The sequence below is a fragment of the Pseudomonas sp. nanlin1 genome (assembly GCF_045571515.1).
Taxonomy (GTDB): Bacteria; Pseudomonadota; Gammaproteobacteria; order Pseudomonadales; family Pseudomonadaceae; genus Aquipseudomonas.
Window position 1 is genome coordinate 5,096,960 of sequence record NZ_CP124218.1, and the last position, 115,343, is coordinate 5,212,302.

Below are 115,343 nucleotides of genomic sequence, written 5' to 3' on the forward strand. Positions count from 1 at the left end.
TATCTGCACGACAGGGATGCCTTCAATGCGCTGCTACCGGAGCTGGCGGCTTATATTTTCAGCCTGCACCAGCGCGGTATTTACTTCCGCTCACTGCACCTGGGTAATATTTTGCGCACCCCTGAGCAGCAGTTCGGGCTCATTGATTTTCTGGACACGCGTTTTAAATCCAAAGCGCTGAATGGGTCGATGGTCCGCCGCAACTTCCAACATTTGCGCAATTATCTGAAACGCTCCGACATCAACGACTTCCCGTGGGACGCACTGATGGGCGCCTACGATAAAGTGGCCGATCGGCAAAAGGCAGCGAGCTGAGAGCTCGCCAGGAAGCTGTTAACCGCGCCACCAGCGCGCGAAGAACCCGCGGGGGGCTGGAGGCGGCAACGCAGGGGAAAGAAGGTCAAACACGGCTTTTGACTGTTCGAAGTAGTTCAGGTGCTGTTCGGCGAAGAGCCGGCCCTGCTGCGCGATACGCTCGGCCAGTGGCGGGTCCGCCCTTAGCTGGGCTAGCTTGGCATCGAACTCTTGCTCGCAGCCGTACAGCATGACGTTACCCCCATCGACAAGGCCAATGGCTTGCACCTCAGCTTCGCTCTGACGGTAAGCCAATAGCGCACACCCGCACGCCATGGCCTCGAAGTTCTTTGCCATGTATTCGCCCATATCGATATCAGCACTGACGAAAACTTTGATTCGATTAAGCGCCTCGCGATAAGCATCGCCTGGCTCCGTGCGCATGATCGCCAGACCGAATCGATCGGCCGCCCGCTGCAAAAAGGCGCGACGCTCGCGATAGGCATTGCTACCTAATCGGCCGATGAATCCCAACTCGATGTCCCGCGGCTGGCACGCATCGTACAGCTTATCGCTGTCATACCCCTTGACCAGGAAGTGCGCGTCCACCCCCAGGGATTTGAAGCGCTGGGCCACATGAAAACCTGTCATGACCACCCGCGCATGGGGGACCTGCCGGTAGAACGCAGAGAACTTACCGCGCCAGCGGGAGTTGGGCGTGAACTCCAGCCAGGCGTCTTCTTCATAAAACATCAAGCCCGGCATACGCCGGAGAATACGCACCTGTTTGTGCACGTAGCGAAAGAGTAAATCGACGACGACCCGATCGAATGCCGTGGCGTCAATAGCGCGCAATAGAGAGCCGAGCCGCTTCTGCTGCGCCCGGTCGATGTAACGGACTTCAACCTCGGCAAAGCGTGCCAGGCCTTTCCAAAGAAGGTGATTGTCAGGTTCGCGTGGCGTGCTCGTCAGAACCAGGACGCGCATCATAGCGTGCCTAGTTTCAACGCTTTGCGTAGGTAGCTCCAGCGCAGTGCCTGGATAGGGCTCAGGCGCAGCGAGCGCAGGTAGTAGTGCCGCGCCGCCGGGTAATCTTTGGCCAACAGGGCAGCCCTGAACACAGAGAGATAACACTGAGCAGAGTAGCGGCTGCGCAGGTGCTGGCAGGCGCTGGGCAGGTGCGAAAAAACCTCTTCGATGCCCTCTTCCACACCTTCTTCATCAACGCGGCTGTGGCGCAGACTGTCGGGGTGCTTGTGGATTCGCGCCAGAGGGGCTGACACCAGGGCTACGCTGGCATTGACCAGCAGATAGGCGAACACCGGGATGTCCTCGGCCGACCGTAGGCTCTCCGGGTAGGGGCGCGCCAGCAGCAGATCGCGGCGAAACAAGGTGCAGCAGTGGGATATGGAAATCTTCTTTTGGAGAAGATACCGGCGGATCAACTGCTCGGGCGTTCCGACCGCCGGAGTCGGTGTGCGAACACGTTCGCGCCCGTCGGGGTATACCGATATCTGGCCGCCCAACACCAGCCCGGCCTCGGGGTGGGCGCGCACGGCCTCACGTAGGTGGTCCAGCGCGTCCGCCAGCAACTCGTCGTCGGCGTCGAGCATCAGGGCATATTCGCCCCGGGCAAGGCGGATACCGTGATTACGTGCGCTGCCAGCACCGGCATTGGCCTGGTGCACAACCGTAATATTGCCTTCGCGCCCCGCCAGGTAAGTGTCCAACACCTCGCGAGTGTCATCGGTGGAACCGTCATTGACGATGATCAGTTCGATATCATCGGCCATCTGACACAGCACTGAATCCAACGCCCTAGGCAACAATGAGGCGTAGTTGTAAGCCGGGATTACAATGCTGATCAACGGTTCAGGCACTTTCCTGATCCTCCACACCCTGCTTGAGCACCAGAATGTCTTCCATGATCAGGTACTCCAGATCGGAGCCGAAGAACATGTTCAAGGCGTCGGTCGGTGAGCAAATCATGGGCTCGCCACGGCGGTTCAACGAGGTGTTGAGCGACACACCGTTTCCGGTGAGGTCTTCGAGGGCTTTCATCATGTCGTAGTAGCGCGGGTTGTACTCGCGTTTGAGCACCTGAGCCCGGGAGGTGCCGTCTTCGTGGACCACTTCAGGCACACGGGTTTTCCATTCTTCGGCCACTTCGAAGGTGAACGTCATGAAGGGTGCCGGGTGGTCGACCTTGATCATCTGCGGGCCGACGGTGTCCAGCATCGACGGGCAGAAGGGTCTCCAGCGCTCGCGGAACTTGATCTGTTCGTTGATGCGGTTAGCCACGCCCGGCACGCTTGGGCAGCCGATGATCGACCGACCGCCCAGGGCCCGTGGGCCAAATTCCATGCGCCCCTGGAACCAGGCCACCGGGTTGCCAGCCACCATGATCTCGGCGATGCGCTGGGGCATGTTGTCGATTTTCTGCCACTTAGGCGCGCTCGGGTGCCGCGCGCAGGCCGCAATGACGTCCTCGTTGGAGTAAGACGGGCCGAGGTACACGTGCTCCATTTTCTCCACCGGCACCCCACGGGCGTGGGACACGTAAGCTGCGGCGCCTACGGCGGTGCCCGCATCACCCGACGCCGGCTGCACGAACAGCTCTTTGACGTCAGGGCGGGCGATGATTTTCTGGTTGAGCTTGACGTTCAGCGCACAGCCACCGGCGAAGGCCAGCTTGCCGGTCTCTTTCAGAACATCACCCAGGTAATAGTCGATCATCTGCAGCGCCAGCTTCTCGAACAGCGCTTGCATGCTGGCAGCGTAGTGAATATAGGGCTCGTCGGCGATATCGCCTTCACGCTTGGGCCCCAACCACTCGATCAGCTTGGGCGAAAAATAGAAACCCTTGCCCTTTTCTTTATAGCGGCGTAGCCCGATGACGTTAGCGTAATCGGTGTTGATCACCAGCTCGCCTTTTTCAAAGCTGGCCAAGCGCGAAAAGTCGTATTTGCTGGCGTCACCATACGGCGCCATGCCCATGACCTTGAACTCACCATCGAGCATTTCGAAACCGAGAAATTCGGTGATCGCCCCGTAGAGCCCGCCCAGGGAGTCGGGGTCGAAGAATTCTTTGATCTTATGGATCTGGCCGTGCTCGCCATAGCCGAAAAAGGTGGTGGCGTATTCACCCTTGCCGTCGATGCCCAGAATCGCGGTTTTTTCCTGGAAGCCCGAGCAGTGGTAGGCACTGGAGGCGTGGGCCAGGTGGTGCTCGACCGGCTCGATCTTGATTTTTTTCGGGTCGAAGCCCAGCTGCTCGAGGCAGAACACAATTTTGTTGCGGTAACGCTTATACCGCCGGTTACCCATCAACAACGCATCGAGGGCGCGGTCTGGCGCATACCAATAGCGCTTGGCGTAATGCCAACGGGCTTTGCCGAACAGGCTGATGGGCGCGAATGGGATGGCGACGACGTCGACATCCGCTGGCTTGATGTCCGCTTGTTCCAGGCAGAACTTAGCCGACTCGTAAGGCATGCGGTTCTTTGCGTGTTTGTCGCGCACGAAGCGCTCTTCCTCGGCAGCGGCGATCAGCTTGCCATCGATATAGAGGGCCGCGGAGGGATCATGGCTAAGGGCGCCGGACAGGCCAAGGATCGTCAATGCCAAAGGTCTAGCCTCTTTAATCGGGGTATTGGTGCATGCGGCAAGGCGGCAGGCAGCTAAAGGGGCGCGATTATAACGCAAAAGCCGGCGACTGTAGCGGGGGCACTGCGGCCCGATCTTCGCTCCAGCCTGGCCTCGCGCGTAACTATGCACCGCCGAAGGCCGGCAGCGTGGCTTTAACCTGGCCGACCGTCCACGCGCCAAGGAAACATCATGAATGAATTGGACCCCATCGAGCAGCTCGAAGCCCTGGAGCAGCGTATTGAGCAGACATTCGATGCCGCACCTTCACTGCTGGAAATACTGCACATCCGCCTGCACGACGGCTTCCCGCGACTACCTGAGGCCGTGCGTGCCCAGCAGTTGCTTGTCGACGGGCAACCCCTGACCTTCTGGGTGCAACAGCGCCTGGCCACGGGCCGCCCGCTCAGCCTGGCCCGGCCATGCACGGTCAGTTATCCCACCGAACGCCAACAGCCCCCCCAGAGCCTTCGTCCCGAGCCACTGGAACGTTTGATCGAGCTGGTTGGCGGTAGCCCCCGGGCGCTATTCAAGGACTATCTCAAACGCCACTGGCTCATCCACCGCTGGCAAGGCCAGAACCTTACGGCGAGGTGGCGCGCGGCATTGGTCGAGCAGTTGCAAGCGCAATTACGGCTGCGCGAGCAGGACGCCACCCTGCCACCCGCGACGGCGACCATGCTCAATCAACTCATTACCTACCCGGACGCGGCGGCTCGCCAAGCGCTGCCCGCCAATAATCGGCCTGGGGTGTACCGGATCAGGCTCACCAGCCCCGCCAATGGCTGGGAGGTCAGCTTGCCGGGCGCCTACGTCGTGACCCAACGCGACGCAATGGGTTTTACCGATCGGTTTGGCGCGTTCAGTGTACCCAGCAAAGGCGCTCCCGCGATCATTTCGCCGCGCACAGACTGTGGTGCGGCCACCTTGCATACTTTGGCTTGCGGGCTCGAACCCTTCGACTCGCTGAGCGACCTGTATGACGAATTGGCCGAACGCTTCGACGACGAGCGGCAAACCCAGCAACTCCTGGCCCCCCTGGGCCGCGCGGATCGAATTCAAGCCTTGCGCGCGCAGGCCCTGGAACTGCAAGAGCTGCACCGCGACGTGTTCACGCAGACCATCGCCGACCTCAGGGCCTGGCAGGACCGACAGATCGATGACTGGGCAGGCAACAGTGGCCCGATCAGTTTTGTCGACATGAGCTCGGGGCTGAGCCAGGCCATTGATCCGCTTGGGCTGATTAACAATAAAGCGTTGCTGAGCACGCGCTACACCGCACTCCTTGAGAAAAATCTGCCACCTTGGATGAAGCAGGCTTCTGCCCAGCAAAAAATCGACATTATGCAGGCTCTACAAGCCCTGGCGGCTGCACTGGCGCTCGCCGCCAACCGGGGGGTGCCCAGCCTCAAGCAGTTTGCCGAACCTGGGCAGATGCTCAGCTACGCCAGGGAGCGAATCAAAGAGCGCCTACGCGCCGACCGCGGCGTCGAGGTAGACCCCGACACAATCACCATTAGTGTCACCACTGCCCTACAGACCGGGCCAATCCCGCCGCCCACCAACCCCACCAGCTCAATTGTCGGCAGGGCGCGGCAACAGGCCGGTTACCCGGTCACCCTGACCACTCGGCGCTACAGCCTGACCGAGCTGGCGCTAACCAACGTAGCAGGGTTCGACAGCGACTATGCCCTGACCGCCCGCGTAAGCTGCCCGCCCGGCAGTGACTGCAGCAACCTGTCACCTGGCTACTTGCAAGACCTGGTACGCCACCTCGACATCGGTGATACCTATGCACGGTTCGTCAAAGCTCGTTTACTGCACGGCAAAGACGCACAGTGGCGCCAAGAGCATTACCGCGCGATCACCCTGGCCAGAATGCACGCCGAGGCCATCAAGGCCCGCTATGCCGGGCATCTTCTTGCGGACCGTGATGAACGTGGCTATCAGTGGGCAGCCGCGCTGCTTAAGCAACCCGACAATACCCAGGGGGCAAGAAGTTTTGCCGGGCATCAACTGGACATACATCAGTTATTGATCAGAAATGCCACGGTCAGCGGCGTACTGGTCATCACTTCGGCTGCATCGCGCAGCGTTCCCAACCTAGTGGTGTACACCCCGGATGCGCCTGACCGCCGGGCCTGGCGCGAGTACCGTAACGGGGCGCAGTGGCTGCGCAACTTCAAAGCCAGCCCTAAGCTGTGCGAGTACGTGATCGCGCGCGTCGCCTTAGCCCATCAAGCCGATGTGAGGCAGTGGCTAAGCAGAGGCGGTGCTGGGTCTGAGGTGCAGTTGCGGAAAATATCGGGGGATTTCATCCACCAGCAATACCGTGCCGAGGTTCAGCAAGTGCTGGCCAATATCGATGCACAATCGACTTCTACCTTTGAAATCAACGTCAACCAAGCTTGGCAGTTGAGCCTATTGCTGGTGGAAATCGCCTCGACCGTCCTTCCCGGCAAACTGCTATTGCCGTTGGCTTTGGGCAGAGCTTTTTGGACCCTATGGGAAGGGCTCGACCACGTGGCCCAGAAGCGCAACAGCGAAGCCTTGAATAGCCTGCTAGACAGCCTGGCCCATAGTCTGGACGCCACGTCCATTGCCCTGGGCTCGCCGTTCATGGCGCGTACCCTGCGCAAGATACCGTTGAAAGCACCGCTGCTGGTGAATCCAAGCCTATCGCTGGAGCAGACGCCGCCCAATCTGCGCTTTCGTGTGGACGGGCGTTATCAGGAGGGGGTCTATGAGAAAGTCTCGACTACCGGGGGCCCCTCTGAGTACTTTATGGAAGACCGCGCGGGGCGCACCTATCAAGTGCTGTTCGACGGCGAAGCCTGGCACGTGGTGGATGCACGCAACCCCGACACGCTCTATAAACCCATGGTGCGCCGCACCCCAGGCGGCGACCTGGAAATCATCAGCAGCGTGCAGTGGCACGGCTCTACCCCTGACCTACCCCGCCTACTGGAAGATTACCAGCGAGGCGATATCGCCGCAGTCGAACTGGACACCGACGACCGCGGCCTGGCGACTCACCACGGCGCTCTGTATGTGGTTCTCGGCACCTATGTAGTGGCTGTACGCAAGAGCCTGCGCGAAGACCGCTACCAGGTATTGGCCCCCGCCCCCCAAGAGGGCCAACCGGCAACCATCCTATTGCGCTATGACCACGCCGCGCGCCACTGGGAAATCAAAGTCAAACAGGCGGGCGTGATCAGTGCCTGGCTGCCTGTCCCAGTGGCGGCGTCTGGCCTTACTTAACGCGTGGAAAGCCATGAATGGCAGTTGCCGACCTCCACCTCGACCTTCTTGATAAAAGGAAAGTAGTGATCGATAAGCCCGTTTAAGCGCTGCTCGTAAACCTGGCTAGTAACGCCCCACCCAACACTCAATTCCTGGCGCAGGGCCAGCTCATAGTAATCGGGGCGACAGGCCAGGAGTTGCCGGTTGAGTAGCGTTGGCCCCGTCATTTCAAACATCTTGCGCATGTAGGCCCAAAAAGCGGCCTTTTGTGCAGGTTCCGCCGCCGACGTGAGTACCGGCCTGGCCTGATCATAAAAGGCCCGGTTGGCTTGAAATTGCTCACGCATGGCTTCGGTAATACGGCGCAGTACAGGGTTGTTGGCGTGGCTGCCCAGAATATGGCTGTTGTAACCCTTGAAGTTCAGGGTGTCGAGTTCGACCGCATCATCGAGCAGCACATCATGCACACCCGCAGGCAATTCCACGTTGTCGTAAACCGAGGTAAAGGCGTTGTCCACGTCGGTGTAGATGCCGCCGTAAGCATCGAGCAGTGGGTAGCGCAGCACGTCACTGGCAGCTGACAGGTTGCGTGCAACGCCATGGCGGCAACGCTGGTAAAGGGCACCGCTGTCAGTGAGTTCAAGTTGCTTGAAGAACGGCTCGTTGCGCAATACCAGGGTTGTTCCCGAAAACCCGTGCTCGTAAAGCTTTTCCACCAGTTGCCCCGACAGCTCGGGGGTGCTCATATCGCTGTGCACAATGGACTGGTAGCCTTTCATTTTGGCCGAGTTGTCGACGATATTGCGCAGCAGGTCATCAGAAGGAAGCTCATGCCCCACCCAGATGTAATGCAGTGTTTTGGGAATGGGTCGGGCATTGAGCAGCGGTTTGGGCAACGGCGGCAACAACACCGACTTGAGCCGAACCGGCGCTGGCGCCTGCGCGGCGGCCAGCCGCCACTGCGCCTCATCACCCTGCTGCCAGCGGCCTTCGGGCGTGCGCCAGAGCACGTCCTGCAAGATCCTGTCCCGGGCGCGCCAGGCGCCTAGATCGGCGTCGTACGCCGCCACCACCGGGCCGCGCCGCTGCACCCTGATCATATAGCGATTGAGTATCCGCTCGACGCCATCGAGCGGCAGCTCGACTGTGACGTCAGCCTCCAGTGGCTGAGTGACGATCGCCTCAGTGGGTGCCGACAGCGGTAAAAAAGCGCTGGCCTGCGTTTCACCGCCACCGCCACCGGCCAGGCGCAGGCGTGCGCCAACCTGCCATTGCCCCGACTCGTTTCGGCGGATGGGCACGAAGAATTCAAAGCCATTGGGATTCGCAGGGTCGACCACCCCCCACGATTTGAGCGTGCTCACATACCTCACCCGAAAAGGGCTACCGTCGATCACGGCATAGGTTTCATCACCATTGCACAAATAGATGCCCGCCAATGGCCCAGCCACGCTCATGGGGTCTTCACCCGTGAGCATTACTGCAGGTCGATAAGGCTCCAGCTCGACCATAGCCTGGGGATCATCGGCATTGCGCATGGGCGACAAGCCATGGCTTGTCAGACTATCCCCTTCGATGGCATTGCTTTCAGCGTTGGGCGGCGCGAGTTCGATGGGCGCCTCGCCCATGTCGCCGATCACACTGACTTCGTTCAACAACGGTAAGGTCAACACCACATTGAGCGAACTCAATAAAGCGTCGCGGGCGCCCTCTCGGCGCTCCCGTGCATTGACCCCTTCCACGGCTTTGTCGATGTTCAGACCGACATCCACCAGACCTGCAGCAACGGTCGCCGCCGCGATTGGGGCACTGAGTAGGGAGAACCCGCCGTACAGCCTGGTGAAGGTCGTCAGGTAGTTGATCCACAGCCCTTTGGTGAGTGTGCTGTTGGACACCAACAGGTACTTCAGGTCCTGCTCCATGTTGCGCTGCAGGGTGTCGCACAGGTAAGTGAAGGCGTGGGCATCCACCGTCACGCTAACGTTATTGAAACGCGGGTGGCGGGGGCTCCAAGGCGTTTCGGCAATGGACTGCAGATGCACTTTGAGGTTGTCCCAGCGCTCCTGCTGGTCGTGCTCGCGGCGAACGAACTGTGGCATGAAATCGGCCAGCCCCTGCGGCGTGTTGACCTGTTTCTGTACCCATGCGTACAACTGTTCATCGCTATCGAAGGCGACGAAGGCTGGCCGCTGCAAGGGCCGATAGAGTATCTGTCGCCCCGCCGGGGTGCAGAAACGCAACACGGTGTCACTGGTAAAGCCAGCGATGTCGAACGTTCGCACCACGGTGCTGGAGGTCCCCACCACCGGCCCCTGCAGTTTGAAGGGGCGAAAGGGCGTGCTGGGGTCATTGACCACGGCGTGGTAGACAACGGTGTAGTCTTGCGCACGCATCTTTCCGGCCAGGCACTGATGGGTGGCACAGGCCAGCAGGCTGATTTTTGCCGTCAGGCAGTAAGTCGCGCGTTGGTTGATCCAGAACGCTTTCAAGCGGGTGGAGTAGAGGCCAGCGAAATCCAGGCGCCAGAACTCATCCATGACCTGGCGCGGGTCCAGTCGTACTTCGTTGTGCTCATCGAAGATAGTTGCGTTGGCATCAGCGGTGTAAAAACCGCCCATCTGCATCAGCAGGTCGCTGTCGACCTGCTCTTGCAAATCGAACCGGCGCAGCACCAGTTCCACCAGGGTCAGCGAATGGACGGGCACTCCATAGTGCATCCACCCGGTATAAGTCAGTGGGCTACTCATCGTATGGGAGAAGTGGTGCCAATAGACCCGATGCGGGTCTATCTGCGCGCCGGTCAGGCGCAGCAAAAGATTGGCGGCGGCCTCCTCGGCCAGTCGATTGAGGTCGGGGTACTGCTCGTAGAGTTGCTCGACCTTAGCTTCCCAGTACGCTTGCCTGAGCCTGGAGACTTCGGTTTCGAGGTTGTTGTCGTCTGCTGTTATGGCGCCATCTGTTGTCATGCATAACCCCTCCGTTGGATAGAGGGGTCAGCCTAGCGCGCACTGTTCAGGCAATAAGTTGCATATCTATTCTCGCGTAACTAATCCTCAAGCCCGGGCAGATGAGGCAGGCGCTCGGCCAACAGCGCGCGCAACGCGCTCTCGGGCGGCCAGTTGCGCAGCAAGCGCGCGCGGTCGCGGCCGAAGGCTGCGGCAAAGCCGCTCTGGTTATCGTGCTGGCACATGGCGTCTAGATCGATCAGCGCCCAGCGGCCGTTGTGCCAGAACAGGTTATTGCCTTTGAGGTCGCCGTGGCTGATGCGCTCGCGAATGAGGTCGCCGAACAGTTGCTCCAGGGCCTGGAGCTGCGCAGCAGGAACATCACCGCTGGCCACGTGAGGGGCAAAACAGGTGATCAGGTCGGGCCCAGGCAAATGCTCGGTGACAAGATACGACGTACGTCGCATCCACAAAAAACGCTTTTCCAGCACCGCCAGAGGCGTGGCCGTGGCCATACCCAGAAACAGCAGCCGGTTACCCTCGACCCAAGAGTGCCAGGCACGGCTCGGCCGCCAGAAACGCTTGAAGGCGTGCAGCAGGCTTTTGATGTTGTAGCGCTTGATGAGTAAATCTCGCCCTGCGACCTGCACCACGCCGACCGTCGCCGAGTGCCCATCTTTCAACAATGGCCCGCGGGCTAGCTGGGCATCGGCCATTGCGAAAAGGGCTGGCATTGCCAAGTGTTCTTCACGCCGGCTGGCGCTGAGCCCAAAGGGCCCAGCTTCGACATGAAACAAGGTGCACTCACGGCCAACCTTGGCCATGTAGTCTTTCATCCGCCAGGCCCTGACCTTGTCGATCTGCGTCTGCAAGGCTTCCATGGGCAGGCCGTGCTCGCCGTTGGCCAGCAGGTAATGCACGAGCAGTTCTTCCGTGAAGGGCTCCAAGGCTTTGGGAAGTTGCGCAAACAGCACGCCCAGGTTCTGCAACACCCGGGCGCGGGACAACGGTTGACCCGGTGTTTCAGCGCGGATCCCTGCCCCGTCAATCAAAAACAGTTGGCCCTGATGCCGCAGCAGATTGTCCAAATGCAGGTCGTCCTGCCATAAGCCTTTGCTATGCATGGTGGCCACGGCCGTCAGCGCCTCAGCCAGTACGGCTTGTTGCTCATCTGCCAACACGGGCAGGCCCTGCACTGCCTGCCAGGCCTCGCCCAGGCTCTGCGCACCTTCGAGAAATTCAAACAGCAGCCAGCCGCCCTCGCCGTTCTCTAGACCCTGCGCCAACAACGTGGGGGTCGCCAAGCCCTGAGCGGCCAGCAAGCCCACACCGTCGCGCTCGCGCTGAAAGTGCACCGCCGCCTTAGGCCCCACCAGCAACTTGGCCAATACCGCACGCCCGCGCCAAACCGCCGCGCCCACATAGCGCTGGCCAGGCAGCACCCGCAGCAGGCTGAGCAGTTGCAAATCTGCCGGGCCCGCAGCGTCGCTAAGCGTCACTACCAGCGGCAGGGCCGGCGTTCGCCCGGCGGCCTTGAGTTCCGACAAGCGCATCAGCGCGACTCCTTGTGGGTACGCCGGCGCAACAGGCGGCTCAGCCAACGCTCGACCACCGGGCTTTCCTGCGACTTCTGTAGGTAGGTGGCCAGCATTACCCGCACGTCGGATTCGCTCCAGGCGCCAGCGCGACGCAGCAATGGCTCGAGGTCTTTGATTTTATCGCGCTGACCAAACACAACAGGCCTGGTTTTTTCCAAGTCGATCAATTGCGCTTGCCAAGTATCACTGCGCTCGCGCAAGAAAATATGCTTGGGGTAAAAACAGCCATGTACCTGGCCTGCGCGGTGGAGTGTGCGCGCCAACTGGCCGCAGGCCACCACGATGGCCCAGTGCTGTTTGTCTGAAAGCTTGGGCCACTGCTGCAGCAGTGAGTCCAGGTCCGTCCAGCCGTCCAGCGCTCGGGTCATCAACAGCGCCTGCCATTGCCCAGGAATACGGCGCTGGCCGTAATAAACGGCATCCAACGACGGAATGCCCAGTTCGTGATAACGGCGGATGTTACGGAATTCACGGCCGAAGGTGGGCTCACCGAACGGCCGATGCAAGGTATGGGTCAGGTAGTTGCTTTGGCGTTTCAGGTAAAAGCCTTTGCCTTCCAGTTCCAAGCGAAACACGCTGCTCCAGCCACCGCGCGCTGTGTTCGGCTCATCTACGGCGTCAAGCTGCAGCCCCCACAAGTCCTCGAAGCTACCTAAACCGTGGCGCTCTAACAGGGCTTGGTCATTGCTGGCGATGAAATCGCTCATTCGCGTCCCTCGAAAAACGTGACGATATGACGGACGCGACGCTTGTCGGCCTCGTTGAGCCGCGCGCGCTGGCGGTACTGCAGATAAAAGCGCAAACGCTGGGTGGCCGAGAGGTGATATTTCGCGACTTTGTCCAGGCAAGCGAGGTCTTTGGTGATCCGGTAGCGCAACAGGAAGCCCCACCAAAAAGCCCCGTTTGGACAGTCGATGAAGTACAGCACCCCGGCATCGTCCACTAGCAAATTACGCCATTTAAGGTCGTTATGGGCGAAGTGGTTATCGTGCAGCGCGCGGGTGGACCGTGCCAATTGGCGGCTGATGGAGTCGACCCAGGCGCGATCGGCCAAACGGGGGTCGCCCGCCGCAGCCAAAGCCGCGAGGTCTTCGGTACGAGGCAACTCCCGGGTAATCAACGCACCTCGGTAATAACTGGCGCCGTGGCGCTCCAGGCCCCAACCGACCACCTCTGCCGTGGGAATCCCCCACTTGGCAAAACGCTTGAGGTTTTGCCACTCGGATTTAACCCGCGGCCGCCCCATGTAACGCCGCAGCCCTTTGCCCGCGCCGACGTAACGTTTGACGTAGTAATTCACGCCTTCGCGCTGCACGCGGACCACTTCAGACAGCGGATCCCGGGTCAACGGTTCCCCCTCAAGGGCAAACACAGCCTCAAGGCTGCCAAAGTCCGCAGCCAAATGGGCATAGTCAGCTTCTAGCGTCCAACCCGCCATCAGAGCGCGCCTCCGTAACGAAGTTTACGGTCGTAAAGCTTGTCCGCTTTGCTCTGAAGAAGTGCCAACAGCGCGGCATGTTGGCCGAGCACCTGGCGTAAGGGCAGCTGAAAATAAACGCGCAGAAAACGCAGTTTGTCGCGCGAGGTCAGGCCAATATCGAACGTCGAGAAGTACAACGCCGCCAGGTCCTTGTCACGCCAGCGCCGAGGGATGTGCGTACGGGTTTGCGCGCGATGCAGGTCGATCACCGACAAGCGAAAATGCTCAGGCGTTACCGGCTGGTCGGTGTGCAGGAGGAAATGGCAGATATAACAGTCACGGTGGTTGACCCCCGCACGGTGCATCATCCCGGTCATGCGCGCCACTTCGGCGATCAGCGCATGCTTGAGCCGGGGCGGCGGCGGGCGTTGGCGCCAATCCATGCTGAAGTCTTCCAGGCTGACGGTGGGCGCCAGCTCCTGGGTCACGATGAACGAATGTTGCGCGGCCGGGTTGCTGCCCCGCTCGCCGTAGGCCACCGCCGTCATGGTGGGCACACCGACTTCATGCAAGCGTTGGATCGCCCGCCATTCCTGGCCGGCGCCAAGCACCGGCAACTTGGCCGAAAAGAGGTTCTTGAACACCTCGCCCCAACCAATGCCACGGTGGATTTTGACGAAATAGCCAGCCCCCTCGACCTCGGTGCGCAGGGTACGTCGGCCTTCGAGCTCGCGATAGACCTCGCCTTGCAGGGCCTCGACCGCCTCGAACGGGTCCCGTTGGGCCCAGAGGCGTTTAAAGGGTTCGGCTAGCATCAATTTCATGAGTGCCCCTGGGCCACGATTACATCGGCAGCGTGCTGCGGCATGCTGTAAAGGTCAGCGTTGTCGGCATACGCCAGCGCGTTTTGCGCCCACTGAGCGCGGGCCGAATCGTCTTCGAGCATGCGCTGCAGGTAACGGTTGAGCTGCTCCTGCGCGAAAGGCTCATCCAACACCAGACCTGCCTCGGCGTCGACAATGTAATGGGCGTAACCGCAGACTCCCGAAACCAGCACGGGCAGCCCCGCGACCAAGGCTTCGAGCAACACGGTACCGGTGTTTTCGTTGTAGGCGGGGTGGATCAATATGTCGGCCCCCAGCAGGAAGCGCGGAACGTCACTGCGCCCTTTGAGAAACTGCACGCGATCAGTCAGGCCCAATGTGGCGGCCTGTAACTGGAAGACCTTAGGGTCGTCCTGGCCGATGATCATCATCCTGACCCGCTTACGCAACGGGCCAGGCAGTGCGGCCAGGGCTTTCAAAGAGCGGTCGACGCCTTTGGTCTTGAACCCGGAGCCGATCTGCACCACCAGCAGCTCATTGTCCTCAAGCATGAATTCGCCGCGAAACTGCGCGCGAATTTCCGCCGCGTTGGCCGGCGCCCGGCGGTCTTGGGCGATGCCCGGCGGCAGCAGGTGGAAGCGCTCCAGGGGCGTTGCGTAGTGCTTGATGAACAGTGGCTGCTGCACCTCGGAAATCATCAGGATTTCGGTCTTGGCCTCGGGGGCGAACACCGCGCGCTCGTAATCGGCGAAGTGCTTGTAGCGCCCCCACAGCCGGTACAGCCCGTTGCGCAAGGTTTGCGCTTTGTCCTCGAAACAGCCGTCGGCGGCGTAGTAGACATCCAGCCCCGGCATTTTATTGAAACCGACCACCCGGTCGACCGGGCGCTTGGCCAGGTCGGCCTGCAGCCAGGCCAGCAACTTCTCGTTGCGCCGGTGGTTGAACAGCGCCTTGACAGGGGCGACACACACCTCGAAACCAGGCGGGACATCGCCCTCCCAGATCAAGGTATAGACGCGAATGGTATGCCCACGTTGCTGGCACTCCAGCGCGATGCGCATAAAGTCGCGTTGCAGGCCGCCAAATGGGAAGTATTTGTACAGCACAAATGCCAGTTGCATCAGCGAAGATCCTCGGCCAGTAACATTGCGCTCAGTCGGCTCGCCACACGCTCGGGGTTCAACCGGGTGAAGCACAATGGCCACTCGCGTTTCAGATCGAACCGGGCCTGGTCTTCAGGCGTCGGTTGATAGGTGCATTTTTTTTGCAGGCACGGCGCACACGGGAAGTCGCTGCCCAGGTGTTCCTGGCCTTTGCCGTAGGCCCCGGTAAGGCCTGGGTTGGTGGCCCCGAACAGCGACACGGTAGGTACATCCAGCGCCGCCGCCAGGTGGCCAAGGCCGGTATCGACCGCCACGCAGGCCTTGGCCTCGGCCAGTATCGCCGCGACCCCAGCCAGGTTCAATTTGGGCAGTATGTGGACATTTTTCAAGCCAGTGGCGATGCGTTGCGCGCGGGCCTGCTCGGCCGGGTTGCCCCAGGGCAAGCGCACTTCGATGCGCGCCAAGGCCAGACGCTCGGCCAGCTCGCGCCAATAGTGCTCGGGCCAATGCTTGGTATCCCAGGTGGTGCCGTGCAAGAACACCACGTAGGCCGGCGCCGGGAGCTGCGACGGCCACTGCTCACGGCGCAAACCATAGTCTCCCATGGCATTGGGCAAGTCATAACCCAAGGCCATGGCGAACAGTTGGCGCAGCCGCTCCACTGCATGTTGGCCACGGGCCACTGCCAGGCGCCGGTCGTAAAAACGGCTCGCCAGCGGCTCGCGAACGGAGTCGCGGTCCAGCCCGGCCACCGGCGCTTTCACGTAGCGGGTCAGCCAGGCACTTTTCAACAGGCCCTGGGCATCGATCACCAGGTCGTAACGGGTCTCGCGCAGGCGCTGCTTGAAGCGCCGCCATTCGCCACTTTTGAAGGTCTGCCAGAGGTTCTTGCGCCAGCGCCTGATCGCCACCGGCAGCACTTGATCAACGGCCGGGTGCCAGGTCGGAATTTCCCTAAAGCCTTCTTCCACTACCCAGTCAAAACGAATCCCGGGGATGGCCCGCGCCGCGTCGGTGAGCGCTGGCAGCGTATGGATAACATCGCCCAGGGAAGAGGTCTTGATCACCAGTACGCGCAACTCAGTCGACCCCAATCGGCGTGTCGAGTTGCTGCAACGCATCGAACACGCGTTTAGGCTCCAGCTGACGCAAGCAATTGTAGTGGCCGAAACGGCACGTGCGCTCGAAGCAGGGGCTGCACTCAAGGCCCAGGCGGACCACCTCGACCTGGTCGGCCAAGGGCGGAGTGAACCCCGGCGAAGTCGAGCCATAGACGGCCACCAGAGGCCGATTCAACGCGGCAGCCACGTGCATGAGCCCCGAATCGTTAGACACCACCGCATCGGCGCACGACAGCAAATCGATAGCTTGGGCCAGCGAGGTCTCGCCACACAGGTTGAACGACTCTTCCCGCAACCCAGGGATCAAGCGCCCGCGAATCGCCTCGCCCACCGGGTGGTCTTTTTTCGAGCCGAACAGCCACACTTGCCAGCCTTCGCGAATACGCAGCTCGGCCACCTCGGCATAGTGCTCGGAGGGCCAACGCTTGGACTCGCCGAACTCGGCGCCAGGGCACAACGCCAAGACCGGGCGGTCCAGCGCCAGGCCAAACTGGGCCAAGGCCTGGGCGCGGCTTTGCTCCTCGATACGCAGACGCGGCTGCGGGTAGGGTTGCGGCAACTCAGCACCCGGCGCATAGGCCAGCGCCATGAAGCGCTCGATCATCAGGGGGTAACGTTGCTTGTCGAGCACGCGCACGTCATTAAGCAAGCCGTAACGAAACTCCCCGCGCCAACCCGTGCGTTGCGGCACGTCGGCGAAGAAGGGGACCAGTGCCGATTTCAATGAGTTGGGCAGCAGGATCGCTTGATCGTACTGGCCCTTCAGGCCTTTGCCGATGCGCCGGCGGGTGGCCAGCTCGAAGGCGCCATGGCCCAATGGAAAACTCAGGGCCTGACGCACCTGGGGCATGCGCTCCAGCAGTGGCCGGCTCCACTCGGGCGCCAGCACATCGATGACGCAGCCGGGGTGGCGCTGTTGCAGGCACTCGAAGAGTGTCTGCGCCATTACCATGTCACCGACCCAACTGGGCCCAATGATCAGAATTCTCATAGTCTTCCAGAACAATCCATCGAATACCGCGATGACCCGTCGCAAGGGGCCGATTCAGGGCCGTTAACTCAACCCTAACTGCACCCAGATTCGCCTGACGGCCTGCCGCTCAAGCATGAACTGATCGCCGGCGATCACCCCGGCCTGCTTTTGCAAGGCCTGGCGGTGCGCCGCAGAACGGTAGGCTTTGTAAGCTTCACGCAGCACCCCGGCATCCTCAGCGGACATCAGACCAGCCTGCTCCAGGCCTTCCAGGATGCGGATGTTGTCGGTGTAACGCAGTAAAGCCGGGTACTCCCCGGACCACGCCAGGGCCGCGTATTGCACCATAAATTCAATATCGACGATACCTCCGGCATCCTGCTTGAGGTCAAACGAGGCCTGCGGATCGAACGCATTTGCCGCGGTCCCGGCCGCTGTGGCGCGGGTTCCGAGGTTATCGCGCATCTTGCCGCGCATTTCGCTGACCTCCGCGCGCAGGCGCTGCAGGTCGCGCTCGCGGGACAACACTTGGGCGCGGACCGCCTCGAAACCGGCACTCACCAATGGGCAGCCGACCAACACCCTGGCGCGCACCAGCGCTTGATGCTCCCAGGTCCAGGCTTCGTTTGCCTGGTAGCGGGAAAACGCCGCCAGGGTGCTGACCAGCAGCCCCGACGCGCCGGACGGGCGCAAGCGCATGTCCACTTCGTAGAGTTGCCCCGAGTTGGTCTGGGCGGTCAGCAAGTGAATGATGCGCTGCCCCAGGCGGGTGAAAAACTGCGCGCTGTCGATCGGCTTGGGGCCATCGGTTTCCACGTCGGCGGCGCCGTCATGGATAAACACCAGGTCCAGGTCGGAACCATGGCCCAGCTCGATACCGCCCACCTTGCCATACCCCACAATGATGAACCCGGGGTCACAGCGCTTGCCATTGCTCCCCTCGGGCACCCCATGCCGGGCGACCATCTGGCGCCAGGCGAGCGCCAGTACCTGCTGCAGAATGGCCTCGGCCAGCCAGGTCAGGTAGTCGCTGACTTTCATCAGAGGCAGGCTGCCGTTGATCTCTGAAGCCGCCACCCGCAAGTTGTGCGCCAGCTTGAAATGGCGCAAAGCTTCCATCTGCTGTTCGAGGTCGTCTTCGGGAATACGCAGCAGCCGCTCTTGCAGTTCGGCGGTCAACTCCGGCGCCAGCGGCGGGTTGAACAGCCGCCCTTCGTTGAGCAGTTCATCCAGCAACAGCGGGAAGCGGGTGATTTGCTCGGCAATCCAGGGGCTAGCGGCGCACAAGGTCAACAGGCGGCGCAAGGCGTCGGGGTTTTCCGTGAGCAGTACCAAATACGCCGAGCGCCGGGCCACGGCCTCGACCAACGGCAGCACACGCTCGAGCACCAGGTCCGGGTCGGCGTGCTCCACCGCTTGCGCCAGCAGCCTGGGTATAAAGGCGTCCAGGCGCTCGCGGCCAAGGCGCTGCATGGCGCGCAACGCGGAACTTGCGCGTAAGTCGGCCAACAGCTTGAGGGCCCTGGGCGCATCGGCAAAGCCTGCCTCTTGCAACTGGCGGCAGGCCGCCTCTTCGTTTTGCTCTTCATCACACAGCGGCAACCATTCGCCGCCGACGCACACGGCACTGGCCTCCCCTGACTCGTCGTCAGGGTCGGCGATCACTTGGGCGAAATGCCAGGCAATGCGCTCGCGCCACTGCATAAGCTGCTGGTGGAACGCCACCCAATCGGGAAAACCCAGCATAAAGGCGATGCGTGCCCGGTCCAGCGGGTCGTCGGGGAGCATCTGCGTCTGGCGATCAGCCAACGCCTGGATCGCATGCTCGGTATAGCGCAGGAACGCATAGCCATCGCGTAACTCGCTGACCACCGCGCCGGGCAAGTAGCCCTGCCCCTCCAGGGTGGCGAGCACCGCAAACAGCGACCGCTGTTGCAGGCTCAGGTCGCGCCCGCCATGGATCAGCTGAAATGCCTGAGCAATGAACTCGACCTCACGGATGCCCCCGGAGCCGAGCTTGATGTTCTCGGCCATGCCCTTGCGGCGGACTTCCTGCTGGATCAGCAACTTCATGCTGCGCAGGGCTTCGATGGCGGAAAAGTCCAGGTAGCGCCGGTAGACGAACGGCCTGAGCATGCCCAGCAGCGCATCGCCCGCGCCCTGATCGCCGGCAACCACCCGCGCCTTGATCATGGCATAGCGCTCCCAGTCGCGCCCTTGGTCCTGGTAATACTGTTCCAGCGCATTGAAGCTCAAAACCAACGCCCCCGCTGACCCATAGGGGCGCAGGCGCATGTCGACGCGAAACACAAAACCGTCCACGGTGATCGGGTCCAGCGCCTTGATCAGGCGCTGGCCGAGGCGGATGAAAAACGCCTGGTTATCCAGCGGCCGTTTGACCCCGGTGGTTTCGCCACCCTCGGGGTACGCGAAGATCAGGTCGATGTCCGAAGACAGGTTCAGTTCCATCGCGCCCAGCTTGCCCATGCCTAACACAACCATCTGCTGCGGCTCACCGCTGTGCTGGCCGATGGGCGTACCCAACTGCTGGCAATGCCGGGGGTAAAGCCAACGGTAGGCCTGGTCGATACTGGCGTCGGCCATGTCGGAGAGGTCGCGGCAGGTTTCGATCAAATCGGCCAGGCGCGCCAGGTCACGCCAGATGATGCGCACCTGCTGGCGGGTGCGCTGGCGCCGCAACTGGTGGCCAAGTTCGTCCTCGGTCTGGGCAGCGCCGGCAGCCTGGGCGATTTGCGCACACAGCTCCCCCGCCAGGAAAGGCCGGTCGAGCTCGCCGCTGGCGACCAGGTCGAGCAGCATCGATGGATCCTGCAAACTTTGTTGCAATACGAAATCGCTGGCGGCGCAGACCCGATCGAACTGCCCCCAACGCGGCGCGTCCCAACAGGCTAAGCGCGCCTGCTGCTGCGCCTGGGCCACAGCGTTCTGCCATGAATCCCGATGGCGGGGGACCAACGGTTCGAGCGTCGGGGGTAAATCGACCAGCGCAGGGCGGTTCATGGTCTATCCTTGAGCGGCATACAGGCGGCGGCTGATAGGTACGATGAAAGGCGGCGAGACGGTTGGACTGTCATACAAAAGTTATAAATAGCTAAAAAAATGTAATTATTGGCAGTTATCATCGCGAAAAAGCCTTTCAGTAATGTTTTTCAACCCATGGTACCGATCTATGCCACAAGCCATCGGGGGGTAGCCCCCCCTCAACCCGTCGGTTTACCACCGCGCCCTTTTTGCAAAAACATGAAATGGTCAATGATTTGTAGTAAAACTACACGCCGCCGGTAGATCCCACCGGTAATCCAAGAATTCAATACCGTCTGCCCACAAGGCCAGTCGCAAACTCAGGCTTCGATTCTGGAAGCCTTTCCGCCCTGGAGCAAGCCATGCAAGACCTCGATCCCGTCGAAACCCAGGAATGGCTGGACGCCCTGGAGTCGGTTCTCGACAAAGAAGGCGAAGACCGCGCTCACTACCTGATGACCCGTATGGGCGAACTGGCCACCCGTAGTGGCTCAAAGCTTCCTTACGCCATCAATACGCCGTATCGGAACACCATCCCGGTCGGCCACGAAGCACGCATGCCTGGCGACCTGTTCATGGAACGCCGCATTCGCTCGTTGGTTCGCTGGAACGCACTGGCCATGGTCGTGCGTACCAACCTGAAGGACTCCGACCTGGGCGGCCATATCTCCAGCTTCGCCTCCAGTGCGACCTTGTATGACATCGGCTTCAACTACTTCTTCCAGGCCCCGACTGAAGAGCACGGCGGCGACCTGATCTACTTCCAGGGCCATGCCTCGCCCGGCGTCTACGCCCGCGCCTTCATGGAAGGCCGGATCAGCGAAGAGCAAATGAATAACTTCCGCCAGGAAGTCGATGGCAAAGGCTTGTCGTCGTACCCGCACCCTTGGCTGATGCCTGACTTCTGGCAGTTCCCGACCGTTTCCATGGGTCTGGGCCCGATCCAGGCGATCTACCAGGCGCGCTTCATGAAGTACATGGAGAGCCGCGGTTATATCCCTGCCGGCAAGCAAAAAATCTGGTGTTTCATGGGCGACGGCGAGTGCGACGAGCCGGAATCCCTGGGCGCGATCTCCCTGGCTGGCCGCGAGAAACTGGACAACCTGATCTTCGTCATTAACTGCAACCTGCAGCGCCTCGACGGCCCGGTGCGCGGTAATGCCAAGATCATCCAGGAACTCGAAGGCGTGTTCCGTGGCGGCGGCTGGAACGTCAACAAAGTCGTCTGGGGCCGCTTCTGGGACCCACTGCTGGCCAAAGACGTCGACGGTATCCTGCAACGTCGTATGGACGAAGTCATCGACGGCGAGTACCAGAACTACAAAGCCAAAGACGGCGCTTTCGTACGCGAGCACTTCTTCAACTCGCCAGAACTCAAGGCCATGGTCGCCGACCTGTCCGACGACGAGATCTGGAAGCTCAACCGCGGTGGCCACGACCCATACAAGGTCTATGCGGCCTACCATCAGGCGGTCAACCACAAAGAGCAGCCGACGGTCATCCTGGCCAAGACCATCAAGGGTTACGGCACCGGTGCTGGCGAAGCCAAGAACACCGCGCACAACACCAAGAAGGTCGACGTCGACAGCCTGCGCAAATTCCGCGACCGCTTCGACATCCCGGTCAAAGACCAAGACCTCGAAAGCCTGCCGTTCTTCAAGCCTGAAGAAGGCAGCGCCGAAGCACGCTACCTGAGCGAGCGCCGCGCCGCCCTGGGTGGTTTCGTGCCGCAGCGTCGGGCCAAGAGCTTTAGCATCCCGACCCCGCCACTGGAGACCCTCAAAGCGATCCTCGACGGCTCGGGCGACCGCGAAATCTCCACGACCATGGCGTTCGTGCGGATCCTCTCGCAACTGGTCAAAGACAAAGAAATCGGCCAACGCATCGTCCCGATCATCCCGGACGAAGCGCGTACCTTCGGTATGGAAGGCATGTTCCGCCAACTGGGCATCTACTCGTCGGTCGGCCAGCTCTACGAGCCGGTCGATAAAGACCAAGTGATGTTCTACCGCGAAGACAAAAAGGGCCAGATCCTCGAAGAAGGCATCAACGAAGCTGGCGCCATGTCCTCGTTCATCGCGGCCGGTACCTCGTACAGCAACCACAACCAGCCGATGCTGCCGTTCTACATCTTCTACTCGATGTTCGGCTTCCAGCGTATCGGCGATTTGGCCTGGGCCGCTGGCGACAGCCGCACCCGTGGTTTCCTGATCGGCGGCACCGCCGGGCGTACGACCCTCAACGGCGAAGGTCTGCAGCACGAAGACGGTCACAGCCACCTGCTGGCAGCGACCATCCCGAACTGCCGCACCTATGATCCAACCTACGGCTATGAGCTGGCGGTGATCATCCAGGACGGCATGCGCAAGATGACCGAGCTGCAGGAAGACGTTTTCTACTACATCACCGTGATGAACGAAGCCTACACCCAGCCTGCCCTGCCGGCCGGCGCCGAGGAAGGCATCATCAAGGGCATGTACCTGCTCGAAGAAGACACCAAGGAAGCGTCGCACCACGTCCAGTTGCTCGGCTCCGGTACGATTCTGCGTGAAGTGCGCGAAGCCGCGAAGATCCTGCGCGAGCAGTTCAACATCGGCTCCGACGTATGGAGCGTGACCAGCTTCAACGAACTGCGCCGCGACGGCCTGGCCGTAGAGCGCAGCAACCGTCTGCACCCGGGCCAGAAGCCTGAGCAAAGCTATGTCGAGCAGTGCCTCGCCGGCCGTAAAGGCCCGGTGATCGCGTCTACCGACTACATGAAGCTGTTCGCCGAGCAGATCCGCCAGTGGGTTCCAAGCAAGGAATTCAAAGTCCTGGGCACCGATGGCTTCGGTCGCAGCGACAGCCGCCGCAAGCTGCGTCAATTCTTTGAAGTCGACCGCCACTTCGTGGTCTTGGCTGCCCTGGAAGCGTTGGCCGACCGTGGCGATATCGAACCTAAAGTGGTGGCTGAGGCCATTGCCAAGTTCGGCATCGACCCCGAGAAACGCAACCCACTGGACTGCTGAGGAGAATTTTTGTGAGCGAACTTATTCGCGTACCTGACATCGGCAGCGGTGAAGGGGAAGTCATTGAAGTGCTGGTCAAGGTTGGCGACCGCATCGAGGCTGAACAGAGCCTGGTGACGTTGGAGTCAGACAAAGCCAGCATGGAGATTCCAGCCCCCAAGGCTGGCGTCGTCAAAAGCATCAAGGTCAAGCTGGGCGACCGCCTGAAAGAAGGCGACGACGTGCTGGAACTGGAAGTCGAGGGTGCCGCCGAGGCACCAGCGGCGCCTGCCCCGGCCGCTGAACCCAAGCTGGAAGAGAAAGCCGAGGCCGCGCCCGCCGCAGCCCCGGCTGCAGCTCCTGCTGCGGCAGCGTCGAGCCAGGACATCCATGTGCCGGACATCGGCTCGTCGGGCAAAGCGCAGATCATCGAGATTTCGGTGAAGGTGGGCGACACCGTTGAGGCTGATCAGTCGCTGATCACCCTGGAGTCCGACAAAGCCAGCATGGAGATCCCCTCTCCCGCCGCCGGCGTGGTGGAAAGCATCAGCGTTAGCCTGAACGACGAAGTCGGCACCGGCGATCTGATCCTCAAGCTGACCGTGCAAGGCGCCGCCCCAGCCCAGGCCCCAGCCCAGGCCGCAGCGCCAGCAGCGCCAGCCGCCGCTGAACCTGCCAAAGCCGAAAGCCCAGCCCCAGCGGCTGCACCGGCTGGCGATAGCGTGCAGGACATCCATGTGCCTGATATCGGTTCGGCGGGCAAGGCCAAGATCATCGAAGTGCTGGTCAAGGCGGGCGACAAAGTCACGGCCGATCAGTCGCTGATCACCCTGGAGTCCGACAAAGCCAGTATGGAGATTCCTTCTCCTGCTGAAGGCGTGGTCGAAAGCGTTAGCGTCAAGCTGGACGACGAAGTCGGCACCGGTGACCTGATCCTCAAGCTCAAGGTGGCCGGTGCAGCCCCTGCGCCAGCCCCAGCAGCGGCCTCTACGCCCGCGCCAGCCAAAGCCGAAAGCGCAGCCCCAGCTGCGGCCGCTAAAGCCGAAGCACCAGCGGCCGCTCCTGCCGCCGCATCGGGCGCCAAGGTTCATGCCGGCCCTGCCGTGCGTCAGCTGGCCCGCGAATTCGGCGTCGAGCTGTCGGCTGTGGGCCCGACCGGTCCACACGGGCGCATCCTCAAAGAAGACGTGCAGGTTTACGTCAAGGCTATGATGCAAAAGGCCAAGGCTGCCCCGGCGGCCGCCGCCGGCGCTACGGGTGGGGCTGGCATACCGCCTATCCCGGTGGTCGATTTCAGCCGTTTCGGCGAAATCGAAGAAGTGCCCATGACCCGCTTGATGCAGGCCGGCGCCACCAACCTGCACCGCAGCTGGCTGAACGTGCCCCACGTCACCCAGTTCGACCAGGCCGACATTACCGAGCTAGAAGCCTTCCGCGTTGCGCAGAAAGCCGCTGCCGAGAAAGCCGGGGTCAAACTGACCGTACTGCCGCTGCTGCTCAAGGCCTGTGCGCACCTGCTCAAGGAGCTGCCGGACTTCAACGCGTCTCTGGCGCCGAGCGGTAAGGCGATCATCCGCAAGAAGTACGTCAACGTCGGCTTTGCCGTAGATACCCCTGATGGCCTGCTGGTACCGGTGATCAAGAACGTCGATCAGAAAAGCTTGCTGCAACTGGCTGGCGAGGCGGCGGCCCTGGCTGAAAAAGCCCGGACCAAAAAGCTCTCAGCCGACGATATGCAAGGCGCCTGCTTCACCATTTCCAGCCTGGGTCATATTGGCGGCACCGGCTTCACGCCGATCGTCAACGCGCCGGAAGTGGCGATCCTTGGGGTATCGAAAGCGACCATTCAGCCAGTCTGGGATGGTAAAGCCTTCCAGCCCAAGCTGATGCTGCCGCTGTCGTTGTCCTACGATCACCGGGTGATCAACGGGGCCGCTGCGGCGCGCTTCACCAAGCGCCTGGGCGACCTGCTGACCGATATCCGCACCATGCTGTTGTAACTGGTTTTCGAGCTGCCACGCTCGTACCTCAACCCCGCCATCATGGCGGGGTTTTTTTTGCCTGTGGCGCTGCCCACCTGAAAAACTCGGCTTGCCTACCCCTGCCTGGACCGCTACCGGACCCTGCCAGCCCCTTCGCTTCTGAATAATTCAACGCCGTGCCTTAACGGGCGCGCCCAATGAATTCGAAAGGAATCGAAGATGAAACTGCAGCCTCCAACCGTAGGCCCTATCCTCGGCCATACCACCACACAACAAGCGCGGATCATGCTGCGCGGTAACGACTGTGCGCCTCAGGCCGGCATCGCTGCCGTGCGCTACCGGCGCAAAGACCAAGCCGACTGGTCGCCCGCCCACTGCGTCGCGCTGTCGGTTGAGCACGACTTTACCGCCGTCATAGCGCTCGGCAACCTTCAGGCAGGGGCCGAGTACCAGTACCAGGCCGGCTGGTTCACCCTGGACAGCCCCGCCGCGCTGGCCGAGTTCGACCTGCGGGGTCTCGACTGGTCCGCAGAAACCTTCCGCCTACGCACCCCCAGCGGTAAGCCGGGGGCCAAGCGCAGCTACATCATTGGCTCGTGTCGCTACCTGCCGGTGGTCAAAGGCGTGGCCGTAGAGGCCAAGAAAAGCGACGCTATCTTTAAAGCCATCAACGACCAGCAAGCGCCCATCGACGCCGTGGTCATGGTGGGCGACCAGATCTATGCCGACCAAACCAACGCGGCTCTGCCGGACACTGAGCTGCACCAGTTTCTGACCAAGCATCAATTGGCTTTTGGCCAGCCCTATATCCGCGAATTACTGGCCAATAACCCGAACTATATGATCCTCGATGACCACGAAATCGAGGACAACTGGCCGGCCCGGCGCAGCGAGGCCAAAGCAGCCAAACTGGCCAATGCGTTGAAGGCGTACGAGATCTACCAAGTCAGCCACAGCCCGATCCCCAACGTGAACGGCCAAGAGGTCGAGCGCCAGGTGGATCGCTATTGGTATCAGTTTGCCGACGGTGATGTGGAATGGTTTGTCATCGACGCTCGAACCCAGCGCGACCTGCGCCCGGACAACCGCTTGATGATCGACTCTGCCCAGGAGCAAGCATTGCTGCAGTGGCTTGAAACCAGTAAGGCGCGGGTCAAGTTTGTGGTGACCTCGGTCATGCTCTACCCCGACCTCAAAAATGATCAGGACGATTCCTGGAAAGCGTTTTACGCCCAGCGCAACCGCCTGCTCGAACATATTCGCTGTAACCGCATTCGCAATGTGATTTTCGTGACGGGCGATGTACACGCCTCGATGACCTGCGAACTGCGCCATTCCAGCAGCAAGGATTTCATAGTGCACACTATCGTGTCGTCCCCCTTGCACTGCATCCCGATGCCCCACGCCAAGGAAGATGATTTCATCCTTGACCAGCCACTGACCCGGATCGGCAACGACGAGTACACGCCGAAACTGAGCAGTAGGGTAATCAACAAAGACAACTTCGCCAGGGTGACCATCGAACGCGACAACCTGAGCGTGTGTTTCTACGACCGCGAGGGCACCATTATTCAAGGCACTGACATTCAGCTCGACTGAACGCAAAATGCACGAAACAGCCGCTAGCGCAGCTTTTTCGTGCATTGAACTGAAGAAAATTCCTCTTCGGCCGACAACATACAGGCACGGGGCCACTCTATTGCTTGTCAGCCCGAGCCGCATGATGCAACCTTGCCGCACGCGCCAGTGATCCGGGTGTTTTATCGTGCGCGATCAGCACTCTTTAAGCGAGCTCTCAATGAAAAGCCAGCCCGATGCTGCCAGCCGTATGACGGCCGAGGTAGTTACGCAGTTACCCGTGCCTTCGCGGCTCGGCATGCTGCGTTTCGAGCGGCTGAACGACGCCAGCTGGGCGCTATTGTTCCTCGACCCCGCCTGCGAGCGCCAATTCGGCCTGCCCGCCGGTGAGCTCTGCGCGCTGCTGGGCTCGCCTTACGCAAGCCTGATGGAACCCGAGGCGCGCTACCGGCTGCACGATATTATTCAGGCGCAACTGGCCGAAAAATCCCATTACCGGGTGCGCTACAACGTACATACCGGCGACGGTACCGTCAGTGTAGTAGAAATGGGCGAACCCTATCGCCAGCATCATCGACAATTACTCCGCGGCTACCTGCTGGTCGATGAAGCCCTCGACACTGTCGAGCTATCAGCCGCCGAGCTGGAAGACCGCAACAGCCGCCTACAGATTGCCCTCGAACTCAACCAGAATGCCCAGCAAGAACAATTGCAGCATCTGGACCGTGTCCGCGCTCAACAAAGCCTGATCCTGAACCTGGCGCGCCAGCGCTACAGCACCAGCAACCCGCTGCTGGAGGCTGCCGAGCTGATCACACGCAATGCTTGTGACATTTACGCAATCGATTGCGCGAGCCTGTGGCGGCTTGAAGAACAGCACCTGCAGCCGGTGACCGCGTTCTACGCCGCCAGCCAAGAGCACCGCCTGCCCCAAGCGGTCGATGTCAGCCGTTACCCGGACTACCTGGCCGCCCTGCATAGCAGCCGTGCTATCGATGCCAGCAATGTCAGCGAAGACCCCCGTACCCACGAGCTGGCCGAAGGTTTCCGAGCCCGCGACATTGGCTCGATTCTCGATGCCAGTATTCGCGTTGATGGCCAAGTGGTGGGTGTGCTGTGCCTCGAACAGCACGGCGCCGCCCGCCCCTGGCAGTCCGATGAAGTCGCCTTCGCCGGCGAGCTGGCCGACCAATTCGCTCAAGTGATCAACAACCAGAACCGCCGCGCAGCCACCAGCGCGCTGCACCTGTTCCAGCGCGCCGTAGAGCAAAGCGCCAACGCGTTTTTATTGGTCAACTGCAATGGCGTGGTCGAGTACGTCAACCCCAGCTTTACCGCCATCACTCAGTACAGCACTGAGGAAGTCCACGGGCATTTGCTCGCGGAACTGCCAGCGCTGGAAAACCTCAGCGAAATTCTGTTCGACGCCCCCGGCAGCCTCGCCAACAGCAACAGTTGGCAGGGCGAATTCAAAAGCCGGCGCAAAAACCTCGAGCCCTACTGGGGGCAGTTGTCGATCTCCAAGGTCTATGGCGACAATCGCGAGCTGACCCATTACATCGGTATTTACGAAGACATCACCCAAAGCAAGCTAGCGCAACAACGCATCGAACGGCTGGCCTACACCGATAACCTGACCAGCCTGGGCAATCGCCCCGCGTTCATTCGCAACCTCGATGAAAGCTTTGCCCGCGGCAGCGACAGCCCCATCAGCCTGCTGCTGGTGGACATCGACAACTTCAAGCGCATCAACGACAGCTTGGGCCACCAGACCGGCGACAAACTGCTGGTCAGCCTGGCACGGCGCCTGCGCAACAGCTTGAACCCCAGCGGCAGCCTGGCCCGCTTCGCCAGCAACGAATTCGCCGTGTTGCTCGATGACACCGACTTGGAAGCCGGCCAACGCATCGCCGTGCAAGTGCTCAAGACCCTCGATAAACCGATGTTTGTCGACAATCAGTTGATCAACGTCACCGGCTCGGTCGGCTTGGCCTGCGCGCCACTGCATGGGCGCGATCCGCAAACCCTCATGAAGAACGCCGGCCTGGCCCTGCACAAGGCCAAAGCCAACGGCAAGCATCAGGTTCAGGTGTTTACCGAAGCCCTCAATGCCGAAGCCAGCTACAAGTTGTTCGTGGAGAACAACCTGCGCCGGGCCCTGACCCAGAACGAGTTGGAGGTTTTCTACCAGCCCAAGCTGTGCCTGCGCTCTGGTCGCCTGTTGGGCATGGAAGCGCTGCTGCGCTGGAACCATCCTGAAAGAGGCATGATTCGCCCAGACCAATTCATTAGCGTTGCCGAAGAGACGGGCCTGATCATTCCGATCGGCAAATGGGTGGCTCGCCAGGCCTGCCGGATGAGCAAGCAGCTGACCGCTTCGGGGCTGGGGCCGTTGCAAGTGGCAATCAACCTCTCGCCCAAGCAGTTTTCCGACCCCGACCTGGTATCGTCGATTGCCACCATCCTTAACGAAGAGAAACTCGCGGCACCGCTGTTGGAGCTCGAACTCACCGAAGGCCTGTTGCTGGAAGCCACCGACGACACCCACCAGCAGTTGGAACAGCTCAAAAGCCTTGGCCTGACCCTGGCGATGGATGATTTCGGCACTGGCTATTCTTCACTCAGCTACTTGAAAAAATTCCCCATCGATGTCATCAAAATCGACCGCAGCTTTATCCATGAGATCCCCGATAACCAGGACGACATGGAAATCACCTCGGCGGTGATCGCCATGGCCCACAACCTCAAGCTGGAAGTGGTCGCCGAAGGCATCGAGACGGCCGCCCAGTTGTCGTTCCTACGCCGCCAGCGTTGCGACGTCGGCCAGGGCTACCTGTTCGACCGTCCCATCCCTGGCAACGAGCTAATCGAGCGGCTGCAGCGCTACCCGCGCAGACCAGTGGCCTGACAGCCGCGCAACACTCGGGCACACTATGAGTCTATAGCTACAGGCAACGCTTTATGTTGCGCCTACCTGACGGAGGAATAGGCTGATGGTTCTGCGCTCGGAAATTCTAGTGAACAAAAACGAACTCCCTACCGCCCAGCAAGCACTGCCGGGCCGCGACACCCCTATCTCGGTGCCCAGCGAACATTTTGTCAACGGCAACCCGTTGGTCGGGCCTTTCCCGCAGGGCATGCAAACCGCTATTTTCGGTATGGGCTGCTTCTGGGGGGCGGAACGCCGTCTCTGGCAGCAACCGGGCGTGTGGAGCACGGCCGTCGGCTATGCCGGTGGCAGCACCCCGAACCCGACCTATGAAGAAACCTGCTCGGGCCTGACCGGCCATAGCGAAGTGGTGTTGGTGGTCTTCGACCCCCAGGTAACGTCCTACGAGGCGCTGCTTAAAGTGTTCTGGGAGGCGCACAACCCGACCCAGGGCATGCGCCAGGGTAACGACCGCGGCACGCAATACCGCTCGGCCATCTACTGCACCGATGAGCAGCAGCTGCATGCGGCATTGGCCAGCAAAGAGCTGTTCCAGGCCGAGCTGGACAAAGCCAACCATGGCTCGATCACCACCGAAATCGCCATGGCGCCGACCTTTTACTACGCTGAGGCGTACCACCAGCAGTACCTGGCGAAGAACCCGGAAGGCTACTGCGGCCTAGGCGGAACCGGGGTCTGCTTACCTGCCTGATAGAAGCCAGGGGCCAAGCGGGCAATCCGCCTGGCCTATTCGGCGATCAACCAGTCCAATGTCCAGCCGCCACGGGTCTGGCCCAAGGTCTGCGCCAACCACGGCAGCAGCTCACGCAACTCCTCTTCCAGACCCCACGGCGGGTTGGCGATCGCTAGCCCGGAACCGTTAAGGCTTTGCGGCGTGTCCAGCGGGTGAATCAGCAGCTCGACGCGCAGTAGCTTCGGCGCACCGCTACCGGCCAGATCCTGATAAAAGCGCTTGAGCACCCGGGGGTCTTTAATTGGGTACCAGATGGCGGCGACCGTCTGGCGCATCCGGCCGATGGTTTCTTTCAAGGCCTTGGCACACCGCTGCATCTCATCCAACTGCTCGAAGGGCGGGTCAATAAGCATTACGGCGCGTTTTTCCTGCACCGGCAGAAGCGCCCGCGGGACGAACCAGCCCTCGCCCAAATGCACGGCCACGCGCGGGTCTTTGCCCATATTTTCTTTGAGCAGACGACCGTCTTCTGGGTGCTTCTCATTGAGCAGAACGCGGTCTTGCTGGCGGACTAGGCGGCGCGCCAGTTCCGGCGAGCCAGGGTAATAGCGCAGCTCACCGTCCGGGTTCATCTTGTGCAAAATCCGCAGGTAATCGGCGGTCAGCGGCGGCAGGTCATCACGCCCCCACAGGCGCGCCACGCCCTCAAGCCATTCGCCGGTCCGGCTGGCCTGGTCGCCACGCAAGTCGTAGAGCCCAAGCCCAGCATGGGTATCCAAGTAGGCGAAAGGCTGCTCCTTGCGCGCCATTAGGGCAAGCAAGCGGGTCAGGACGATATGTTTGAACACGTCGGCGTGGTTGCCGGCATGGAAGGCGTGACGATAATTCATGGCAACTCCTGCAAGACCGCGGAGTTTAACCTGAGCAGGCCCGGCCGCCAAAGGCAGCGGGCCTGCCGTCGATCATTTACCGCTATTGAAAGCCTGCTCGGCGGCTTTGAACCGTGCCAGCATGGTCGCCGACGGGCCTTTGCCCAGGCTGCTGAACAGGACGATCGCCAGGCTGGCGAAGATAAAGCCGGGGATGATTTCGTACAATCCAAACAGATTCAGCTGTTTCCAGATCAATACCGTGGCGGCGCCGACCAGGATCCCTGCCAATGCACCGTTGCGGGTCATCCCTTTCCAGAGCACCGAAATCAGCACCACCGGCCCAAAAGCGGCACCAAAGCCTGCCCAGGCATAGCTGACCAGCCCCAGCACACGGTTTTCCGGGTTAGCCGCCAGCCAAATAGCCACCAACGCCACCAGCAACACCATCAGGCGGCCGACCCAGACCAACTCCACCTGAGACGCGCCCTTGCGCAGCACCGCCTTGTAGAAATCTTCGGTCAAGGCGCTGGAGCACACCAGCAGCTGGCAACTGAGGGTACTCATGACGGCCGCCAGAATGGCCGACAACAACACACCTGCCACCCATGGATTGAACAGAATCCGCGCCAGCTCGATAAACACCCGCTCCGGGTTTTCCGTCACTGGCGCCGCCACCTCGGGGTGCGCGGCGAAGTAGGCAATGCCGAAAAAGCCTACAGCCACTGTGCCCGCCAGGCACAGGATCATCCAGGCCATGGAGATGCGCCGGGCCTTGGCAATCGACTTGACCGAATCGGCCGCCATAAAGCGAGCCAGGATATGCGGCTGGCCGAAATAGCCCAGGCCCCAACCCAGCAGCGACACGATGCCGACGAAGGTGGTACCGCGCAGCATGTCGAAGTTGCTGGGGTTCTGCGCCTCGATGGCGAGGAAGGTGGTATCGACGCCACCGGTGGCCAGCATGACCACGATGGGCGTGAGGATCAGCGCGAAGATCATCAGCGAGGCCTGCACGGTATCGGTCCAGCTAACGGCTAGAAAACCGCCGATGCAGGTGTAGGCGATGGTCGCGGCCGCGCCTGCCCACAGCGCCGTTTCGTAGCTCATACCAAAGGTACTCTCGAACAGCCGCGCCCCTGCGACGATCCCCGATGCGCAGTAGATGGTGAAGAACACCAGAATGACCACGGCTGAGATCACCCGCAGCAGCCCGCTGCGGTCTTCGAAACGGTGGGTGAAGTAGTCCGGCAGGGTCAGGGCATCGCCGTTGTGTTCGGTTTGCACACGCAAGCGCCCAGCTACCAGCAGCCAGTTCAGGTAGGCGCCAATGATCAAGCCAATGGCAATCCAGCTTTCCGACAACCCGGAGAGGTAGATCGCGCCCGGCAGGCCCATCAACAGCCAGCCGCTCATGTCGGACGCACCGGCGGACAGCGCGGTGACGACGCTGCCCAGGCCGCGGCCACCCAAGATGTAATCTGAAAGGTTGCGGGTTGATCGGTAGGCAATCAAGCCAATAAGAACCATAACGGCAATGTAGACCACAAAGGTGATCAAGGTAGGGGTACTGACACTCATAACATGTGTCCTGGCAGGTTTTATTATTCAAAGCGGCTGTCCACGAGAGACAACAGCGCGGGCCAATGCAGGGCATTGAGGGCGGGCATGCTATGCGCGAGTTGTAACCGGGCGCAACCAGTTGGCAAGCTAGTTGCACCTTTTGCAACACAATTGGCATTGCCTAGAAAGTGCTTCTTTCGGGAGCATCCCTTGGATTTCCGAGCGCAGCCGCACTATAGATGTGCAGATTCAACCCAGCTTTCAGAGTGTTCCGAGAAGCCAGGAAACTTTTGGAAAATATCAGGTTGCACCTGGTTGCACCTTGAAGTTGACAGGGCTAACCTTGCCGCAGCCTATCGCCACCCCCCGGCGGCCCTGATGAGGACATGACATGGCAACCACTACCCTTGGGGTCAAATTAGACGACCCCACCCGCGACCGACTCAAGGCCGCCGCCCACTCCATCGACCGCACGCCCCACTGGCTGATCAAGCAGGCGATTTTCAATTACCTGGAAAAGCTCGAGGCCGGCGCCACGCTTAGCGAACTCAATGGCCTGCCAGGTAACCCCGCCGACGAAGCCGGTGAGATCACCCCAGACCCTAGCCATCAGTGCTTCCTCGATTTCGCGGAAAGCATCCAGCCGCAGTCGGTCTTGCGCGCGGCCATTACCGGGGCCTACCGGCGCCCCGAACACGAAGTGCTGCCTATGCTGCTAGAGCAGGCGCGCCTGCCCGCCCCCATGGCCAGTGCGGCGAACACCCTGGCGGCGAGCATTGCGGAAAAACTGCGCAACCAAAAAAACGCCAGCGGCCGCGCGGGTATCGTGCAGGGCTTGCTGCAAGAGTTTTCGCTGTCGTCCCATGAGGGCGTCGCGTTGATGTGCCTGGCCGAAGCCCTGTTGCGGATTCCCGACAAAGGCACCCGCGATGCGTTGATCCGCGACAAGATCAGCACCGGCAACTGGCAGCCGCACCTGGGCAATAGCTCATCGCTGTTCGTCAACGCCGCCACTTGGGGGCTGTTATTGACCGGCAAGCTGGTCTCGACCCACAACGAAACCGGCCTTTCCTCCTCCCTGAGCCGCATCATCGGCAAAAGCGGCGAGCCGATGATCCGCAAGGGCGTCGACATGGCCATGCGCTTGATGGGCGAGCAGTTCGTCACCGGCGAAACCATCGCCGAAGCCTTGGCCAACGCCACCCGTTTTGAAGCCAAAGGCTTTCGTTACTCCTATGACATGCTCGGCGAAGCGGCGCTGACCGAACACGACGCGCAAAAATACCTGGCGTCCTACGAGCAGGCGATCCACTCGATCGGCAAAGCCTCCCATGGCCGCGGCATCTATGAAGGCCCGGGCATCTCCATCAAGCTGTCGGCCCTGCACCCGCGCTACAGCCGCGCGCAATACGAACGCGTGATGAGCGAGCTGTACCCGCGCCTGCTGGCACTGACCGTACTGGCGAAAAAATACGACATCGGCTTGAACATCGACGCCGAGGAAGCCGACCGCCTGGAGCTGTCCCTCGACCTGCTCGAGCGCCTGTGCTTCGAGCCACAACTGGCCGGCTGGAACGGGATCGGCTTTGTCATTCAGGCCTACCAGAAGCGCTGCCCCTATGTCATCGACTACGTGGTCGACCTGGCACGCCGCAGCCGTCACCGCTTGATGATTCGCCTGGTCAAGGGCGCCTATTGGGACAGCGAGATCAAGCGCGCCCAGGTCGAAGGCCTGGAAGGCTACCCGGTCTATACGCGCAAGGTGTACACGGACGTCTCCTACATTGCCTGCGCACGCAAGCTGCTCTCGGTGCCGGAAGCGATTTACCCGCAATTCGCCACCCATAACGCCCATACCTTGGCGGCGATCTACCATCTGGCGGGGCAGAACTATTACCCTGGCCAGTACGAGTTTCAGTGCCTGCACGGCATGGGCGAACCGTTGTACGAACAGGTGGTGGGAAAGATCTCCGAGGGCAAGTTGAACCGGCCGTGCCGGGTCTATGCTCCGGTTGGCACCCATGAAACGTTGCTGGCCTATCTGGTCCGCCGGCTCTTGGAAAACGGCGCCAACACCTCGTTTGTCAACCGTATTGCCGACCAAGCCATCTCGATTCAAGAGCTGGTCGCCGACCCGGTGGTGAGCATCGAACGAATGGCAGCCCAGGAAGGCCAATTCGGCCTGCCACACCCGCGCATTCCCCTGCCCCGCGACCTTTACGGCGCCGAGCGCACCAACTCGGCGGGGATCGACCTGGCCAACGAGCACCGCTTGGCCTCACTGTCTTCAGCGCTGCTGGCAACTGCGCATAACGCCTGGGCCGCAGGCCCAATGCTCGGCTGCCAAGCCAGCAGCGGGGAAGCCCGACCGGTACTCAACCCCGCAGACCTGCGCGACGTCGTCGGCCACGTTCAAGAAGCCACGGTCGAGGACGTCGACGGGGCGATTCTTAGCGCCCTTACCGCTGCACCGATCTGGCAGGCCACCCCGCCCGCCGAACGTGCTGCGATTTTGGAACGCGCCGCCGAATTGATGGAAGGCCAGATCCAACCCCTGATGGGCCTGCTGGCCCGCGAAGCCGGCAAGACCTTCGCCAACGCCATCGCCGAAGTTCGCGAGGCCGTGGATTTCCTGCGCTACTACGCGATGCAGGCGCGCAACGATTTCACCAATGACGCCCATCGGCCGTTGGGGCCCGTAGCCTGCATCAGCCCGTGGAACTTCCCCCTGGCGATTTTCACCGGGCAAGTCGCCGCCGCCCTCGCGGCCGGCAACCCGGTACTGGCCAAACCCGCCGAGCAGACCCCACTAATCGCCGCCCAGGCAGTGCGCCTGCTGTTGGAGGCTGGCATCGCCCCCGGTGTGGTGCAGTTGCTGCCAGGGCGTGGCGAAACCGTAGGCGCCCGCCTGGTGGGTGATGAACGCATCAAAGGGGTGATGTTCACCGGCTCCACCGATGTCGCCCGCCTGTTACAACGCAATATCGCCGGGCGCCTGGACGCCCAGGGCCGGCCGATCCCTCTGATCGCCGAGACTGGCGGCCAGAACGCCATGATCGTCGACTCCTCGGCCCTCACCGAGCAAGTGGTCATCGATGTGGTCGCCTCGGCCTTCGACAGCGCCGGCCAACGTTGCTCGGCCCTGCGCGTGCTGTGCGTGCAGGAAGACAGCGCCGAGCGGGTGCTGGAAATGCTCAAAGGCGCCATGGCCGAAGTTCGCCTGGGTAACCCCGAGCGGCTGAGCGTCGACATCGGCCCGGTGATCGACGCCGAGGCCAAAGCCAACATCGAACAGCACATCCAGGCCATGCGCGACAAAGGCCGCACGGTGTATCAGGTCGCTATCGCCGACACCAGCGAATGCCAGCGCGGCACCTACGTGATGCCCACGCTGATCGAGCTGGAGAGCTTCGATGAACTGCAGCGGGAGATTTTCGGCCCGGTACTGCACGTGGTTCGCTACAAGCGCAAACAACTCGATCAGTTGATCGGGCAAATCAATGCCTCAGGCTACGGCCTGACCCTGGGTGTGCACACGCGCATCGACGAGACCATCGCCAAGGTCATCGATAACGCCCATGCCGGCAACGTCTACGTCAACCGCAACATCGTAGGCGCGGTGGTCGGGGTGCAGCCCTTTGGCGGCGAAGGGCTCTCCGGTACCGGGCCTAAAGCAGGCGGCCCGCTTTATCTGTACCGCCTGCTGGCGACCCGGCCGAGCGGCGCCATCGCCGATTCCCTGGCCCGCGGCGACGCCCTGCAGGCGCCGGACACACGCTTGCGCGATGCCATGGGGCAGCCGCTCAAGGCGTTGCAGAGCTGGGCTACCCATGAACAGCCAGCGCTGGCCGAACTCTGCGCGCAGTTCGCCAGCGAGTCCCAGAGCGGCACCAGCCGCGTATTGGCAGGGCCCACCGGAGAGCGCAACAGCTACACCATCCTGCCCCGCGAACACGTGCTGTGCCTGGCCGATGCGGAGCAGGACCTGCTGACCCAATTGGCCGCCGTGCTGGCCGTTGGCAGCCGCGCGGTCTGGCCCGACCACGAGCAGAGCCGGGCGCTGCACGGGCGCTTGCCGAAAGAAGTGCAGGCGCGCATCAAGCTGGTGGGCGACTGGCACAAGGACGAAGTGGCGTTCAATGCGGTACTGCACCACGGCGATTCGGACCAGTTGCGCAGGGTCTGCGAGCAGGTCGCCCAGCGCAGCGGGGCGATCGTCGGCGTACATGGGTTGTCCCAGCAGGAAACCTCGGTGGCCCTGGAACGCCTGGTAATCGAGCGAGCGCTGAGCGTCAACACCGCAGCCGCGGGGGGCAACGCCAGCTTGATGAGCATTGGCTGATCCGGCCACAAGCGCATGACCGATCGGGGCCTCGCTAGGCCCCGATCTTTTTTCGCCAATCCGCTAGACTGCCTGGATTCCCGTCAAGGTAGGTCACCATGTCTGAAACGCTGCTCAGTTCGCGCAACCTGGCTTTCGAGCTGTACGAAGTACTCGACGCGGAGTCTCTGACCGAGCGCTCGCGGTTTGCCGAACACAATCGGGAAACCTTCGACGCGGCCCTCGCCACCGCGCGCCGACTAGCAGACAGCCACTTCGCCCCCCACAACCGCAGCGCCGACGAGCACGAACCGCGCTTCGAAAACGGCGAGGCCTGCCTACACCCCGAGGTCCAACCTGCAGTCGATGCGTTTCTCGGCGCCGGCTTCCTCAATGCCGCACGGGACTACGACGCCGGTGGCATGCAACTGCCCAACCTGCTCGTGCAAGCCTGCTTCGCGCATTTCCAGGCCGCCAATGTGGGCACCAGCGCGTACCCATTACTGACCCTGGGCGCCGCCAATCTGATCGACAGCCTCGGCACCCCTGAGCAAAAACGCTTGTTCCTGGAGCCGATGCTGGCCGGTCGCTTCTTCGGCACCATGGCCCTGACCGAACCCCATGCTGGCTCTTCCCTGGGCGACATTCGCTGCCGGGCGACCCCGCAAGCCGATGGTTCCTACAAAATCAGCGGCAGCAAAATGTTCATTTCCGCAGGCGATCATTCGCTCTCGGAGAACATCGTGCACCTGGTGCTGGCGAAACTGCCGGACGCTCCGCCTGGGGTGAAGGGTATCTCCCTGTTTATCGTGCCCAAATTTCGCGTCAGCGCCGATGGCCGCAGCGGTGAGCGCAACGATGTCACCCTGGCCGGGCTGTTGCACAAGATGGGCTGGCGTGGCACCAGCTCTTGCGCGCTGAACTTCGGCGAACAGGACGCCTGTGTCGGCTACCTGCTGGGCCAGCCCCACGCAGGCCTGGCCGGGATGTTCCAGATGATGAACGAAGCGCGCATCGGCGTGGGTATGGGTGCGGTGATGCTGGGTTACAGCGGCTATCTGTACTCGCTGGACTATGCGCGTCAGCGCCCCCAGGGGCGCAGGCCAGACAACAGAGACCCTGCCAGTGCAGCGCTGCCGATCATCCAGCACGCCGACGTGCGGCGCATGCTGTTGGCGCAGAAGGCTTATGTCGAAGGTGCCTTCGACGTGGCCCTGTATGCCGCACGCTTATTCGACGAAACCCAGACCGGCGAATCGCCCAAAGACCGCGAGCAAGCCCTGTTGCTGCTCGACTTGCTGACTCCGGTGGTGAAGTCCTGGCCAGCCGAGTATTGCCTCAAGGCCAACGAACTGGCGATTCAGGTGTTGGGCGGCCACGGCTATACCCGCGATCATCCAGTGGAGCAGTATTACCGCGACAATCGCCTCAATGCGATCCATGAAGGCACCCACGGTATTCAATCCCTCGACCTGCTGGGGCGCAAACTCAGCCGCGACAGTGGCGTGGGCTTCAAGCTGCTCACACGCCTGATCGGCATGACCTGTGAGGAAACCCGCGCGATTCCTTCCTTGGCTAACTTGCGCGAGCCGCTGGAGAAAGTCCTGGTGCGCTTGCAAAAGCTCAGCCAAAGCCTGCTGGCCGACCTTGGCGAAGGCGAAACCGAACGCACCCTGGCCAATTCGGCCTTGTACCTGAAGGTCTTCGGCCACACAGTGGTCGGCTGGCGCTGGCTGGAGCAGGCCATCTGCGCGCGGCAGGGGCTGGGCTTGCGCAACCCGGCAGATCAAGCTTTTTACGAGGGAAAACTGCAAGCCGCGCGTTACTTTCTGACCTGGGAAGTGCCCACTTGCCATCACGAACTGGCCCTGCTGGAAGCCCGCGACGACACTTGCCTGAGCATGGCCGACGCCGGCTTCTGAGTGTTCTTGGAAGCTTTTTGACAACATCATAATTGGACAGGTTAGAATCCCTTGGCACGCAGCCTGCATGAAGCACGCTGCAACCCACTTCCCAAGGAGTACCGCCTTTGAATGCCACCACCATCAACAGCCTGTTCTTGATTGGCGCGTTGCTGGTGGGAGCGAGCATTTTGGTCAGTTCGCTGTCTTCGCGCCTGGGCATTCCGATCCTGGTGATCATCCTCGCCGTGGGCATGACCGCCGGGGTCGATGGCGGTGGCATCATTTTCGACAACTACCCCACCGCTTATTTGGTTGGCAACCTGGCGCTGGCCGTGATCCTGCTGGACGGTGGCTTACGCACCCGTGTCTCGAGCTTTCGCGTCGCGTTATGGCCGGCGCTGTCGCTGGCTACGGTTGGGGTGCTGATCACCACCGGGCTGACCGGCATGGTCGCCGCATGGTTATTTGACCTGAACCTTATCCAGGGCCTGCTGATCGGTGCCATTGTCGGCTCCACCGACGCCGCCGCGGTGTTTTCGCTGCTGGGCGGCAAAGGCTTGAACGAGCGGGTCACCGCCACGCTGGAAATCGAGTCGGGCAGCAATGACCCGATGGCCGTATTTCTCACCGTCACCTTGATCGATATGCTTGCCAGCGGCCAGACCGGCCTGCACTGGAGCCTGCTCACCCACCTGCTGCGCGAGTTCGGGATCGGCGGCATCATCGGCCTGGGCGGCGGCTGGTTAATGCTGCAATTGGTCAACCGAATCAACCTGGCCACGGGGCTGTACCCCATCCTGGTCATCGCCGGGGGGCTGCTGATCTTCGCCCTCACCAACGCCCTGCACGGTAGTGGCTTTCTGGCGGTTTACCTGTGCGGCCTGGTGATGGGTAACCGGCCTATTCGCAGCCGCCATGGCATTCTGCACATGCTCGACGGCATGGCCTGGTTAGCCCAGATTGGTATGTTCCTGGTACTGGGCTTGCTGGTCACCCCCCACGACCTGCTGCCCATTGCCGTACCTGCGCTGGGCCTGGCGCTGTGGATGATTCTGGTGGCGCGACCGCTCTCGGTGGCCGTGGGCCTGCTGCCGTTCAAAGCGTTCCATTTGCGCGAGAAGACCTTTATCTCGTGGGTGGGCTTACGCGGTGCGGTGCCGATCATTCTCGCCGTGTTCCCCCTGATGGCCGGGCTACCCAACGCTCAGCTGTACTTCAACCTGGCCTTCTTTATTGTGTTGATCTCCTTGGTATTGCAAGGCACCAGCCTGCCGTGGGTGGCCAAGTTGCTGAAGGTCACCGTCCCGCCGGACCCCGCGCCCATTTCCCGTTCGGCCCTGGAAGTGCACGTGACCAGTGAGTGGGAGCTGTTCGTGTATCGCCTAGGCCCCGAGAAATGGTGCATCGGCGCTGCCCTGCGCGAACTGAAAATGCCCGAAGGCACCCGTATCGCGGCGCTGTTTCGCGGCAAGCAATTGCTTCACCCTTCAGGCAGCACGGTACTGGAAGTCGGCGATTTGCTCTGCGTCATTGGCCATGAACATGACCTGCCGGCCCTCGGCAAACTGTTCAGCCAGCCTCCGCAACGCGGCCTGGATTTACGCTTTTTCGGCGATTTCGTGCTGGAAGGCGATGCCCAACTGGGGGCCGTCTCAGCGCTCTATGGGCTCAAGCTCGATGGCCTCGACCCGCTGATGCCACTGAGCCGCTTCATCAACCAAAAGGTGGGTGGCGCGCCGATCGTGGGCGACCATGTGGAATGGAATGGAACTATTTGGACAATCGCAGTGATGGACGGGAACAAGATCGCCAAAGTCGGCGTCAAATTCCCCGAAGGAAGCCGCCCAGGCCCAGGGCTCTTCCTCTAAACTGCCTTTTCCTTCTGGTTGTACGACTTTTTACCTATGCCAACCCTGCGTAATGTTCTAGCCGCAGCCCTCCTAGGGCTGTGCATGGCGGCAACCTCAATCCAGGCTGCCGACCTGCCACCCCGCGACACGGTCCAGCAGAGCCTGGACAAAATTGCCGACCGCAAACTGCCGGAAGCCGAGCAAAAAGCGCTGCAGCAGACGCTTGAGCAGACCCTGGCATTCATGGACAGCACCCAGGCCAACCAGAAGAAGCTGGCCGACCTCAAGCAGCAACTCAGCGACGCGCCGCGCCAAACCAGCGAAAACCAGCGCGAGCTGAGTAAGCTCAAGGGTACGCGCGTAGTGCCCGTGGCCCAGCGCTATGCGAACCAGACCGTGCCGCAGCTGGAGCAAATTTTTAGCGAACGCAGCACCCAGCAAGGCGAGCTGCAAAAAGCCCTGGCCGATGCCAACAGCCTGACCATCACCGCGCAAACACGCCCTGAGCGGGCGCAAAGTGAAATCAGCGCCAGCCAAACGCGCATCCAGCAGATCAACAATATTCTGAAAGCGGGCCGCGACGCGGGTAAAACCCTAAGCGGCGAGCAGCGCACGCAATTTGCCGCCGAACTGGCGTCGATCAATTCGCTGATCAACCTGCGCCGCCAAGAGCTGGCGGGCAACAGCCAGTTGCAAGACCTGGGCAACAGCCAGCATGACCTGTTGATTGAAAAAATCGGCCGCATGGACCAGGAAATTCAGGACCTGCAAAGCCTGATCAACCAAAAGCGCCTCGCCCAATCCCAAGAGACCGTGACGCAACAGTCACTGGAAGCACAGAAGTCCGGGGGCAGCGCCTTGCTGGCGACCGAGAGCGCGACCAACGTCAAGCTTTCCGACTATTTGCTGACCAGTACTGACCGCCTCAACGAGCTGACTCAGCAAAACCTCAAGACCAAACAACAGCTGGATAACGTCACCCAGGCCGATCAAGCGCTGGATGAGCAGATCACCGTGCTCAAGGGCAGCCTGCTGCTGTCGCGCATTCTGTACAAACAGAAGCAAGCCTTGCCGCACCTGAAGGTGGACCGCGACTTGGCGGATGAGATCGCCGACATCCGCCTGTACCAGTTCGAGGTCAACCAACAGCGCGAACAGATGAGCAGCCCCAGCGCTTATGTCGATAGCCTGCTGGCCAACCAACCGACCGACCAGGTCACACCGCAGTTGCGCAAAAACCTGCTCGACCTGGCGATCACCCGCAGCGACTTACTGGAGCGGCTGAACCGCGAGCTGAGCGCACTGCTCAACGAATCGATCACCCTGCAGCTCAATCAAAAGCAGCTGCTCGACACAGCTCAAGGGCTGCGGGCGACCCTCGACGAGCAAATGTTCTGGATCCCCAGTAACAAGCCGCTGGACCTCGAATGGTTGAGCGGCGCGCCCTCGCGGTTGGTCAAGCAGGTCATGACGCTGCCTTGGCAATCGAGCATCCGCGAGCTAGTTGATGGCCTGGCCAGCCGCCCGCTGCTATTCACGCCTCTGGTGCTACTGATTGGCGTGCTGCTGTGGCGGCGTAAATACCTCTACCAGAAACTCAACGCGATCCACCAGGACATCGGCCACTTCAAGCGCGATCGCCAATGGCACACGCCGCTGGCAATTCTGATCAACATCCTGCTGGCCATGCCGGTGGCCTTGGGCCTGGCCCTGTGTGGCTACGCCCTGCAGATCGACGCCCGCGGGCAGAACGCCAGCCTGGGTTCGGCCGTTCTGCAGATGGCCCAGGCCTGGCTGGTGTTCTACACCGCCTACCGAATACTGGCACCGGGCGGGGTCGCCGAGTTGCACTTCCGCTGGCAGAAAGCCCAGGTGCAGTTCCTCCAGGGCTGGGTGCGCCGGTTGGGCTTCGTGGTACTGGCGTTGGTCTCGGTCGTCGCCGTGGCCGAGCTGCAACCTTCGGCCCTGGCGGATGACGTGCTGGGCATCGGCGTGGTGCTGGCCTGTTACGCCCTAATGGCGTGGCTACTGGGCCGCCTGCTGATCAGCAGCCCGACCCACCAGAACGCCTCGCTGTTTCGCAAGAGCGCCGGGGTGGCCTTCACCCTGCTGCCGATCGCCCTGTTTGTCGCCGTATGCTTTGGTTATTACTACACCGCCTTGAAGCTCAGCGACCGCCTGATCGACACCCTTTACCTGCTGATGATCTGGCTGGTCATCGAAGCGGCTTTCGTTCGCGGCCTAGGCGTCGCCGCGCGGCGTCTGGCCTACCAACGGGCCCTGAGTAAACGCCTGGCCGCCAAAGAGAGCGGCGATGGCGAGATCCCCGTCGAAGAACCGACCCTGGACATCGAGCAGGTCAACCAACAGTCTTTGCGCTTGATTCGCCTGGCCTTGCTGGGTGGTTACATCGCCGCGTTGTACTGGGTCTGGAGCGACCTGATCAGCGTGTTCGCCTACCTCGACAACATCACCCTGTACGAATACACCAGCGGCACGGGCGCCAGCATGAGCATGGTGCCCATCAGCCTCGGTGACATGCTGGGCGCCTTGGTGATCATCGGCATCACCTTCGCCCTAGCCGGCAACTTGCCAGGGCTGTTGGAGGTACTGGTGCTGTCGCGGCTGAACCTGGCCCAGGGCAGCGCCTATGCCACCACTACTCTGTTGTCCTACGTGATCGCCGGGGTGGGTTTTGTCTCGACCTTGTCGACCCTCGGGGTGAGCTGGGACAAACTGCAATGGCTGGTGGCGGCATTGTCGGTAGGCCTGGGCTTCGGCATGCAGGAGATTTTCGCCAACTTTATCTCAGGCATCATGATTCTGTTCGAGCGCCCGGTACGCATTGGCGACACCATTACCATCGGTAACTTGTCCGGCACGGTCAGCAAGATCCGTATTCGCGCCACGACCATCACCGACTTCGACCGTAAAGACATCATCGTTCCGAACAAAACCTTCATTACCGGGCAACTGATCAACTGGTCGCTGACCGATACCATCACCCGCGTCACCCTCAAGCTCGGCGTCGACTATGGCTCCGATCTGGACCTGGTGCGCTCATTGTTGCTACAGGCGGCGCGGGAAAACCCACGGGTGCTGAAAGAACCCGAACCCATCGTGTATTTCCTCAACTTCGGGGAAAGCACCCTGGACCACGAGTTGCGCATGCACGTACGCGACCTGGGCGACCGTAACCCGGTGCTCGATGAGATCAACCGGTTCATCAACAAGGAATTCAAAAAGCAGCACATCAACATCTCGTTCCGCCAGATGGAGGTGTACCTGAAGAACATGCAGGGGCAGGAATACAAGATGGTGCCGGTGGAAAGCCTGGATAAAACCGTGATCGCTAACTTCGACGACTCGCAGAAAACGCCCAAGCCGCCAACGGCCAACCTGGACTGAGCCCGCCCTGGCAGTTTTGCCAGTTATCAGCCCAGGGCTGTCGCTCTACATTGCTGTGGCCCCAAGTACGGAAATCCTTCCCTTGGGCCCCACTGTAATTGGAGTATCACAATGGAAATTACCTATCGAATTGTGGATAAAAACAAGGCCGATGTCTCTGTTACCGGCGACGTGCCAAAAGAGCTGTTCGAGCGATTTGCTTTTATCGGCATGCATTTTAAAACCGGTAACACTACGCTGAGGATCACCGACGTGCTCTGGGAACTGAAGCCCGGCAACGTCGACGCCATAGTATGGCTTAAGACCGAAATTGCCGAGTGGTAACACCCGCACTACCCACTAGACGCTGCTGCCGCCCCCCAGCACAATGCTTGAACATTCTGCTGGGAGACGGCCGTGAAAGCCCTCGACGAACTGACCCTCGACAACCGTTTCGCGCGTCTAGGCGATGACTTTTCCACTGAGGTCCTGCCCGACCCCATTGAGGCCCCCCGCCTGGTGGTCGCCAGCGAAGCGGCTTTGGCACTGCTGGACCTGCCCCTCAGCGAAGCGGCCTCGCCACTCTTCATCGACGTGTTCAGCGGCCACAAACTATGGGCCGACGCCCAACCGCGGGCGATGGTCTACTCAGGTCATCAATTCGGCCACTACAACCCGCGCCTCGGCGATGGCCGTGGTCTGTTGCTCGGTGAAGCCTACAACGCCGCCGGCGAACACTGGGACCTGCACCTCAAAGGCGCCGGGCAAACCCCTTACTCGCGCATGGGCGATGGTCGCGCGGTGTTGCGTTCGTCGATCCGGGAGTTTCTCGCCTCCGAAGCCCTGCATGCGCTGGGTATCCCGAGCAGCCGCGCGGCCTGCGTGATCGCCTCTGACACCCCGGTGTGGCGGGAAAAACAAGAGCGCGCCGCAACGCTGCTGCGCTTGGCTCGTAGCCATATTCGCTTCGGGCATTTCGAGTACTTTTATTACACCAAGCAACCTGAACAACAGAAAACCTTGGCTGAGCACGTGCTGGCCCTGCACTTCCCCCACTGCCTGGAACAACCCGAGCCGTACCTGGCCATGTTCCGCGAAATCGTCGAGCGCAATGCCGAGCTGATCGCTTATTGGCAGGCCTACGGGTTCTGCCACGGGGTGATGAACACCGACAATATGTCGATCCTGGGCATCACGTTCGACTTTGGCCCGTTTGCCTTCCTCGACGACTTCGACGCCCGATTCATTTGCAACCACTCCGACCACGAAGGCCGCTACGCCTTCAGCCATCAAGTGCCGATCGCCCACTGGAACCTCAGCGCCCTCGCCCAGGCCCTGACGCCCTTTATCAGCGTCGACGCCTTGCGCGAAACCCTGGGGTTGTTTTTGCCCCTGTACGAAACCCACTACCTTGATTTGATGCGCCGCCGCCTGGGCTTCACTCAGGCCGACAGCGGCGACAAGGTGCTGATCGAGCGCCTGCTGAGCTTGATGCAGAACAGCGCGGTGGATTACACGCTGTTCTTCCGTAACCTGGGCGAGCAACCACCCGAGCAAGCTGTCGCGCGCCTGCGCGATGATTTCGTCGACCTCCAAGGCTTCGACGCCTGGGCCGCCGACTACCTGGCGCGCAGCCAAGGCGAAGACAACCACGACCGCCGCGAACGCATGCATCGGGTCAACCCCTTGTACATCTTGCGCAATTACCTAGCGCAGAAAGCCATTGACGCGGCCGAAGACGGCGACTACAGCGAAGTGCAGCGCCTGCATAACGTGCTGACCCGCCCCTTCGAAGCCCAGCCAGGCATGCAGGCTTACGCCGAACGCCCGCCGGAATGGGGCAAACATTTGGAGATCAGCTGTTCTTCTTAAAACTGCAAAAGCCGAGGCGCAGAGTACTTGCACCTCGGCTTTTACCAGAGCGGAGCGGCCTGTTTAGCTGGCTTGCTGGAAAATTCCTACATCGCTTTGTGAATTGGCCTACATAGTTACGTCTTGATAAATCGAAAGATAAAACTGATATTCCGCGTATCAGTTTTTCTTCGAAAAACGCTTATTAAGACTCTCTATGCCCACGCCCTTGCTCGCTGACTTTCTCCTACCCTATATCAAGTTTCTCCACGGTGCTGCTTACAGCCTGCACCAAATACTGGAGGGTTTGGGGGTCACTTCATCGAGCTTCCTACAACGCGATGCCGTCGGCAAAATCACCGGCAGTTACTGGTCCGCCGATGAAGGCATGATGCCTACACTTGGCGCACTTGCGCTGCTGGTGATACTTATTTTGCCCGTCGTCGCGACGGCTTTTTATACCGTGGGAAGAATCAAAGGGCTGCTGTGCTTAATCATTGCCCTGTGCCTACCGGGGGTGCTCAACCTGCTGGGCTATTTCCCCAACATCAACTACCTGCCCACCCGCTATGTCATCAGCGGCACCGGTTCGCTGGGCAGCGAAACCGGCATGATCCCGCTGCTGCTCATCAGCCTGATCATCGGTTGGGCCCTGGTGGTGCTGCTCTATGACAACCTGAACCTCAGCGAACGTTTCCGGCAGATCTACGATCACTTCTGGTTCCCCACCGCGCTGGTCGCCGCGGTCTTTTTCGTCGCCGACAACGGCGCCTCTGAGGACACCGCCGGCCTGCACGAACTCACCACTGAGATACAGCAAGGCAGTGATTACCTGCTCAAACAAATCCGCCGATATGACGACTATTGCCAAGCGAATGGCTTGAGCGCGCTGAAATCCTGCCAATGGAGCCAGTACGCGCAATCGCGCTTCACCGACATCGCCCGGGGCGGTCATGGCTATTTCCTGCAATTCGCGCCTGATTCAGCGGCCGACTACTACGCCATGCCCAACCGGCCGATCTCCGCAGAAGACGTGATCACCATCCGAAAAGAGATCGCCGCCTACAACGACACGATCTGCCCGGTGCATTACTACTCCAAGGGCGCGTGGCGCGCCGCCCCCCTGTCCAGCCGTTGCGACCGAACACCCAGCGAATACTGCGCCGCCCAACCCGACGGCCCGCCGGGGGTGGTCGACCCCAACGTGAACGTCAACACCGTGGCACTCTCCAACGAATGCTTCATCCCACGGCTGGCCGCCGCCAAAGCGCCTTTGGCACGCTTGTCGGCCCTGGTGGACCAGCACAAACAATCAAAGAATTATCGCTGGCTGTACTTCATCGGCATCGCCTTCGTCGTAGGCGGCAAAGTGGCGTTGGCGAGTACTAAGTTGGTGGCGATGGATACACGGCCTTTGCTTAAGCGCCGAATTGTATTGCGTGCCGTTGCTAGGTTATGGGTAGGCATCGGCGGTTTAATCAAGTCGACTATTCGCAACGTTCGCCAAGTACTGAAACGAGATAGTTAAAACTGGCGAATTAACGGCTCGATGTCCTTTGGTTAGCGCTCTCTGGGCGCTAGCGAAGTCTGCAGTCTATTAAACCAATCGGATTACCATGCCGAAAAAACGTGCCTATCAGGCTCGCAGTAAGCTTGTGATCGTTAGCTTGCTGTTATCAATGCTCTTGTTGGGCGTATTTCCGCTGGACGTTATTCTTCCGTCCTTCCCGGCCCTTTCGGTGCATTTTCAATCTTCGGCCCAAGACATCGCCCTCACGTTAAGCTTATTCGCCGTGGGCGTAGCATTGTCCCAATTGGTGATAGGGCCCCTGTCAGACCGATTGGGTCGAAAACGTTTACTGATCGTAGGGCTGTTGATCTCGATAATTGCGGCGTGGGGCTGCACCCTCACAACATCCTTCGAAGCATTCATCACACTTCGAATCATCCAAGCCATCGGTTGCGGTTGCTTCGTGCTGACCCATGCGTTGGTGCAAGACATGTTCGACGAAGGCGAGCGCGTAAAGGTGCGGATTCTGATGACCAGCGCCAGCGGGCTGTTCATTTCGCTTTCACCATTGGCCGGTAGTTACCTTCAGGCTTGGTTCGACTGGCAGGGCAGCTTTTACCTATTTTCATTACTGGCTTTGGGGGTGCTGGGCGTAAGCCTGAGGTGTATTCCACGAGACGTTACTGCATCGGGTCGGCCCCTCTCGTTCTTCAATGCTTATAAACAACTGTTAACCAACTCACGTTTCATTGGCTATTCATCCCTAGCGGCCATTGCGTTTGCCTCGCACTTTGCCTTTATCGTCATGTCACCCATCTTATTTTTGGACATTCTGCAGGCCACGCCCCATGCCTTCGCCATGGCCTTATTGTTTTATGGGGTGGCTTATCTGGCAGGGGGGTCAGTGGCGGCAGCGCTGCACCACAGATTGCCCCACAATTTTTTGCTATTGGCGGGGCTGGGCATGATTGGCGTCGCGGGCCTGTCGATAGTCCTTATGCCGGAGCAGTGGTTCCTTTCCTTCGCTGGCATTCTTATCCCCATGACCCTTTGCACATTCGGCATTACAACAGTGCGCCCCGTCGCCACCTGTCGAGCGATAGAGCTGTACCCGACCAGCGCAGGCGCGACGTCGGCGATGCTCAATACCTTGGTGTTTATCACGGGAGGGCTGGTCAGTGCGCTGGTCAGCCGTTATCCAGCGCACATCGGGGTTAGCCTGGGTAGCGCCTTCATAGGGCTGAGCCTGGTGGGCGCGCTAGTCGTTACGGCGCTGTCGGCGCGCACCAAGGCGGTTAACTAAGGGGTCAAAGCTCCAGAATCTGCGAAGCAATCCAGAAGTACACCAGTACCCCTGCGGCGTCCGCAATGGACGTAATCAGCGGGCCGCTGGCGGTGGCAGGGTCGAAGTTCAGGCGGCTGAGCAGAAACGGTAGGCTCATGCCGATAAGGGCGCCCAACAGGACGATGATCAACATGCTGCTGGCGACGATCATTGCGATATCAGGGCCACCGCGTAACAGGCCCAGGGTGGACACCGCAACGGCCATGGTAGCGCCCAGGCCGAGGGCCACGCCGCATTCGCGCCAGAGCAGGCGCCCCCAGTCCTTGAGCACGACGTCGCCGGTGGCCAGGGCACGCACCATTAATGTGGCCGATTGCGCGCCGGCGTTGCCGCCGCTGTCTACCAGCAAAGGCAAGAAGAACACCAGTGCGATGTTCGCCGCGATGACGTCCTCGAAGGCCGCGATGCCGGCCCCGGAGAACAGGTTGCCGAACACCAGTAGCACCAGCCAAAGCACGCGTTTGCGGTATAGCAGGCCGATGGTGGCGGTACTTAGGCTACCCAGTGGGGTGCTGATGAGCGCGCCTTTGTGGAAGTCTTCAGTGACGGCTGCCACCGAGGCATCAGGCGCGTGCCGGCCGTGGACAGCCTCATCGGCCGGGGCTTGATGGTGTACGCAGGTATCGATTTTGCTCATAACGCTCTCCAGGCGCCGCGCAGGCGGCCTGGAAGCGCGGCAAACGCCGGGCTTAGCTCAGGGGAACACCTGCCGCCGCTGCGGTAGTGGTTTTGGTCCGCGAGGAACTAAAACTGGGAAGGTCCATGGATGACTGTCGTCTCTTAAGCCGCACATGCGGCGACGGGATATTAATCGAGGGGCCAGGGTAAACAACCCCCCATGGGTAATTTCAGAAATGCCCTACAGGGCCACGAGAAAAGGCCTAAAAACGTTACCGGTCGCTCCGGATCAGCATGTGCCGTTCCTTCCTGCCTGGACCGGTGTAGAATTGGCCTATTCATCGCCAATCATCCCCCGGCGGGTTTATGAGCTCCGGCTGAGCGCGTGGCGATCCCACAGCGTTGACAGCCCCATCCGCACGCACGGCCCTTTACCGAACCCTACGTGCTGCGGAGCAGTAAAAGCTCACTCCCCTACTGAAACCTGATTAGCCGCCCGGAGTGTTCCATGCCTGACTATCGCTCGAAAACATCCACCCATGGCCGCAACATGGCCGGCGCCCGTGCCTTGTGGCGCGCTACTGGGATGAAAGACGACGACTTCAAAAAGCCGATCATCGCCATCGCCAACTCCTTCACCCAGTTCGTACCTGGCCACGTCCACCTCAAGGACCTGGGCCAACTGGTTGCCCGCGAGATCGAACGGGCGGGCGGCGTCGCCAAGGAATTCAACACCATCGCCGTGGACGACGGCATCGCCATGGGCCACGACGGCATGCTCTATTCGCTGCCCAGCCGCGAAATCATTGCCGACTCCGTCGAGTACATGGTCAATGCCCACTGTGCAGACGCCATCGTTTGCATTTCCAACTGCGACAAGATCACCCCCGGCATGCTCATGGCCTCCCTGCGCTTGAATGTGCCTGTGATCTTCGTTTCGGGCGGGCCCATGGAAGCGGGCAAGACCAAACTGGCCAGCCACGGCCTGGACCTGGTCGACGCCATGGTGATCGCCGCCGACAGCACTGCGTCAGACGAAAAAGTCGCCGAATACGAGCGCAGCGCCTGCCCCACCTGCGGTTCCTGCTCTGGCATGTTCACCGCCAACTCGATGAACTGCCTGGTCGAAGCCCTGGGCCTGGCCCTGCCGGGCAACGGTTCGACTCTGGCCACCCACAGCGACCGCGAGCAGTTGTTCCTGCAAGCCGGGCGCACCATCGTCGAGCTGTGCAAGCGCTATTACACCGACAACGACGACTCGGTACTGCCGCGCAACATCGCCAACTTCAAGGCGTTTGAAAACGCCATGACCCTCGACATCGCCATGGGCGGCTCGACCAACACCATCCTGCATTTGCTCGCCGCCGCCCAGGAAGCCGAGATCGATTTCGACCTGCGCGACATCGACCGGCTGTCGCGCAACGTGCCGCAACTGTGCAAGGTCGCGCCGAACATCCAGAAGTACCACATGGAAGACGTGCACCGCGCCGGGGGCATTTTCAGCATCCTCGGTTCGCTGGCCCGCGGCGGCCTGCTGCATACTGACCTGCCGACCGTGCACAGCAAGAGCCTGGCCGAAGGCATCGCCAAGTGGGACATCACCCAGACCGACGACGAAGCCGTGCACCACTTCTTCAAGGCAGGCCCGGCGGGCATCCCGACGCAAACCGCTTTCAGCCAGTCGACCCGTTGGGACACCCTCGACGACGACCGCGAGAACGGTTGTATCCGTAGCGTCGAGCACGCCTATTCGAAAGAGGGCGGCCTGGCCGTGCTCTACGGCAACATTGCCTTGGACGGTTGCGTGGTGAAAACCGCAGGCGTCGACGAGTCGATCCATGTCTTCGAAGGCAATGCGAAGATCTTCGAAAGCCAGGACAGCGCCGTGCGCGGTATCTTGGCCGACGAAGTACAGGCCGGCGACATCGTGATCATCCGCTACGAGGGCCCTAAAGGCGGCCCGGGCATGCAGGAAATGCTCTACCCCACGTCCTACCTGAAATCCAAAGGTCTGGGCAAAGCGTGTGCGCTGCTCACCGACGGGCGCTTCTCGGGCGGCACTTCGGGCTTGTCCATTGGCCACGCTTCGCCTGAGGCCGCTGCGGGCGGCGCCATCGGCCTGGTGCAGGACGGCGACAAGGTGTTGATCGACATCCCTAACCGCTCCATCAACCTGCTGGTCGACGATGCCGAAATGGCAGCTCGGCGCGCGGAGCAGGACAAGAAGGGCTGGAAGCCTGTCGAAGTGCGTCCGCGTAAGGTCACCACGGCGCTGAAGGCCTACGCCTTGCTGGCAACCAGTGCCGACAAAGGTGCCGTGCGCGACAAATCAATGCTAGACGGCATTTAACTCCGCACAAAAAAATAGCCCCGCCAGTGCGAACTGGCGGGGCTATTTTTTTCAGGTCGGTTTAGCCTTTGTGGTAACCGGTGACGCGCTCGACTTCTTCCTTCGAGCCCAGATACACCGCGACGCGCTGGTGCAGGCCTTCAGGCTGGATGTCGAGGATGCGCTGGTGGCCGTCGGTGGAAGCACCACCGGCCTGCTCGACCAAAAACGACATCGGGTTGGCTTCGTACATCAAACGCAGCTTGCCCGGTTTCGACGGCTCGCGGCTGTCGCGCGGGTACATGAACAAGCCACCGCGGGTCAGGATACGGTGCACGTCAGCGACCATCGAAGCGATCCAGCGCATGTTGTAGTTTTTCTTCAACGGGCCCTCTTCGCCCGCCAACAGCTCGCCCACGTAGCGGGTCACAGGTTCTTCCCAGTGACGCTGGTTGGACATGTTGATGGCGAACTCAGCGGTATTCTGCGGGATCTGCATGTTTTCGTGGGTCAACACGAAACTGCCCATTTCACGGTCCAGGGTGAAGCCTTTAACGCCGTTGCCCAGAGTCAGAATGAGCATGGTCTGTGGGCCATAAATGGCGTAGCCCGCGGCCACTTGCTCGGTGCCTTTTTGCAGAAAGGCCTGCTCTTTGAGGCTGTCGTTCTGGCTCAGGTGCTCGGAGGGGCAACGCAGTACCGAAAAGATGGTGCCTACCGAAACGTTGACGTCGATGTTGGACGAGCCGTCCAGGGGATCGAACACCAACAGGTACGCACCCTTGGGGTATTGGCCGGGGATCTGGTAAGCGTTGTCCATTTCCTCCGACGCCATGCCTGCCAAGTGCCCGCCCCACTCGTTGGCTTCCAGCAGGATATCGTTGGAGATGACGTCGAGTTTTTTCTGCACTTCGCCCTGCACGTTCTCAGTACCCATGCTGCCCAACACGCCACCCAGGGCGCCTTTGGATACAGCGTGGCTGATTTCCTTGCATGCACGTGCCACCACTTCGATAAGGAAGCGCAGATCTGCAGGCGTGTTGTTGCTGCGGGTCTGCTCGATCAAATAGCGACTCAGGGTAACGCGGGACATGGACGGCTCCGGAGAACAGGGGGACGGGAAGACCCGCGCAGTTTACCGCGTGGGCGCAAACCTGACGAGCAATAGGGAATAAGGTTCAGCGATAGGACCGAAAGAGCAGCGCATGGTTCCCGGTAGGAGGGGCCCGGGCGGCGTTCCGCTTGCCCCCGAGCTCTTCGTCTCGGCCAAGAGCTCTCGCAGCGGCCAAGAGCTCGGGGGCGAGCCCCCTCCTACGTTATCGTTTGCCTTTGATCCAAGGTCGTTGGCGATTATTTCTTCATAGCCTGCCAAATTTCTTCAGCGTATTCACGAATGGTCCGGTCGGAAGAGAACCAGCCCATACGCGCCGTGTTGAGTACCGCCATGCGCCACCACTTGTCCGTGTCGTGCCAAGTTTCCTCGACACGTTTCTGGGCATCCCAGTAGGCGTCGAAGTCGGCACACAGCAAGAACGTGTCATGGTTGCTCAAGCCGTCGACCAAAGCGCTGTAACGCGAAGGGTCATCGGGTGAGAACACCCCGCCACTGATGGCCTGCAGCACATCGTTAAGCCGATGGGACGCCGCGATCTCGCCGTGGGCAGCGAAGTCGCCCGCGCGTTTGCGCTCTTCGACTTCCTGGGACGTCAGGCCAAAGATAAACATGTTCTCTTCGCCGAGGAAGTCGCACATTTCCACGTTGGCGCCGTCCAGGGTGCCGATAGTCAACGCACCGTTGAGGCCGAACTTCATGTTACTGGTGCCGGACGCTTCGTAGCCCGCCGTTGAAATCTGCTCGGACAAGTCCGCTGCCGGGATGATGCTTTCCGCCAGGCTAACGTTGTAGTTGGGCAGGAACACCACTTTGAGCAGGCCGCGCACGGTAGGGTCGTTGTTAACGGTACGGGCGATATCGTTGGTCAGTTTGATGATCAACTTGGCCTGGTGGTAGCTCGCTGCCGCCTTGCCGGAGAAGATCTTCACCCTGGGCACCCAGTGGGTACCTGGCTCGGCACGAATGGCCTGATACAGGGCCACAGTGTGCAGTAGGTTGAGCAGTTGGCGCTTGTACTCGTGGATACGCTTGACCTGCACGTCGAACAACGCCTTGGGGTTGACCGTCACGCCGATGCGCTCGTGAATGATCCGCGCCAAAGCCTTTTTGCTTTGCAACCGCTGGGCCGCGAAGGCTTTGCGGAACTCGGCTTTCTCGGCGAACGGCTCCAGGCCCTTGAGCATGGTCTCCGGGTTATCCAGCACGTCGGCACCCAAGGCTTCCACCAGCATGGCGGTCAACGCCGGGTTGGCCTGGTACAGCCAGCGGCGGAACGTGATGCCGTTGGTTTTATTATTGATGCGCTCTGGGTAGATCTTGTGCAGTTCCGAGAACACCGTGCTGCGCATCAGCTTGGTGTGCAAGCCAGAAACGCCGTTGACGCTATGGGAACCGAGAAACGCCAGGTTACCCATGCGCACGCGCCGGCCGTTGTCTTCTTCGATCAGCGACACCTTACGCAGCACGTCGAAATCGTGGATGCCTTTGGCCCGCATGGCGTCGATGTGGTAAGCGTTGATCAGGTAGATGATCTGCATGTGCCGAGGCAACATGCGCTCCATCAAGCCCACCGGCCAGGTTTCCAACGCCTCGGGCAGCAAGGTGTGGTTGGTGTAGGCCAGGGTATCGACGGTGATATCCCAGGCTGCATCCCAGGCCAGACCATGCTCGTCGACCAGTTGACGCATCAGCTCGGCCACGGCGATCGAGGGGTGGGTATCGTTGAGCTGAATGGCGGCCTTGTCGCTCAGGTTGAGCAGGCTCTCGTTCATGTTCAAGTGGCGGCGTATCAAGTCTTGCAGCGACGCGGCGACGAAAAAGTATTCCTGGCGCAGGCGCAATTCCTGGCCGGCTTCGGTGCTGTCGGCCGGGTACAGTACCCGCGAAATGCTTTCTGCACGGGCCACTTCAGCGACGGCGCCCAAGTGGTCGCCCGCGTTGAAGCGCTCCAGGTGCAGTTCTTCCATGGCGCGCGCACGCCACAGGCGCAGAGTGTTCACACTGGTACCCCGCCAGCCGACCACCGGGGTGTCGTAGGCCACCGCACGTACGGTCTCGCTCGGCCACCACTTCTGCCGGGACTCGCCGTTCGCTTCGACCACGGTCTCGACGTGACCACCAAAGCTGATCGGGTAGATCACCTCAGGCCGTTCGAATTCCCAGGGGTTGCCGAAGTCCAGCCAGGTCTCGGTCTGCTCTTGCTGCCAACCATCGACGATGGCCTGGCGGAACAGGCCGTGCTCGTAGCGAATGCCATAACCATGGGCAGCGACACCCAGGGTCGACATGCTCTCCATAAAGCAGGCGGCCAGGCGCCCCAGGCCACCGTTGCCCAACGCCGCGTCTGGCTCGAGGATGCGGATACGTTCGAGGTCTACCCCCAGTTCGGCAATCGCCTCCCGGGCGATTTCCAGCAGGCCCAGGTTGCTCAGGCTGTCGTACAGCAAACGGCCGATGAGAAATTCCAAAGAGAGGTAATAAACCCGTTTCTGGCCACTGCGGTAGATCTGCCGCGTGTGGTCCATCCAATGTTCGACCATATGGTCGCGGGCGGCCAGCGCCACCGCTTCGAACCAGTCATGTTCGAACGCGTGATCGGGGTCCTTGCCCACCGCGTATGTAAGTTTGGCGAGTACAGCGGCACGGAATTCGGCCACCTCAGCTTCACGGACCAGCGGTTCCTGAGACATGCATTGCGTCCTCGGCGAAAAAGAAATTTTAAAACGAAGTTACCAGAGACTAGACGGTTCGACAGGGGGTGACAGCTCTGGTTCGACACTTTCTCTCATCACACCCCTACCATAGCCGAAGAAATCCGGCCGATGGCTGTTCACTTTTTCACCAGCCCCGGTATGATCGCGCGCCCTGCTACCCAGAAATAAACACTGATGAAGCCTACACTGATTGCCGCCGCCGAAATCGACCGTCTCGACACTTGGCAAAAATACTCCAGCTACATGTGTGGCGGCTGCATGTCGACCTGCTGCACGCTGCCGGTCGAGGTGAAAATCAAGGACCTGATCCGCATCGGCGTAGTGGACGAATTCGAGAAAGGCGACCCACCAAAGAACGTCGCCAAACGCTTGCAAAAAGACGGCATCGTCGAGCGTTTCAATCAGAAATCCGGCATCTTCACCCTGGCCCGCATGAGCAACAACGACTGCCTGTACCTGGACAAAAAAAGCCGCCTCTGCACCATTTACGAAGTACGCCCGGACACCTGCCGCAACCATCCGAAGATCGGCCCGCGTCCGGGGTATTGCGCCTACAAGCCTAAGCCTGTCGTTCGCTGAAACAAGTCTCAGCCTTGTCGGCTGAGGCCTGCCAGACGTTGCGAAAGCTCCTGCATACCGAGGCTCAACTCGCTCAAGCTTGCAGCATCCCGTGCACCTTCTTCGCTGGCCGTGTGAATGCGCACCGCCAGCTCGTTGATTTCCTGGGTCACATGGCTCTGCTCTTGGGCAGCCACGGCAATTTGCTGCGTGCGCTGCACGATATCATCGAAGCTCACTACCGTACTGCCCAGGGAGCCCGCCAGGGTGTCCGCCTGCTCGACCACCGTGCGGGTCCGGCTTTCCCCCGCGACCATGGTGCTCACCGCCTTGACCGACGCTTGGCGCAGCTCGCTGATCATTACTTGAATCTCGTCAGCCGAGGCCTGGGTACGCCCCGCCAGGGTGCGCACTTCATCCGCGACCACGGCGAAGCCACGCCCCTGCTCACCCGCGCGCGCCGCTTCGATCGCCGCGTTAAGGGCCAGCAGGTTGGTTTGGGCGGAGATCGACTTGATCACGTCGAGCACGCCGCTGACCCCTTCGATATCTTGGCCCAGGGTGGTGATCGCTTGGGCAACACTGGTGATGTCACCACTCAGTGAGTCGATGGTCTGGCTGTTCTGCTGCAAATGCGCCTGGCTTTGCCGGGCCGTGGACAGCGATAGCTGTGCGGTGTCGGAGCACTCGGTAGTGTTGGACGCAACTTCCTGGGCACTGGAGGACATTTCGGTAATGGCCGTCGCCAGCAGGGTGTTGTCCTCGCGCTGAGCTTCGGCCCGTTCAGCCATGACCAGCGCCAGGCGCGCGACATCCGCTGACTGGGTCTGCAGCCGCTCGGATTCCTCTGCAATGGCCCGCAGCATACTGCGCAGGCTGCCCGCATAACGGTTCACCGCTTGTCGCAGCACGCCGATCTCATCAAGGCGTTGCACTTCAAGTTCGGCGGCAGAGCTGGCGCCTTGCTCGCCGAGCAGGGCGATTTGCGCAGCCGTTTCGTTGACTTGCGCCAGCAGCGAACGCCCGACCAGCCAGGCCAGGCCAAACACCAGCGCCAACAGAGGCAGCAAGGTGGTGAGAATTTCCACCGTCAGCCTGCTGGCGATGCCGGTCATCTGCTGCTGCGGGGTGGTCAGGCCGATCACCCAGCCGGTCGCCGGTACGCGGGTCAGGCTGACGTAACCGTTGTCGCCCAGCAGTTCATCGTGCTCGACCTCAAAGGTCTGCGTGCCTTGGGCATTGGACTTGCGCCAGTCCGACACCACCTTGAACCACGGCGTGCTGGCCAGCAGCCCGGCTTCATCGGCCTGGGCCTTGCCATTTTGTTCGGGGAAGTACAGCACCTTGCCTGACGGGTCGAGGGCAAAGGCATAGCCGCCGGTGACCTTGCCGTTGGACTTGAGAAAGTCAGCGAGGCCGGTCAGAGTCAGGTCGATGGTCGCTACGCCCGCGAAACGCCCGTCGCGGTTGTAAGGAATGGTGCAGGTGGTCATAAGAATCTTGCTGATCGGGTCTTCATAGGCGTCGGACCAGCCGCAATGCCCTGGCGTCGAGCGTTTGCCCTGCGTATACCAATCGGCGCTCTGGTAGGCGTCCACCGCCGCCGCGTTGTACTCCTCTGAATAACTCAGCGCCCCTTGGGCCGTGCGGGCCCAGTAAAAACTGCGACGCGCCACCCCGGGGGTAAATGCGTTGGGTTCAGGCCATAGGCCGCCGCCGGCAATCGCTGCGTCGCCCTGGGAGTCGATAATTTTCGCCAGGCTGGCTTTGACCTGCTCGGGGTCGGTCGGCAGCGTTTCACCAAGGCTGGCCATGGCAGCCACGCGCCCTTGCACCTCACCCAGCTTGATCGACAACTGCCGAGCAATGGCCGTGGCCGACTGTTCGGCGCTTTGGGTGTTGGACTGCACCAGCTTGGGCTCACCGCTCAGGACCATTACCGCATAAATGGACAGGCCGGTGACCACGAGGATAAACACAATCCCCAGGCTCAGGCGCGACATGATCTTGGTAGGCATCAGGCTCAAGACGGCCCCCTTAAGTAATGGCTTGTCTTTAGCTATCGGCGCCCACACCCGAAACTTCACCGGGCGCCAGCCCTTTCATCGCGCAACGGGCTGTTATTGCAGGCATAAAAAAACGCCCCCGGCCATGACAGCCGGGGGCGTTTGGGTGCCACGCGTTACTTATGCGCCTTTTTTGGCAGCACGGGTACGCTCGCTTTCGCCCAGGATCTTCTTACGAAGACGGATGGACTTAGGCGTGACTTCGCACAGCTCGTCTTCTTGGACGAACTCAAGAGCCTGCTCCAAGGTGAAACGGATAGGCGGAACCAACGCGATGGTTTCGTCTTTACCCGAGGCACGCATGTTGTCGAGCTTCTTGCCTTTGGTTGGGTTGACGCCCAGGTCGTTGTCGCGGCTGTTGATGCCGACGATTTGGCCTTCGTACACGTCTTCGCCGTGGCCCAGGAACAACTTGCCGCGAGCCTGCAGGGTTTCCAGCGAGTAGGTCAGTGCCTTACCGGTCGCCACGGACACCAGCACACCGTTCTGACGGCCAGACATGTCGCCCGACTTCATCGGCGCATAACGGTCGAAGATCGAAGTCAGGATGCCTGCACCGGAGGTCAGGGTCAGGAACTCGTTACGGAAACCGATCAGGCCACGGGCCGGGATGTTGTACTCAAGGCGCACACGGCCTTTGCCATCCGGAACCATGTTGGTCAGGTCGCCTTTACGCAGACCCATTTGCTCCATGATCGCGCCCTGGGATTCTTCCGGCAGGTCGATGGTCACGTTTTCGAACGGTTCGTGCTTAACGCCGTCAACCAAACGGATGATCACTTCAGGGCGGCCAACACCCATTTCGAAGCCTTCACGACGCATGGTTTCGATCAGTACCGAGAGGTGCAATTCACCACGGCCGGAGACCTTGAACTTGTCGGCCGAGTCGCCTTCTTCAACGCGCAGGGCAACGTTGTAGAGCAGTTCTTTGTCCAGACGCTCTTTGATGTTACGGCTGGTGACGAACTTGCCTTCCTTACCGCAGAACGGCGAGTCGTTAACCTGGAAGGTCATCGAAACGGTAGGTTCGTCAACGGTCAGCGGCTTCATCGCTTCGACGTTCATCGGGTCGCACAGGGTGTCGGAGATGAACAGCTCGTCGAAACCGCTGATGCAGACGATATCGCCCGCTTCGGCTTTTTCCACGTCGATGCGGTGCAGGCCGTGGTGGCCCATCAGCTTGAGGATACGGCCGTTGCGCTTCTTGCCGTTGACGTCGATAGCCACTACCGGGGTGTTCGGCTTGACGCTACCACGGGCAATACGGCCAACACCGATGACGCCCAGGAAGCTGTTGTAGTCCAGTGCCGAGATTTGCATCTGGAACGGGCCTTCACGGTCGACGTTCGGCGCAGGTACGTGGTCGACGATCGACTGGTAGAGCGGGGTCATGTCTTCGGCCATGTCGGTGTGTTCCAGACCGGCGATGCCGTTCAGGGCCGAGGCGTAGACGACTTTGAAGTCCAGCTGTTCTTCGGTGGCACCGAGGTTGTCGAACAGGTCGAAAATCTGGTCCAGAACCCAGTCCGGACGCGCGCCTGGACGGTCGACCTTGTTGATCACCACGATGGGACGCAGGCCGGCTTCGAAAGCCTTTTTGGTCACGAAGCGGGTTTGTGGCATCGGGCCGTCTTGGGCGTCGACCAGCAGCAGTACGGAGTCGACCATCGACATCACGCGCTCTACTTCACCGCCGAAGTCGGCGTGGCCCGGGGTGTCCACGATGTTGATGTGGTAGCCGTTCCAGTTGATGGCGGTGTTCTTGGCCAGAATGGTAATGCCGCGCTCTTTTTCCTGGTCGTTGGAGTCCATCACGCGTTCGTCGTTGAGCTCGCCGCGTTCCAGGGTGCCGGATTGACGCAGAAGCTTGTCGACCAGGGTGGTTTTACCATGGTCAACGTGGGCGATGATGGCGATGTTGCGTAGATTTTCGATCACGTGTGTATCTCGATCAGAGGATTCGGTTTGCCGCGCATGTTACGCGACGGATATTAATCATTTGCGAATTCGGCCAGGCGGTGTCGCCGGTCTGGAGGGCGATGGCGGATACTTCCGCCATTGAGCCCCGGTACTTTATGTCGGACGATAAACGCGCACATTGGCATGTCCCTCACTTAATAAATGGTGAGCATGCAGGCGACTCATGACGCCCTTGTCGCAATACAGCAGGTACTGGCGTGTAGCATCCAGCGCCTTGAAGCGACTGTTGAGGGCATAAAAAGGCAAAGCCTGGACCTCGATACCGTCGAGCTCGAGCGGCTCGTCTTCCTGGGCATCGGGGTGGCGAATATCGATGATCACCTGGCCGGCCAGCGCTGCGCTGACTTCCTCGACCTCGATATCCTGGCCCAACTGATCGATCACTTCATCGATGGAAACCAGTTTGGCATTATCCAAAGCCCGCTCCAGCACGGCCATGTCGAACTGCTGTTCTTCATAGACAACGCGAGGGCGCTTGGCATTGGTGGTGGGACTCACCGAAATCACGCCGCAGTATTCTGGCATGTGTTTGGCAAAATCGGCAGTACCGATTGCAACGGCCTGGTCGATGATGTCTTGTTTATGACTTACCAGCAGCGGCCGCAGCACCAGTTTGTCGGTGGCCGAGTCGATGATCGAGAGGTTCGGCAGGGTCTGGCTGGACACTTGCGAGATCGCCTCGCCGGTCACCAGCGCATCGATTTGCAAGCGGTCGGCGATGCGGCTGGCGGCGCGCAACATCATGCGCTTGAGCACCACGCCCATGTGGCTGTCATCGACCTTGCCGAGGATTTCACCCAGCACTTCTTCGAAGGGCACGCTGATAAACAGCACCCGCTGTGAGCTGCCGTATTTCTTCCAGAGAAAATGCGCGACTTCCATCACGCCCAACTCGTGGGCACGCCCGCCCAGGTTGAAGAAGCAAAAGTGGCTCATCAGGCCGCGGCGCATCATCTGATAGGCCGCGACGGTGGAATCGAAACCACCGGACATCAGCACCAGGGCCTGCTCCAGGGCGCCGAGCGGGAAGCCCCCCATGCCTTCGTGCTGGCCATGGATGACGAACAGGCGCTGGTCACGAATCTCCAGGCGGACCTTGACGTCCGGGTGCTTCAGATCGATGCCGGCGGCCCCGCACTGCTGGCGCAACTGACTGCCGACATAACGGTCGACGTCCATCGAAGTAAAAGGGTGCTTGCCGGCGCGCTTGCAGCGCACCATGAGGATCTTGCCGGGCAGCAGGTGACCGAAATGCAGCTTGCACTTGGCCACGATATCGTCGAAGTCGCCCAGTGGGTATTCGTCCACCTGCAAAAAATGCGCGATACCGGGCGTACAGCTCAAGCGCTCGGTCATTTCGCGCAGCAGTTTGGGGTCGTCAACCTGGGTCTGCACTTCTAGGTTGTCCCAAACGCCGCTCACCATCAGTTTCGGGTCCAGGTCGCGGCATACCGTACGGATGTTTTTCGCGAGCTGACGGATGAAGCGCTTGCGCACCGGCCCGCTCTTGATGGTGATTTCAGGGAAGACTTTTACGATAAGTTTCATGAAAGCGGTGCGCGATATGCCAGCGTAAAAAGAGGGGGGCGGATTATAGCGGAAATCGCTCAAGGTTTAACCAGTTATCGTACAAACGGTTTTATGCGCCTTTTATTGGTGCGATATGATTTTTTTACGCCCCAAAAAGAAGCGTTAATAATTCGCCTAACCCGCTCAAGCGCCCTAAACGCCAGTGTTTACCCAGGAAATCCCATCTCGGGGCACTGGCATGCAATTTGCTCCCTTGTGAGGCAGGTTGCCTTGGCGGAGTATTCCCGCCAGCATCACCAAAATTAAAGGGCTCACCAACACCTGCCCTAATCCACCCGGAGGACAACATGTCGAAGTCGGTTCAACTCATCAAAGATCATGACATTAAGTGGATTGATCTGCGCTTCACTGACACCAAAGGTAAGCAGCAGCACGTCACCATGCCAGCGCGTGATGCCCTGGATGACGACTTCTTCGAAGTGGGCAAGATGTTCGACGGCTCCTCCATTGCCGGCTGGAAAGGCATCGAAGCGTCCGACATGATCCTGCTGCCGGACGACGAAACTGCAGTCCTCGACCCGTTCACCGAAGAGCCTACCCTGATCCTGGTCTGCGACGTCATCGAGCCGTCCACCATGCAAGGCTACGACCGCGACCCACGCGCCATCGCCCACCGCGCCGAGGAATACCTGAAGTCGACCGGTATCGGCGACACCGTATTCGTAGGTCCGGAACCCGAATTCTTCATCTTCGACGAAGTGAAGTTCAAGTCCGACATCTCCGGTTCCATGTTCAAGATCTTCTCTGAGCAGGCGTCCTGGATGACCGACGGCGACATCGACGGCGGCAACAAGGGCCACCGTCCAGGCGTGAAAGGCGGTTACTTCCCACTGCCACCGGTCGACCACGACCACGAAATCCGTACTGCCATGTGCAACGCACTGGAAGAAATGGGCCAGACCGTTGAAGTGCATCACCACGAAGTGGCGACTGCCGGCCAGAACGAAATCGGCGTCAAGTTCAACACCCTGGTGAAGAAGGCTGACGAAGTTCAGACCCTCAAATACTGCGTGCACAACGTGGCAGACGCCTACGGCCGCACCGCTACCTTCATGCCTAAGCCTCTGTACGGCGACAACGGCTCGGGTATGCACGTGCACATGTCCATCTCCAAAGATGGCAAGAACACCTTCGCTGGCGAAGGCTATGCCGGCCTGTCCGACACCGCCCTGTACTTCATCGGCGGTATCATCAAGCACGGTAAGGCGCTGAACGGCTTCACCAACCCGTCGACCAACTCCTACAAGCGTCTGGTCCCAGGTTTCGAAGCTCCAGTGATGCTTGCCTACTCGGCGCGCAACCGCTCGGCATCCATCCGCATTCCTTACGTCAACAGCCCTAAAGGCCGCCGTATCGAAGCACGCTTCCCGGACCCAGCAGCCAACCCTTACCTGGCTTTCGCTGCCCTGTTGATGGCTGGCCTGGACGGCATCCAGAACAAGATTCACCCTGGCGATGCCGCTGACAAAAACCTCTACGACCTGCCGCCTGAAGAGGCGAAAGAGATCCCCCAGGTTTGCGGTAGCTTGAAAGAAGCCCTGGAAGAGCTGGACAAAGGTCGCGCGTTCCTGACCAAAGGCGGCGTTTTCAGCGACGACTTCATCAATGCTTACATCGAACTGAAGAGCGAAGAAGAAATCAAAGTTCGCACCTTCGTGCACCCACTGGAATACGACCTGTACTACAGCGTCTGATTTCGGCGATGTGAAAAAGGCTTCCTTCGGGAGGCCTTTTTTTATGCCTGGCATTTTGGCCAGCTGTAAACAACTGGTACACCTACCGGGTGGACGCAGGAATACCCACAATGCACATTAAGGGCTCCAAAGGTATGAAAATTGGCAGGAGCCATCATGCAACGCCTACATTTCCCCGTTATTGCCCTACTGGCCGCGGTACTCTCCCCATTCGCTCTGGCTGCGCCGCCGGGCGTCGAAACGCAGGTGCTATTGCGCAGCGATAAGTCCTGGGACGGCACGGATTACACCGCCTACCCCACCACCGCGCCAGAGCTAACCGTGCTGAAAATCAGCATTGCACCCGACACCGAGCTGGATTGGCATTCGCACCCCATCCCCAACGCGGCGTACGTGCTCTCGGGCGAAATAACCGTCGAAGCGAAGAACAGCAATGCCAAACAGACTTTGCGCCAAGGCGATACCTTGGCCGAAATGGTCAATCTACCGCACCGAGGTAAAACCGGGGGTCAGCCTGCCGAGTTGATCGTGTTCTATGCCGGCAGCAAAGGGCTGCCGCTTTCGCAAAAGGAATGATCGCGTGGGGCGATCCGCAGCCTTGATGCCGAAACGCCCAGTCCAAACCCAGCTTGATTTAATAAAGGCCACCTTCGGGTGGCTTTTTTATCGGCGCGCACCAGCAAACACCTTGCATAGATCTCCCGCTTGCCGCTCCCGTGCTGCCTGCAGAGAATGGCCCAGCCAAATTCAACAAGATCGAGCCCCTACCCATGTCCAGATTCTTTGCCGTGCCGCTGCTTCTGAGCGCTATCGCCGCCTCCACCCAAGCCATCGCCGCCCCCGCCAGCCTCGCCCCGTTGCTGCACAGCATCGAGGAGCGCCTGGCCATCGCCGATCAAGTAGCCTTGAGCAAATGGGACAGCCACAAGGCCGTCGAAGATCGCCCCCGCGAGCAGACGGTCATCGCCAGCGCCGTGGGCCTGGCGCCGCAATACCAACTGGACGACGCGCTGGTCAGGCAGTTTTTCGCCGCCCAGATAGAGGCCAACAAACTGCGCCAGTACGCTCTGCTGTCGCGCTGGACCCTGGCAGGCGCCGCGCCGGATTCACCGCGCCCTGATCTAGTGGGGAGCATTCGCCCACAACTCGATGTTCTGCAAAAGCGCTTGCTCCAGCAGCTGGCGGCCTTTGCCGATTCCCGTGCCGATCCGCAATGCCCGCAGTGGCTGGCGGCAGCGACGCACAAGGCCGCTGATGACGAGCTGCAACGCCTGGCGTTGATCCGCGCTACCGCTGAACTCTGCGCGAAACCTTGAGGGAATTGGCGGGATACCGGCGGGGCGCGATGTGCACTATGCTGATGCCGGTCAGGGCGATCCAACGATCGCGCCTATTCTCGCCACGGAAACCTTCATGCGCTCATGCCTTATCTGCCTGTTGCTGCTAGTCGCTCTGCCGGCCGGGGCGCAGATCTACAAGTACACCGATGCTGCGGGCAATACGGCCTACAGCAACCAGAAGCCCGAGGGCATCAAGGCCGAAACCGTCGAGCTGCCACCCCTCAACAGCATCGAGAGCCAGCCACGTACCGCGCCTGAACCCAGCAAGCAGGCGCCCCCCGCCATGCCACAGCAACCGCCCTATGCGGTGTTGGAGCTGACCGGTATTCCCAGCGAAGAAGCCCTGCGCGCCAACAACGGTACCTTCACCGTTGGTGTCGACCTGCAACCGCGCCTATTCCAGGGCCATAGCTTCCAACTGGTGCTCGACGGCAAGCCCTATGGGCAGCCCAGCAATGTTCCACGCTTGCAATTGGTCAATATCGATCGCGGCGAACACAGCCTGGCGGTGCAGATCATCAGCGGTACGCGGGTGATCCAGCAGAGCGAGACGCTGACCTTCACTGTACAGCGGGTCCACCTGTGATCCGGGCATTGAGCCTGGCCCTGTTGCTAGTGGCACTGCCCTGCACGGCGGACATCTATACCTACACCGACGCCCAGGGTAACCGGGTTTTCACCGACCAGCCCAACCCGGGTAAAGCCAAGCGCATCGAGCTGCAGCCGAGCAATCGTCTGAGCCAACCGAGCAAGGCAGCGCCCGCCCCCAGCCAAGCCAGCACGCCGGTAAAACCGCAGAAAAAACGTTATGCCCCTTACCAGATGCTGCGCATCCTGGTACCGCTGCCCGAAGCGAATCTACGCGAGGAAAACGGCGAGGTGATCGTCACCGCTACCAGCGACCCCGCGCTGCAGCCAGGCCACCAGCTACGTTTGCTGCTAGACGGCAAACCAGCTGGGGAGCCCTCCACCAGCCCGGTATTTTCTCTGCGCAATGTCGACCGCGGCGCCCACAAACTGGCAGTGGAGATCATCAACCAGCAGGGCGCTGTCATTGAGCGCACCGCCGCCCAGACCTTCTACCTGCAACGCATTTCCCTGGCGCAGAAAAAACGCATCCACCCCTGCAAAAAAGCCGACTACGGTGTGCGCCCCGAGTGCCCGTTGTCGGAAAAGCCTGACGATAAAGAAGAAAGCAGCATCCTGCCTTTCTTCTAACATCCTACCCAACCTTGCACTATATTAGTGCGCAACTCTGCACCACTGGCCATTAACGGCGCCAACTTGGTTCGCCCATTGGCATTTCTAACCCAGTGCGCACCGCGGTTGTTCAAGAAAAGCATTCATTTGCTGCCATCGCGCTTCTTTTCGGAGCCTTGGTTTAGATTTTGCATTTTCATGTGTAACTGACGATTACCTATGCACGCGCCCGCGCAGTCCGGCGGGCGCGCAATGTGCCAAAAGAGGTCAACGACACCTGATGACCATCAGCGATGCACTGCACCGACTGCTACTCGACAACCTGACCACTGCAACGATTCTGCTCGACGCGGACCTGCGCCTCGAATACATGAACCCCGCAGCAGAAATGCTCCTGGCCATTAGCGGCCAACGCAGCCATGGCCAGTTCATCAGCGAACTGTTCACCGAATCGGCCGAGGCGCTGAATTCGCTGCGCCAGGCGGTCGAACAAGCACACCCCTTCACCAAGCGTGAGGCCATGCTTACGGCACTGACAGGGCAAACCCTGACCGTGGATTACGCCGTGACCCCCATCCTCAGCCAAGGCAACACCTTGCTGCTGCTGGAAGTCCACCCCCGCGACCGCCTGCTGCGCATCACTAAAGAAGAAGCGCAGTTGTCCAAGCAGGAAACCACCAAAATGCTGGTGCGTGGCCTGGCCCATGAAATCAAGAACCCCCTGGGCGGCATTCGTGGCGCAGCGCAGCTGCTGGCCCGTGAGCTGCCAGAAGAAAGCTTGAAGGACTACACCAACGTCATCATCGAAGAAGCCGACCGCCTGCGTAACCTAGTCGACCGCATGCTGGGTTCCAACAAGCTGCCGTCGCTGGCGATGACCAACATTCACGAGGTTTTAGAGCGCGTCTGTAGCCTGGTCGATGCCGAAAGCCAAGGCTGCATCACTTTAGTGCGCGACTATGACCCCAGCATCCCCGACGTCCTGATCGACCGTGAGCAGATGATCCAGGCGGTGCTGAACATCGTGCGCAATGCGATGCAGGCCATCAGTTCGCAAAACGAGCTGCGCCTGGGCCGCATCAGCCTGCGCACCCGGGCGATGCGTCAGTTCACCATTGGCCATACCCGCCACCGCTTGGTGAGCAAGGTCGAGATCACCGATAACGGCCCAGGCATCCCCAGCGAGCTGCAAGAAACCATTTTCTACCCAATGGTCAGTGGGCGCCCAGACGGCACCGGGCTCGGCTTGGCCATTACCCAGAACATCATCAGTCAGCACCAAGGCTTGATCGAGTGTGAAAGCCATCCTGGCCACACCACGTTCTCGATCTTCCTGCCGCTGGAACAAGGAGCCGCTTCGCCATGAGCCGTAGTGAAACTGTCTGGATCGTCGATGACGACCGTTCCATCCGCTGGGTCCTGGAAAAAGCCTTGCAACAAGAAGGCATGACCACGCAAAGTTTCGACAGCGCCGACGGGGTCATGAGCCGCCTGGCCCGTCAGCAACCGGATGTCATCATCTCTGATATCCGCATGCCTGGGGCGAGCGGGCTCGACCTGCTGGCGCGTATCCGCGAGCAGTTCCCGCGCTTGCCGGTGATCATCATGACTGCCCATTCCGACCTGGACAGTGCAGTAGCGTCCTACCAGGGCGGTGCGTTCGAATACCTGCCCAAGCCCTTCGACGTCGACGAAGCGGTGTCGCTGGTCAAGCGCGCCAACCAGCATGCCCAGGAGCAACAGGGCGGCGATGTGGCCCCCACGCTGACCCGCACCCCCGAGATCATCGGCGAAGCGCCGGCCATGCAGGAAGTGTTTCGCGCCATTGGGCGCTTGAGCCACTCCAACATTACCGTGTTGATCAATGGCGAGTCGGGCACCGGTAAAGAACTGGTGGCCCACGCCTTGCACCGCCATAGCCCACGCGCGGCATCGCCCTTTATCGCCCTGAACATGGCGGCGATCCCTAAAGACCTGATGGAGTCTGAGCTCTTCGGCCACGAAAAAGGCGCGTTCACCGGGGCCGCCAACCTGCGGCGCGGGCGCTTCGAGCAAGCTGACGGCGGCACCTTGTTTCTCGACGAAATCGGCGATATGCCGGCCGACACGCAAACCCGCTTGCTGCGGGTCTTGGCCGACGGCGAGTTCTACCGGGTGGGCGGGCATACGCCGGTCAAGGTCGATGTGCGCATCATCGCCGCGACCCACCAGAACCTGGAAACCCTGGTCAACGCCGGTAAGTTTCGCGAGGACTTGTTCCACCGCTTGAACGTCATTCGCATCCATATCCCACGCATGTCGGACCGCCGCGAAGACATTCCGACCCTGGCCCGGCACTTCCTCAGCCGCGCCGCGCAAGAGCTGGCCGTCGAGCCCAAGTTGCTCAAGAGCGAGACCGAGGAGTACCTGAAGAACCTGCCGTGGCCGGGCAACGTGCGCCAGTTGGAAAACACCTGCCGCTGGATCACCGTCATGGCCTCGGGCCGCGAAGTGCATGTCAGCGACCTGCCCCCGGAACTGCTCAGCCTGCCCCAGGACACCGCACCGGTGACCAACTGGGAGCAAGCCTTGCGCCAGTGGGCGGATCACGCCCTGGCCCGTGGCCAATCGAGCCTGCTCGACAGCGCAGTCCCCAGCTTCGAGCGGATCATGATCGAGACCGCGCTCAAGCACACGGCCGGGCGCCGACGTGACGCTGCGGTGCTGCTGGGCTGGGGCCGCAACACCTTGACCCGCAAGATCAAGGAGCTGGGCATGAAGGTCGACGGCGGTGACGACGACGAGGGCGACGACGCTTAAAGCGCCTGCGCCAAACGCAACGGGGGCCTGCTAATCGCGGCCCCCGTTTTTTTTAATCCACAACTGCCAAAAATCGCCTCTTTTGTGCACTGCCCTCGAATCATGCACCGCCTGAATGCGTGCTGAACCGGTTCAAATCCCTGGGCGGGCCCTCTTCGACTAGCTGTGTTCGGCCTGACTAATTTAAAAAATTATTTAAAATCATTAGGTTGCGACAGAGAATAGCTTTTTTCGACAACATTGAGGCACGTTGCAACAAAACTGGCACGTACGCTGCAATGTACTTAAGCATTACCCAGTTTCGGGGACCTTGGTACAGGCAGGCCGGGGAATCCCCTCTTTTACACCGGAGGCAGCGCGCGCAAAGCCCACCTCCACGCTTTTGGGGACCTTGGTACAGGCAGGCCGGGACTCCCCTCTTTTATTCCTCGCGGAGGCTGACACTCAGCCTCCAGCGGCCATCCTCTTCTTCATCCCACACCCAATCGCCGCGCAGCGGCCTGGCCGCGACGAATCTCAGCGCCAATATCCCCTCGCTGCGCCGCAACGTCCAATTGACCTGTTTACCGTTCAGCAACAGTTGCCCGTTGGCTGGCTTGCCGCGGGACTCGAAAAGCAGCGCCAGGGTGCCCTCCACCGCCTCGCTATGCAGTTCGGGCTGTTCGTTGAACCACAGTGCCAGGCCGCCATCACGAATCTGTACCTGAGCCAGCTCAGCAGGCTCCGGCGCCAGAATGCGGCCGATCATCAGCCCCACCAACAAACCGAACAGTGCCATGGACCCCAAAACCCGCGGCCAGAGTTTCTGCCGTTCTTTCGGTTCGGGGGTAGAATGCTGCCCGTCCTCACGTTCGGAGCCGTGCATGTTTCACGTCATCCTTTTTCAACCGGAAATTCCGCCCAATACGGGCAACATTATCAGGCTCTGCGCCAACAGTGGCTGCCATCTGCACTTGATCGAGCCGATCGGCTTCGAGCTCGATGACAAGCGCTTGCGCCGAGCTGGCCTGGACTATCACGAATATGCGCGCTTACAGCGGCACGCCGACTTGGCCAGTTGCCTGGCCAGCCTGGGCCAACCGCGGGTATTTGCTTTCACTACCAAAGGTTCGCGGCCATTCCACGACGCCACCTTCGCCCGCGGCGACGCGTTCCTGTTCGGCCCGGAAAGCCGCGGGCTACCGGCCGACGTGCTCGACCCGTTAAGCACGGAGCAACGTCTACGCCTGCCCATGCGCGAGGGCTGCCGCAGTTTGAATTTGTCTAACACGGTGGCGATTGCGGTGTACGAGGGGTGGCGGCAGCTGGGCTTTGCGATGGACTGAGCCGCGCTGTGGTAACGTGAAGAGATCGGGGGCAAGCGGAGCGCCGCCCGGCCCCCGATCTTCTATGGTCTACCTCAAACGCTAGGGGTCTCGCCGGCCTCTTGCATGCGCTGCAGCTCTTGGGCATACAGGGCATCGAAGTTCACCGGGGCCAGCATCAGCGCTGGGAACGAGCCACGGGTCACCAGGCTGTCCAAGGTCTCACGGGCATACGGGAACAGAATGTTCGGGCAGAAAGCACCCAGGGTGTGGCTCATCGAAGCGTCGTCGAGGTTTTTGATCAGGAAGATGCCGGCCTGCTGCACTTCCGCGATGAAGGCCACTTCTTCGCCGTTCTTCACGGTCACCGAGAGGGTAAGCACCACTTCGTGGAAATCACCTTCCAAAGGCTTCTGGCGGGTGTTGAGGTCCAGCGCGACACTCGGTTCCCACTGCTGACGGAAGATCGCCGGGCTTTTCGGCGCTTCGAACGACAGGTCACGCACGTAGATGCGCTGCAGGGAAAATTGCGGCTCGTTGTCTTGGCTCGCAGCAGCTTCAGTGTTGGTTTGCTCAGTCATAGCGGGTCCTTTTCAATTCTGGGTAGATAGGGGCAATTCAATTCTGTAGCAGCGCGTCGAGCTTGCCGGCGCGCTCCAGGGCAAACAGGTCGTCGCAGCCGCCAACGTGCAAGCTGCCGACCCAGATCTGCGGCACCGAGGTACGCCCGGCCTTCTCGACCATTTCTTTACGTACCTGGGGTTTGCCGTCGACCTTGATCTCTTCGAACGCTACGTTCTTGCTAGTGAGCAGTTGCTTGGCCCGAATGCAGTACGGGCACCAGTCGCTGGAATAGATAAGGACGTCGGCCATTTCACTTCACCAGGGGCAAGTTGTCGGATTTCCAACTGGACACGCCACCGGACAATTTGGCGGCGGTGTAGCCTTCTTTCATCAAGTCGCGGCAGACCGTTCCAGAATGCTGGCCAATGGCGTCGACGATGATCAGGGTCTTGGCCTTGTGCTTCTCCAGCTCGACCTTGCGCGTTTCGAATTTGTCTTGCGGGATGTTCAGCGAACCGACAATGTGCCCGGTAGCGAAATCCTTTTTGTTGCGGATGTCGATCACTACGCCCTGGTCGCTGTTGACCAACGCGGTCAGCTCACGGGAGCTGACGCTGCGGCCACCGCGGCTCATTTCCAGGGCGATCAGCATCACCAACAACACAACGAAGGCAGTGACCAGCAGATAGTGGGTAGTGGCAAATTCAATCAGGTGGGCGACCATCGGGCGGTTCCAGGGCGTTAAAATGGCGGCCAGTATACACAGCAGCCAAGGTGCGCCAAAGCCCGCCGGACGGAACCGTTGCCCCGGATGCCTTGTCTGTGCCAGTGGCCAGGCAATTGTTCAGCGCAATTGGTCATTGAGCCCGCGCATGGCCTAAAATGCGTGCTATTGGTGATACCCCCTTCCCCTGAACACAATAAGCGAGTGGGATTTATGACAGCCACGCCCAAACCTCTGGTTCTGATCATCCTCGATGGTTTCGGCCACAGTGAAAGCCACGAGTCCAACGCCATCTATTCGGCGACCAAGCCCGTCTATGATCGCCTGCTGGCCACCCAGGCCCACGGCCTGATTTCCGGCTCGGGCATGGACGTCGGCCTGCCCGACGGGCAGATGGGCAACTCCGAGGTGGGCCACATGAACCTGGGGGCCGGGCGTGTGGTGTATCAAGACTTCACGCGGGTGACCAAAGCCATCCGCGACGGTGAGTTTTTCCACAACCCAACGCTGTGCGCAGCAGTCGACAAAGCCGTGGCCAGCGGTAAAGCCGTGCACATCATGGGCCTGCTGTCCGATGGCGGCGTGCACAGCCACCAAGACCACCTGGTTGCCATGGCCGAACTGGCCGCGCAACGGGGCGCTGAAAAAATCTACCTGCACGCCTTCCTCGATGGCCGCGACACCCCGCCCAAAAGCGCCGAAAGTTCGTTGGCGCTGCTGGACGCCACCTTAGCGCGCCTGGGCAAAGGCCGTATCGCCAGCCTTATTGGCCGTTATTTCGCCATGGATCGCGACAACCGCTGGGACCGCGTGGCCAGTGCCTACAACCTGATCGTCGACGCCCAGGCCGACTACAACGCGCCCACGGCCCTGGCAGGTTTGGAAGCGGCTTACGCCCGTGAAGAGAGCGACGAGTTCGTCAAAGCCACGACCATTGGCGAACCGGTCAAGGTCGAAGACGGCGACGCTGTGGTCTTCATGAACTTCCGCGCCGACCGTGCCCGGGAGATCACCCGGGTCTTCGTCGAAGACGACTTCAGCGACTTCCCCCGCCAGCGCCAGCCGAAACTGGCAGGCTTTGTCGGCCTGACCCAATACTCGGCCAAGATCCCTGCCCCCGCCGCGTTCGCCGCCGGCAGCCTGAACAACGTGCTGGGCGAGTACTTGGCGAAAAACGGCAAGACCCAACTGCGCATCGCCGAGACCGAAAAGTACGCCCACGTGACGTTTTTCTTCTCCGGCGGCCGTGAAGAGCCCTTCGAAGGCGAAGAACGCATCCTGATCCCCTCGCCGAAAGTGGCGACCTACGACCTGCAGCCTGAAATGAGCGCGCCGGAAGTCACTGACCGCATCGTCGAAGCCATTGAGCAACAGCGCTACGACGTGATCGTAGTCAACTATGCCAACGGCGACATGGTCGGCCACAGTGGCGTGTTCACTGCGGCGGTCAAGGCGGTGGAGTGCCTGGACGTGTGCATGGGCCGTATCGTGGACGCCCTGGATAAAGTCGGCGGCGAAGCGCTGATCACCGCCGACCACGGCAACGCCGAGCAAATGTCCGACTCCCATACTGGTCAAGCGCACACCGCGCACACCACCGAGCCGGTGCCATTTATCTATGTCGGCAAGCGTGCATTGAAAGTACGCGAAGGCGGGGTACTGGCGGATGTCGCACCGACCATGCTGCACCTGCTGGGCCTGGAAAAACCGGCCGAAATGACCGGTCATTCGATCCTGGTCGAAGGCTGATTCGTAGCCCTGGGGCACTGTGGCAGCTGCGCCGGACCGGCGGGGCTGTCACATAGTGTTTACCGGGCGTTTTTTTTGCTGCCTGCGCCGGGCATACTAGGCCGGTCCTCTATCTGGTAATTACCCGCCCCATGCTTCGCGCCCTGATCATTCTCGCTCTAACCTGCTTGCTCAACCCGGCATTCGCCGACGAGCGCGCGCAGACCCAACAACAGTTGGACGCCACGCGTCAGGACATCGCCGAGCTGAAAAAACGCCTCGGGCAGATCCAGGAGCAAAAATCCGACGTGCAGAAAGACCTGCGCGGAACTGAAACCGAAATGGGCAAGCTGGAAAAGCAGGTGGAGGCCCTGCAAAAGGAACTAAAAAAGACTGAAACCGAGCTGGAACGGCTCGACGGTGAGAAAAAAAAACTCCAGGGCGCCCGCGTTGAGCAGCAGCGCCTGATCGGTATTCAAGCCCGTGCCGCTTACCAGAGCGGCAATCAGGAGTACCTCAAGCTCCTGCTGAACCAGCAGAATCCAGAAAAATTCGCCCGCACCCTGACCTATTACGACTACCTCAGCCAAGCACGGCTGGAGCAGTTGAAGCGTTTCAACGAAACCCTGCGGCAACTGGCCGGTGTCGAAAAAGACATCAACCTGCAGCAAGCGCAACTACTGGCGCAGCAAGGCAACCTGGCCAGCCAACGCGAAGAGCTCGACAAAGTCCGCGTGGAACGCCAGGAAGCCCTCGCCAAGCTGAACAGCCAGTTCAAAGAACGCGACCAGAAACTGCAAGCGCGCCAGCAAGACCAGGCCGATCTGGCCAAGGTACTCAAAACCATCGAAGAAACCCTGGCCCGTCAGGCCCGTGAAGCCGAAGAAGCGCGGCAGAAGGCCCTGCTCGCCGCCCAAGAGGCGGAAAAGCAACGCCAGCGTGAGGCCGAAACCGCAGAGGTGGCCCCGCAAACCGCGCCGAAACGCGCTAAACCGACCCCCGGCGCCATGGTTTCCAGCGTCGGCCAATCATTTGGCGGGCCTTTTGCTTCAGCCAAAGGCAAACTTCCATGGCCCGTTGATGGTCGATTGCTAGCACGCTTCGGCGAAACCCGGGGCGATGATGCCCGTACCAAGTGGGACGGGGTGATGATCAGTGCTTCGGCAGGCACCCAGGTGCACGCGGTGCATGGCGGTCGTGTGGTATTTGCCGACTGGTTGCGCGGAGCCGGGCTTCTGGTCATTCTCGACCATGGCAACGGCTTTCTAAGCTTGTATGGACACAACCAGACCCTGCTTAAAGGGGCTGGAGACGTAGTGAAGGCTGGCGAGAGCATCTCGACAGTCGGCAGTAGTGGCGGGCAAGACACACCAGCCCTGTATTTCGCAATTCGCCAGCAGGGTCGGCCCACCGACCCGGCGCAATGGTGCCGCGGCTAAGCGCGTCATCGCAAAACCAGGATTAGGAGTCCGTTCGACATGCTGCATTTGTCCCGCCTTACTTCGCTGGCCCTGACTGTCGCTGTCGCCGTGGCGGCCCCCATGGCGCACGCCGCCGAAGTGGTAGCGCCCGCTCGCGTGCCGACCCCCACGGTCGCCCCGGCCAAGGCCCCGCTGCCGCTGGACGAACTGCGCACCTTCGCCGAAGTCATGGACCGCATCAAGGCCGCCTACGTCGAGCCGGTCGATGACAAGACCCTGCTGGAAAACGCCATCAAGGGCATGCTCAGCAACCTTGACCCGCACTCAGCCTACCTGGGCCCGGAAGATTTCCAGGAACTGCAAGAGAGCACCAGCGGTGAGTTCGGCGGCCTGGGCATCGAGGTCGGCACCGAAGACGGCTTTATCAAAGTCGTCTCGCCCATCGACGACACCCCGGCCTCCAAAGCCGGCATCGAAGCCGGTGACCTGATCGTGAAGATCAACGGCCAACCGACCCGTGGCCAGAGCATGACCGAGGCGGTCGACAAAATGCGTGGCAAGATCGGTGAAAAAATCACCCTGACCCTGGTGCGCGCGGGCGGTAACCCCTTCGACGTGACCCTGGCTCGCGCCATCATCCAGGTCAAAAGCGTCAAGGCACAACTGCTAGACAACGGCTACGGCTACCTGCGCATCACCCAGTTCCAAGTCAAGACCGGCGAAGAAGTCGGCCGCGCCCTGGCAAAAATGCGTAAAGACAACAACGGTAAGCTCAAAGGCCTGGTGCTGGACCTGCGCAACAACCCCGGCGGCGTCTTGCAAGCGGCCGTGGAAGTGGCTGACCACTTCTTGACCAAAGGCCTGATCGTCTACACCAAGGGCCGTATCGCCAACTCAGAGCTGCGTTTCTCCGCCGACCCGGCCGATGCCAGCGAAGGCGTACCCTTGGTAGTGCTGATCAACGGCGGCAGCGCCTCGGCCTCGGAGATCGTCGCCGGCGCCCTGCAAGACCAGAAGCGCGGCATCCTGATGGGCACTGACAGCTTCGGCAAAGGCTCGGTGCAGACCGTCTTGCCTCTGAACAACGACCGCGCGCTGAAGATCACTACGGCGCTGTACTACACCCCCAATGGCCGCTCGATCCAGGCCCAGGGCATTATCCCCGACGTCGAAGTGCGCCAGGGCAAGCTGACCAGCGACCAAGACAGCGAGAACTTCAAAGAAGCCGACCTGCAAGGCCACTTGGGCAATGGCAATGGCGGCGCGGATCGGCCGTCCAATAAGGTGCCGACCGTCAGCAACAAGAGCCGGCCGCAAGACAGCGACTTCCAGTTGAGCCAGGCATTGAGCTTGCTCAAGGGGCTGAGCGTCACCCGCGGTAACTAAGGTGCGTTTGCCATGCTTGGGCGCACTGCTGTGTGCCCTGTTCGCTGCGCTACCGGCCCATGGTGCCGACGCCCGCGCCAGTAAGCCGGTGTTCCTGAGCTTGATCATCGACGACCTGGGGCAGAGCATGCCCCGGGACTCGCGCGCCCTGGCGCTACCCGGCCCGGTGACCCTGGCCGTGATGCCCGACACCCCACACGCCGCTGAATTCGCCCGCCTTGCCCATAAAAGCGGCAAGACGGTGATCGTGCACATGCCCATGGACCCGGCTGGCGGCCCATTCGCTTGGCAGGTCGGTTTGCCCCTGCCAGAACTGCAGCGGCGCCTGGAGGCCGCCTTGCAGGCCGTGCCGTTCGCTGCGGGCCTGAATAACCATGAAGGCAGCCGTATGACCGCGCAGCCCGACGCCATGGCGCTGCTGATGCAGCAATTGCAACAGCGCAGCCTGTTCTTCGTCGACAGCCGCACCAGCGCAAAAACCGTGGCCGCAGCCAAGGCCCAAGAAATTGGCCTGGCCAGCGTATCCCGTGATGTATTTCTTGACGACACCCGTACCGTCGAGGCCATCAGTGGGCAGTTGCAGGCGGCGATCAAGCTGGCGCATAAACAAGGCACCGTCGTGCTGATCGGCCATCCTTATCCGCAAACCCTGGAAGTGCTGGAGCGCGAGTTGCCTAAACTCAAGGCGCAGGGCGTAGAGTGGATTCCCCTGCGCCAGCTGATCGGCGAACGCAGCAACCGCGCGACCACTGCCCATGGTCGCGACGGCGTCTATCGCTAGCTAGTAAGGGAACCAACCATCAAGCACTACCGGCGTCACCCGCAAGCGGTTGTGCTGCGCCCAGGCCTGGGTATCAGCGGGTTCAGGCTGGGGGTATCCAGCCGCACGCTGCTCGGCCGTCGCCAACCACCCTTCGGTGAATGCCCCGCGTGCCGCGTCTGCGCTCGAATAAGCCAGGCGCAAATACCAGGTACAGGCGGGCGTGCCCTGGATGCGCACCTCGTACTCGTCGACGAAGCCGACATCGGCATGGGCGCTACGAGGGCCTACTAGGACCACCTCGGCCTTGCTGTTGCGTACTGCGAAGCGCAGGTCGGTTAAGGTTGGCCCCCGCGAACGAATGTAGTCCATACGCAGCGTGACACCCTCGCTGGCCACGTGCCGAGCATTATCGACCAACGATTGAATAGCCCGATTATCAGCCTCATCCAACTGGGTGATCCGCTGGTATTGCTTGACCAAGCGCTTGATCCGATAAAACAGGTCGTTCACCTGAAAGGTAATTTCCAGGCCCGTGCGATAAAACCGCCGACACCCGTTGATCCGCGCAAGTTCGGCTGCGCTGGCCTCAAGCATTTGCTGAGTACGCAGACGCATCTGATACCCGCTCTCCAAGGGCAGCAAGGGTTCTGCCGGAAGTTTTCGGGTGAGCACCCATTCATAGCTGCCGTCGACCCGGGCGAAAGTGTCGAGGCCGATATCAGCCACCTGCTGCTGTTCGCGAACCGTGGGGATGCCCACGAAGACTTTTGCCACCGCACGAATCAACTGGTACTGGTTGGCCACCGGTTGCGCCGGGTCAGGCGCCGCAGCAACGGCGCTGGTTGCATCGACCCACTGCCATGCGCTGCGTTCGAGGCCTTCGAACAAGCGTGCCAAGCGCCAAAAGTAACTCTCGCTACTGCTGACGGCCGGATAACGCCGGGCGTAGTGTTCGGCCATCCCCTTGATCTCACCATAGGTCTGCGCCGCCGCACGCATGACATCGAAGCGCTCGGTACGGGTAAAAAATTCCGGGTGGGTCATGATCACGCGCTCCGAGGCCAGCGCGCTGCTGTAAGCAGTGGAATACAAGCGGCGCGCCAACGCCACGCGCTCGGCGGCCTCGCTGATGGTGGTCTCCAAGGCGGTGAGGATCAGGGTTTCGATCCAACTCACCTTGATCGCGTCGGCAGGTATCGCGCTTTCCAACGCCGGCACCACGGCCTCGATGGCGTTCAACTGATCAAGTGTCAGGCCTTGGCCAAGGGCGTCACTGAGCAGACGCTCATTGGCCAGGGTATGGTAGTGAATCCGCTCCAGCACGGCTTCCTCTTGCCGGTAGAGCTCCAGCATCGCCTCCCGGGCAGCGGGCGTGGCGTTCAGTGGTATGCCCTGCATGCGGGTTTTCCAATAGTCGCGCAAATTGAGCAAAGCCAGTTCGTCCAGGTGGCGATTGCGCGCGTCGAGATGGGCACGCCGACGGTGCCGGAAATAGGAGGTGAGCATTTGCTGGCGTTCCACCACGTCGAACAGCCCCACGCGGTGCCCCGTCTCGATCTCGGTGTACATGCCATCGAGGGCCGAGACGACCCCCTCGCACTGCACAATGTAGTCACGAATGGGCGGCATGTAAGCCTTGACGCGGCGCTGGGCGGCCTGCAAGAGGTTCTGGAACGGCTCGGGGTTGCCCGCCTCTGCGGCGCCGCGCAACACTTCGGCTTCCAGGCGCAGGTTAGCTAACAGGCCCTGAAGCGAAGGCCGCAATACGTTGAAGCGGGCCTGGGCGGTATTCTCCAGGGCGATGGCCGCCGCCAAGCGTTCACGGCGGGCCGCGATCGCTCGCTCTGCCGAGGCCCTGGTCTGCTGCACCGGCTTGCGCACGGGTGCCCCGCCGCGCAGACGCAGCTTTAAATCCAGGTGCCAGCGGTGGTCGGCGTCTCGCTGGAGCCACGGCCCCTTCCTGGCGGGCACGTACGGGTCAACGATGACCACGCCGCCCTCTTCCTCTACCACCTTGAACCACATGACGCCGACTTGGGCATAGAGGTCATCGCCCAGCGCATGCAAGCCGGCGCGCTCGCCCTCAAGGATCGGCGCGGGCAGGTTGTCGGCCGGCGTTACCCGCAACACCTGCAGGCGCTCTGCCAAGGAGGTACTGGCTGGCGTTGGCACGGGCAGTTGTTCGAGGCTGCTGGCAAACCCTATCGGGGCGGCTGCTGATTCATGCGGGGCCGACGCGCTGGCCAGTAGACGCGGATCAGCGGGCAGCCTCAGGGGTTCATGGGGTGCCAGGGACTGCCCGATGAACAGGCTCGCGGTGGACACATTGAACAGCAGGTCGACAATGGCAGCCGCTTTTTCGTGTACATCGCCACTTTTCAGTGCAGCGAAGTCATGGTCCAGATTACTCATCAGTTGCAGCAGCCAACCCGCCGCCGCCAATGGCCCGCGCAACAGCGGCAGCACCACATTGAAGGCCAGCCAGCCGCCCTCCTGCAGAGTTTTCCAGCGGCTTTCCGTGTTGGACACGGACTGGTCATCAGCGAGCCCGACCCAGGCCGCGACATGGGCCTGATACAGCGCCAGTAGCAAGTCACCTACCACCGGCTGCGCGGACAACTGGACAGCCTCGCGAACAGGGACGAAGCCCGGGTCGTCGACGCCAATGCCCAGGTGGGGTTCGGCGAAACCACCGTGGGCATAAACCCGCTGCGCCTGTGCTGACATCCAGGCCAGCACGCTGTGGGCTAGCTCGGTATCGTCGCCAAGGGCAGCGATAAACTGCGTCACATCGGCAAACTCCTGCAAGCAGTGCTCGCCGAATGGGCGGTAGATCACCACCGGCCCGGTCATGTCCGGGGCCGCAAATACGAACATATTAGCGACAGGATCAGGCTGCGCCCCGCTGCCACTCAGAAACGCCAACGGCAACGCCACCACGGTCGCGGCCACAGTAGGGTCTGCGGGGGGCTGCAGCAGTTGGGCGACATAGCCATAGCCCACCTCGCTCAACCCAGCCTGGCCACGCACCTTCAACTCAAGGGCCAGCAGGGGCAGTTGGTGGCGTAGCTGATCGGCGTACAGGGCCTGCCGCCAACCCGACTGCGCGCTATCGCCGCCCAGTGTCGAAGCCACTAATGCCGGGTAATGCAGGCCGATGTCCAAGCGCTGGACCAGGCCACGCAGGTAATCGTTATCAAGGCCTTCGGGCAGTGCCAGGCCATCACGGTGGCCCACGGTCAGCGGCCCCTTGGGGAAACCGGCTAAGTTTTCCAGGGCGAGGTCGACTACAGTCCAGGTGCTTTTCTCGATCAAGCCCCACCCCCCTGGCACGCCCCCCGCGACGTGGGACGTGATCACCAGGGCGTCCGGATCCAAGCCTGTGGCTTGTGGGTAATCGGCCTGTAACGCCTGGCGGATCTGCGCGCTGGCGTAATCGCGCAGTGGTAGCAGGCCCTCATCGAAGCTTTTACCCGCGGCGCGTTGTTGCGCGGCGGCCAGGCCTGCCCAGTGCTGCTGGTAGCGAAGAACGTCGGCGCTGGCGGCTTGCTCGAGCCAGCTCGGCAGCGCCGCCGTCAGCCGCTCCCGGGTGGCGTCCGGGAGTATTTCGGTCTGGCTGAAATAGGCTGAAACGTCGGCCTGGTCGGCGAACGCCTTTTCCAACGCCTCGATGCTCAAGCCGGTGGCAAATTTGATCAGGCCGACAGCCCGCAACTGCTCATCGAGCACCAGCTGGGCTTGCATCAGGCATGGGTCACCGTGCACCTCGGCCCATTGCAGTTGCACCAACGAAGTGTCGTCGCCGCGCAGCTTGGCACTCCAGGCCGCCGTACACACTTCCTGCGATGGGTAGTGAGTACACCGCCCACTCAGCTCGCACAGCACCACATGCGTGCCTTGCACCAGCACCAGGGCGGCAGGCGCTGGAAGCGCGGAGCTGAGCGTGGCATTGACCACATAGGCCACCACAGCGGCGTCGGCATAGCGGCGCGTGCGCTCGGTTTTTTGCGGTGTCGCCAGCACTTGCCGAATCAAGGCGCGCACTTCACTCAGGCTGTCACTCGCCGCCCACCAGAGCTGCCGGTACACCGTCGCCAGCCACGTCAGGCGGGTGATGTCTGCGGCTAAAGGGGTCTGCCAGGTGTCGAGCACAGCCTGCTGATATTCGCGCACCAAGACACTGGGCAGCGCCTGCAAAAGGGCCTTGAGCGACTGCACGTCGAGGCGTTCATAACCGAGGGTGATGGGGTGGGGCAATTGAACAGTGAGAAAGCTGGTTAGCCCCGCCTTGGGGGAGAAGTCCGGCAGTTGGCCGCTGTCCAGGTAAGCCAAGGCCATGTCGGACAGCGACACGGCGTGCCAGCTTGCGTTGTCTTGGGGCAACGCGATCTGCAGGCGGGTCGCATCGAGCGAGACTTGGGGATACAGCTCGGCGAGCATCTTTTGCAGCAGCGGCGTGAGCACACTGCGCAGCGTCGGCAGGTCTGCGAACTGTTGGCGGACCAAGCGTGCGAGGGTGCTAGGGGGTGGCGTGGGGGACATGGCGGCAAGCCTCCTGAGTTGGCTCTGGAAAAACCAGATCAAATCAGCAAGGCCAGCCGCGCCGGCGCTACATAATTCTAGGTTCTGTACGTAAAGTGCCTGCGCGGCGATCATGCTGCGTTAAAAACAGGCTCGAGCGCGAGTCCGATCGGAATGCTCATTGACAACCAGTCAAGTCGAATGCGACTCCAACCGTTCCTCGCCTGTTTTTGCCTTGCCTGATCGCCGCTCGGCGACTTTCCGTACAGAACCTAGCGGACCACAATCCCCTGCTTGGCCATAAACGCCTTAGCCTCGGGCACGGTGTATTCGCCGAAGTGGAAAATACTCGCTGCCAATACGGCACTGGCGTGGCCTTCGATAACGCCGTCGGCCAGGTGCTGCAGGTTACCGACGCCACCGGAAGCGATCACGGGAATGCCCAGGGCATCGCTGATGGCACGGGTCACGCCCAGGTCGAAGCCGTTCTTCATGCCGTCCTGGTCCATGCTGGTGAGAAGAATCTCGCCCGCGCCCAGGCCTTCCATCTTCATCGCCCACTCCACGGCGTCCAGGCCGGTGGGCTTGCGCCCGCCGTGGGTGAAGATTTCCCAGCGAGGCGTTTCGCCGGGGCCCGACACGCGTTTGGCGTCGATGGCGACCACGATGCACTGCGAGCCAAAGCGCGCGGCGGCTTCACCGACGAATTCAGGCGTGAACACCGCGGCCGTGTTGATCGAGACCTTATCGGCCCCGGCATTGAGCAGGTTGCGGATGTCCTGCACCGTACGCACCCCGCCGCCTACGGTCAGCGGAATGAAAACCTGGCTGGCCATGCGCTCGACGGTGTGCAGCGTGGTGTCGCGGCCGTCGACGCTGGCGGTGATGTCGAGAAAAGTGATCTCGTCGGCACCCTGCTCATCGTAACGCCGGGCAATTTCCACCGGGTCGCCGGCATCGCGGATGTTTTCGAACTTCACGCCCTTGACCACACGGCCGTTATCGACGTCCAGGCAAGGGATGATGCGTTTAGCCAGGGCCATGGTCGTCTCCTCAGCCTTGGAAGGCGTCACACAGGGCTTGCGCCTCTGCGACGTCCAGGGTGCCTTCGTAGATCGCCCGGCCGGTGATCGCGCCGATGATGCCAGGGGCACGGGCGTTCAGCAGGGTCTGGATATCACCCAGGTTGTGAATACCGCCCGAGGCGATCACGGGGATCTTGGTCGCTGCCGCCAGGGCGGCGGTGAAGGGTACGTTGCAGCCCTGCATCATGCCGTCTTTGGCGATGTCGGTGTACACGATTGCAGAAACGCCATCGGCCTCAAAGCGCTTGGCCAGGTCGATGACCTGCACCGTGCTCACTTCGGCCCAGCCGTCGGTGGCGACGAAACCGTCTTTGGCATCCAGGCCCACGATCACTTTGCCGGGGAAGGCGCGGCAGGCTTCGGCAACGAACTCCGGCTGCTTGACCGCCTTGGTGCCGATGATCACGTAGCTCACGCCCGCTTTCACATAATGTTCGATGGTTTCCAGCGAGCGAATACCGCCGCCGATCTGGATCGGCAGGTTGGGGTAACGGCGCGCGATGGCGGTCACCACTTCACCGTTGACCGGCTGGCCTTCGAAGGCGCCGTTGAGGTCCACCAGGTGCAACCGCCGGCAACCGCCTTCGACCCACTTGGCGGCCATGCTCACGGGGTCGTCGGAGAACACCGTGGAGTCTTCCATACGGCCCTGGCGCAAGCGCACGCAGGCACCGTCTTTGAGATCGATAGCGGGGATAATCAGCATTGGGGTTCCTTTGTTCTGGGGAGCGACGCGCAGCGGCTGCTGAAAAACTACCAACGCCCATCCCAGGCCGCGAAGTTCTGCAACAGTTGCAGGCCGTGGGTATGGCTTTTTTCTGGGTGGAACTGCACGGCGAAGCGTGAACCTTCGGCCAACGCGGCGGCGAAATCGACGCCATAGTGGCCCCGGCCGACGACCTGGCTGGGCTTGCCCGCCTGCACGTAATAGCTGTGCACGAAATAGAAACGCGCCTGGTCAGGAATGTCGTGCCACAGCGGGTGGTCGACCGACTGGCTGACTTCGTTCCAGCCCATGTGCGGCACCTTCAAGTGCTCGCCGTCTTCCTGCAGGCCCTTGCCAAAAAACTTCACCTGGCCCGGAAACACACCAATGCAGTCGACGCCGCCGCTTTCTTCGCTGCTGTCGAGCAAGGCTTGCATGCCCACGCAAATGCCCAAGAACGGCCGGTCCTTGCTCACCTCACGGACCAGGCTGTCGAAGCCCAAGCGCTTGATTTCAGCCATGCAGTCGCGGATCGCGCCGACGCCGGGGAAAACCACCCGGTCGGCTTCACGAATGACCTTGGCATCACTGGTGATCAGCACCTTGCCAGCACCCACGTGCTCCAAGGCTTTGGCCACCGAGTGCAGGTTGCCCATGCCGTAATCGATTACAGCGACTGTTTGCATCAGAGCACGCCCTTGGTCGACGGCATTTGCCCGGCCATGCGCTCGTCTACCGCCACGGCCATGCGCAGGGCACGGCCGAATGCTTTGAATACGGTTTCGATCTGGTGGTGGGTGTTATGCCCACGCAGGTTATCGATGTGCAGGCTGACGTTGGCGTGGTTGACGAAGCCCTGGAAAAACTCCTGGAACAGGTCGACATCGAAGCCGCCCACCGTGGCCCGGGTGTAAGGCACGTGCATCTGCAGGCCGGGGCGGCCGGAGAAGTCGATGACCACCCGCGACAGCGCTTCGTCCAGCGGGACGTAGGCGTGGCCGTAGCGGAAGATGCCTTTTTTGTCGCCAATGGCCTGGGCGAACGCCTGGCCCAAGGTGATGCCGACGTCTTCCACCGTGTGGTGGTCGTCGATGTGCAGGTCACCCTTGCATTCGAGGTCGATGTCGATCAACCCGTGCCGGGCAATCTGGTCCAGCATGTGCTCAAGGAAAGGCACGCCGATATCAAATCGGGCCTTACCGCTGCCATCCAGGTTGATCGAGGCCTTGATCTGGGTTTCCAGAGTGTTGCGCTCGACATATGCCTTACGTTCGGCCATCACCAGCTCCGCAAAATCATTGGGCGAAAAAGGGAGCCATTATAGGCGGGCAGGCGCTAAACGGCAAAAAATCGGGGGCGGGGCCCCTCGCTGCGCCTAATTGGCGTAACGAGGGGCCCCGCCCCCGATTTCAGAACGGTTCAGCCCACGGTTTTAGTGGAACAGCACCGCGGTCTTTTGCAGCGTTACCCAGATACCCCACGCCAGCGGGATACCTACGGCCAGCCAGGCCACAATGGCCAGAGGCTTGGTCGACGGGTCGGCTTTCCATTCCAGCACGGTGGTGCTGTTGGCGCCTTTATCATGGCCCAGAGCCTGCTCTGCTTTGAGCTGCTCGTCGGTCATGAAGTACTTGTCGGCCACCGGACGCACCAGCGCGTTGCAGATAAAGCCCAGCACCAGCAGACCCGAGAGGATGTACAAGGTGATGTCGTAGGCAGCGGCACGTTCTACGCCGATGCTCAACTGGTACTCACGCAGGTAGTTCACCAACACCGGGCCCAATACGCCCGCTGCAGCCCAGGCGGTCAGCAGGCGGCCGTGGATCGCGCCGACCATTTGCGTACCGAACAGGTCAGCCAGGTAGGCGGGCACAGTAGCGAAACCGCCGCCGTACATCGACAGCACCACACAGAAGGCCGCCACGAACAGCGCGACGCTGCCCAGGTGGCCCAGGGTCGGCACCAACGCGTACAGAGCAAAGCCCAGGGCGAAGAACACGAAGTAGGTGGTCTTGCGGCCAATGTAGTCAGAGAACGAAGCCCAGAAGAACCGCCCGCCAATGTTGAACAAGCTCAACAGACCGGTGAAGCCGGCGGCGATAGCAGCGATCTGCGCCAGTTGCGCGGCGTCCAGCTGGCTGAAGGTCAAGTCATTACCCAACAGCTTGCCCGCGAACACTTCCTGCAGCAGTGGCGAAGCCATGCCGAGGATGCCGATACCGGCGGATACGTTCAGGCACAGCACCAGCCAAACCAGGCGGAACTGTGGGGTTTTCCAAGCGACACTGACGTGCACGTGACGGTTGGTGATCATCGCCGTGGCTTTTTTCGCCGGCGGTGTCCAGCCTTCAGGCTTCCAACCGGTTGGCGGCACACGGTACGACAGCGCGCCGCCGATCATGAACACGAAGTAGATTGCAGCCATCACCAGGAAGCTCTGCCAAACGCCCACGCCATCAGGGCCAGCAAAGTGGTTCATGAGCAGCGCGGCCAGAGGTGCACCCACCATCGCGCCGCCACCGAAGCCCATGATCGCCATGCCTGTGGCCATGCCGCGTTTGTCCGGGAACCACTTGATCAGGGTCGACACCGGCGAGATATAGCCCAACCCCAGGCCAATACCACCGATCACGCCCGAGCCCAGCCACATCAGCCAGATTTGATGGGTATAGATACCCAGCGAAGAAATCACCAGGCCGCCGCACCAGCACAATGCCGATACCACGCCAGCCTTACGTGGGCCTGCGTGTTCCAGCCAGCCACCCCAAATGGCCGCCGAGCAACCCAGGAAGATGAAGAACAGGGTGTAGATCCAACCGAGCATGGAAATCGGCCAGTCGCAGCTGGACGAGAACACTTGGGTCAGAAAGCTCATGTCCGGCGCGCAAGCTACCGGCTTGGTGATACCGATTGCCTTGGACAACGGCAGCCAGAACACCGAAAAACCATACGCCATGCCGATGCACAGGTGAATGGCCAGGGCTGCCGGCGGAACCAGCCAACGGTTGAAACCGGGCTTGGCAATGATGCGCTCCTTGGACAGGAACGCTGGTTGGGAGGCCACGCCGCCCCCCGCGATGCTGCTACTCATTTTTAGTATCCCCAGTTTGATAAGTGTGGCCCACCCGCAACTCACCGCCAGACCCCACCTTTACCCCAGTAGGTTCCACTCCATGGAGACGGCTCGCGACGATCCGTTCTGCCCACGATTTCGATGCACGCAAGAGCAAGCAATCGTTTTATCGGCAGCCATCCTGAAAACGCGACAAAAAACCGCACCAGGACCGACGAAGTGCGAGAGATTAACCACTTGCAACGCCGGTTGGAAGCAATCTGACATCAGTTTTTCACGCATTTTTCACACTGTTCAACCATAGAAGCTAAATCGCTAAATGCCCGACCATCCAGCGGGTAAACCCCTTAGCACAAACATCCCCTATTCAGAACTGTCTGAACCTGACGTACATAGAAGCTAAATCGCCAAATGCCCGACCATCCAGCGGGTAAACCCCTTAGCACAAACATCCCCCATTCAGAACTGTCTGAACCTGACGTACATAGAAGCTAAATCGCCAAATGCCTGACCATCCAGCGGGTTAACCCCGTAGCACAAACATCCCCCATTGAGAACTGTCTGAACCTGACGTACGTCCATCGCCCCTGCGGGGGGCCCGAGCGGTATACTCAGCGGCTAATTTCAGAATTCGCACTACAAGGACTCGCCTATGAAAGCGTTCGGCAAAATCCTCGGGCTCACGGTTCTTGGGCTGTTGCTGATCATTGTGGCGCTGGGCTTTGCCCTCACCCACCTCTTCGATCCCAACGACTACAAGGACGAGATTCGCCAATTGGCCCGTGACAAAGCCAATGTCGAGCTGACCCTCAAAGGCGATATCGGCTGGAGCCTGTTCCCCTGGCTGGGGCTCGAACTGCACGATGCCAGCGTGGCCACCTTGACCCAACCCACCACGCCGTTCGCCGACCTGCAGATGCTCGGCTTGTCGGTGCGCGTGCTGCCCTTGCTACGCCGCGAAGTGCAAATGAGCGACGTGCGCGTAGAAGGCCTGAACCTCACGCTGGAGCGCGACGCCAACGGCCATGGCAACTGGGAAGACATCGGCAAGCCCCTGCCGGAGCAAACCGTTGCCGCTGGCGAGGGTAAACCCGCCGTGCAGCCGAACACCGGCATGCCGGACGCACCGAAACCTTCGGCGCCCTCGCGGCCAGTCAAGCTGGACATCGACAGCCTGACCGTGAACAACGCCCGGGTGCAGTACAGCGACGTCAAAAGCGGCCGCCAGTATTCTGCTGAAAGCATTCAATTAAGCACCGGGGCCGTGCATGAAGGCGCGGACATCCCAGTCAAGCTCACCGCGTTTCTCGGCACTAACCAACCGGTCATACGCGCCCGCACCGAGCTGGCTGGCGAATTGCGTTTCGACCGGGTACTCAAGCGCTACCAGTTCGAAGACATGCGCCTGTCCGGCGAAGCCTCGGGCGACCCGTTGCAGGGTAAGACGGTCACCTTCAGCGCCCAAGGGCAACTGCTGGTCGACCTGGCCGCGAACGTCGCCGAATGGACGGGCCTCAAGCTCTCCGCCAACCAGCTGCGCGCCCTCGGCGAACTGCATGTGCGCGACCTGGACACAACCGCGCAACTCACCGGCGGCCTGTCCCTGGCCCAGTTCGACCTGCGCGCCTTCCTCGACGGCATCGGCCAGCCCCTGCCGCCCATGGCCGATGCCACCAGCCTGACGTCCGTGGAGATGGTCACGCGCTTACAGGGCACGCCCACCAGCCTGGCCCTGGAAGACCTGGGGCTGAAAATCGACGACGCCTCCTTCGCCGGGCGCATCGCGGTCGACGATTTCGCCAAGCAGGCCCTGCGCCTGCAGCTCAAGGGTGACCGCTTCAACGCCGACCGTTACCTGCCGGCGAAAAGTGAAGGGGCCAACAGCGCCAGCGCCGCACGCAAGGCCGAAGTCAGCAACAGTGAAGCCACCGCCGTGACTGGCAGCGGCGACTCCCCCCTGCCTGACGCGCCTACCCAGGGTGCCTGGAGCGACGACCGCCTGTTGCCCATCGAGCGCCTGCGCAGCCTCGACCTGCAAGCCGAATTGGCCCTGGGCCAGTTGACGATCAACAAGCTGCCGATTCAAAACGCCACCCTTAAAGCCCAAGGGCAAGGCGGCCTGCTGACCCTGCAAACCCTGGGCGGCAACCTCTACGACGGTACCTTCAACACCCAGGGCAGCCTGGACGTACGCCCTGAAGTGCCGCAATTGGCGCTGCAAACCCGCATCGCCCGAGTGCCCATCGAGCCCTTCATCAAAAGCCAGGGCGGCAACCCACCGGTCAAAGGCCTGCTGACCTCCAACAGCAACCTCACCGGCACCGGCAACAGCCAAAAAGCCCTGGTCGAAACCCTCAACGGCACCGCCAGCTTCGCCCTCGACGACGGCGTGCTGGTCAACGCCAACCTTGAGCAACAGCTGTGCAAAGGCATCTCGACGCTCAACCGCAAAAGCCTCAGCGACGCGCCGCGCGGCAAAGACACACCGTTCAAGAACCTCAAGGGCAGCCTGGTGTTTCGTAACGGCGTGGCCAGCAACCAGGACCTCAACGTCAGCATTCCGGGCCTGAACGTGAACGGCAACGGCGACATCGACCTGCGCGTACTGGGCATGGACTACCGCGTAGGCGTCACCCTGGAAGGTGAAACCGGTGCCGGTGCCGACCCTGCCTGCCAGGTCAACGAGCGCTATGTCGGCATCGAGTGGCCGCTGCGCTGCCGTGGCCCACTGGAGCTTGGCGCCAAAGCCTGCCGGATCGACCGCGAAGGCGTGGGCAAAATCGCCGCGCGCCTGGCCGGCGACAAGCTCAGCGAAAAGATCGAAGAAAAACTCGGCGATAAAGTCAGCCCCGAGCTTAAAGACGCGCTCAAGGGGTTGTTCAAACGATGAGCCCCGAGCAGTTTTCTTCGTCCGTGCTGGACTGGTTCGACCGCCACGGCCGGCACAACCTGCCCTGGCAACAGGGCATTACGCCGTACCGGGTCTGGGTCTCGGAGATCATGCTGCAACAGACCCAGGTCAGCACCGTGCTGAACTACTTCGACCGCTTCATGGCCGCCCTGCCCGACGTGCAAGCCCTGGCCGAGGCAGCGGAAGACGAAGTGCTGCACCTGTGGACCGGCCTGGGCTATTACACCCGCGCGCGCAACCTGCAGAAAACCGCCAAAATCATCATGGCGCAATACGCTGGCGAGTTTCCCCACGACGTCGAAAAACTCGTCGAGTTGCCCGGCATCGGGCTGTCCACGGCCGGCGCTATCGCCAGTATCAGCATGGGCCTGCGCGCGCCGATCCTCGACGGCAACGTCAAGCGCGTACTGGCCCGCTTCACCGCCCAAGAGGGCTACCCCGGCGAACCCAAAGTGGCCAAAGCCTTGTGGGCCACCGCCGAGCGCTTCACCCCCCATGCCCGGGTGAACGACTACACCCAGGCCATGATGGACCTGGGCGCCACCCTCTGCACCCGCAGCAAACCCAGTTGCCTGCTGTGCCCGCTGGAGCGCGGCTGCGAAGCGCATCTGCTGGGCCTGGAAACCCGCTACCCGATCCCCAAGCCGCGCAAAGCCGTGCCGCAGCGGCGCACCCTGATGCCGATGCTGGCCAATCGCGACGGCGCCATTCTGCTGTACCGCCGACCGTCCAGCGGGCTCTGGGGCGGCTTGTGGAGCCTGCCAGAGCTCGACGACCTGGACGACCTCGAACACCTCGCCGCCCAGCACGCCCTAGGCCTGGGCACGCCCCAGGCGCTGCCTGCGCTGGTGCACACCTTCAGCCACTTCCAGTTGGCCATCGAGCCGTGGCTGGTGCAGGTCGAAGAGTCCGCCCTGCACGTGGCCGAGGCCGACTGGCTCTGGTATAACCTCGCCACCCCGCCGCGCCTGGGCCTTGCCGCCCCGGTGAAAACGCTGCTCAAGCGCGCGGCCGACGTTTTGAACGCAGGAGAGCCGTCATGACCCGCACCGTAATGTGCCGTAAGTACAAAGAACAGCTACCCGGCCTGGAACGCCCGCCCTACCCCGGCGCCAAAGGCGAAGACATCTACAACCACGTGTCGCAGAAAGCCTGGGCCGACTGGCAGAAACACCAGACCCTGCTGATCAACGAACGACGCCTGAACATGATGAACGCCGAAGACCGCAAATTCCTCCAGGCCGAGATGGACAAGTACCTCTCCGGCGAGGAATACGCCAAGGCCGACGGCTACGTACCACCCTCGGAATAACCCAGTAAAAGCGTAAGCGCCGGTATTAATTAAATATTTTTCGATCTCATGCTTGACGACCCGTCGAAAAACCAGTTTAATGCGCCCCGTTGCCCAGATAGCTCAGTCGGTAGAGCAGGGGATTGAAAATCCCCGTGTCGGCGGTTCGATTCCGTCTCTGGGCACCACTAATACCGAAAAACCCCTGCATCGAAAGATTCAGGGGTTTTTTATTGGCCGTAAAAAAGATCGGGGCCGAGACCCCCGCCAGTAGCGAGGGGCCTCAGCCCCGATCTCCCCACCGTATAGCAACTTACCCCAGCGCCACACCCGCCCGCCGCGCCGCTTTACGGCGGCGATCGACGATCAGGCCGGCAACCACCACGCCAACGGTCAACAGCGCCGTGGCGATGATCTCAGGGCGGTTGGCTGGGCGGATGGCCATGACTGTCAGCACGCCGACGATAAACAGCATCACGGCATAGGTCAGGCCCGGGAACAGCCACATCTTGAATTCCAGCTTTTCGCCGGCGGCTTCTTGCTTTTGGCGCATGCGCAGTTGCGAGACGGCGATGACCAGGTACACCAGCAGCGCAATCGCGCCCGAGCTGGCCAGCAGGAAGTTGAACACTTCGGCCGGGGCCACGTAGTTGGCGAAGACCGCCAGGAACGCTGCGCTGGTGGACATCAGCACCGCTACGTTGGGGGTGCCGCTGCGGGTGGTGCGTTGGGCGATGGCCGGGGCGTCGCCGCGTTTGCTCAGGGAGAACAGCATGCGCGAAGCGGTGTACAGCGCCGAGTTCAGGCAGCTGGTCACGGCCACCAAGACCACGATGTCGACGATCAGCTTGGCATTAGGGATGCCGATCTGCTCCAGCACTGTCTGGTAGGACCCCACCTCGGCCAGGCGCGCGTCGTTCCACGGCACCAAGGCCACCACCAGGAAGATCGAGACCAGGTAGAACAGGAAGATCCGCCAGATGACCGAGTTGGTCGCCTTGGAGATCTGCTTGCCTGGGTCTTTGGATTCCGCGGCCGCGATGGTGACGATTTCCGTGCCCATAAACGAGAACATGGTGGTCAGCATCGCCGCGACCACCGCGCCCAGGCCGTTGGGCATAAAGCCGATGGTGTCGGTCAGATGGCTTACGCCGCTGACGTTGCTATTGGGCATCCAGCCGAATACGGCGGTCAGGCCGACCACGATAAAGGCCATGATCGCCAGCACCTTGATCAGCGCGAACCAGAATTCGAATTCACCGTAGTTCTTCACGCTGAAGAGGTTGGTCACCGTCAGCACCAGGGTGATCACCAAGGTAAACGCCCAATGGGGAATCGCAGGGAACCAGGCGGTCAGAATCGAGGCGGCGGCGTTGGCTTCCAGGGGAATCACCAGTACCCAGAACCACCAGTACAACCAACCGATGGTAAAACCGGCCCAGTGGCCGATGGCGCGGTCCGCGTAGGTCGAGAACGAGCCGGTGTCGGGGGTGGCCACGGCCATTTCCGCCAGCATGCGCATGACCAGCACCACCAGCGTGCCGGCAGCGGCATAAGCCAGGAGCACAGCGGGGCCTGCTTGGGCGATGGCGTGGCCGGAACCCACGAATAAACCAGCGCCGATCACACCCGCGATCGACAACATGGTGACGTGGCGCGGCTTCAGCCCTTGGGCGAGGTTAGTGGAGTTTTGCGGGTTGCTCATAAAACTACCTTTGAAGAATAGCGTTCTGTCCGGAGAGGGTTGCGGGGTCCTCGTAAAAAGAAAGCAACATCCCGTTCCTTATTTTTTACGCAATAATTACGCCAAACTGCAACAAAATGAGTCCAGGCCACGGCCGGCCGCGCCTCCATCGCGAACGGCAACCCATTGAATCTAATGGCAAATCGCCAACCCCTAGTGAATAGATTACGGTTCTACCCAGCCAAATCAGGTTTATTGCACCAATAAGTGACCTAGGTAACACTCGCGCACACTATCGGTGCAACTTGGTACCCCTAACAAAACTGGCTGCAATAAGCTTCGAACGGGCGAGCCGCCCAGCACTTTAGTCAATCTGGCGCTTTCCTCGCTTGGGCAAAACTGGCAACATCGCGCCTTTTTTTACGCTGAGCCCTGCGGGCGCTGCCATCTTGCTGCAATTTGGTGCGCCGCCCTGTGCTCGCTGCGTCTATTCGCTAGAGGACCTTCCATGGCCACGCCCACGCCCGCACTGGAAATCCGCAACCTGCACAAACGCTACGACGCCCTCGAAGTGCTCAAAGGGGTGTCGCTGACCGCCCACGACGGCGCCGTGATCTCCATTTTGGGCTCGTCCGGCTCGGGCAAGTCGACGCTGCTGCGCTGCATCAATTTGCTGGAGAACCCTCACCAGGGTGAAATCATCGTCGCCGGCGAACAGCTCAAACTCAAAGCCGCCCGCAACGGCGAGTTAGTGGCCGCCGACAACCGCCAGATCAACCGCTTGCGCAGCCAAATCGGCTTTGTGTTCCAGAATTTCAACCTGTGGCCACACCTGAGCGTGCTCGACAACCTGATCGAGGCGCCGCGCCGGGTGCTCGGCCAGAGCAAGGCCGAAGCCATCGAAGTGGCCGAAGCGTTGCTGGCCAAGGTGGGCATTGCCGATAAGCGTCACGCCTACCCCAATCAGTTGTCCGGCGGCCAACAGCAGCGCGCCGCCATCGCGCGCACGCTGGCCATGCAACCTAAAGTCATTTTATTTGACGAACCAACCTCGGCCCTCGACCCGGAGATGGTCCAAGAGGTCTTGGGGGTCATTCGTGCCCTGGCCGAAGAAGGCCGGACCATGCTGTTAGTCACCCACGAAATGAATTTTGCGCGCCAAGTGTCCAGCGAAGTGATATTTCTGCACCAAGGCCTGGTCGAAGAACAGGGCACGCCAGAGCAAGTGTTCGAGCAGCCGCTGTCCGCCCGTTGCAAACAATTTATGTCTAGCCATCGTTGACCGGAGCATTCCGTATGCACTTTTACAAAAAACTTCTTATCGCGGCCCTGGCCACGCTGGCGTTTGGCGCCCAGGCCCTGGCGGACGAAAAACTGCGCATGGGCGTGGAAGGCGCTTACCCGCCCTTCAATAGCAAAGACGCCAGCGGCCGCGTAGTGGGCTTCGACGTCGACATCGGCAATGCCCTGTGCGCCAAGATGCAAATAGAGTGTGAAATCGTTACGTCCGACTGGGACGGCATTATCCCCGCGCTGAACGCCGACAAATTCGACTTTATCGTCTCGTCTTTGTCGATCACCGAGCAGCGCGCCCAGGCCGTCGACTTCACCACCCCGTACTACTCCAACAAACTGCAATTCGTCGCCCCCAAAGACGTCGAATTCAACACCGACAAAGCGTCCCTCGCGGGCAAGGCGATTGGCGTGCAGCGCGCCACCCTGTCGGGCCAGTGGATCGAAGACAACCTCGGTGACGCGGTCACCGTCACCCTCTACGACACCCAGGAAAACGCCTACCTGGACCTCACCAGCGGCCGCGTCGACGCCCTGCTGGCCGACAAGTACGCCAACTACGACTGGCTGCGCAGCGACGCCGGGAAGAACTTCGAATTCAAAGGCGAGCCCGTGCAGGACACCGACAAAGTCGGCATCGCCGTGCGCAAAGGTGACCCGCTGCGGGAAAAACTCAACGCCGCCCTGCAAGCGATCATCACCGACGGCACCTACAAGAAAATCAACGATAAGTACTTTCCTTTCAGCATTCTCTGACCTGCCCGATCGGCGTGGCGACGCGTGAACCGCGCCACGCCGACCTCTGAACAAGCTGCCCATGAACTTCGACCTCAACGGATTCGGCCCGGCCCTCGCGGTTGGCGCGCTGATGACAGTACAACTGGCCCTCTGCGCCCTGTGCCTGGGCCTGGCCCTCGGCCTACTCGGCGCCCTGGCCAAAACCTCACCCCGTAAGCCCCTGCGCTGGTTGGGCGACCTCTACTCCACCCTGGTGCGCGGCGTGCCAGAGCTGCTTTGGGTGCTGCTGGTCTACCTCGGCACCATCGGCCTGATGAACGCCCTGGGCAGCCTGTTCGGCCAACCGCGCCTGGCCCTGAGCCCGTTCGCCGCTGGCGTGATCGCCCTGGGCCTGTGCTATGGCGCCTACGCCACTGAAGTGTTTCGCGGCGCCCTGCTGGCCATCCCCAAGGGCCATCGCGAAGCCGGCCTGGCCCTGGGCCTGTCGCGCCCACGCATCTTCATCCGCCTGGTGCTGCCGCAAATGTGGCGCGTCGCCCTGCCCGGCTTGGGTAATCTGTTTCTGATATTGATGAAAGACACCGCCCTGGTATCGGTCATCGGCCTGGAAGAACTGATGCGCCATACCCAAAGCGCCGTCACCGCGCAGCGCGCGCCTTTCACCTTCTATATGGTCGCCGCCTTTATTTACCTGGGCCTCACCAGCCTGGCGATGATCGGCCTGCACTACACGGAAAAATACGCCAACCGTGGCTTCACGAGGACGCAAGCATGAACTGGGACGCCATCCTCGCTGCCCTGCCCAAACTGCTGCAGGGCGTACAACTGACCCTGGAACTGGTGGCGATCGCCGTCATCGCCGGGTTGATCATCGCTATCCCCCTGGGTATCGCCCGCACCTCGCGCAAGTGGTACATCAGCGGTTTGCCCTACGCCTATATCTTCTTCTTTCGCGGCACCCCGCTGCTGGTCCAGCTGTTTCTGGTGTACTACGGCCTGGCGCAATTCGAAGCCGTGCGCCACAGCGTATTGTGGCCCTACCTGCGCAGCCCGTTCTGGTGCGCGGTGCTGACCATGACCCTGCACACCGCCGCCTACATCGCAGAAATCCTGCGCGGGGCGATCCAGGCCATCCCCAAAGGCGAAGTCGAAGCCACCCGCGCCCTCGGCATGTCCCGCGCCCAAGCGATGCTCTTTATCCTGCTGCCACGGGCGGCGCGCATCGGCCTGCCGGCCTACAGCAACGAAGTGATCCTGATGCTCAAGGCCAGCTCCCTGGCCAGCACCGTGACCCTGCTGGAACTCACCGGTATGGCCCGCACCATCATCGCCCGCAACTACCTGACGGTGGACATCTTCTTCGCCGCCGGCGTGCTCTACCTGCTGATGTCATTCGTGTTAGTGCAAGGCTTCAAATGGCTGGAACGGCGCCTGCGCGTCGACGCCTGCCAGGGCCGCTAACGTGCACGGCGCCGCGTTGCGCGAGCGCTTCCTCGCGCTCGACGCCTTCCTGGTGGCCCATCAGGCCCTGTGGCGCCCGCGCCCCTTTATGCACCTGACCCTGCCCTGGGAAGCCGACCACCCCGCCCTCGCCCACTGGCTGCGCCAGCAAAGCCTCGACCACGCCGAAGCCGCTCACACCCACCCACACACGGTGGCGGCGCCAGCACCTTATCCACAGCTGGCCGAAACAGCCGCGCAGCTCAGCGCACTCGACGACCTACCCAGCATCAACCTGCCACCCGCCCGGCACCGCCTCGACGTCGACGTGCCAGGGCGCAAATGGCAACAAATCAACGCCTTCGCCGCCCACCTGCCCTTCACCCAGCCCACCACCCACTGGCTGGACTGGTGCGCCGGCAAAGGCCACCTGGGCCGCCGCCTGCTCCAAGGCGAACAACAACTCACCTGCCTGGAACATGACCCCAGCCTGGTCGCCGCCGGCCATGCCCTCAGCCAACACCATCGGCTAGCAGCCAACCACGTCCAGCAAGACGTCATGGTCAGCAGCACCGAACACCACCTCCAGGCCCACCACACCCCCGTCGCCCTACACGCCTGCGGCGACCTACACGTGCGCCTGATGCAACTGGCCAGCGCCCGCGGCTGCCAACAACTGGCCATCGCCCCCTGCTGCTACAACCGCACCGCCCACCCCAGTTACCAGCCCCTGTCCAACCACGCCCGCGCCAGCCAACTGACCCTCAGCCTCGACGACCTCAGCCTGCCCGCCAGCGAAACCGTCACCGCCGGCCAACGGGTGCGCCGCCAACGCGACCACTCCATGGCCCGCCGCCTGGCCTTCGACCTACTGCAACGCACACTGCGCAACACCGACCAATACCTACCCACCCCCTCCCTGCCCAGCGCCTGGCTAAACAAACCCTTCGCCGACTACTGCCGCGACCTTGCCAACCTCAAAGGCCTACCCCTCACCACCGAACCCCACTGGCCCACCCTCGAAGCCGCCGGCCAACAACGCCTGGCCCACGTGCGCAACCTCGAACTACTACGCAACCTCTTCCGCCGCCCCCTGGAACTCTGGCTAACCCTCGACCGCGCCCTCTACCTGGAAGAACGCGGCTACCAAGTACAACTCGGCCACTTCTGCCCCACCCACCTCACCCCCCGCAACCTACTGCTACTGGCTGAACGCCGAGATCGTGAGCAAATACCACAGCCGCCTGTGGATAACTCAGTGGACAACAATTACTGACACCCCTATAAAACTTGTCCTGCAGGCCAAAACCGCTGCTGGTCATTTTTTGTTCATAAATTAAAGGGCTGGAAAAACAGTAGGTTGCGATGTTAGGCATCATCTTTGGCAGGTTGGACAGGTTTTCCCAGTGCCTTCGGCGCAATTGTGCATAAGGGTTATAGGGTTAGCGCGCAAAAGACGATAAAAAAGTGCCTCAGGGGGGTTTACTCGCCCGGACGAATGGCTATAATCAGCGCCCTCAATGCCGGTATAGCTCAGTTGGTAGAGCAACTGACTTGTAATCAGTAGGTCCCGGGTTCGACTCCTGGTGCCGGCACCATATAAGGTTCTGGAGAAGGTTTTTAAAATCTTTGGAATCACGGGAAACCCGCCTTTTGGCGGGTTTTTTCGTTTTGGGGGTGCTCATTTCTGTCAGGAAGTGGGCGATTCCAACCGTTTTAAGGGTAGAGTTTGGGATACAGGTCACCTCGATAAAAGGGAGTACCCTTATGTCGCGCACCACAGCTCCGCTCTCCGACGCCGCTTGCCGCTTGGCAAAACCCACAGACTGCGCCTACATGCTTTTGGACGGCCATGGCCTCTATCTTCTAGTCCAACCCAATGGCCGCAAAGTCTGGCGGCTCCGTAACGTCAAACCTGACGGACGGGAAGGACTGACCTCGTTCGGCAACTCCCCGTCATTGGCATCGCCGATGCGAGCCGCAAGCGCTTGGAAGTCAAGCGAATGCTGGCGGATGGCATTGATCCCATAGAAACCAAGCACCAAGCCAAAGCGGAAGCTGTAATCAAAGGCAGAACCTTTGGAAGCGTTGCGCTGGACTGGCACACGGAAATGTCGGCCAAGTGGGCACCGGGCCACTCCAAGACGGTGATGAGCCGCCTCAAAACCCACGTATTCCCGCTGATCGGCGCACGCGCCATTGTGGATCTCGACACCCATGACCTTATGCAACCCTTGGAAGCAATCAAGAAGTGCGGAACGGTCGACGGTGCTTTAAGGGTATAAAACTACCTGCAGAGCATCATGCGCGAGGCAAAGCGCCTCCGGCTTATCACCGCCAACCCTTCTTACGACCTTGAAGGCTTGATCAAAGCCCCGCGGGTGGTACACCGCCCCACTCTACCCTTATCGCGACTGCCGGAACTACAGGAGCGGATCGACACCTATAATGGCCGCGCACTTACCCGCCTGACGGTGATGCTATCGCTGCATGTGTTTGTACGATCCAGCGAACTGCGTTTCGCCCGCTGGAGCGAGTTCGACCTCAAGCGCGGCACCTGGGAGATACCGGACACTCGACCCGCGTTGGAGGGAGTACCCTTTTCCACAAGGGGTACGAAGATGGCAGGGGATATCCATTTAGTACCCTTATCGCCGCAAGCAGTGGCGCTACTCGAAAAAATCCATGCACTCACAGGCAAATTCGCATTGGTCTTCGCAGGTGATACCAAACCCTGGAAACCCATGTCCGAAAATACCGTGAACTACGCGCTACGGACGATGGGATACGACACCAAAACCGATATCTGCGGGCATGGGTTTCGTTCGATGGCCTGTAGCGCGCTGATTGAATCAGGACTGTGGTCCGAGACCGCCATTGAAAGGCAGATGAGCCACAAGGAACGCAATAACGTCCGAGCGGCCTACATCCACAAAGCCGAGTTCATCGAAGAGCGCAGACTGATCATGAACTGGTGGAGTCGTTACCTTGAGGCTGATAAGCAGGAGCATGTCACTCCACACGAATTCGCGAACCAGACGGGTACGAACGTCTCTCGGGTAGTCGCAAAACGCGACGGGAGATAGTAAATATCCGCCTTGATCAGTTGGTTATTTTTTCATCAAAATTCAATACGACTAGCACCGCATTTGAATGAGCGACGACGGTAGCACAGCTGCAGCCGAGTGCTTAGCACTGAATGCTGATCGCCTACGACGTAAAAAATATTGAACATTGAAATACAAATCGCTTAAGGCGCACAACCTGGCTAGCGTATAAAAAATCTACAACCGCCTTGACGGACCAAAAAAACCTGATAGCTTCCTCAATGGGCGATGGTGTAATGGAAACACACTCCTCAGGAGAGTTTTGTGAGGTTCGAATCCTCACCGCCAAAAAACATTCTACGAGTGTTTTTTGGCGGTGGTAATTCAAAAATGTCTAGAAACCCTTCAAAAATATATATGCATCATGTTGCCAATCTCCGTGAATTGGAGTTAGCGATTACTCATGCAGGGCGACTGGCCAGAGCTGAAATAGCATCGCAAGACCCGCAAAAAAGCTTGCGTTCGCTGACGCGCCTCTATGCATTTCTCATTGGGGCTTGGGCGGAAACCAGATTAAAAAAACTTCTCCACGAAGAGTTCGGGTTTGACGACACTGAAAGGGCTCGGATTGAATCAAAGTCTTCACAGTTAGAGCAGTGGCAAGAGACGGTTGATCTCGCTTTTCGTAAACACCACCATGTCACCAAAGCTCCCCTTGACGAACGTACACTTGGCGTTGCGCACGCTGCAAGGCGGTCTGCTTTGCTTGATGTCTTATCAAATGAGTTACGTATCATAATTGAGATACGTAACAAGCTTGCACATGGGCAGTGGGTCTACCCATTCAATAATGACGGCACATCCGTAGAACAAGAAAAATACAGGTTAATAAAAAAAGAAAATCTACAATCCCTTCAGTTTAAATACTCACTTGTTGGGCATCTGGCAGATGCAATTCATGATTTGGTTGTAAGCCCGCAGACGTTTGAAAGGGATTTCGAAAGTCACTTTAGAAGCTTATTTCAAGTCCGAACTAACTTGACCACCAAAAATTATGCAAAATATACGGCCAGCCTAGTAAAAAGGCGAGCTAATGCCCGTTTAGCCAAGAAAGGAAACCCGGTCTAGAGTTTAAATAGGGCATCGGTAGGCGATAGTCGTGCGCCCCCCTAGGAACCTCGGTGGACCGCTCTACTATGTAGGTCCTTCCAAGCAGGACTGCGAAGCCGCCCTGCTTGGAAGGACCTAGCTTAAAAAAACAAAACTCACACAACTATCCGCGGGAAACCACAGATTTCCACCGGTGGATAATTTCACCCACAGCCGCAGAGCTCCCAAAAATTCGAGCCTTGACCCGAATCATCCACAGGCGTAGAAAGATCGGGTAAAGCGCTGTCGTCGACAGCAACCAGGTAACCAGACCCTTTAAGGCTACGCCACACCGTGGTGGTTCTCCCAAAGTGCGATTAGCATCCGGTGGCTCGCACGGTCACAGAGATGTGATGGATGCCTACTTCTACCAGAGTGCCCACTGCGGCAACTCATACCCCTTTATAGCTGCCCTGCAGCAACCTATCCGCTTGGCCATTCCCGTGCGCCAACCTGCGCTCGTCTCTTTCTCCCGGAAAGAGACGGGCGCTCCTACCGCTGCTGCAGCCCAAATCGTACAAGGCTTTGCGGCATTTCCCCTTGTGACAATAGGCGTGACAAACACTGAAAAGTCACCAGCAACAGCGATGCAGATGATGGTGCCCCAGCTCACGGAATGGACTGCACCTGACTGACAGTCAGGCATGCCTTGGTCATCGCTTCACTGCCTTCACCTGACTCAGGATCTCGCGGCGCTGTTCTCGTCAGCCAGTGCAGCCTCCACCCGCCCACTTCTTCGGAAGTGTTCAGGAGGCCAGATCATGAGATGCCCAAGCTCCCGGCCGTAAGGAGCCGTCAATCCCGCGTTAGTGGACAACCCTCACAGGTCGCAGGGGCCTTGATCCCTGATAACACTCAACATTCTTGGCGGGATGACGTGGGGAAGGTTTCAAAGATTTTGGCTTCGAGAGGAGTTTGATCATGGCGTTGGTCGGTAATCGGGATGGGCGCAATTTTGGTTATGGCCGGCAACTGAGCTACGCCGGGCCGCAGGCGCTGAAAGACATGTTCGGCGGTGGGCATTACGGGACTGTCAAAGCACACACCGATCGCTGGCAAGCGTTTGTGCGCTGGTGTCGGTCCGAAGATGGGCCGGGATTCAACGATGCGAGGAAGATCGACCGGCAGACCTTGCTGGACTACGCAGGATATCTGCGCCAGCAAGTTGAACATGATGAGCTTGCCATCGCGACTGCGCAAAACCGATTGTCCAGCGTCAACCGAACCATGGCGGCGCTCCGCGGTGACCAGTATGTGAAAGTGCTAAGCCCGAGCAAGGCGCTGGGAATGCAGCGCACCACTGTTCGAACTACGATTCCGCAAGGTCAGGATCGTGACCAAGTGATGAAGATCATCGATGCACTCTGCGAACATCAACTGGCGCGCGCTGCTGCCATTGTGTACCTGGCACGAGCCATCGGTATGCGTTTACGCGAGGTCATTTTGGCCGACCTTTCGCGCCTAAAATGTGAAGCAGAGAAATTCGGCAGAGTTAATATCCAGGAGGGTACCAAGGGCGGACGCTCTGGAGCCTCGGCACCTCGCTGGATCATGGTGAACGATTACATCCGTGACGCACTGGCATTCGCCCAACATTTCTCGCCTGACGGTAGCCGCAATCTGTTAGCCCCGCACGAAAGCTACCTGGACTTCATACAGGCCACCGTCCGTTCGGTTCGAGACATCCTCCATACGCACGAACTCAAAGGCTTCCACGACTTGCGCGCGGCCTACGCATGCGAACGCTATGAACAAATCACCCAGCATCCCGCGCCCATCAGCGGTGGCCGTTGCTACCAACTCAACCGACGCCTCGATCAGGAAGCCCGAGAGCAAATCAGCTATGAGCTTGGACACGGCCGTATGGACGTGGTATCGGCTTACATTGGGGGGAGAGCATGAGCAAGCCATTCGATATGGAGCTGTTCTTAGCCGGGGTGCTGAAGGGCGCAAATGCCACGCGCAAACGCCACATTCAACAAGCAAAGACGATCCAAGCAGGTATTCATGAACGATGGCAACTAGACAATCCATGGTCATGGCAGCGGAAACACCTTGTGTGGTTTCTTGATAGCCACATCCAGTCGCGCTCGGGATCAACGTGCTATTACTACCTGCTGACCATCAGCCTGATTTCATCACGCTTACGAAAGTCATGGACATTCCAAAGGCAGGCTGACGCCAAAAACCGTTGATTACCGCAGTGAGTCAAGGATTACGTCGCTCAACATTTGGCCTAGTCACTAAATCTGCTACTATCCCAAACCTGTTTCCAGTATTGCGCGAAACCTCATGACATCTAAAACCGTACTATCTGAAGTATCATTTGGTCCTACTATGATACAAAAAATGCGAAGGATTTCCTTGGATGCGAACCTCTTGCGGACGCTCGGCTTGGAGGAAGGCGATAGCCTAGACGTCGCGTTGATGGTAGAGACCGGTGAGATTCGCCTGCGAAAAATATCCCCGAGTAAGCACAAATTATCGCCTCAGAACGGGGGCAAGTAGTCGTGACATTGGCTGTGCATGCTCAGCGCTCGATACCATCCGCTGAAGAAAGACCGGTCTCGCTAGCACGAAAGCGAGAACTAGGCGCTTTCTACACTCCACCGTCCGTGACGAAGATATTATGTGATTGGGCGATAAGAGCTCCTTCCGACGTTTTGCTAGAGCCTAGCTTTGGCGGGTGTAATTTTTTAGAAGCATCCGTGAGAAGAGCACAAGAACTCGGATCCGACACAACCGAAACAATATACGGCTGCGACATAGATCCCTCTGCATTTGAAATGCTAAACGACAGAAAGTTGAAATTGCACGCAGAGAACTTTAAACTTAAAAACTTTCTGTTGATTGATTCAAATGAATTATCAACCGAAAAAGCAGATGCCGTAATTGGAAACCCTCCTTATGTTCGCTATAGCAAGCTTGACGAAGCGCAGCGCGCTGCCATTCATATATGGGAACAAAAGTACAATTTAAAACTCAATCGACGCGCAAGCCTTTGGACGTACTTTAGCTATCACGCCCTGCATTTTATAAAAAATGGAGGGCGGATAGCGTGGGTTTTACCAGTTAGCTTTATGACAGCCCAGTATGCCGCAGGACTTCGCGAACTATTCTTTAAAAGCTTTAAAAAGCTTGCTTTCTTCACTCTTACCGAACGAATATTCCTACTGGAAGGCACCGAAGAAAGAGCACTTATTGTTTTAGGTGATGGTTTTGGCTGCAATTCACAAGACGCCCATATAACATCTAGCTATGTCGACAATTTATCAGAACTCTATATCGAAATAGAAAAATGGACAGTGAGCAGCAACGAAGATTATCCAAGCAACAGCAAGTCTAACTTTGGCATTGTTAGCGCCATAGTGGAATCTTCAATATCCAGACTAAAGCTTGACCCCCTAGTAAAAGAATTAGGCGAACTTTCAGATGTCGGCATTGGAGTGGTTACGGGCAATGCAAAATTCTTCATTAGGCCACACGCCCATTGGAGAGCTGACGGCATTGGCAATTCTCACCTGACCTATATTTTACCAAAAAGCAGATTTGTTACTGGGCTGGAGGTATCAACTTCAGACCGAGAGTGCCACAAAGAAATGGACGTCCCATGCTTTGCTCTGGATGCGCCATCAAACACGAAATCCGAGCCAGTTTTGGAATATCTTTCAGGTTATGGAGACTCCAATATCAAGGCCAATGCTACTTTTGCAAAACGTAGCTGCTGGTTCAGATTTTTAGACGGTAGAATCCCCGACGCTTTTTTCGTATTCATGACTCATAACGGCCCACGAGTTATCCTTAATAGCGTACATGCAAACACAACGAATGGATGTTATAGAGTAAACTTTAAACCCGACATCAACATTTCCTTTAAGTTAATAGCTATCTCATTGCAGACTACGTTCACGCAACTTGAAGCTGAGAAGCTTGGAAGGCCTCGTGGCTCAGGAGCTCTCAAATTGGAGCCCTGCGATGCCAAACTGCTTCCTCTATATTTACCTCACAAAACGGAAGTAGAGATAGAGCACGTATTCTCAATCATTGATAGACATATGCGCGAAGGAAATGAAGAGTATGCTCGTACTGCCGCTGATCAGTTTATATTTTCAGGTTCGTCAGTATTTCGCAAAGAAATCCCTCATTTAACACAAAGCTTGATGATCGCTAGAAAACGCAGGATTAGAAATAAGGAAGTTAGTGATGACTGAACAAGACAAGGATTTTGATGCTAAAACCGCGCTGACCGCAGCTCTAACTGCGCCCAATTTGGATTATGGAAATATTCTAAAACTAGCACATAAGTTATCTGAAGAAGATAAAGACACCATTCGATTCTCAGTAGACGCGAGCCATATTTCCAGACTTGGTCTAGAGCTAGTTTCAAAACAAGAAACCGCAATCTCGGAACTTATAAAAAATGCGTACGATGCTGATACGCCTCGTGTGGAAGTAGATTTTTATAAAACTGACACTGCCGGTGGAGTTCTAGAGATAATTGACTACGGTACAGGAATGTCACGTGAACAATTATTAAATGGCTTCATGCGAATATCTACAGCGGAGAAAGTAACTGAACCACTTTCCCCAAAGTACGGCCGGCAACGTGCGGGGCGAAAAGGCATAGGGCGGTTTGCCGCACAGCGACTTGGACGAAAACTAAGTATTGTGACGCAGCAAGATGGGGCACAGTTTTGTTTAAAATTAACTATCGACTGGGATAAATTCTTAACCGGCATTGACTTGCACATGATCGCAAGTCAAATAATAGTGCTCCCTGCTCATGAAATGAGCGGTACTACTATGCGGATCGAAGAACTGCGTGACTCCTGGTCGGAAGCCCAAATCAGACGCGCTTTTAGGTTCGTATCAGATTTATTACAACCCTTTAAACTATCCCCACCTGAAATCCTTCCTAAGCTTGACCTTTTCCAAGTCCCTTATGCTCCTGATCCCGGTTTTGTAGTAAATTTTTATAAAACAGTTGACGGCGATCGAGAAAAAATTGCTAGCCATGAGCAAAATATTTTGTCGACCGCGTCAGGCTACGTCACAGCGCGTGTTGAAAATGGAGGTCAGGCTTTTATAAGCCTGTCCTCCAGTATGCACCCCGTAAAACTGGATAACGTACCACTAAAGTTCGATGCAAAGTTACGCACAAAATCCAAAGACAAGGTGACCAGCTACAATCTTCTTGATGGAATACAATTGTCCGCACATTACTTTATCGCTGACGAATTACCACAAGGCACTAGAGGTATGGTCAGGGATATCTTGAATCGCACTGGAGGAATTCGAATATATCGCAATGGTTTCCGCGTGCTCCCCTATGGCGAAAGTTTTGACGACTGGCTAAGCCTACAACGTTCCAGTGCATTGCGAGAAGTTCTTCCTCCACATCACAATACAAACTTCCTAGGCTTCGTTGAAATAACTGACGTAGACGGGAATCATTTTCAAGAAACAGCTAGTAGAGAAGGCCTTATAGAAAATGAGGCGTTCCATCAACTGCAAGACTTTGCCTATCGAACAATCATCGCAGCTGTCATGGAAATTGCTAGAGTAAGGGGCAGAAAATTATACGCAGGAGATAAATCACCGACTTTGCGTGAGCCAAAAACTAATCCCGAAAGCGTAAAAGATCAAGCGGCAGAGGTAGCCGGGAGGCTCAGGGCAATTGCAGGCGCGGCTGTACCAACCAATGATACTCCTCCGGCTATAACGGATAACCCAGACGAAACAGATGCGCCGAGAACTTTACTCGATTCCAATCAACCACAGGATACCGGCTCATTAGCTCATGCCGCGCAAGAACTGAGTACCCTTGCCGACGAAATAGAACTAATCGGACAAGCATCGGAGTCGGCGCTGCAGGAAGTGGGAATGCTGAGAGTACTGGCCAGCCTCGGATTGACAATAGGCGAATTTACGCATGAAGTAAGACATGCCCTCGCTGCCCTAGGTACAATTGTTACAAACCTGAACAAAAGCCGGGAGAATTCCGATCTTGCGGAAGAGCTCACAGAGCATGTAATGCTTCTCAGAAGTTACATGCACTACTTTGATGACGCAGTAATGCAGAACGCGCATCGAAAACTTGAGGCGCATGAACTCAGGGATGTAATAAGTGAGTTTATTAAAGTAGTACGCCCTACATTCACCAGGCAAAATGTCAAAGTGGAAACGTCGTTCCAGGGCTATGACTTATTCACGAAACCGATGCACAAATCTGAATGGGCGTCCACCTTACTTAATCTTTTTACAAACTCCCTAAAAGCAATTCACCGAGCACAAGTGAAAGGTGCCATATTAATTTCTTGCTCTGTCGTTGACGGGGAACTTCAGATAGATTTTTCTGACAATGGCGACGGAATTCCTGTAGAAAATCGCGAAAAAATATTTGATGCTTTTTTCACAACAAGTGCTCCCCCCTCTACCTCCGAAACACACGAAGAGCAACTAGTCGGGACAGGTCTTGGTCTAAAGATCGTGAGAGACATTATTGAGGCCGCTGGTGGGTCAATCGAAGCCATTGAACCCGCAGTAGGTTACTCCACATGCATTCGCCTGACTGTTCCTAAAGCGCGCGAGGACCAAATCGATGCCGACCAGTATTAATTATCTGTGCATTGACGATCAACAGGATTCAACTATTGATCCATTGCTAACCAAGCTAGCGAATGACGGATTAATATCCTTTGAACGATGGACACCAAAAAACCTAGAGGGCCAACTACCGGCGATTCAGGACTTCTTCGCCCAACAAACAGGCCCGTCTGGGCTACTTCTTGACCTTCGGTTAGATGTGGACGCCGATCCGGATGGGAATCGTGTATCTTATCGTGGCCCCACACTGGCGCAAGAGTTACGCACAAGAATGGCAGAAGGGGTTATCGCGCCGTTCCCAATTGTACTCTGGTCAGTAAATACCAAATTTCGTCAGTCATATTTTGGAGATGAATCGTCTCATGATCTCTTTGACGACATTTTCGGTAAAGATCGTGAAGTAACTGACGAACCAATTGTAGTCGCGGAAAAACTTGCATCTTTAGCGCACGGCTATCATCAGTTACGAAGTCTTAATGAACGAAATTTAGTAAGCACTCTTGGTTTAGGAGAAGAAGCAAACCTGCCTCTTTATTCTCAGTTCTTAGATGAATACACTCAAATATTTAATGATTCTACAACTCATGAAATAGCTCATTTTCTCCTTAACGAACTTATTCGAGTCGAAGGCCTTCTTGTGACAGAGGCGATGGTCGCAGCACGTCTAGGTGTCAACATATCTGAATCGAAGGAGTCGTGGGAGGTAATAATAAAAAATCTTGAACATGCTCAGTATACGGGTCCTTTCCGCGAGGCATGGCCACGCTTTTGGTGGTTCCGAATTGAAGACTGGTGGGCTAATCTACAGCCCGATATTTCCGAGCTAGGACTATTAGATAGCCAAGAACGCGTAAATAAGCTAAACGAGATATTTTCCACAGCGCTTATCGCCAGCCAACCGATAGTCCATACTTACAGCACATATTTTACCACTCTGTGCGTAGGGACTTTTTTGCCACTGGATCCGATAGACGGCCTGCGAGTTGTTAGACGGTCCTCGCGCACATGGCAGGATACTTTCTATGTATCCACTCATGCTGCACTTGAGCGTATTAATAAGGACCTCTGGCGCCTAGATCCTTTAGAGAGGGATAGGCTTGCATGGATAAAGGAAGAAGGAGCTTAATTTCATGGCTAAGAAACAGTCACCAGAACTCGTTCGAAAAAAAATGTCGTCTGACCTGATTGCCTTAGCTGAAGTACTAAAATCAGGGATGCACGGGACAATTGTAAATCCGGACGTACTAAAATCTTCCGCTAATACGATCACGCGAACCACTAAAGGGTCCACGTGGAACTACAAGATTTCTGGACTTCAACTTCGCGTGAATGTACCCCAGAGCACACAACCTGTAAATTGCCCTGGCCCCCTCACGATTGAAGTGAGCCTTTCACTTGCTGGAGACCTTAACAATGATGAAGCAGATCAGCTCACTGATTTAGTACTAGATATTATAATAAAATCATCTTGTGGATCTCTTCTATGCGCGTGGCACTTCGACCGTCATAACCAAGAGGGCAACCCTACGCTTGAAGCTCACCCGCTATATCACTTCCAACACGGCGGTAACGCCATGTTGCCTTACGCTGGTATGCTTGGCAATAGTCTACTGCTGCCTGCGCCACGCTTGGCATTCCCTCCTATGGACGCGGTTCTTGCAATCGATTTCGTACTTTCAAATTTCTCAGGGGAGTGTTGGGGCTTCATGCGTAAACAAGCACCGTACCTAAGGCTCATTAAAGAGTCTCAGAAATCGCTATGGCAACCTTATTTGAAACGTCTAGCAAACTGGTGGGAAACTCCCCAAAAAGATGAAAAAGCGAAGACTGCTGCGCTTATGCCACATCTTGCTTAAGCTGCAATACGGGCGTCGTTCGGCGCCCAATATAGTACGAGTAAGCGCGTCATATAAATAAATATCGCGCTAGCCTCATATGAGAAATTATTAAAATATGATGTCACTACTAGAACTTATTAAGAATAAACACGCCCATCTAGCACGGCTAGCCAATCAAAATGGTGCTTTAGGTGAAATTTCTGTACTATCAGCGATGTCCCATTGGATACCGCGCCCAAAGGGGCTGGCTCTGCAGGTGCTTCTGACCTCCCTGAGAAACTCCGGCATTTCAATTAAATCGTCAAGCTTCGATGCTATAGCCCTTCCACATGGGTGTGAACTCGACTTCCTAGATTCCGTGGCAGTAGCTCAATCCCTTCAATTTATGCAATTTATTGAGATAAAAAGTGCAAGTCAGCCCAGAGTCAAGCCTGGGTTTTCTGGTTTCTTCTTCGCACTTACCGAAAGTGAAATATCTGCAGCAGATCAATTGGGAGCACGTCATAGAGTAGCTCTTTATAACAAAGTTACGGAGGAGCTTCTGCTAACATCTGTACCTGAAATAATCGCACGCGCAAAATCATCTACATGGCAGCTATCAGTCCAAATTTAGCGATAGAGCTTTTGATTAATACCGATCCGAATTTTTAGTGACGTGTTTCGGCAAACAACAACCCTTATCAAAATTAAAGTTATAAGGTGTACAGCATTATATAATTTAGCATCCCCAAAATCGTCCACGCCCAGTCAGTCAAAGGCAGTAGAGCTAGGTTAGCTTTCCAACCACCACTAGGGCTCTACCACTTTTCTGCCGCCAATAATCTCCTTGCACACAGAAATCTCAACGTCAGCTTTTATTCTCGCTGAATCAATCAGCACACTTCGAGCTCGTCAGTTTGCGGAATATAAACTGCGAGCCTTTATTAGGATAGCTTTAGGGATAGAATTCCTTTTCATTACTTTAAGTAACCTACAATTCAGCTAGTTAGCTCATTTTTCGACTCCTGGTGCCGCACTATATAGGCTTCAACAGAAGCTGTTGAAGCCTCTGGAACCACGAAAAAACCCGCGTGCTCGCGGTTTTTCTCCTTTTGGGCTACATCACCTTCCTGCTTAGGTTGGCGCGGCTTTCAAACACACGCATTTCGCAGAAAACGCTGACAGCGTCTCTTTGAGGTCCTAGTGCACCGAATCCCCAGATCCCCACCACCCCTTCAGCGCACGCGCATCGAACCGAAGACTACAAATCACCCAGCGAAACCTTAACCCGCACAGGACTACCCACCCGCTCACGCACTGTCGCCACCAAATCTTCATCATCTCCAGTCATTAGGCCTGGCTCGAAAGGCAACTCCCCCCGCTCCACCACATACCGCAACACCCTTGCATCAATTCAGAAGGTATGACACCAAGCTTTTCCAGCTCCCGGCAAGCACGAGCTTTCAAGTCGTCATCGATACGAATACTGATGGAAGCCACAGCACGATCCTCCCTGTAATGACGTTCTCGTCACCGCACGATAAAAAGCCACGTCTAGGCAAGCCTAAAACCAATCGCTATTCACACTACTCAGCGAGCACAACCTTCAGCTCCCAACCCCACCCTCACCGCCTCATCCTCCGCTCATAAGCCGCCAACACCGTCCTCTCCGACTGCACCAAATAAGCCTCCAACAACTGCGTAGCCTCCTCCGCCCGACCTTCCTCCAAGCTGCGCAAGATCGAAGCATTCATATCCACATAAGGCAGATGCAAAAACTCCGGATCATTCAGCAGCCCAAAAGCCAACCTAAGTTCAGCCGACATCTGCCCATAGAAAACTTCCAGCCGTGGGCTGTCGGCCAGTTCGACGATGGCGGTGTGGAACATCATGTTGGCGGTGCCGACGGCGACCCAGTCTTTGTGGGCGCGGGCGTGGATGCCGGCTTCGACGGCTTCGCGCATGTGCAGGGCGCCGGGGTGTTTGGGGTAGCCCTGGGCGAGGGCTTTGCATTCAATGAAGCGGCGTACGCGGTAGATGTCGATGATCGAGGCCATGTCGGGTTCGGCCACGGTGACGCCGCGGTTGGGTTCGTGTTTGAGCAGGCCTTCGCGGGTGAGGACGCGGAAGGCTTCGCGCAGGGTGTTGCGGGAGATGTTGAGGCTGTCGGCCAGGGCGGCTTCGGACAGGCGTTGGCCTGGAACGAGTTCGCCCTCGACCAGCATTCTGCGGATTTCGTGGGTGATGGAGGCCCCCAGTGTGCGAGGCAGGGCGGGAGAAGCGTCGTTCATAAGGCATCCATGGGTGGGAAAGACCGCGTGGATATTCCAACAGAGGCAGCGGTGTCGCACAAGGATGATGCACCCGGTGTGCATCATTAGGTAGCGCCGGCAGGGCAGAAAGTAACAATGTGGTGCTTTTGACTCACTCAAGACTCATAGATTGTTCAACAATAAATCCTTTGCTCACCTACAGTTAGACCCAGTTATCAGGGCTTTGGCATGCTCATTGCTCTGTCGAGGTATCCCCCATTGTAGGAATGATGCCGTGACACAGACGACTCAAGCATTCACCAAGGCGCGGCGTTCATCGCTGATAGCGGCGATATTTATGATGGCGACGTCGGCGATTGGCCCTGGGTTTCTGACCCAGACGGCGACTTTCACTGCGACCTTGGGCGCGGCCTTTGCGTTCGGGATTCTGGCCTCGATTCTGATCGACTTTGTGGTGCAACTGAACGTTTGGCGGATTGTTACGCTGACCAAGATGCGTGCGGCAGACTTGGCCAACGCGGCGATTCCCGGCAGTGGTTACCTGCTGACGGTGTTGGTGCTGTGCGGGGGCCTGGTGTTTATGTTGGGCAATATTGCCGGGGCGGGCCTGGGTTTGAATGTCTTGACCGGCCTGGACCCGAAGTGGGGCGGGGCATTCAGTGCGCTGTTGGCGGTGGCGATTTTCTCGTCCCATCGGGCGGGCATTGCCATGGACCGCATCATGATGGCGTTGGGTGTTCTTAAGGTGTGCTTGATTGCGTTCGCGGCCTTTGCGACGCATCCGCCGTTGGGCGAGGCCCTGCGTCAGGCGGTGTGGCCTGACTTTGTTGATTTTGCGGCCATCACCACCATCGTCGGCGGCACGGTGGGTGGCTATATCACCTATGCCGGCGCTCACCGTTTGCTCGATCGCGGCACCGTTGGGGTGGAGAACATTGAGGCGGTGTCGCGGGCGGCGCTGACCGGCATCCTGGTCACCGGTGTGGTTCGCTACGTATTGTTTCTGGCTATTCTTGGCGTGGTGGCCAGTGGCGTGGTGATCGATGTGTCGGGCAAGGGTGCCAACCCTGCCGGGCAGGCGTTCGAGGCGGCGGCGGGTGAAGTGGGCTTGTTGATGTTTGGCCTGGTGTTGTGGGCCGCTGGTATTAGCAGCGTGATCGGTGCGTCCTATACGTCGATGTCGTTTATCACGGTGTTCTCGAAAAACATTACCGAGCGCGGCCGTAACCTGGCCACGGTGGTGTTTATCGTGGTGGCCCTGGCGGTCTACCTGCTGATCGGCAAGCCTCCGGCGGCGCTGTTGGTATTCGCGGGCGGTTTCAATGGCCTGATTCTGCCCCTGGGCCTGAGTATATTTATGTATGTGGGCTGGCGCCGCGCCGACCTTATGGACGGCTACCACTACCCGCGCTGGCTGCTGATACTGGGCGTGCTGACCTGCCTGCTGTCGTGGTTCATGGCCTACAAATCGGCCGGTGCCATCTTTGCCTTTATTGGCGCGGCCTAATTAATTGGAGGTGTTCCCGATGCGTGCGATTGACCTGAACAGCGACCTGGGTGAGAGCTTTGGCGCTTGGAGCATGGGCGATGATGCGGCCATGCTGGAGGTGGTCACCAGTGCCAATATTGCCTGTGGTTTCCACGCGGGCGACCCGGCCGGCATTTTGCGGACGCTCAAGGCCGCCGTGGCGAAGAACGTCAGTGTGGGCGCCCACGTGGCCTACCCCGACAAGGTCGGCTTTGGCCGGCGCAATATGGACGTCACCAGTGAAGAACTGACCGCCGACGTGATCTACCAGATCGGCGCGCTGCAAGGTTTGGCCAAGGCCGCGGGCACGTCGGTGAGCTACGTGAAACCCCACGGCGCCCTGTACAACACCATCGCCCATGACCGGCGCCAGGCACTGGCGGTGATCGCCGCCATTCGTGCGGTTGACCCCACGCTGGTACTGGTGGCGTTGGCGGGCTCTGAGCTGATCGAACTGGCCCGCAGCGAGGGCTTGCCGTGCATTGCCGAAGCGTTCGCCGACCGTGCTTACACGCCCCAGGGCACGTTGGTGTCGCGTCGCGAGCCCGGTGCTGTATTGCATGACCCACAGTTGGTGGCCGAGCGCATGCTGCGCCTGGTGCAAGACGGCACCCTGGAAGCCATCGATGGCAGCCAGACCCGCATCCAGGCCGATTCCATTTGCGTGCACGGCGACAGCCCGGCTGCCGTGGAAATGGCCCGGGCGCTGCGCCAGGTGCTGGAGCAGGCCAATGTAGCGTTGCGGCCTTTTGCCGGGGTGCGCCCATGAGCGCCCTCGAACAGGCTCGCCAAGCCGCCATCGCCGCCGCCCGCGACGCCCGCGTGGCCTACCGGGGTGGTCGCGTCAGCCCTACGGCCGGTATCGCGCCAGGCCTGACCCAAGCCAACCTGATCGCCCTGCCCCGGGAATGGGCCTACGATTTTTTGTTGTACGCCCAGCGTAATCCAAAAGCGTGCCCGATTCTGGATGTCAGTGACGCGGGCCAGCCGAGCACATTGCTGGCGGAGGGCGCCGACCTGCGCACTGACCTGCCGCTGTACCGCATCTGGCGCGATGGGAAGTTGGTCGAGGAAGTCAGCGACGCCACCCAAGCCTGGGCCGAGCATGACGACATGGTGGCGTTCTTGATTGGTTGCAGCTTTACCTTTGAAACGGCCCTGCAAGAGGCCGGTATCGAAGTACGCCACATCGCTGATGGCCGCAACGTGCCGATGTACCGCACTAACCGCGCCTGCCGCCCCGCCGGGCGCTTGCACGGGGAAATGGTGGTGTCGATGCGCCCGATCCCGGCGGCCCAGGTGGCCCAGGCCAGTGCTATCTCGGGGCGCTACCCTTCGGTGCATGGCGCCCCGGTGCACATCGGCGAACCGGCGCTGCTGGGCATCGACGACCTGAGCCGCCCCGATTTCGGTGAGGCGGTGCGCATCGAGCCGGGGGAAATTCCGGTGTTTTGGGCCTGTGGCGTGACGCCCCAGGCGGCGGTCATGGCTTCGGGCGTGCCGTTTGCCATCACCCATTCGCCGGGCCATATGTTTATCACCGACGTGCCCGACAGCACTTACCACGTCTAGGAGTCTGCTGTGCGTTTTCTACCGGTCAACCTGGACGCCCTGCTCGTCGAATTGAATGACCTCGACGAAACCCTGGCCTTATTCGACGCTTTGAGCGCCGAGCCGATTGCCGGTGTGGAAGAAATCATTCCCGCCGCGCGAACGCTGCTGATTCAATTTCGCCCCAGTGCCATCGAGCGCCAGGCCTTGGTGCAGCGCATCGCCGGGCAAGACCTCAGCCAGCGCCGGGAAGCCGTGCTGCACCGGGTAGAAATACCAGTGCACTACAACGGCGAGGACCTCGACGAGGTGGCCAGCCTGCTGCAGATCAGCCGCGCCGAGGTCATTCAGCGGCACACGGCCCACGATTACAGCGTGGCTTTTTGCGGTTTTGCCCCCGGCTTTGCCTACCTCACCGGCGGTGCTGGTTTTCAGGTGCCGCGTCGGCAAACCCCGCGCACCCGCATCCCCGCCGGTGCGGTGGCCCTGGCGGGCAATTTCAGTGGCGTTTACCCGCAGGCCAGCCCCGGTGGCTGGCAAATCATCGGCGTCACGCCGTTGCAGATGTGGGACATGAACCGCGCTGAACCGGCCTTGCTGCGCCCCGGCTATAAAGTGCGCTTTACCGATGCCGGCCCGCTTCCGGCGGCAGGCCTGCCGGGGCCAAATACGCCCGCGCGGGCTGCCGAACCTAGCGGCGCCTACCTAGAGATCATCAGCCCAGGCTTGCACAGCGTTCTGCAAGACCTCGGCCGCCCAGGCCAGACCGGCCAAGGCGTGTCCCGCTCCGGCGCGCTCGACACCGGGGCCCTGCGCGCGGCCAACCGCGCCGTGGGCAACGCCACCGACATGGCCTGTGTGGAATCGGTGCTCGGTGGCCTCAGTTTTGTCTGCCATGGCCGGGCGGTGATCGCGGTCACGGGGGCGCAAACCCCGTTGAGCATCACCAACGCCAGCGGCCTGCAATGGCAGGCCGACAATTACCAACCCATCGAACTGGAAGCCGGCGACCAGGTGCGCCTGGGCGCCCCGGTAGCCGGGCTGCGCAGCTACCTGGCGATACGCGGCGGTTTCGCGGTTGCGCCGGTGCTCGGCAGTTTGTCCACCGACACCCTGGCCCAGGTTGGCCCCCCCGCGTTAGCCGCAGGTGACCGCCTGGGCTTCAACCCGCGGACCACGGGCACCAGTGTATCCATGGGGGAGACCCCGGCCTTTGCCCTGCCCGATGCCAGCAGCATCGTCACCCTGGACGTGGTGATGGGCCCGCGCACCGACTGGTTTACCGAAGACGCTATCGCACTGCTCAGCAGCCAACTTTGGCGCGTGACCCCGCAGTCCAACCGCGTGGGTATTCGGTTGGCGGGGGATACCCCGCTGGCGCGCAGTAATCACCAGGAGCTGCCCAGCGAAGGCACCTCGGTGGGCGCCATTCAGGTGCCCGCCAGCGGCCAGCCGGTGTTGTTTCTGGCCGACCACCCGTTGACCGGCGGTTACCCGGTGATCGCGGCGGTGGCCAGCTACCACTTGGACCTGGCCGGGCAAATACCGGTCAACGCGCAGATTCGCTTCAACCCTTTAGGCGGCTTCGACGACATCCAGCCCAGCGCAGAAGCCTCTTTTTCCACTGCCGATGCGAAGAAAACCCCATGAAAAAATTATTGATCGCCAACCGTGGCGAAATCGCCGTACGCATCGCCCGCGCTTGCCGGGACTACGGCATTCAATCGGTCGCGGTGTATGCCGATGCCGACATCGACGCC

At 59.8% G+C, this 115,343-nt stretch carries 82 protein-coding genes, 2 tRNA genes and 3 pseudogenes (2 of these 87 running past the window's edge); 53 read left to right on the forward strand and 34 right to left on the reverse strand.

Translation table 11 applies throughout. The features are described from left to right. Positions 1–315, forward strand: partial view of a lipopolysaccharide kinase InaA family protein gene (locus tag QCL65_RS23585; protein ID WP_407313169.1) — the 3' portion only. The gene continues 309 nt to the left of window position 1, outside the view; only the last 315 of its 624 coding nucleotides appear in the window; the start codon falls outside the window, past its left edge; its stop codon occupies positions 313–315. An 18-nt stretch (positions 316–333) separates the two neighbouring features. Here QCL65_RS23585 and QCL65_RS23590 read toward each other — a convergent pair whose 3' ends face one another. From QCL65_RS23590 to QCL65_RS23600, 3 genes are read right to left on the reverse strand one after another with little or no spacing between them, the layout of a single operon-like run. Further along, the gene (locus tag QCL65_RS23590) at positions 334–1,281 is read right to left on the reverse strand and encodes a glycosyltransferase (RefSeq protein ID WP_407313171.1); all 948 of its coding nucleotides are present in this window, start codon (positions 1,279–1,281) and stop codon (positions 334–336) included. After that, positions 1,281–2,174, reverse strand: coding sequence for a glycosyltransferase family 2 protein (locus QCL65_RS23595; RefSeq protein WP_407313173.1), 894 nt, complete (start codon positions 2,172–2,174; stop codon positions 1,281–1,283). Before QCL65_RS23595 ends, QCL65_RS23590 begins: the two co-directional genes overlap by 1 nt. Then, on the reverse strand, positions 2,167–3,921 hold the full coding sequence (locus tag QCL65_RS23600; RefSeq protein WP_407313175.1) for a carbamoyltransferase: 1,755 nt from the start codon (positions 3,919–3,921) through the stop codon (positions 2,167–2,169). The genes QCL65_RS23595 and QCL65_RS23600 overlap by 8 nt, the downstream gene beginning before the upstream one ends. A 210-nt stretch (positions 3,922–4,131) precedes the next feature. On the opposite strand from QCL65_RS23600, the gene QCL65_RS23605 reads away from it, so the two are divergent. Continuing rightward, positions 4,132–7,200, forward strand: coding sequence for a dermonecrotic toxin domain-containing protein (locus QCL65_RS23605; RefSeq protein WP_407313177.1), 3,069 nt, complete (start codon positions 4,132–4,134; stop codon positions 7,198–7,200). Here the strand turns inward: QCL65_RS23605 and QCL65_RS23610 are convergent. From QCL65_RS23610 to glnE, 9 genes are all read right to left on the reverse strand, one after another. Then, entirely contained in the window at positions 7,197–10,148 is a 2,952-nt protein-coding gene (locus QCL65_RS23610) for a dermonecrotic toxin domain-containing protein (RefSeq protein ID WP_407313179.1), read from the reverse strand. The genes QCL65_RS23605 and QCL65_RS23610 overlap by 4 nt on opposite strands. Before the next feature lie 80 nt (positions 10,149–10,228). Then, a complete protein-coding gene (locus tag QCL65_RS23615; protein ID WP_407313181.1) occupies positions 10,229–11,680 on the reverse strand; it encodes a lipopolysaccharide kinase InaA family protein in 1,452 nt (483 codons plus the stop codon). Beyond that, on the reverse strand, positions 11,680–12,432 hold the full coding sequence (locus tag QCL65_RS23620) for a lipopolysaccharide kinase InaA family protein (RefSeq protein ID WP_407313184.1): 753 nt from the start codon (positions 12,430–12,432) through the stop codon (positions 11,680–11,682). The genes QCL65_RS23615 and QCL65_RS23620 overlap by 1 nt, the downstream gene beginning before the upstream one ends. Then, on the reverse strand, positions 12,429–13,163 hold the full coding sequence (locus QCL65_RS23625; RefSeq protein ID WP_407313186.1) for a lipopolysaccharide kinase InaA family protein: 735 nt from the start codon (positions 13,161–13,163) through the stop codon (positions 12,429–12,431). The genes QCL65_RS23620 and QCL65_RS23625 overlap by 4 nt, the downstream gene beginning before the upstream one ends. After that, positions 13,163–13,969 (reverse strand): lipopolysaccharide core heptose(I) kinase RfaP, encoded by an 807-nt coding sequence (gene rfaP / locus QCL65_RS23630; RefSeq protein ID WP_407313188.1) that lies wholly within the window; start codon positions 13,967–13,969, stop codon positions 13,163–13,165. The genes QCL65_RS23625 and rfaP overlap by 1 nt, the downstream gene beginning before the upstream one ends. Beyond that, entirely contained in the window at positions 13,966–15,090 is a 1,125-nt protein-coding gene (locus QCL65_RS23635; protein WP_407313190.1) for a glycosyltransferase family 4 protein, read from the reverse strand. The genes rfaP and QCL65_RS23635 overlap by 4 nt, the downstream gene beginning before the upstream one ends. Beyond that, positions 15,090–16,151, reverse strand: coding sequence for a lipopolysaccharide heptosyltransferase I (waaC, locus tag QCL65_RS23640; RefSeq protein WP_407316995.1), 1,062 nt, complete (start codon positions 16,149–16,151; stop codon positions 15,090–15,092). The genes QCL65_RS23635 and waaC overlap by 1 nt, the downstream gene beginning before the upstream one ends. A 1-nt stretch (position 16,152) precedes the next feature. Continuing rightward, positions 16,153–17,184 (reverse strand): lipopolysaccharide heptosyltransferase II, encoded by a 1,032-nt coding sequence (gene waaF / locus QCL65_RS23645; RefSeq protein WP_407313192.1) that lies wholly within the window; start codon positions 17,182–17,184, stop codon positions 16,153–16,155. Positions 17,185–17,247: 63 nt separating this feature from the next. Further along, a complete protein-coding gene (gene glnE, locus QCL65_RS23650) occupies positions 17,248–20,187 on the reverse strand; it encodes a bifunctional [glutamate--ammonia ligase]-adenylyl-L-tyrosine phosphorylase/[glutamate--ammonia-ligase] adenylyltransferase (RefSeq protein WP_407313194.1) in 2,940 nt (979 codons plus the stop codon). A gap of 383 nt (positions 20,188–20,570) precedes the next feature. Here glnE and aceE point away from each other — a divergent pair, with 383 nt between their 5' ends. The 5 genes from aceE to msrA all read left to right on the forward strand — a co-directional run bounded on the left by aceE (position 20,571) and on the right by msrA (position 30,396). Next, complete coding sequence (aceE, locus tag QCL65_RS23655) at positions 20,571–23,216, forward strand: pyruvate dehydrogenase (acetyl-transferring), homodimeric type (RefSeq protein WP_407313196.1); 2,646 nt, start codon at positions 20,571–20,573, stop codon at positions 23,214–23,216. 11 nt (positions 23,217–23,227) lie between these two features. Then, a complete protein-coding gene (aceF, locus tag QCL65_RS23660; RefSeq protein ID WP_407313198.1) occupies positions 23,228–25,195 on the forward strand; it encodes a dihydrolipoyllysine-residue acetyltransferase in 1,968 nt (655 codons plus the stop codon). A gap of 201 nt (positions 25,196–25,396) precedes the next feature. Continuing rightward, a complete protein-coding gene (locus tag QCL65_RS23665) occupies positions 25,397–26,776 on the forward strand; it encodes an alkaline phosphatase D family protein (protein ID WP_407313200.1) in 1,380 nt (459 codons plus the stop codon). A gap of 199 nt (positions 26,777–26,975) precedes the next feature. Beyond that, positions 26,976–29,663: an EAL domain-containing protein gene (locus tag QCL65_RS23670; RefSeq protein WP_407313202.1), complete on the forward strand. Its 2,688-nt coding sequence runs from the start codon at positions 26,976–26,978 to the stop codon at positions 29,661–29,663. A gap of 85 nt (positions 29,664–29,748) precedes the next feature. Then, a complete protein-coding gene (gene msrA / locus QCL65_RS23675; RefSeq protein WP_407313204.1) occupies positions 29,749–30,396 on the forward strand; it encodes a peptide-methionine (S)-S-oxide reductase MsrA in 648 nt (215 codons plus the stop codon). 35 nt (positions 30,397–30,431) lie between these two features. Here msrA and QCL65_RS23680 read toward each other — a convergent pair whose 3' ends face one another. Continuing rightward, on the reverse strand, positions 30,432–31,268 hold the full coding sequence (locus tag QCL65_RS23680; protein WP_407313207.1) for a 23S rRNA (adenine(2030)-N(6))-methyltransferase RlmJ: 837 nt from the start codon (positions 31,266–31,268) through the stop codon (positions 30,432–30,434). 72 nt (positions 31,269–31,340) lie between these two features. After that, on the reverse strand, positions 31,341–32,828 hold the full coding sequence (putP, locus tag QCL65_RS23685) for a sodium/proline symporter PutP (RefSeq protein WP_407313209.1): 1,488 nt from the start codon (positions 32,826–32,828) through the stop codon (positions 31,341–31,343). Positions 32,829–33,201: 373 nt separating this feature from the next. Between putP and putA the strand changes: the two genes are divergently transcribed. The 8 genes from putA (at position 33,202) to QCL65_RS23725 (ending at position 48,936) form a co-directional block, all read left to right on the forward strand. Next, positions 33,202–37,152 carry a trifunctional transcriptional regulator/proline dehydrogenase/L-glutamate gamma-semialdehyde dehydrogenase gene (gene putA / locus QCL65_RS23690; protein ID WP_407313211.1) on the forward strand — a complete coding sequence of 1,317 codons (3,951 nt, stop codon included), beginning with the start codon at positions 33,202–33,204 and terminating at the stop codon, positions 37,150–37,152. Positions 37,153–37,250: 98 nt separating this feature from the next. Then, positions 37,251–39,053 carry an acyl-CoA dehydrogenase gene (locus QCL65_RS23695; protein ID WP_407313213.1) on the forward strand — a complete coding sequence of 601 codons (1,803 nt, stop codon included), beginning with the start codon at positions 37,251–37,253 and terminating at the stop codon, positions 39,051–39,053. Positions 39,054–39,160: 107 nt separating this feature from the next. Then, positions 39,161–40,903 (forward strand): potassium/proton antiporter, encoded by a 1,743-nt coding sequence (locus QCL65_RS23700; protein ID WP_407313215.1) that lies wholly within the window; start codon positions 39,161–39,163, stop codon positions 40,901–40,903. A 36-nt stretch (positions 40,904–40,939) separates the two neighbouring features. Next, complete coding sequence (gene mscK, locus QCL65_RS23705) at positions 40,940–44,293, forward strand: mechanosensitive channel MscK (RefSeq protein WP_407313217.1); 3,354 nt, start codon at positions 40,940–40,942, stop codon at positions 44,291–44,293. A 111-nt stretch (positions 44,294–44,404) separates the two neighbouring features. Next, entirely contained in the window at positions 44,405–44,617 is a 213-nt protein-coding gene (locus QCL65_RS23710; RefSeq protein WP_407313219.1) for a hypothetical protein, read from the forward strand. A gap of 72 nt (positions 44,618–44,689) precedes the next feature. After that, positions 44,690–46,144, forward strand: a complete 1,455-nt coding sequence (gene selO / locus QCL65_RS23715) for a protein adenylyltransferase SelO (protein WP_407313221.1) — start codon at positions 44,690–44,692, stop codon at positions 46,142–46,144. Between the two features lie 196 nt (positions 46,145–46,340). Then, positions 46,341–47,651: a hypothetical protein gene (locus tag QCL65_RS23720; protein ID WP_407313223.1), complete on the forward strand. Its 1,311-nt coding sequence runs from the start codon at positions 46,341–46,343 to the stop codon at positions 47,649–47,651. An 88-nt stretch (positions 47,652–47,739) separates the two neighbouring features. Next, positions 47,740–48,936 (forward strand): MFS transporter, encoded by a 1,197-nt coding sequence (locus QCL65_RS23725; RefSeq protein ID WP_407313225.1) that lies wholly within the window; start codon positions 47,740–47,742, stop codon positions 48,934–48,936. Positions 48,937–48,940: 4 nt separating this feature from the next. Here QCL65_RS23725 and QCL65_RS23730 read toward each other — a convergent pair whose 3' ends face one another. After that, positions 48,941–49,615, reverse strand: coding sequence for a magnesium transporter (locus tag QCL65_RS23730; RefSeq protein ID WP_407313227.1), 675 nt, complete (start codon positions 49,613–49,615; stop codon positions 48,941–48,943). 489 nt (positions 49,616–50,104) lie between these two features. Between QCL65_RS23730 and ilvD the strand changes: the two genes are divergently transcribed. Beyond that, positions 50,105–51,946, forward strand: a complete 1,842-nt coding sequence (gene ilvD / locus QCL65_RS23735; protein WP_407313229.1) for a dihydroxy-acid dehydratase — start codon at positions 50,105–50,107, stop codon at positions 51,944–51,946. 61 nt (positions 51,947–52,007) lie between these two features. Here ilvD and QCL65_RS23740 read toward each other — a convergent pair whose 3' ends face one another. Together QCL65_RS23740 and QCL65_RS23745 are read right to left on the reverse strand one after the other, a co-directional pair. Beyond that, the gene (locus QCL65_RS23740) at positions 52,008–53,018 is read right to left on the reverse strand and encodes a class 1 fructose-bisphosphatase (RefSeq protein WP_407313231.1); all 1,011 of its coding nucleotides are present in this window, start codon (positions 53,016–53,018) and stop codon (positions 52,008–52,010) included. A gap of 257 nt (positions 53,019–53,275) precedes the next feature. Then, entirely contained in the window at positions 53,276–55,729 is a 2,454-nt protein-coding gene (locus tag QCL65_RS23745) for a glycogen/starch/alpha-glucan phosphorylase (protein WP_407313233.1), read from the reverse strand. Between the two features lie 198 nt (positions 55,730–55,927). Between QCL65_RS23745 and QCL65_RS23750 the strand changes: the two genes are divergently transcribed. After that, entirely contained in the window at positions 55,928–56,332 is a 405-nt protein-coding gene (locus QCL65_RS23750) for a YkgJ family cysteine cluster protein (protein WP_407313235.1), read from the forward strand. An 8-nt stretch (positions 56,333–56,340) separates the two neighbouring features. Here the strand turns inward: QCL65_RS23750 and QCL65_RS23755 are convergent, their stop codons facing one another. The 4 genes and pseudogenes from QCL65_RS23755 to thiI all read right to left on the reverse strand — a co-directional run bounded on the left by QCL65_RS23755 (position 56,341) and on the right by thiI (position 61,905). After that, positions 56,341–57,426, reverse strand: a complete 1,086-nt coding sequence (locus QCL65_RS23755) for a methyl-accepting chemotaxis protein (protein ID WP_407316997.1) — start codon at positions 57,424–57,426, stop codon at positions 56,341–56,343. Positions 57,427–57,459: 33 nt separating this feature from the next. After that, positions 57,460–58,329 (reverse strand): annotated as a pseudogene (locus QCL65_RS23760) (cache domain-containing protein); the annotation flags it as partial. 168 nt (positions 58,330–58,497) lie between these two features. Beyond that, entirely contained in the window at positions 58,498–60,315 is a 1,818-nt protein-coding gene (gene typA / locus QCL65_RS23765) for a translational GTPase TypA (RefSeq protein WP_407313237.1), read from the reverse strand. Between the two features lie 135 nt (positions 60,316–60,450). Then, positions 60,451–61,905 (reverse strand): tRNA uracil 4-sulfurtransferase ThiI, encoded by a 1,455-nt coding sequence (gene thiI / locus QCL65_RS23770; RefSeq protein ID WP_407313240.1) that lies wholly within the window; start codon positions 61,903–61,905, stop codon positions 60,451–60,453. 329 nt (positions 61,906–62,234) lie between these two features. Between thiI and glnA the strand changes: the two genes are divergently transcribed. The 7 genes from glnA (at position 62,235) to ntrC (ending at position 68,980) form a co-directional block, all read left to right on the forward strand. Further along, entirely contained in the window at positions 62,235–63,641 is a 1,407-nt protein-coding gene (gene glnA / locus QCL65_RS23775) for a glutamate--ammonia ligase (RefSeq protein WP_407313242.1), read from the forward strand. A gap of 156 nt (positions 63,642–63,797) precedes the next feature. Beyond that, positions 63,798–64,217, forward strand: a complete 420-nt coding sequence (locus QCL65_RS23780) for a cupin domain-containing protein (RefSeq protein WP_407313244.1) — start codon at positions 63,798–63,800, stop codon at positions 64,215–64,217. Positions 64,218–64,411: 194 nt separating this feature from the next. Further along, a complete protein-coding gene (locus QCL65_RS23785; RefSeq protein ID WP_407313246.1) occupies positions 64,412–64,957 on the forward strand; it encodes a chorismate mutase in 546 nt (181 codons plus the stop codon). 97 nt (positions 64,958–65,054) lie between these two features. Further along, entirely contained in the window at positions 65,055–65,567 is a 513-nt protein-coding gene (locus tag QCL65_RS23790; protein WP_407313248.1) for a DUF4124 domain-containing protein, read from the forward strand. Beyond that, the gene (locus QCL65_RS23795) at positions 65,564–66,199 is read left to right on the forward strand and encodes a DUF4124 domain-containing protein (RefSeq protein WP_407313250.1); all 636 of its coding nucleotides are present in this window, start codon (positions 65,564–65,566) and stop codon (positions 66,197–66,199) included. The genes QCL65_RS23790 and QCL65_RS23795 overlap by 4 nt, the downstream gene beginning before the upstream one ends. A gap of 262 nt (positions 66,200–66,461) precedes the next feature. Next, positions 66,462–67,547, forward strand: a complete 1,086-nt coding sequence (glnL, locus tag QCL65_RS23800) for a nitrogen regulation protein NR(II) (RefSeq protein WP_407313252.1) — start codon at positions 66,462–66,464, stop codon at positions 67,545–67,547. After that, positions 67,544–68,980, forward strand: a complete 1,437-nt coding sequence (gene ntrC / locus QCL65_RS23805; protein ID WP_407313254.1) for a nitrogen regulation protein NR(I) — start codon at positions 67,544–67,546, stop codon at positions 68,978–68,980. The genes glnL and ntrC overlap by 4 nt, the downstream gene beginning before the upstream one ends. Positions 68,981–69,401: 421 nt before the next feature. Here ntrC and QCL65_RS23810 read toward each other — a convergent pair whose 3' ends face one another. Continuing rightward, complete coding sequence (locus QCL65_RS23810) at positions 69,402–69,845, reverse strand: hypothetical protein (RefSeq protein ID WP_407313256.1); 444 nt, start codon at positions 69,843–69,845, stop codon at positions 69,402–69,404. On the opposite strand from QCL65_RS23810, the gene QCL65_RS23815 reads away from it, so the two are divergent. After that, positions 69,844–70,305 (forward strand): tRNA (cytidine(34)-2'-O)-methyltransferase, encoded by a 462-nt coding sequence (locus tag QCL65_RS23815; protein ID WP_407313258.1) that lies wholly within the window; start codon positions 69,844–69,846, stop codon positions 70,303–70,305. The two genes, QCL65_RS23810 and QCL65_RS23815, sit on opposite strands and share 2 nt — an antisense overlap. 74 nt (positions 70,306–70,379) lie before the next feature. On the opposite strand, the gene secB is transcribed toward QCL65_RS23815, so the two are convergent. From secB to QCL65_RS23830, 3 genes are read right to left on the reverse strand one after another with little or no spacing between them, the layout of a single operon-like run. Then, on the reverse strand, positions 70,380–70,865 hold the full coding sequence (gene secB / locus QCL65_RS23820) for a protein-export chaperone SecB (protein WP_407313260.1): 486 nt from the start codon (positions 70,863–70,865) through the stop codon (positions 70,380–70,382). 37 nt (positions 70,866–70,902) lie between these two features. Further along, complete coding sequence (gene grxC, locus QCL65_RS23825; RefSeq protein WP_407313262.1) at positions 70,903–71,157, reverse strand: glutaredoxin 3; 255 nt, start codon at positions 71,155–71,157, stop codon at positions 70,903–70,905. A 1-nt stretch (position 71,158) separates the two neighbouring features. Further along, complete coding sequence (locus tag QCL65_RS23830) at positions 71,159–71,572, reverse strand: rhodanese-like domain-containing protein (protein WP_407313264.1); 414 nt, start codon at positions 71,570–71,572, stop codon at positions 71,159–71,161. 213 nt (positions 71,573–71,785) lie between these two features. Here QCL65_RS23830 and gpmI point away from each other — a divergent pair, with 213 nt between their 5' ends. The 4 genes from gpmI (at position 71,786) to QCL65_RS23850 (ending at position 76,888) form a co-directional block, all read left to right on the forward strand. Beyond that, positions 71,786–73,321 carry a 2,3-bisphosphoglycerate-independent phosphoglycerate mutase gene (gpmI, locus tag QCL65_RS23835; RefSeq protein WP_407313266.1) on the forward strand — a complete coding sequence of 512 codons (1,536 nt, stop codon included), beginning with the start codon at positions 71,786–71,788 and terminating at the stop codon, positions 73,319–73,321. 131 nt (positions 73,322–73,452) lie between these two features. Then, positions 73,453–74,739, forward strand: a complete 1,287-nt coding sequence (locus QCL65_RS23840; RefSeq protein ID WP_407313268.1) for a murein hydrolase activator EnvC family protein — start codon at positions 73,453–73,455, stop codon at positions 74,737–74,739. Between the two features lie 39 nt (positions 74,740–74,778). Further along, positions 74,779–76,107: a S41 family peptidase gene (locus QCL65_RS23845; protein WP_407313270.1), complete on the forward strand. Its 1,329-nt coding sequence runs from the start codon at positions 74,779–74,781 to the stop codon at positions 76,105–76,107. Positions 76,108–76,114: 7 nt separating this feature from the next. Beyond that, positions 76,115–76,888, forward strand: a complete 774-nt coding sequence (locus tag QCL65_RS23850; RefSeq protein ID WP_407316998.1) for a divergent polysaccharide deacetylase family protein — start codon at positions 76,115–76,117, stop codon at positions 76,886–76,888. Here the strand turns inward: QCL65_RS23850 and QCL65_RS23855 are convergent, their stop codons facing one another. The 6 genes from QCL65_RS23855 to QCL65_RS23880 all read right to left on the reverse strand — a co-directional run bounded on the left by QCL65_RS23855 (position 76,889) and on the right by QCL65_RS23880 (position 86,273). Continuing rightward, positions 76,889–81,412, reverse strand: coding sequence for a hypothetical protein (locus tag QCL65_RS23855; RefSeq protein ID WP_407313272.1), 4,524 nt, complete (start codon positions 81,410–81,412; stop codon positions 76,889–76,891). A 251-nt stretch (positions 81,413–81,663) separates the two neighbouring features. Continuing rightward, complete coding sequence (hisF, locus tag QCL65_RS23860) at positions 81,664–82,434, reverse strand: imidazole glycerol phosphate synthase subunit HisF (protein ID WP_407313274.1); 771 nt, start codon at positions 82,432–82,434, stop codon at positions 81,664–81,666. Positions 82,435–82,444: 10 nt separating this feature from the next. Further along, entirely contained in the window at positions 82,445–83,182 is a 738-nt protein-coding gene (gene hisA, locus QCL65_RS23865) for a 1-(5-phosphoribosyl)-5-[(5-phosphoribosylamino)methylideneamino]imidazole-4-carboxamide isomerase (protein WP_407313276.1), read from the reverse strand. A gap of 47 nt (positions 83,183–83,229) precedes the next feature. Beyond that, positions 83,230–83,868 carry an imidazole glycerol phosphate synthase subunit HisH gene (gene hisH / locus QCL65_RS23870; RefSeq protein WP_407313278.1) on the reverse strand — a complete coding sequence of 213 codons (639 nt, stop codon included), beginning with the start codon at positions 83,866–83,868 and terminating at the stop codon, positions 83,230–83,232. Then, positions 83,868–84,461, reverse strand: coding sequence for an imidazoleglycerol-phosphate dehydratase HisB (gene hisB, locus QCL65_RS23875; RefSeq protein ID WP_407313280.1), 594 nt, complete (start codon positions 84,459–84,461; stop codon positions 83,868–83,870). The genes hisH and hisB overlap by 1 nt, the downstream gene beginning before the upstream one ends. 153 nt (positions 84,462–84,614) lie before the next feature. Further along, positions 84,615–86,273: an OFA family MFS transporter gene (locus tag QCL65_RS23880; RefSeq protein WP_407313282.1), complete on the reverse strand. Its 1,659-nt coding sequence runs from the start codon at positions 86,271–86,273 to the stop codon at positions 84,615–84,617. Between the two features lie 634 nt (positions 86,274–86,907). On the opposite strand from QCL65_RS23880, the gene QCL65_RS23885 reads away from it, so the two are divergent. The 4 genes from QCL65_RS23885 to QCL65_RS23900 all read left to right on the forward strand — a co-directional run bounded on the left by QCL65_RS23885 (position 86,908) and on the right by QCL65_RS23900 (position 90,645). Further along, entirely contained in the window at positions 86,908–89,145 is a 2,238-nt protein-coding gene (locus tag QCL65_RS23885) for an AsmA family protein (protein ID WP_407313284.1), read from the forward strand. Beyond that, positions 89,142–90,209 (forward strand): A/G-specific adenine glycosylase, encoded by a 1,068-nt coding sequence (gene mutY / locus QCL65_RS23890; RefSeq protein WP_407313286.1) that lies wholly within the window; start codon positions 89,142–89,144, stop codon positions 90,207–90,209. The genes QCL65_RS23885 and mutY overlap by 4 nt, the downstream gene beginning before the upstream one ends. Then, positions 90,206–90,478: an oxidative damage protection protein gene (locus QCL65_RS23895; protein ID WP_407313288.1), complete on the forward strand. Its 273-nt coding sequence runs from the start codon at positions 90,206–90,208 to the stop codon at positions 90,476–90,478. Before mutY ends, QCL65_RS23895 begins: the two co-directional genes overlap by 4 nt. 91 nt (positions 90,479–90,569) lie before the next feature. Next, positions 90,570–90,645: transfer RNA gene (locus QCL65_RS23900), tRNA-Phe, on the forward strand. A 125-nt stretch (positions 90,646–90,770) separates the two neighbouring features. Here QCL65_RS23900 and gabP read toward each other — a convergent pair. Then, positions 90,771–92,162: a GABA permease gene (gene gabP / locus QCL65_RS23905; RefSeq protein WP_407313290.1), complete on the reverse strand. Its 1,392-nt coding sequence runs from the start codon at positions 92,160–92,162 to the stop codon at positions 90,771–90,773. A 487-nt stretch (positions 92,163–92,649) separates the two neighbouring features. Here gabP and QCL65_RS23910 point away from each other — a divergent pair, with 487 nt between their 5' ends. The 15 genes and pseudogenes from QCL65_RS23910 (at position 92,650) to QCL65_RS23980 (ending at position 108,865) form a co-directional block, all read left to right on the forward strand. Further along, a complete protein-coding gene (locus QCL65_RS23910) occupies positions 92,650–93,423 on the forward strand; it encodes an ABC transporter ATP-binding protein (protein WP_407313292.1) in 774 nt (257 codons plus the stop codon). Positions 93,424–93,437: 14 nt separating this feature from the next. Further along, a complete protein-coding gene (locus tag QCL65_RS23915) occupies positions 93,438–94,190 on the forward strand; it encodes an ABC transporter substrate-binding protein (RefSeq protein WP_407313294.1) in 753 nt (250 codons plus the stop codon). A 61-nt stretch (positions 94,191–94,251) separates the two neighbouring features. Further along, on the forward strand, positions 94,252–94,947 hold the full coding sequence (locus QCL65_RS23920) for an ABC transporter permease (RefSeq protein ID WP_407313297.1): 696 nt from the start codon (positions 94,252–94,254) through the stop codon (positions 94,945–94,947). Then, positions 94,944–95,633, forward strand: a complete 690-nt coding sequence (locus QCL65_RS23925; protein WP_407313299.1) for an ABC transporter permease — start codon at positions 94,944–94,946, stop codon at positions 95,631–95,633. The genes QCL65_RS23920 and QCL65_RS23925 overlap by 4 nt, the downstream gene beginning before the upstream one ends. Position 95,634: 1 nt before the next feature. Next, on the forward strand, positions 95,635–96,888 hold the full coding sequence (locus tag QCL65_RS23930) for a methyltransferase (RefSeq protein ID WP_407313301.1): 1,254 nt from the start codon (positions 95,635–95,637) through the stop codon (positions 96,886–96,888). A gap of 246 nt (positions 96,889–97,134) precedes the next feature. Continuing rightward, positions 97,135–97,210, forward strand: a tRNA-Thr gene (locus QCL65_RS23935). Positions 97,211–97,379: 169 nt separating this feature from the next. Continuing rightward, a pseudogene (locus tag QCL65_RS23940) lies at positions 97,380–98,698 on the forward strand (tyrosine-type recombinase/integrase). 285 nt (positions 98,699–98,983) lie between these two features. Next, positions 98,984–99,787, forward strand: a complete 804-nt coding sequence (locus QCL65_RS23945) for a hypothetical protein (protein ID WP_407313303.1) — start codon at positions 98,984–98,986, stop codon at positions 99,785–99,787. Positions 99,788–100,729: 942 nt separating this feature from the next. Next, entirely contained in the window at positions 100,730–101,710 is a 981-nt protein-coding gene (locus QCL65_RS23950) for an integrase domain-containing protein (protein WP_407313305.1), read from the forward strand. Continuing rightward, positions 101,707–102,003, forward strand: a complete 297-nt coding sequence (locus tag QCL65_RS23955; protein WP_407313307.1) for a hypothetical protein — start codon at positions 101,707–101,709, stop codon at positions 102,001–102,003. Before QCL65_RS23950 ends, QCL65_RS23955 begins: the two co-directional genes overlap by 4 nt. Positions 102,004–102,330: 327 nt before the next feature. Further along, complete coding sequence (locus tag QCL65_RS23960) at positions 102,331–104,019, forward strand: Eco57I restriction-modification methylase domain-containing protein (RefSeq protein WP_407317000.1); 1,689 nt, start codon at positions 102,331–102,333, stop codon at positions 104,017–104,019. Beyond that, entirely contained in the window at positions 104,012–106,426 is a 2,415-nt protein-coding gene (locus tag QCL65_RS23965) for an ATP-binding protein (protein ID WP_407313309.1), read from the forward strand. Before QCL65_RS23960 ends, QCL65_RS23965 begins: the two co-directional genes overlap by 8 nt. Next, positions 106,410–107,540 (forward strand): hypothetical protein, encoded by a 1,131-nt coding sequence (locus tag QCL65_RS23970; protein ID WP_407313311.1) that lies wholly within the window; start codon positions 106,410–106,412, stop codon positions 107,538–107,540. The genes QCL65_RS23965 and QCL65_RS23970 overlap by 17 nt, the downstream gene beginning before the upstream one ends. A gap of 4 nt (positions 107,541–107,544) precedes the next feature. Next, positions 107,545–108,270 (forward strand): hypothetical protein, encoded by a 726-nt coding sequence (locus tag QCL65_RS23975; RefSeq protein WP_198696807.1) that lies wholly within the window; start codon positions 107,545–107,547, stop codon positions 108,268–108,270. Positions 108,271–108,367: 97 nt separating this feature from the next. Next, complete coding sequence (locus QCL65_RS23980; protein WP_407313313.1) at positions 108,368–108,865, forward strand: hypothetical protein; 498 nt, start codon at positions 108,368–108,370, stop codon at positions 108,863–108,865. 627 nt (positions 108,866–109,492) lie between these two features. Here the strand turns inward: QCL65_RS23980 and QCL65_RS23985 are convergent. Together QCL65_RS23985 and QCL65_RS23990 are read right to left on the reverse strand one after the other, a co-directional pair. After that, positions 109,493–109,731 (reverse strand): annotated as a pseudogene (locus QCL65_RS23985) (type II toxin-antitoxin system RelB/DinJ family antitoxin). Positions 109,732–109,856: 125 nt separating this feature from the next. Next, positions 109,857–110,522 (reverse strand): GntR family transcriptional regulator, encoded by a 666-nt coding sequence (locus QCL65_RS23990; protein ID WP_407313315.1) that lies wholly within the window; start codon positions 110,520–110,522, stop codon positions 109,857–109,859. A 256-nt stretch (positions 110,523–110,778) separates the two neighbouring features. Between QCL65_RS23990 and QCL65_RS23995 the strand changes: the two genes are divergently transcribed. The 5 genes in view from QCL65_RS23995 to QCL65_RS24015 are tightly spaced (at most 19 nt apart) and all read left to right on the forward strand, a layout consistent with a single transcriptional unit that may run on beyond the window. Beyond that, positions 110,779–112,011: an NRAMP family divalent metal transporter gene (locus QCL65_RS23995; protein ID WP_407313317.1), complete on the forward strand. Its 1,233-nt coding sequence runs from the start codon at positions 110,779–110,781 to the stop codon at positions 112,009–112,011. A 19-nt stretch (positions 112,012–112,030) separates the two neighbouring features. Beyond that, positions 112,031–112,801: a LamB/YcsF family protein gene (locus QCL65_RS24000; protein WP_407313319.1), complete on the forward strand. Its 771-nt coding sequence runs from the start codon at positions 112,031–112,033 to the stop codon at positions 112,799–112,801. Continuing rightward, positions 112,798–113,604 (forward strand): putative hydro-lyase, encoded by an 807-nt coding sequence (locus QCL65_RS24005; protein WP_407313321.1) that lies wholly within the window; start codon positions 112,798–112,800, stop codon positions 113,602–113,604. The genes QCL65_RS24000 and QCL65_RS24005 overlap by 4 nt, the downstream gene beginning before the upstream one ends. Before the next feature lie 9 nt (positions 113,605–113,613). After that, entirely contained in the window at positions 113,614–115,233 is a 1,620-nt protein-coding gene (locus tag QCL65_RS24010; protein WP_407313323.1) for a 5-oxoprolinase/urea amidolyase family protein, read from the forward strand. Continuing rightward, positions 115,230–115,343, forward strand: partial view of an acetyl/propionyl/methylcrotonyl-CoA carboxylase subunit alpha gene (locus QCL65_RS24015; RefSeq protein WP_407313325.1) — the 5' portion only. It continues 1,620 nt past the right edge of the window; the window shows 114 of its 1,734 coding nt (coding positions 1–114); it begins with the start codon at positions 115,230–115,232; the stop codon falls past the right edge of the window. Before QCL65_RS24010 ends, QCL65_RS24015 begins: the two co-directional genes overlap by 4 nt.

Coding starts and splice junctions, on each gene's coding strand:
- QCL65_RS23590 (WP_407313171.1), bottom strand. CDS start 1,281: ATGCGCGTCCTGGTTCTGACGAGCACGCCACGCGAACCTGACAATCAC.
- QCL65_RS23605 (WP_407313177.1), top strand. CDS start 4,132: ATGAATGAATTGGACCCCATCGAGCAGCTCGAAGCCCTGGAGCAGCGT.
- QCL65_RS23610 (WP_407313179.1), bottom strand. CDS start 10,148: ATGACAACAGATGGCGCCATAACAGCAGACGACAACAACCTCGAAACC.
- QCL65_RS23615 (WP_407313181.1), bottom strand. CDS start 11,680: ATGCGCTTGTCGGAACTCAAGGCCGCCGGGCGAACGCCGGCCCTGCCG.
- QCL65_RS23620 (WP_407313184.1), bottom strand. CDS start 12,432: ATGAGCGATTTCATCGCCAGCAATGACCAAGCCCTGTTAGAGCGCCAC.
- QCL65_RS23625 (WP_407313186.1), bottom strand. CDS start 13,163: ATGGCGGGTTGGACGCTAGAAGCTGACTATGCCCATTTGGCTGCGGAC.
- rfaP (WP_407313188.1), bottom strand. CDS start 13,969: ATGAAATTGATGCTAGCCGAACCCTTTAAACGCCTCTGGGCCCAACGG.
- QCL65_RS23635 (WP_407313190.1), bottom strand. CDS start 15,090: ATGCAACTGGCATTTGTGCTGTACAAATACTTCCCATTTGGCGGCCTG.
- waaF (WP_407313192.1), bottom strand. CDS start 17,184: ATGAGAATTCTGATCATTGGGCCCAGTTGGGTCGGTGACATGGTAATG.
- glnE (WP_407313194.1), bottom strand. CDS start 20,187: ATGAACCGCCCTGCGCTGGTCGATTTACCCCCGACGCTCGAACCGTTG.
- aceE (WP_407313196.1), top strand. CDS start 20,571: ATGCAAGACCTCGATCCCGTCGAAACCCAGGAATGGCTGGACGCCCTG.
- QCL65_RS23665 (WP_407313200.1), top strand. CDS start 25,397: ATGAAACTGCAGCCTCCAACCGTAGGCCCTATCCTCGGCCATACCACC.
- QCL65_RS23670 (WP_407313202.1), top strand. CDS start 26,976: ATGAAAAGCCAGCCCGATGCTGCCAGCCGTATGACGGCCGAGGTAGTT.
- msrA (WP_407313204.1), top strand. CDS start 29,749: ATGGTTCTGCGCTCGGAAATTCTAGTGAACAAAAACGAACTCCCTACC.
- QCL65_RS23680 (WP_407313207.1), bottom strand. CDS start 31,268: ATGAATTATCGTCACGCCTTCCATGCCGGCAACCACGCCGACGTGTTC.
- putP (WP_407313209.1), bottom strand. CDS start 32,828: ATGAGTGTCAGTACCCCTACCTTGATCACCTTTGTGGTCTACATTGCC.
- putA (WP_407313211.1), top strand. CDS start 33,202: ATGGCAACCACTACCCTTGGGGTCAAATTAGACGACCCCACCCGCGAC.
- QCL65_RS23695 (WP_407313213.1), top strand. CDS start 37,251: ATGTCTGAAACGCTGCTCAGTTCGCGCAACCTGGCTTTCGAGCTGTAC.
- mscK (WP_407313217.1), top strand. CDS start 40,940: ATGCCAACCCTGCGTAATGTTCTAGCCGCAGCCCTCCTAGGGCTGTGC.
- QCL65_RS23710 (WP_407313219.1), top strand. CDS start 44,405: ATGGAAATTACCTATCGAATTGTGGATAAAAACAAGGCCGATGTCTCT.
- QCL65_RS23720 (WP_407313223.1), top strand. CDS start 46,341: ATGCCCACGCCCTTGCTCGCTGACTTTCTCCTACCCTATATCAAGTTT.
- QCL65_RS23725 (WP_407313225.1), top strand. CDS start 47,740: ATGCCGAAAAAACGTGCCTATCAGGCTCGCAGTAAGCTTGTGATCGTT.
- QCL65_RS23730 (WP_407313227.1), bottom strand. CDS start 49,615: ATGAGCAAAATCGATACCTGCGTACACCATCAAGCCCCGGCCGATGAG.
- ilvD (WP_407313229.1), top strand. CDS start 50,105: ATGCCTGACTATCGCTCGAAAACATCCACCCATGGCCGCAACATGGCC.
- QCL65_RS23740 (WP_407313231.1), bottom strand. CDS start 53,018: ATGTCCCGCGTTACCCTGAGTCGCTATTTGATCGAGCAGACCCGCAGC.
- QCL65_RS23745 (WP_407313233.1), bottom strand. CDS start 55,729: ATGTCTCAGGAACCGCTGGTCCGTGAAGCTGAGGTGGCCGAATTCCGT.
- QCL65_RS23750 (WP_407313235.1), top strand. CDS start 55,928: ATGAAGCCTACACTGATTGCCGCCGCCGAAATCGACCGTCTCGACACT.
- QCL65_RS23755 (WP_407316997.1), bottom strand. CDS start 57,426: ATGACCGGCATCGCCAGCAGGCTGACGGTGGAAATTCTCACCACCTTG.
- thiI (WP_407313240.1), bottom strand. CDS start 61,905: ATGAAACTTATCGTAAAAGTCTTCCCTGAAATCACCATCAAGAGCGGG.
- glnA (WP_407313242.1), top strand. CDS start 62,235: ATGTCGAAGTCGGTTCAACTCATCAAAGATCATGACATTAAGTGGATT.
- QCL65_RS23780 (WP_407313244.1), top strand. CDS start 63,798: ATGCAACGCCTACATTTCCCCGTTATTGCCCTACTGGCCGCGGTACTC.
- QCL65_RS23785 (WP_407313246.1), top strand. CDS start 64,412: ATGTCCAGATTCTTTGCCGTGCCGCTGCTTCTGAGCGCTATCGCCGCC.
- QCL65_RS23790 (WP_407313248.1), top strand. CDS start 65,055: ATGCGCTCATGCCTTATCTGCCTGTTGCTGCTAGTCGCTCTGCCGGCC.
- glnL (WP_407313252.1), top strand. CDS start 66,462: ATGACCATCAGCGATGCACTGCACCGACTGCTACTCGACAACCTGACC.
- ntrC (WP_407313254.1), top strand. CDS start 67,544: ATGAGCCGTAGTGAAACTGTCTGGATCGTCGATGACGACCGTTCCATC.
- QCL65_RS23815 (WP_407313258.1), top strand. CDS start 69,844: ATGTTTCACGTCATCCTTTTTCAACCGGAAATTCCGCCCAATACGGGC.
- QCL65_RS23810 (WP_407313256.1), bottom strand. CDS start 69,845: ATGCACGGCTCCGAACGTGAGGACGGGCAGCATTCTACCCCCGAACCG.
- secB (WP_407313260.1), bottom strand. CDS start 70,865: ATGACTGAGCAAACCAACACTGAAGCTGCTGCGAGCCAAGACAACGAG.
- grxC (WP_407313262.1), bottom strand. CDS start 71,157: ATGGCCGACGTCCTTATCTATTCCAGCGACTGGTGCCCGTACTGCATT.
- QCL65_RS23830 (WP_407313264.1), bottom strand. CDS start 71,572: ATGGTCGCCCACCTGATTGAATTTGCCACTACCCACTATCTGCTGGTC.
- gpmI (WP_407313266.1), top strand. CDS start 71,786: ATGACAGCCACGCCCAAACCTCTGGTTCTGATCATCCTCGATGGTTTC.
- QCL65_RS23840 (WP_407313268.1), top strand. CDS start 73,453: ATGCTTCGCGCCCTGATCATTCTCGCTCTAACCTGCTTGCTCAACCCG.
- QCL65_RS23845 (WP_407313270.1), top strand. CDS start 74,779: ATGCTGCATTTGTCCCGCCTTACTTCGCTGGCCCTGACTGTCGCTGTC.
- QCL65_RS23855 (WP_407313272.1), bottom strand. CDS start 81,412: ATGTCCCCCACGCCACCCCCTAGCACCCTCGCACGCTTGGTCCGCCAA.
- hisF (WP_407313274.1), bottom strand. CDS start 82,434: ATGGCCCTGGCTAAACGCATCATCCCTTGCCTGGACGTCGATAACGGC.
- hisA (WP_407313276.1), bottom strand. CDS start 83,182: ATGCTGATTATCCCCGCTATCGATCTCAAAGACGGTGCCTGCGTGCGC.
- hisH (WP_407313278.1), bottom strand. CDS start 83,868: ATGCAAACAGTCGCTGTAATCGATTACGGCATGGGCAACCTGCACTCG.
- hisB (WP_407313280.1), bottom strand. CDS start 84,461: ATGGCCGAACGTAAGGCATATGTCGAGCGCAACACTCTGGAAACCCAG.
- QCL65_RS23880 (WP_407313282.1), bottom strand. CDS start 86,273: ATGAGTAGCAGCATCGCGGGGGGCGGCGTGGCCTCCCAACCAGCGTTC.
- QCL65_RS23885 (WP_407313284.1), top strand. CDS start 86,908: ATGAAAGCGTTCGGCAAAATCCTCGGGCTCACGGTTCTTGGGCTGTTG.
- mutY (WP_407313286.1), top strand. CDS start 89,142: ATGAGCCCCGAGCAGTTTTCTTCGTCCGTGCTGGACTGGTTCGACCGC.
- QCL65_RS23895 (WP_407313288.1), top strand. CDS start 90,206: ATGACCCGCACCGTAATGTGCCGTAAGTACAAAGAACAGCTACCCGGC.
- gabP (WP_407313290.1), bottom strand. CDS start 92,162: ATGAGCAACCCGCAAAACTCCACTAACCTCGCCCAAGGGCTGAAGCCG.
- QCL65_RS23910 (WP_407313292.1), top strand. CDS start 92,650: ATGGCCACGCCCACGCCCGCACTGGAAATCCGCAACCTGCACAAACGC.
- QCL65_RS23915 (WP_407313294.1), top strand. CDS start 93,438: ATGCACTTTTACAAAAAACTTCTTATCGCGGCCCTGGCCACGCTGGCG.
- QCL65_RS23920 (WP_407313297.1), top strand. CDS start 94,252: ATGAACTTCGACCTCAACGGATTCGGCCCGGCCCTCGCGGTTGGCGCG.
- QCL65_RS23925 (WP_407313299.1), top strand. CDS start 94,944: ATGAACTGGGACGCCATCCTCGCTGCCCTGCCCAAACTGCTGCAGGGC.
- QCL65_RS23950 (WP_407313305.1), top strand. CDS start 100,730: ATGGCGTTGGTCGGTAATCGGGATGGGCGCAATTTTGGTTATGGCCGG.
- QCL65_RS23955 (WP_407313307.1), top strand. CDS start 101,707: ATGAGCAAGCCATTCGATATGGAGCTGTTCTTAGCCGGGGTGCTGAAG.
- QCL65_RS23965 (WP_407313309.1), top strand. CDS start 104,012: ATGACTGAACAAGACAAGGATTTTGATGCTAAAACCGCGCTGACCGCA.
- QCL65_RS23970 (WP_407313311.1), top strand. CDS start 106,410: ATGCCGACCAGTATTAATTATCTGTGCATTGACGATCAACAGGATTCA.
- QCL65_RS23975 (WP_198696807.1), top strand. CDS start 107,545: ATGGCTAAGAAACAGTCACCAGAACTCGTTCGAAAAAAAATGTCGTCT.
- QCL65_RS23980 (WP_407313313.1), top strand. CDS start 108,368: ATGATGTCACTACTAGAACTTATTAAGAATAAACACGCCCATCTAGCA.
- QCL65_RS23990 (WP_407313315.1), bottom strand. CDS start 110,522: ATGAACGACGCTTCTCCCGCCCTGCCTCGCACACTGGGGGCCTCCATC.
- QCL65_RS24000 (WP_407313319.1), top strand. CDS start 112,031: ATGCGTGCGATTGACCTGAACAGCGACCTGGGTGAGAGCTTTGGCGCT.
- QCL65_RS24005 (WP_407313321.1), top strand. CDS start 112,798: ATGAGCGCCCTCGAACAGGCTCGCCAAGCCGCCATCGCCGCCGCCCGC.